The sequence below is a fragment of the Mycobacterium sp. SM1 genome (assembly GCF_018361265.1).
Taxonomy (GTDB): Bacteria; Actinomycetota; Actinomycetes; order Mycobacteriales; family Mycobacteriaceae; genus Mycobacterium.
In genome coordinates this window covers 574,370-689,712 of the sequence record NZ_JAFLNH010000001.1, presented here as the reverse complement: position 1 = coordinate 689,712, position 115,343 = coordinate 574,370, and the positions used below count along the sequence as shown (strand labels likewise).

Below are 115,343 nucleotides of genomic sequence, written 5' to 3'. Positions count from 1 at the left end.
GAGCAGCCCGCCGAGGGCGAGGGTCGCCTGCGCGGCGTAGCGGAGCCGGCGGGGCAAAAACGCCTCCAGCAGAACACCGGTGACCGCGACCCCGAAGACGATCAGCGGCGGACTGAGCAGCGAATACTCGACGCTGGGCGCGGGCATGCTCATCGGTGCGGCCCTTGGGCGCTATGCGGCGAGGGATCATGCTCGTCGATGGTGGTCAACGTGTGGCTGACCGCGGGATTGATGATGTCCAGCGCCGGTTTGGGATAGACGCCGAGGATCAGCAGCAACGCGATGAGCGGGGTGACGACGACGGCTTCGCGCGGCACCAGGTCACGGATCCGCTCGTTGCCGTGGGTAACCGGCCCGGTCATCACCCGCTGGTAGAGCCAGAGCATGTAGATCGACGAGAGCACCAGCGCGCTGGCACCGAACACCGCCGCCAGCCAGTAGCGGTTGAACGTGCCCAGCAGCACCAGGAATTCACTGATGAACGGGGCCAGGCCGGGCAGCGCCAGGGTGGCCATCGCCGCCACCAGGAAGGTGCCGGCCAGCACGGGCGCCACCTTCTGCACCCCGCCGTAGTCGGCAATCGCGCGAGTGCGCCGGCGCGCGATCAGGAATCCCGCGATCAGAAACACCGCCGCCGTGGACAGGCCGTGGTTGACCATATACAGCGCCGAGCCGCTCTGCGCCTGGCTGGTCATCACGAAGATCCCCAGGATGATGAACCCGAAATGGGAGATCGAGGTGTAGGCGATCAGGCGCATCATATCGGTCTGGCCGATCGCCACGATCGCGCCGTAGACCACACCGATAACCGCCAAGACCACGATCGAGGGCCGGAAATACCGTGACGCGTCGGGGAACAACTGCAGGCAATAGCGCAGCATGCCAAAGGTGCCGACCTTGTCCATCGCCGCCATCATCAACACCGCGGTCGCCGGTGTGGCCTCCACCGCGGCGTCGGGCAGCCAGCGGTGAAACGGCCACAGCGGGGCCTTGACCGCGAACGCGAACATAAAGCCGGCGAACAGCGCCTTGAGCACCAGCGGGTCGATAGCACCACGGGAGAACGCCGGGACCAAATGGCGGAAATCGAACGTTCCGCTGCCGTGCTGCGCGCTCACCACGTACACACCGATCACCGCGGCCAGCATGATCAGCCCGCCAAACAGGTTGTAGAGCAAGAACTTCACCGCGGCGCGCGAGCGCCCGTCACCCTGGCCGAAGCCGCCGATCAAAAAGTACATCGGGATCAGCATGGCCTCGAAGAACACGTAGAACAGCAGCACATCCAGCGAGATCAGCGACATCAGCACCATCGACTCAACGGTCAACGTCAACGCCGCGTATGCGTGTGGCCCGCGCGGGCGATCACCGCCGTCGTTCCAGCCGGCCAGCATCAATAGCGGCACCAGCACCGCGGTGAGCAGCACCAGCACCACCGCGATACCGTCCACGCCCAGGGTGTAGCCGGCCCCGAACGCCGGTATCCACGACCGTGATTCGACGAACTGGTAGGGCGCGCCGCCGGTATCGAACCCGGCGGTGATGACGATCGCCACCGCCAGCGTCACCACGGCGACCACCAGCCCGGCCCCCTTGGCGAGCAGCTGCGCCCGCCCCGGCAGCAGGATGACCATCGCCGTGCCGGCCAGCGGAACCAGCCACAGCGCGCTGAGCCACGGAAAGCTGCTCACCACAGTCGCACCGCCAGGATCATGGCGACCACCAGGATCGCGCCGGCCAGCATCGTCAGCGCGTAGGAGCGGGCGAAGCCGGTTTGCGCCCTGCGCAACACGTCTGACGTGCGGCTGACCAGCCCCGCCAGCGCGTTGACCGAGCCGTCCACGCCCGCGTCGTCGATCGTGACCAGCGCACGGGTCAGATGCGCACCGGGACGCATGAACACCTCCTCGTTGAAGGCATCACCGTAGAGGTCGTTACGCGCGGCCACCGTCAGCGCAGACACCCGTTCCGGGGCCGTGCGGGGCACCGGCCGAGTGCCGTACATCCGGTAGGCCACCGTGATGCCGGCGACGACGAGGACCAACGTCGTTGTGCTGCTGGCCCACGTCGGGGTGGGGTGAGCGGCTTCCTCCAGCCCGGCAACGGGCTGCAGCCAATGCGCAAGGGTGCCACCGATGGCCAGCAGCCCGCCGGAGAACACCGAGCCAACCGCGAGCAGGATCATCGGCCAGGTCATGACGCGCGGCGCCTCGTGCGGATGCGCGTTTGCGGCCCAACGTTTTTCGCCGTAGAACGTCAAGAGCATCACCCGGGTCATATAAAACGCGGTGATGCCCGCGCCCAGCATCGCCGCACCACCGAGCAGAACGCCGCGGGCACCGCCGACGCCCAGCGCGGCCTCGATGATGGCGTCCTTGGAGAAAAAGCCCGCGAACGGCGGCACCCCGATAATCGCCAGATACGCCAACCCGAAGGTGGCGAAGGTGATCGGCAGGACGCCGCGCAGCCCGCCGTAGTGGCGCATGTCCTGCTCATCGTTCATCGCGTGGATCACCGCGCCGGACCCCAGGAACAGGCCGGCCTTGAAAAAGCCGTGGGTGAGCAGGTGCAGGATCGCGAACACGTAACCGGCCGGGCCCAGCCCGGCGGCCAGCACCATGTAGCCGATCTGGCTGATCGTCGAGGCGGCCAGCGCCCGTTTGATGTCGTCCTTCGCGCAGCCGATGACCGCCCCGAACAGCAAGGTCACCGCGCCGACAACGGCTACCGCCAGGCGAGCGTCCGGGGAAAGGTCGAAGATCGGGTTGGAACGCACGATCAGATACACCCCAGCGGTCACCATGGTGGCGGCGTGGATCAGCGCCGACACCGGGGTAGGGCCTTCCATCGCGTCACCCAGCCAGGCCTGCAGCGGGACCTGCGCGGACTTTGCGCAGGCGCCCAGCAGCATCAGCAGCCCGATCGCGCTCAGCATCCCCCGGCTGGCCGTGTGCGCCGCGGCGAACACGCCGGAAAACGAAAGTGTCCCAAAGCTGGCGAACATCGCAAACATCGCCAGTGACAGCCCGATGTCGCCGACACGGTTCATCACGAAGGCCTTCTTGGCCGCCGTCGCCGCCGACGGGCGCTGATACCAAAAGCCGATCAGCAGATAAGACGCCAGCCCCACCCCCTCCCAGCCGACATACAGCCCCAGGTAGTTGTCGGCGACCACCAGCAGCAGCATCGCGGCCAGAAACAGGTTGAGGTAGGCGAAAAACCGGCGCCGGTCCGGGTCGTCGGCCATGTAGCCGATCGAATAGATGTGGATCAGCGAACCCACACCGGTGATCAACAGCACGAAGCAGATCGACAACTGGTCGATCTGCAGCCCGAAGTCGACCTGCAGCCCGCCGACCGGCACCCAGCTGAACAGGTTCGGGTGAATTGCCCGATCGGGTCCCTGCCGGCCCAGGAGCCCGGCGAGCAGGGCCAGGCCCACGGCGAATGACGCCAGCGCCGCCGCGCAGCCCAGCAGGTGTCCCCACCGGTCGGTGCGCCTGCCGCCGAGCAGCAGCGTCAGCGCACCCGCCGACGGCAGCGCCACCAGCAGCCAGCTCAGATACGTCATCGGGCCGTTTTAGCCTTTCAGGAGGTTCGCATCGTCGACCGAGGCCGAGCGGCGGGTACGGAAGATCATCATGATGATGGCCAGGCCCACAACAACTTCGCAGGCGGCGACCACCATCGTAAAAAACGCGACCACCTGACCGTCGAGATGCCCGTGCATCCGCGCGAAGGTGACGAACGCCAGATTGACCGCGTTGAGCATCAGCTCGATGCACATGAACATCACGATCGCGTTGCGCCGCAACAGCACCCCGGCGGCCCCGATGGTAAACAGCAGCGCCGAGAGGTAGAGGTAGTTCGCGGGGTTCATGACGTGCCGTCCGGATCCGAGCCGTTGGCTGACGCCCTGCGATGCGCCAAGACCTGCGGCACCGACAGCTCCGAATAGGAGCCGTCGGGCAACCGCGCGGCGACGTCGACGGCGTTGTGGCGGGCGTAGACGCCGGGGCTGGGCAGCGGCGTGGGGTATCGGCCCAGACGGAAGCGTTCGATGGCTAGCTCCCGCTGGGTCTTGCGGGGGGTGAAGCGTTCCCGGTGCGCCAGCACCATCGCCCCGATCGCCGCGGTGATCAGCAGCGCGCTGGTCAACTCGAACGCCCACAGGTAGCGCGAAAAGAGCAGCGCCGCCACACCCTGGACGTTGCCGGCCGCGTTGGCGCTGGCCAGGCCGGTGAACGCCCCGGTGGCTGTGCCGCCGATCCCGGCGATCAGCAGCATTCCGAATCCGATGCCGGCTGCTACGGCGGCAACCCGCTGTCCGCGGATCGTCTCCACCAGCGACTCCGCCGAGTCCACGCCGATCAGCATCATCACGAACAAAAACAGCATCATCACCGCGCCGGTGTAGACCACGATCTGCACCACGCCCAAAAACATCGCGTCCTGGACAAAGTAGAACACCGCCAAGACGATCATCGTTGTCGCCAGGAACATGGCCGAATACACCGCCTTGGCGGCCATCACCATCCCGAGCGCGCCGATCACCGCCAGCGCGCCCAGGGCCCAAAACGCAATCGCCTCACCGGTGGAGGTGCGGCTGAAAGATTCCGCGGCCAGCAGTGCGATCACCGGGGCTCACCCGCGCTCTGCTGGGCGCGCAACCCCTCTGCGGTGACGTTGCCCAGGTAGTAGTCGAAATGGGTGGCTCCCGGCGCCATCGGGTGCGGCGGCGCCACCATGCCCGGCTCCAGGGGCGCCAGCAGGCGTTCCCGGTCGTAGATGAGCTCCGCGCGGTTGTCGCCGGCCATCTCATACTCGTTGGTCATCGTCAGCGCCCGTGTCGGGCAGGCCTCCACGCAAAACCCGCAGCCGATGCAGCGCAGGTAGTTGATCTGATAGACCCGCCCGTAGCGCTCACCCGGGGAATAGCGTTCCTCGTCGGTGTTGTCGGCGGCCTCCACATAGATCGCGTCGGCGGGGCAGGCCCAGGCGCACAGCTCGCAACCGATGCACTTCTCCAGGCCGTCGGGATAGCGGTTGAGCCGATGACGCCCGTGAAAGCGCGGCGCGACCGGGCCGGGCTTTTCCGGATACTCCTCGGTGACCGGCCGTTTGAACATCGTCGCCAGCGTGACGCCGAATCCCGCCACGGCCTCCACGGACTTTTTCATGAAGCTAGCCACTCGCATCCTCCCTGCTCACGCCGGCCGGAGTGGGGCTGGAGAACTCCGCAGGCTGCCCCGGCAGCGGCGGCGTCGGAAACCCCGGCTCTGACACCGCCACCCGTGCCGGCGCCCCCCGCAGCTGCTGGACCGTCAAGGCGCTGAACAGTTTGCGCAAGAACACCAGCAGCATCAGGGTGACAAGGCTACTGGTGACGATCATGATGGCCTCCCAGTGGGGATAGCCCACATCGCGGACGCTACGGATGACCGCGACCACCATCACCCACATCAGCGCCACCGGGATGAGGATCTTCCAGCCCAGCGCCATGAACTGGTCGTAGCGCAGCCGCGGCAGCGTCGCCCGCAACCAGATGTAGAAAAACAGGAAGCCCCACACCTTGACCGTGAACCAGAGCACCGGCCACCAGCCATGGTTGGCGCCGCTCCACACGTTAAACGGAAACGGGGCATGCCAGCCGCCAAAGAACAACGTGTTGGCCAACGCCGAGACGGTAGTCATGTTGACGTACTCGGCCAGGTAAAACATCGCGAACTTCAGCGACGAGTACTCGGTGTGAAAGCCCGCGACCAGTTCGCCCTCGGCCTCGGGCAAGTCGAAGGGCGCGCGGTTGGTCTCACCCACCATGGAAACGAGGTAGACCAAAAACGACGGCAGCAGCAAAAACACGTACCACACCTGGTCCTGCGCGGAGACGATCCCCGAGGTCGACATGGTGCCCGCGTACAGGAACACCGCCGCGAACGACAACCCCATTGCGATCTCATAGGAGATCACCTGGGCGGTGGACCGCACCCCGCCCAGCAGCGGGTACGTGGAGCCTGAGGACCAGCCGGCCAGCACGATGCCGTACACACCGATCGACGACATCGCCAGGATGAACAACACCGCGATCGGTAGGTCGGTCACCTGTAGGGCCGTGCGATGGCCGAATACACTCACCTCGGGACCCAGTGGGATCACCGCGAACGCCGTGATCGCGGGGATCACCGAGATAATTGGCGCCAGTTGGTAAATCGGGCGATCGACACCAACAGGAGTGATGCCCTCCTTGAGCGCAAGCTTGACCCCGTCGGCCAGGCTCTGCAGCAGACCGTGCGGCCCCACCCGGTTGGGGCCCCACCGCATCTGCATGCGGCCCAACAGTTTACGTTCGACCAGAATCGCCGCCAACACCGTGAGCAACAAAAACGCGAAGACGGCAATCGCCTTGGCGGCTATCAGCCACCAGGTGTCCTGCCCGAGACTAGTCATCGGCGCCGCTCCTGCGCATCGCTGCGCTCTGTCTCGTCGCTGGCGTAGTCATCGGCGCCGCTCCTCCTCATCGCTGCGCTCTGCCTCGTCGCTGGCGCAGTCATCGGCGCCGCTCCTGCGCATCGCTGCGCTCTGTCTCGTCGCTGGCGTAGTCATCGGCGCCGCTCCTGCGCATCGCTGCGCTCTGTCTCGTCGCTGGCGTAGTCATCGGCGCCGCTCCTGCGCATCGCTGCGCTCTGCCTCGTCGCTGGCGCGGATCTGCACCATCGCGCCGACGGTGACGCCCAGCTGGCGGTGTGCTTGCGAGCCCGGCGAGTTCAGCGGCAGCCAGACCACATGGTTGGGCATGTCGGTGATCGTCAGCGGCAGGGTGATCTCGCCGCGCGCTGTGCTGACCGTGACCGAACCGCCGTCGGTGGCACCGATTTCGGCTGCGGTGTCGGCTGAGAGCCGCGCCACCGGCGGGCGCGCGGTGCCGGCCAGGTAGGGCTCGCCGTCTTGGAGCCGCCCGCAATCGAGCAGCATCCGCCAGCCCGCCAGCACCGCCTGTCCCGGCCCGGGTCGCGAGGGGGCCGCGGCGGCCACGTCGGGGTCGGCGGCGCGCCCGCCGTCCCAGGCACCCAAGCCAACCAGTTCCTCGCGGGCGGCGGCGATGCTGGGCAGCCCCAAAACGACACCCATTTCACCGGCCAGCGCGTCGAGCACCCGCACGTCCGGCTGCGGGGCCCACGGCAAGCCGTCGCGCAAGGCGATGTCGAAGCTGCGCCGCCGGCCCTCCCAGTTGAGGAACGTTCCCGACTTTTCGGCCACCGCGGCGACGGGGAACACCACGTCGGCGCGTTCGGTGACGGCGCTGTGCCGCATCTCCAAGCTGACCACGAAGCCGGCGGCATCCAGGGCGGCCAGCGCCGCGTGGGGATCGGGCAGGTCCACCGGCTCGACACCACCGACCACAAGGGCGCCCAGCGTCCCATCCGCGGCGGCAGCCAGAATCGACGACGTGTCTCGCCCCGCGGTGGCCGGCAAGTCGTCCACATGCCAGGCCTTGCACACCTGGGCGCGGGCGGCGTCGTCGGCCACCGGCCGCCCACCGGGAAGCAGGTTCGGCAGTGCGCCGGCGTCTAACGCCCCGCGTTCCCCCGCGCGCCGGGGCACCCAGGCCAGCCCGGCCCCGGTGGTCTCGGCCAGCCGCGCCGCCGCCGAGAGCCCGCCGGGCGCCGTCGCGAGGCGCTCCCCGACCATGATCACCGCACCGGGCAGGCGCAGCAGCTCGACGATCTCGCCGCGCAGCCCAGCCAACACCGCCGCCTCCTCGCCGGGTGCCGTGGCCAGCAGCGTGCCCCCCATTTTCTGCAGCCCGCGGCTGGCGAACGGGGCCAGCGCGTAGATCCGGGTGCCGCGCTTGCGCGCGGCTTTGCGCAACCGCAGGAACACGATCGGCGACTCGTCTTCGGGTTCGAACGCCACCAGCAACACCACCGGGGCGCTTTCCAGGCCGCGGTAGCTCACCACCGGCGGCTTGGCGGCGACGCGGGCGGCCAGGAACTCGGCCTCCTCCGCCGAGTGCGGGCGGGCACGAAAGTCGATGTCGTTGGTGTTCAAGGCGATCCGCGCGAATTTGCTGTAGGCGTAGGCGTCTTCCCAGCTCATTCGCCCCCCCACCAACACACCCGCGCGCCCGCGGGCCGACACCAGCCCCTCGGCGGCGGCGGCCAGCGCGTCCGACCATGCCGCGGGGACCAGCCGCCCGTCGGTGTCGCGGATCAGGGGAGCGGTGATCCGGTCGGGCTGGGTGGCGTAGGTGAACGCCCAGCGGCCCTTATCGCAGTTCCACTCCTCGTTGACCTCGGGATCATCGCCGGCTAGGCGCCGCAGCACCTTGCCCCGGCGGTGATCGGTGCGCTGGGCACACCCGGAGGCGCAGTGCTCGCACACGCTGGGACTGCTGACCAGGTCAAAGGGGCGGGCGCGGAAGCGGTAGGCGGCGCCGGTCAGCGCACCCACCGGGCAGATCTGCACGGTGTTGCCCGAAAAGTAGGACTGAAACGGCTCGTCGGCGCCGATGCCGATCTGTTGGCGCCAACCCCGCTCGAGCACGTCAATGAATTTGTCGCCGGCGATCTGGTCGGAAAACCGGGTGCAGCGCACGCAGGAGATGCACCGCTCGCGGTCCAGCAGCACCTGCGAGGAGATGTTGATGGGCTTGGGAAACCGTCGCTTGTTGTCCCGAAAACGGCTCTCCGGGCGGCCGTTGGTCATGGCCTGGTTCTGCAGTGGGCATTCACCACCCTTGTCGCATACCGGGCAGTCCAGCGGGTGGTTGATCAGCAGCAGCTCCATCACCAGGTGCTGGGCCGTGTCGGCGGCTTGCGAGGTGTGCTGGGTGCGCACCACCATGCCCTCGGTCGCCGTGACGGTGCACGAGGTCATCGGCTTGCGCTGACCCTCGATCTCGACCAGGCACTGCCGGCACGCGCCCGCCGGATCCAGCAGGGGGTGATCACAAAACCGGGGTATCTCCACACCGATCAGCTCGGCGGCGCGGATCACCAACGTGCCCTTGGGGACGGCGAGCGTTTGGTCGTCGATTGTGAATGTCACCATCTCCGGCTGGCGGATGTCACCGTCGGTCCGGGGGTGCCCCGCCTGCGTCATGGCGTGCCTCCTGTCGGGGCGACGATGCTGGCGTTCGGATCAAACGGGCAGCGGCCCTGCTCGATGTGCGCGAGGTATTCGTCGCGGAAATATTTGATCGAGGACATCACCGGCATGGCCGCGCCATCACCTAACGCGCAAAACGATTTCCCGAACAACACATCGGCGATGTCAAGCAGGGTGTCAAGGTCCTCACGGGTGCCCCTGCCGGTTTCCAGCCGCTCATAGATCGGGGCCAGCCAGTAGGTGCCCTCGCGGCATGGGGTGCACTTGCCGCAGGACTCGTGGCGGTAAAACTGCGACCAGCGGCGCGCCGCGCGCACCACGCAGGTGGTCTCATCGAAAATCTGCAGGGCTTTAGTGCCAAGCATCGAGCCGGCGGCCGCGACGTTTTCGTAATCCAGCGGCACATCAAGGTGCTCGTCGGTCAGGATCGGGGTCGATGAGCCCCCCGGTGTCCAAAACTTCAACCGGTGTCCGCCGCGCACCCCGCCGGCGTAGTCAAGAAGCTCCCGCAACGTGATGCCCAGCGGGGCCTCGTACTGGCCGGGGCGATTGACGTGCCCCGACAGCGAATACAGCGTAAACCCCGGTGACTTCTCGCTGCCCATCGAGCGGAACCAGTCCACCCCGCCCAAAATGATCGGCGGCACGCTGGCAATCGATTCGACGTTGTTGACCACCGTGGGGCACCCGTAGAGCCCGGACACGGCCGGGAACGGGGGCCGCAGCCGCGGCTGGCCGCGGAAGCCTTCCAGCGAGTCCAGCAGCGCGGTCTCCTCACCGCAGATGTATGCCCCGGCGCCGGCGTGCACCACAACGTCTAGGTCAAAGCCGGAGCCGCAAATGTTGCGCCCCAAATAGCCCGCCGCGTAGGCCTCGGCCACCGCGTTGTGCAGCCGGCGCAGCACCGGCATGACCTCACCGCGCACATAGATGAAGGCGTGGTTGGCCCGGATCGCGTAGCAGCAGATGACGATGCCTTCGAGGAGCACATGCGGGGTGGCCAGCAGCAACGGCATGTCCTTGCACGTGCCGGGCTCGGACTCATCGGCGTTGACCACCAGGTAGTGGGGTTTGGCGCCGGCGTTCGCGTCTTGGGGAATAAACGACCATTTGGTGCCGGTGGAAAAGCCCGCGCCCCCGCGCCCGCGCAACCCGGAATCCCGGACGAGCCCGATCACCGCGTCGGGATCCATCTCAAGGGCCTTCTGCAGGGCCACATACCCGTCGTGGCGGCGGTAGGCCGGCAGCGTCCAGGACTGCGGATCGTCCCAGAAGCGGCTTAACACCGGGGTCAACGGTGTCGCCCCGCCGCCTAGGGTGGCCATCACCGCTCCTCCCGCGCGGGGGACCCGCCGGCCGGTGGCGGCGCCGGCATGCCGTATTGCCGCGCGACCCGCAGGCCCGCCAGCGTGGCGTGCCCCGGCCCACCCTGGCCGTCATCGGGACGGTCATCGGGAAAACCGGCCAAGATGCGCTGGGCCTGGCGGAAGGGGCACAGCGGCGCGCCGCGGGTGGGCCTAGGCGGGGTGCCCGCGCGCAGCAGATCAACAAGCTCACGCGCCGATTCGGGCGTCTGGTTATCGAAGAACTCCCAGTTGACCATCACTACCGGCGCGTAATCGCAGGCGGCGTTGCATTCCACGTGCTGTAGGGTGATCTTGCCGTCGGGGGTGGTTTCGTCGTGGCGCACCCCGAGATGGTTGACCAGGGCCTCAAAGATCGCGTCACCACCCAGGATCGCGCACAGGGTGTTGGTGCACACCCCCACCAGGTACTCCCCGGTGGGCTCGCGGCGGTACATGCTGTAAAAGCTGGCCACCGCGGCCACCTCGGCCGCGGTCAACCCCAGTTGCTCGGCGCAAAACGCTAATCCGGCGGGCGTCAGATAGGAGTCCTCGGCCTGCACCAGGTGCAGCAGCGGCACGATCGCCGAGCGGGCCTGCGGGTAGCGCCCGATGATCTCTTTGGCGTCGGTCTGCAGTCGAGCACGCACCTCCGGCGGGTAGCAGCGCGGGGCCCCGGGGGCGTTGAACTGGCCGGGCTCCTCGGGCGGGCGGCCGAGCCGCAGCACGACCCGCTCACCCCCGGCGCCCACCCCGGGCGCGCTCATCGGTCGACTCCGCCCATGACCGGGTCGATGCTGGCCACCGCGGTGATCACGTCGGCGACCATGCCGCCCTCGCACATCGCCGCCACCGCCTGCAGGTTGGTAAACGACGGATCCCGGAAATGCACCCGGTAGGGCCGGGTGCCGCCATCGGACACCATGTGCACGCCGAGCTCGCCGCGCGGGGATTCCACGCTGATGTAGACCTCGCCGGGGGGAACCCGGATGCCCTCGGTGACCAGCTTGAAGTGGTGGATCAAACCCTCCATCGAATGGCCCATGATGCGGGCGATGTGTTGCGGGGAATTGCCCAAGCCGTCGGGGCCCAGCGCCAAATCCGCGGGCCAACCGACTTTGCGGTCTTCGATCATGACGGGGCCGGGCCGCAGCTTGTCCAAGCACTGCTCGATGATCTTCAGCGACTCCTTCATCTCTTTGATACGGATCATGTAGCGGCCGTACGCGTCACAACCCTCATCGGTGATCACGTCGAATTCGTAGTCCTCATAACCGCAGTAGGGATCGGCGCGGCGCACATCGTACGGCAGCCCGGTGGAGCGCAAAATGGGGCCGGTGATGCCCAGCGCCATGCACCCGGCCAGATCCAGATAGCCGACGCCGCAGGTGCGGGCTTTCCAGATGTCGTTTTCGTTGAGCAGTTCATCGATGTCGCGCAACCGGTGCGGCATCAGTTGGAGCAGATCGCGGATCTGGGGGATCGCGTCGGGTGGCAGATCCTGCGCCACCCCGCCGGGCCGGATGTAGTTATGGTTCATCCGCAGGCCCGTGATCGACTCGAAGATCTTAAGTATCAGCTCACGTTCCCGAAACCCGTAGAACATCGCCGACATGGCACCTAGCTCCATGCCCCCGGTGGCGATTGCGACCAGGTGCGAGGAAATCCGGTTGAGCTCCATGAGCAGCACGCGGATGACGTTGGCCCGCTCAGGAATCTGATCGGTGATGCCCAGCAACTTCTCCACGCCCAGGCAGTAGGCGGTTTCGTTGAAAAATGGCGACAAGTAATCCATCCGGGTCACGAAGGTCACCCCATGAGCCCAGTAGCGGTATTCGAGGTTTTTCTCGATTCCGGTGTGCAGGTAGCCGATACCGCAGCGGGCTTCGGTGACCGTTTCGCCTTCAAGCTCAAGGATCAGCCGCAGCACGCCGTGGGTGGACGGGTGCTGCGGGCCCATGTTGACCACGATGCGCTCACCGGGATCCACGCTGCGGGCAGCTTCGATGACCTGGTCCCAGTCCTGGCCGCCGACGTTCAGGACGGTGTCGGGCGTGTCCTGCCGGCTGCGTGTCCCGCCGGTGGGTTGGCTCATCAGCTGTATGCCCTTCGCTGGTCGGGCGGGGGGACCTGGGCGCCCTTGTACTCCACCGGAATACCGCCGAGCGGGTAGTCCTTGCGCTGCGGGTGCCCCTGCCAGTCATCAGGCATCTCGATGCGGGTTAACGACGGGTGCCCGTCGAAGATGATGCCGAAAAAGTCGTAGGTCTCCCGCTCGTGCCAGTCATTGGTGGGGTACACCGAAAAAAGCGATGGGATGTGCGGATCGCTGTCCGGCACAGACACTTCCAGCCGGATGCGCCGGTTATGGGTGATCGATTTGAATGGATACACCGCGTGCAATTCGCGGCCGGTCTCGTGCGGATAATGCACCCCACTCACACCCAGGCACAGCTCAAAGCGCAGCCCCGGCTCGTCGCGCAGCAGCCGGGCGACCTGCGGGAGGTGCTCGCGGCGCACATGCACCGTCAGTTGCCCTCGGAACACCACGACTTTCTCGATGGCCTCGGCGAATTCCACCCCGCTGCGTTTTAGGGCGTCGTCCAGCAGGTCGACCACCTCGTCGAAATAACCACCATAGGGGCGCGGGCTGCCGCCGGGAAGCGTGACCTTTTGTATCAGCCGCCCGTAGCCCGAGGTGTCCGCGCTGTCGCTGACCCCGAACATGCCGTGCCGCACATCGATTACTTCCTGGTCATCCGGGCCGGTGGCGGGCCCTGGGTTGCGTTCGGCTGGGCTCATCGCAACAATCCGTGCATCTCGATGGTTGGCCGGGCCGCCAGCGCCGCCCGCTCGGCCTCGGCGATCGCCCGCTCCCGGTCGACACCAAGTGGCATTTCGGCGATCTTCTCGTGCAGCTTGAGGATCGCATACAGCAGCATCTCGGGGCGCGGCGGGCATCCGGGCAGGTAAATGTCCACCGGAACCACATGATCGACACCCTGCACGATCGCATAATTGTTAAACATTCCGCCCGAGGACGCGCACACCCCCATCGCCAGCACCCATTTGGGCTCGGCCATCTGGTCATAGATTTGGCGCAGCACCGGTGCCATCTTCTGGCTGACCCGCCCGGCCACGATCATCAGATCCGCCTGCCGGGGGGAGGCCGAGAAACGTTCCATGCCAAATCGTGCGATGTCAAACCGCGGCGCCGCCGTGGACATCATCTCGATCGCGCAACACGCCAACCCGAACGTCGCCGGCCACAACGAGTTCTTGCGGAAATACCCCGCCAGCGTCTCCACGGTAGAAAGCAGGAAACCGCTGGGCAGTTTCTCCTCCAAACCCATGTCCTACCTCAATCCCACGTCAGGCCGCCGCGGCGCCACACGTAGGCGTAGGCGACAAACACCGTGAGTATGAACACCGCCATCTCCCCGAGCGCGAACACGCCTAACGCGTCGTAGCTGACCGCCCATGGATACAAAAACACGATTTCAATGTCAAAAACAATGAACAGCATCGCGGTCAGGTAATACTTCACCGGGAAACGCTGGCCCCCAGCGCGCGCGCCGCTAACCGGCCGATCCACGGGCTCAATCCCACACTCGTAGGCCTGCAGCTTCGACCGGTTATACCGGGATGGGCCCACAACGGTAGCCACGATCACCGAAAACACCGCGAACGCAGCGGCGATCCCCCCCAACACCAGGATGGGTGTGTAGACGTTCATCCCGCGCAGCCGCTCCCTCGATGTCGTCATTGCCGCGTTAAGGTCCTTCAAGGTCAGCCTAGCGATCGTGGGTGGGGCTCTTCTCACGGGCCTCGCTATGACCTCGGCCACACCGTAGCGAAGGCGGCGCGCCGGGCGCCCGGGTTTACCGCCGGGATCAAAGGGGTCACCGACCCCTGGTTGGCTTCCGCGAACGATCGCCGCCGACAGGGAAATCCGCGGCTTAGCGGACCGGGGTGCGAAGCAATCCGAGCACTGTGCGGCCCAGCACGAGGGGGTCGATCGGGTGCGGGACGGCGGCCTCCGCCCGCGACCAACTGGCCAACCAGGCGTCATCTTTGCGCCCAATGAGCACCACGATCGGCGGACAGTCCGCGATCTCGTCTTTGAGTTGCTTGGCAAGCCCTATCCCCCCGGTGGGTGTGGCCTCCCCGTCGAGGATGGCGAGGTCGATCCCGCCGTCGTCCATGTGCCGTATCGCCATCGGCGCGGTCGCCACCTCGATATAGCTCAGCTCCGGCAGGTCCGGGTGCAGGTGCTTGCCCAGCGCACGGATCACCTGCTCGCGAGTTCTGGCGTTGTCGCTGTAGACGAGGATCCGCAGGTTGGCGGTCGATGCGGGCACGCTGCCGATGCTACTGCCCGACGATCGCCCGGCGATGATGCGGGCCGCGCCCAGGATGGGGGTTGACCGCGTACGGAGCGTCCGTGCGCGGTTCTTGTCAGAAGCCGCCGGCGACCCGCACCACCGCGCGGCCCGAGAAGGCCCCGGCACGCACCTGATCGATGACGCTCACCACATCTTTGACGTCGACCTCGGTGGTGATCGCCGCAAGATGACGGGGCCGCAGCGAATCGCCGAGGCGTTGCCACAGCTTCCGGCGCGGACCGATGGGCATAGTGACCGAATCCATACCCAGCAGCGCAATGCCCCGCAGGATGAACGGCATCACCGTGGTGTGCAGTGCCGCGCCGCCGGTGAGGCCGCTGCAGGCCACTGCGCCCCGGTAGTTGACGGCGCTGAGCACGTCGGCCAGCGTCGCACCGCCGACACAGTCCACCGCCCCCGCCCAGCGGGCCTTGGCCAGCGGGCGGGGTTTGGCGTCGGGATCGGCCGGCAACCGACCGATAACCTCGGTGGCGCCAAGCTGTTTCAGTCGTTGGGCGGCCTCGGGCTTACCGGTGGACGCCACAACCTGATAGCCGGCGGCGGCGAGCAGATCGACGCTGACAGAGCCGACGCCACCGCTGGCCCCCGTCACCACGACCGGCCCGGCGCCGGGCGTGATCCCCCAGTCGATGAGCGCCTGCACACTCATCGCGGCGGTAAAGCCCGCGGTGCCGATCGCCGCGCCGTCGTGCGGGCTGAGAGCCCCCAGCGGGACCACCTGGTCGGCTGGTAGCCGGGTGTATTCGGCATAACCGCCGGGGCGGGCGGTGCCGATGTCGTATCCATGGGCGAGGACGGTGTCGCCGACGGCGAAATCGGGTGACTGCGACTCCACTACCTCACCGGTGAGGTCGATGCCCGGCACAACCGGGTAGTTGCGCACCACCCCGCCGCCGGGTGTCAGGGCCAGCGCATCTTTGAAGTTGACGCTGGAATACAGCACCCGGATCGTCACCTCACCCGGCGGCAAGTCGGCGGGCGTCAGCGTCTCGACCGCGGTGGTTATCCGGTCATCCTCTTGGCGTGCGACCAGTGCCCGAAAGTTGTTCATCCCGTCGACGCTAGCCGCCTCCTCTGCAGCGTTTTCCACTAGGTGAGGCCTTCGTCGCCCGCTCGGCTTCGCCGCCATCCAACCGCCCCGCCCCGGGGTGCTTGGCGCGCCCGAAGACCACGGCCAGGCCCTGATGGCGTTGCGGCGGACCGGGCAACCGCGTGGGAGCACGGTTTTTTGGCCGCTGACATCGAGCCAGAGGCTCGAGGACATTCGCGCGGACGGGACGCCGGACCGGACGCGGACGGGAAATGAAGACGGGAAATCGGGAAATGACGTACGCTACTTCAGCTCGGAGGACGACAGGCCCAGCAATCGCCGCGCCACCACCAGTTGCTGGATCTGCTGGGTGCCCTCGAAGATGTCCATGATCTTGGAGTCGCGCGCCCATTTCTCCAATAGCGTCTGCTCCGAATAACCTACGCTGCCGGCCAGTTCGACAGCCTTGAGGGTGATGTCGCTGGCCACCCGGCCGGCCTTGGCCTTGCTCATCGACGCTTCCTTGGAGTTGGGGATGTTGTTGTCGGCCTGCCACGCTGCCCGCAACGCCAACAAGTAGCTGGCCTCCCAGTCGGCCTCCATGCGCAAAAACTCGGCCGCCGCGGCGCTTTGGGTGTGCCAGGGCTTGTCGTAGGAAATCTCCACCCCGGCGCTCGTCAGGATTTTGCGGAGTTCCTCCAGCGCGGCACGGGCTACGCCGATCGCCATGGCGGCGACGATTGGGCGGGTGTTGTCGAAGGTTTCCATCACCCCGGCAAACCCCTTACCCGGCTCGATTTCGGGGTTGCCGAGCAGGTTGTCCTTGGGGATGCGCACGTTGTCGAAGCGGATGGTCGCGGTGTCGGAGCCTTTGATGCCGAGCTTCTTCTCGAGCCGCTCGACGATGACACCGGGATGCTCGCGTGGAACGATGAACGGCTTGATCGCCGGGCGGCCCTTGGACTTGTCCAGCGTTGCCCATACCACGATGTGGCTGGCCCGCGAACCCGCGGTAACGAAGATCTTTTCGCCGTTGATCACGTATTCGTCGCCGTCGAGCGTGGCAGTGGTGGACACCGCGGCAGAATCCGACCCGAAGGCCGGCTCGGTGATGGCCATGGCCGCCCAGAGCCTGCCCAACCGTTTCTGCTGCTCGCCGGTGGCTACCGCGGAGATCGCCGCGTTGCCGAGGCCCTGATAGGGCATCGAAAGCATCATCGCGGCGTCGCCCCAGCTGGCCTCGATGGTTTGCAACACCGCTGCCATGTTGGCGCCGTTGCGGTTTCCGTCCTTGCCCTCGCCGTTGCGAAACGCCTCGGCCCCGGTGAGCCCCAACGCGTTGGACTCGGCGGCGCCCATGAACAGGTTGGCCAGGGTGTCCAGCTCAACCGGGTAGGCGTGCTCGTTCAGGTCATATTTGCGGGCGATCGGCCGCATCATCTCCGCCGCGCCTTGATGGGCTTTGTCGATCACCGCCAACAGCTTGCGGGGCAGTTCCAGATTGATTGCCATAATTAGTCTTTCGGTTGTGAAGTACTGCAGTTAAATCACCAGCACACCCTCGGCGACCCCGATGGCCCGCAGGTCGCGATACCAGCGTTCGACGGGATGCTCTTTGGTGTAGCCGTGTCCGCCGAGCAGTTGCACGCCGTCCAGGCCGATTTGCATGCCCTTGTCGGCGCCAAGCCGTTTGGCCAATGCCGCCTCCCGGGCAAACGGCAGGCCCTGCTCGGCGCGAGCCGCGCCGCGCCACGTGAGCAGCCGCAGCCCGTCGAGCTCGATGGCGATGTTGGCGCACATGAACGCCACGGACTGCCGGTGGGCGATCGGTTCGCCGAAGGCCTCACGCTCCTTCACGTAGGGCACGACATAGTCGAGCACCGCATGCGAGGTGCCCACAGCGAGCGCCGCCCAGCCTAAGCGGCACAGCGCGATCGCCTCGGAATAGATGCGCGCGGATTCGGCGGGCGTGATATCCTCGCCACCCAGGCGGGCGCCCAGCGGCACCGACACCTTGTCCAGCTCGACCTGACCCAACGCCGCGGCGCGGATGCCCATGCTCGGGTCGGGCTTGACGGTCAGGCCCTTGGCCGAGGATTCGACAATAAACAGCGTCGGCTTGCCCTGAAATTGGGCGCCGACGATGAGCAACTCGGCGTCGGCGGCCGCCGGCACCAAGGCCTTCACCCCCTCGAGCCGATACCCGCTGGGCGTGCGCATCGCCCGGGTCGCCAGGTTGGTTGGGTCGAACAGCGGCTGCGGCTCCACGATGGCAACGCAGGCCTGCGGCACATTCTGGCCGGTGAACTCCTTCAGATAGGTGGCCTGCTGATCGGCGCCACCCCAATGGGTGAGCGCTGCCGCGACACCCGCCGGGGCCAGAATCGGCAATGCGAGCCCCATGTCGCCGTACGCCAGTGCCTCGGCGACCAGAACGTTGGTCACACAGGAACGCTGCGCCGCGATCCCGTCGAAGCCTTCGGGGACGTTGAGCGCGGTGATGCCGAGTTCGGCCGCCTTAGCGGTCAGCTCGCGAGGATAGGCTGCGGCCTCGTCGGCGCCGGGGGCTGCCGGGCGTACGATCTCCCGAGCGAATTGCTCGACGGTTTCCAGGATGAGTTTCTGGTCGTCGTCGGGGGTCAGGTCAAAGTAGTCGGTGCCCCTGGTGCCGCGGGCGCCCAGCCGGGCGGGGCCACCGCGCAGGCCCTGGACCCGCTTGAACTGGCGAGTGGTGGCACCGGCGACGGAAAAGCCGGTCTTGACCCCGTAGCGCAGGGTCCGATTCAGCGGATCTCGCAGGTGGTATTTGTCGAGGAACTCCTGGCCGACAATCGGGGTAAGCAGTCCGAGTGCGACGTCGATCCCGGTCCGTTTGTGCCTCTGCTCCCCGATGGCGGTCGCGCGGCCGGTGGGCTTGCGCCGGGCCCGGGAGCCCCGGGAGCCGTTGGTGGCGGGGACGGTGTTGGCCATGATGTGCCGCCTCTTGGTGAAGCGCAGGTGGGGTAGCTATCCGATAACGCTATCTTACTCCGCAGTAAGATAGTCGGGTCTGGTTATTTACTTCACACGTCCGACAGGCTGGTCAGCAGGGGGAGTCGGCGCGGCCCCCACCGCCCGGGCGGCCCGTCGTAGACGCCCGGCAGCCGGGCGCCGCATGCCTGGCACCGGCCGTCATCGGTCAAGCCGTAGTAGCGCATTGCGTACCAGTCGCGAACCACAACCGCCGACCCGCATCCCGGACATGTTGTCGTGCCGCCCTCGGTGTCGTGGACGTTGCCGGTGTAGACGAACCGCAAGCCTTCGCCGATGCCGATGGCGCGGGCGCGAGCCAGTGTCGCTGGGGGAGTAGGCGGGGTGTCCATCATCTTGTAGTCGGGATGAAAGGCGGTGAAATGCAGCGGCACATCGACGCCCAGGTTTTCCCGGATCCAGACGCATTCGGCGGCGATCTCCGTATCGCTGTCGTTGTGGCCCGGTATCAGCAGCGTGGTGATCTCGAACCACACGTCGGTTTCGTGGCGGAGATACACCAAGGTGTCCAGAACGTCGTTCAGGTGTCCGACGCAGAGCCGCCGGTAAAAGTCTTCGGTGAACGCCTTGAGATCGACGTTGGCCGCGTCGATATGCCGGTAGAACTCCGCGCGTGGTTGCGGGCACATATAGCCCGCGGTCACCGCTATCGCCTTGATGCCCCGCTCATGGCAGGCATCGGCGACGTCGGCGGCGTACTCCCAGAAGATCGTCGGGTCATTGTAAGTGAAAGCAACACTGCGGCAACCTAATTGGTGTGCCACAGCGGCGATGTCCCCGGGAGTGGCCCGGCTGGCAAGGGTGTCGACCTCGCGGGATTTTGAGATATCCCAGTTCTGGCAGAACTTGCACGCCAGGTTGCAGCCCGCGGTGCCAAATGACAGCACCGCCGAGCCGGGCAGAAAATGGTTGAGCGGTTTTTTCTCGATGGGGTCGACGCAAAACCCGCTGGAGCGTCCGTAGCTGGTGAGCACAAGCCGATCGTCGATGCGCGCGCGGACGAAACACAGACCGCGCTGGCCCTCATGGAGCTTGCAAGCCCGCGGGCACACATCGCACTGGATGCGGCCGTCATCAAGGCGGTGCCAGTGCGCGGTGGCGATGGTAAACGGATCGTCGTGGCCCATGACGTGCTTCCGCAGCCCAGGCTACTCGGCGGCCAGCCTTGCCAGCACCCGGTCGTGCAAATGACCGTTGGTGGCCACGGCGCTGCCGCCGTGCGGTCCGGGCGTTCCGTCCAGGCTGGTAAACGTCCCGCCCGCCTCGCGCACCAGGATGTCCAGCGCCGCCAGGTCCCACACCGACACGTCGGGCTCGGCGGCGATGTCGACGGCTCCCTCGGCCACCAGGCAGTAAGACCAGAAGTCGCCGTAGCCGCGTACCCGCCACACCGCGTCGGTGAGATCGATAAATGCGTCACGCAAGCCGCGCTGCGCCCACCCCGACAGGCTGGAGAATGAGAGGCTCGCCGAATCCAGCTCGGCCACCGAGGACACCGACAGCCGTCGTGGCGGGGCGCCGTCGACCGCCGCGAACGCACCCTGGCCGCGGGCCGCCCACCAGCGTCGTCGCAGCGCGGGAGCGCTGACCACACCAACGCACGGCACACCGTCCTCCAGCAACGCGATCAAACTGGCCCACACGGGCACCCCCCGCACGAAATTCTTGGTGCCGTCGATCGGGTCGATGACCCACTGCCGCCCAATCAAAGTCGCCAGGCCGCCGAACTCTTCGCCGACCACGTTATCGCCGGCCCGGTCGCGGCCAAGGCGCACGCGCAGGTCGGATTCGACCGCCTCGTCGGCGTCGGTCACCGGCGTCAGGTCCGGTTTGGCGCCGACACGCAGGTCGACCGCGCCGAACCGGCTAAGGGTCACCACGTCCGCACGGTCGGCCAGCGTCAACGCGAGCGTCAGATCATCCGGGGGGGTCATGCGCGCCACTCCTTAATGCCGACTGCGCCGGCATTATTCTCGTCGGGGGATCATGTGCGCCGTCCTACCATGGCAGCATGTGGGAAATCGGCGTGCTGCTCCTGCTCATCGCGACCATGGTGGTGTTACTGGCGCCGCGGCTCATCCGCCGCGGCCCGCGCGCCGATGCTGTGGCCGGGACGCTGCTGGTCACCGGCGTCAGCCCGCGACCCGACGCAACGGGCGAGCAATACGTCACAATAAGCGGTGTCATCAACGGGCCCACGGTCAACGAGCACGCGGTGTATGAGCGCATGGCGATCAACGTGGACAAGTGGCCGAGTGTCGGCCAGCTGCTGCCGGTGGTCTACTCGCAGCGAAACCCCGATAACTGGGCGTTCGCACCACCCGAGGCGTCCACCGGGGCCAGCTAGCCGGGTTGATAGCGCTCCACCTGCGGCCTGAGCCACACCACCTCATCCTGAGCGGGCACCATAGACGCGTGCACTCCACCCTGTGCGGTCGTCCGGTCGCGGCGGACCGCCCCCTGATTATGGCCATCGTCAACCGCACCCCGGACTCCTTTTACGACCGGGGCGCCACCTTCAGCGACGATGCCGCCAAGGCCGCCGCCCACCGCGCGATCGCCGAGGGCGCCGACGTCATCGACATCGGCGGTGTCAAGGCAGGACCGGGCCAGAGTGTCGACATCGAGACCGAGACCGGCCGGGTGGTGCCGTTCATCGAATGGCTGCGCGACGCATACCCGGACCAACTGATCAGTGTCGACACCTGGCGTTCGGCGGTGGCCAGGAAGGCGTGCCAGGCGGGTGCCGATCTGGTCAACGACACCTGGGGTGGGGCCGACCCGGACCTACCCGGGGTGGCGGCTGAGTTCGGAGCCGGTTTGGTGTGCTCGCACACCGGCGGTGCGGCGCCGCGCACCCGCCCGTTCCGGGTGAGTTACGGCATTACCACTCGCGCCGTGGTGGACGAGGTTATCCGCGAGCTGACCGCGGCCGCCACACGGGCGGTAGCCGCTGGGGTAGCGCGGGATCGCGTGCTGATCGACCCGACCCACGATTTCGGCAAGAACACCTTCCACGGGCTGGCGCTCTTGCGTCACGTGGACGATCTGGTGAAGACCGGGTGGCCGGTGCTGATGGCTTTGAGCAATAAGGACTTCGTTGGGGAGACTCTGGGCGTGGATCTCACGGAACGGCTCGAGGGAACACTGGCGGCTACCGCGCTTGCGGCCGCGGCGGGAGCCCGGATGTTCCGGGTGCATCAGGTCGCTCCGACTCGACGGGTGCTCGAGATGGTGGCCTCCATCCACGGAAAACGCCCGCCGGCGCGCACGGTAAGGGGGCTGGCGTGACGGCATCAGAGCTGGCCGAGACGGACACCCTCGCCGGACTGCCCGGAGACACCTGGCTGTCCGACCGCAGTTGGAGCCGTCCAGCTTGGACGACCGGCGAGCTGGAGGCCGCCAAAGCCGGGCGAACGATCTCGGTGGTGCTGCCCGCTCTCAACGAGCAGGAAACCATCGGCGCGGTCATTGACAGTATTTCGCCATTGGTCGGGGGGCTGGTCGATGAGCTAATCGTGCTGGACTCGGGCTCCACCGATGCCACCGAGATCCGGGCCATCGCCGCCGGGGCCCGCGTCGTCAGCCGGGAACAGGCGCTGCCCGAGGTGAGTCCACGGCCCGGCAAGGGCGAGGCGTTGTGGCGGTCGCTGGCGGCGACCAGCGGCGACATCGTGGTGTTCATCGACTCCGACCTGATCAACCCGCACCCGATGTTTGTGCCGTGGCTGGTGGGTCCGCTGCTTACCGGCGACGGCATTCACCTGGTGAAAAGCTTTTACCGGCGGCCGTTGATTGTCGGCGACAGCAGCGACACCAAGAGCACAACCGGCGGCGGGCGCGTCACCGAATTGGTGGCGCGCCCGCTGCTGGCTGCATTGCGGCCCGAGCTGGGGTGTGTGCTGCAGCCCCTGGGCGGTGAGTACGCGGCTACCCGCGAACTGCTCACCTCGGTGCCCTTCGCCCCCGGATACGGAGTAGAGATCGGCCTGCTGATCGACACCTACGACCGGTTGGGCCTTGATGCGATCGCGCAGGTCAACCTCGGCGTCCGTGCCCATCGCAACCGTCCGCTGACCGAGCTGGGAGCGATGAGCCGGCAGGTTATCGCCACCCTGCTCTCCCGATGCGGAATCCCAGACTCCGGGGTGGGCTTGACCCAGTTCTTCGTCGACGACGACGGCTACACGTCCCGCACTTGGCCGGTCTCGCTGGCGGACCGCCCACCGATGAATGCCTTGCGACCACGCTGACCACTGCTGGCGCGCTATGAGGCAATATCGATGGCGTGGTATTGGTGTTGCTGTACCTGGCGGTGCTGATCCTGGCGGCAATCGTGCTGTTCGGCGCCGCCAGTCTGCTGTTCGGCCGCGGTGAACAGCTGCCGCCTCTTCCCCGAGCAACCACCGCGACGATGCTGCCGGCGTCGGGTGTTACGCGTGCCGACGTCGATGCGGTCAAGTTCACCCAGGTGCTGCGGGGGTACAAGACCAGTGAGGTCGATTGGGTGCTGGACCGGCTGGGCCGCGAGCTGGATTTGCTGCGTAGCCAGCTGGCAGCGGCTCACGCGGCGTCGGTCCCCCCCAACGAGGTGAGCACCGCGGGCAGCCAGCCCGGAAACGACCAGATCGCGAGGTGACTGTGCCGGGCGGTGACGGGCTGGTTCGCTGCGCCTGGGCTGATGCTGGACACGGGACGGACCGCGAACTTTACCGTAACTATCACGACCACGAGTGGGGTCGCCCCTTGCGCGGCCGGGTGGCGTTGTTCGAGCGGATGAGCCTGGAAGCCTTCCAGAGCGGCTTGTCGTGGCTGCTCATCCTGCGCAAACGGGAGAATTTCCGGCGCGCTTTTTCCGGATTTGACATCGAGGTGGTCGCCCGCTACAGCGACGCCGACGTGGCCCGCCTAATGGCCGACGACGGGATCATCCGCAACCGGGCCAAGATCGAAGCGACGATCGCCAACGCGCGCGCCGCCGCCGACGTCGACCTTTCCGAGCTGCTGTGGTCATTCCGCCCGGACCCGCGGCCCCGACCAGCCGATGCGTCGGAAATTCCTTCGGCCACCGCAGAATCAACGGCCATGGCACGTGAGCTGAAACGGCGCGGGTTTCGGTTCGTGGGCCCTACCACCGCTTACGCGCTGATGCAGGCGACCGGGATGGTCGACGACCACATTCGCACGTGCTGGGTACCGCCGGCGGCGCGGTGAGACTCGCCAAAACCGGGCCGGATGCACCAGCCGACGGGAATAGTGAACAATAGAGGCGTGAATTGGCAGTTCAACGTCGGGTATGGGGACGGCGGGGCATGCCCGGCACCGACAGGACTCGTGACGGCGGGCCAATGTGGAGGGAGCACTCGATGGCGGCGATGAAGCCCCGGACCGGTGATGGTCCTCTGGAAGCGACCAAGGAGGGGCGCGGCATCGTGATGCGAGTACCACTCGAGGGCGGCGGTCGACTCGTCGTTGAGCTGACACCCGACGAGGCCGCCGCACTGGGTGAGGAACTCAAAAGCGTCACCAGCTAGCGGCGCGTTCTCTTGCGGGGTCCGCTGGCGCTACGCGCACACCTTTTGGTAGACGGTCAACGTCTGCTCTGCGACGTGTGTCCAGGAGAATTCCTCGATGCAACGCTGGCGCCCGGCACGTCCGTAGCGCTCCGCCGTGCCGGCGTCGGCAATTAGGGCGTTGACTGCCTCGGCCAAGCCGGCCTGGTATCCGGCCGGGTCCTCGGCGTCGAAATGCACCAGCGAACCGGTGATGCCGTCGGCGACCACTTCCGGTATCCCGCCGACATCGGAGGCCACCACCGCCGTTGCGCAGGCCATTGCCTCCAGGTTGACAATCCCGAATGGCTCATACACCGATGGGCATATTGAAACTGTTGCCGCCGACAGTATCTCACGGATTTTCTGGACCGGCAGCATTTCCCGGACCCAGAACACACCGGTGCGAGAACGGGCCAGTTCGGCTACGGCGGCACGTACTTCGGCGGCGATCCGCGGTGTGTCGGGCGCCCCGGCGCACAGCACCAGTTGCACATCCGGGCGGAATCGATGGGCGGCTGCGATCAAATGCGTGACGCCCTTTTGCGGGGTTATCCGCCCGACGAACGCAACGATGGGCCGGTCGGGATTGACCCCGAGTTCGGCCAGTATCGACTCGCCCGGGCGGGGCCGGGTCGGGTACCAAAGGTCGGTATCGATCCCGTTTTTGATGACATGAACCCGGCTTGGCTCCAGGGTGGGGTAGACGCGAAGCAGGTCGTCGCGCATCCGGGAGCTCACGGCGATGACGGCGTCGGCGGCCATCACTGCGCTGCGCTCCACCCACAACGACACTCGGTAGCCGGCGCCGAGTTGCTCGGCTTTCCACGGCCTCAGGGGCTCGAGCGAATGCGCGGTCACGACGTGCGGAATCTGGTAGAGCACCGAGGCCACATACCCGGCCAGGGCGGTGTACCAGGTGTGCGAATGCACGACGCTGGCGGCCGCGGCGGCATTGGCCATAAGCAGATCGGCTGACAACGTCGACAGGGCGGGATTCGCCTCCCCCAATCGCGGGTCGGGCTGATGTGCGACCGCGTCCGGTCGGGGCGCACCCATGCAGTGCACGTCTACCTCACACACGTGGCGCAGGTGCGCGACCAACTCGGTGACGTGCACCCCGGCACCGCCGTAGACATCCGGTGGGTACTCCCGGGTCATCATCGCCACCCGCATACCGGAACGCTAAAGGGCGCCGCGCAGTTCTGTGAAGGGCTGCGCCCCGGCGCTGCGAAGGAGAGGACGGTCCAACCGAGCCAAACACCTTGACCGACAGGCCGTCGCGCAGCGATCAATCCTCCGATTGCCCTGGCAACGGTTCTCGGCGGCCGATAGGTTTGTTTTATGAGGGACTCGCCGCACGTGCTGGGCATCGTCCTGGCCGGTGGGGAGGGCAAAAGGCTTTATCCGCTGACCGCAGACCGGGCCAAGCCCGCGGTTCCCTTCGGCGGCGCCTACCGGCTGATCGACTTCGTGCTGTCGAATCTCGTCAATGCCCGGTACCTGAGAATCTGTGTTCTGACCCAATACAAGTCGCACTCGCTAGACCGTCACATCTCACAGAACTGGCGGCTGTCGGGTTTGGCCGGTGAGTACATCACCCCGGTGCCGGCCCAGCAACGCCTCGGCCCGCGCTGGTACACCGGCTCGGCCGACGCGATCTACCAATCGCTCAATCTGATCTACGACGAAGACCCGGACTACGTCGTGGTTTTCGGGGCTGATCATGTGTATCGCATGGACCCCGAGCAAATGGTGCGGTTTCACATCGAAAGCGGGGCGGGGGCGACGGTGGCCGGCATTCGGGTGCCACGCGCGCAGGCGAGCGCGTTCGGTTGTCTCGATGCCGACGAGTCCGGGCGCATCCGCAGCTTCATCGAGAAGCCGATGGATCCCCCTGGAACCCCGGACAGCCCCGAGTTCACGTTCGTCTCGATGGGCAACTACATCTTCACCACCAAGGTGCTGATCGACGCTATCCGGGCCGACGCCGAGGATGACCGCTCCGACCACGACATGGGCGGTGACATCATCCCGCGGCTGGTTGCCGACGGGCTAGCCGCGGTCTACGACTTCGCCGATAACGAGGTGCCCGGCGCCACCGACCGTGACCGCGGTTACTGGCGTGACGTCGGGACCCTGGACGCGTTTTACGACGCCCACATGGATCTGGTGTCGGTGCACCCGGTGTTCAACCTCTACAACAAGCGCTGGCCGATCCGTGGCGCGATGGAGAATCTGGCACCGGCTAAATTCGTCAAGGGTGGATCGGCTCAGGAATCGGTCGTAGGCGCAGGCAGCATCATCTCCGCAGCCTCGGTGCGCCACTCGGTGCTGTCGTCGAACGTGGTCGTCGACGACGGCGCGATCGTGGAAGACAGCGTGATCATGCCGGGCACCCGGGTTGGCCGCGGCGCGGTGGTGCGGCACGCCATCCTGGACAAGAACGTGGTGGTCGGGCCGGGCGAGATGGTCGGAGTGGATCTGGAGAAGGACCGGGAACGCTTCGCCATCAGCGCCGGCGGCGTGGTCGCGGTCGGCAAGGGCGTCTGGATCTAATCCGCGCGAGCAGACGCAAAATCATCCGTTTGCTTGCTGAAACGGGTGATTTTGCGTCTGCTCGGCCTGCTAGGCCGGGATTTCTGGCACCAGCAGATGGTGCGACCGCGCGGTGATCGAACATAGTTGGCCGGGAACTGGCCGGTGAATGGGTTGCGCGGCGACAACCAGCGGCCGGCGATGAGCAGTCGTAGCTGCTCTCCGGCGCGGAACAGGGTCGCCGACGGACCGAGCGCCACATCGACCGCGACCACTTCGCCGGCGCGCAGCGGCTGCGGCTAGGTGCACGCTGGGACGGGCTCCCATGGCTGCGACAGCCCGGGATCCGGTGCGCGCAGCGACACGCGCTGCCATCCGCTGGTCACCCGGTCGCGGCCGTAGCCGTATGACCCTTCGAATCCGACGAACCGTCCATTGCGCCACTTCTCCAGTCCGACGAACAGGTTCACGTCGTTGCAACCGTGCAATTCGAGCCACAGCCGTGCGGCCATGGGGCCGGTCAGCTCGATATCGTCGGGAACTGTCCAGCTGAACGCCGCGGCGCGGGAACGGGTTTTGAAGGTGATGCGTCCCGGCGTCGACGCCTGCTGGGTCGCTAACATGCCAGGCCGGGCGAGATACAGTGGCCGCCAGCGGGTGCGCGCCAGCGGCCACTCGCTCTCTTCGCGGACCGCTGTGACGGTGTCACGGTCTTCGTGCACCTCGAGCCGAACGCTACGGGCGTCGCGTGCGCCGTCCGGGGCGGCGCGGATGAACACTAGTTGTTCGGCGCGCGCGGGCCCGGAGTAGAAGGTCGACCACTTGCCGCCGCGATGGGTGTACAGCTGAGCGTGCGAGGAGCCACCGTGGGTGAACGCGCGGATGGAACCGCGGCTGTGCAAGTTGTTGTCGGAGAAGCTGCCGCAGACCAGCATCGGCACCCGGATCGCCGACAGATCGGGCACCAGCGAGCTCCAGAACTCATCACGCAGCGGGTGGGCATCCTGCATCCGCAGGATGTCGTACGCCTGCCGGGTGGTGCGACGTATTCCCAGCGCCCAGATCCGGGTAAAGCCCTTTTCTCGAATACCGCCGGGAAACGCCAGATCCCGGTAAATGTCGGTGAAACCCTCCCACGGGCAGATGGCCCGCAGTCCCGGCGGCTGCAGCGCGGCGGCGCGGTATTGGGTGATCGCCAGATATGACACCCCGAGCATGACCACCCGTCCGTCGCTCCACGGCTGGCCGGCCGCCCACTGCACGACGTCGTAGGTGTCTTGGCCTTCCTGCTGCGACAGCAACTGGGCGGTGCCCCGGAGTGACCGCAACCGCGCAGGTCGGCGTTGACCACCGCGAAGCCCTGCGCCACCCACCAGGCCGGGTCCGGAGCCTCCCAGCCGGTCAGCGCCGAGAAGGTGACCGGATCCGGCTGGCGCAGAATGCGATATTGCCGCGGGTAGGTCCACCACTTACCCCGCCGAGTCGGCAAGTTGTCCTTGCCGTACGGGTGGATACTCAGCACGACCGGATGGCCAACGTCGTCGGCACTGCGAAAGACATTGGCCCGCAATAGGGTTCCATCGCGCATTCGGATTTCGACGTCGCGGTCGACGACGATGTCGGCGGGGGGATCGGTGACGGTGATCGGTGGCTTGGCGATGCCGCGCAGCCGGGACAGCGCATAACGGACCGCGCCGGAGCGGCGCCATGGCCGGTCCAGTGCAGGCACGGGTTGTCGGGCCATGCCCAATACCTTAGGTCGCGTCGGGGTAGATCGGCCTACCAGATAAAGGGCACCAAGCGGTGGTGCACCTTCTTCCGGTATTCGTCGTATCCGGCTAATTCGTTTTCGAGGACCTGTTCTTCGTCGCGGATGCGCAGGACAAGAGCGGCCAGTCCCGGGATGAGGAAGACGAGTCCCCAATACGACCCCAAGGCGAGCGGTACGCCCAGCATCAAGATCACGTTGCCGACATACATCGGGTGCCGGACGATGCCGTACAGCCCGGTGGTGACCACCTTCTGTTCCGCCTCGACGGTGATGTTGGCGGCCGCGTAACTGTTCTGGATGACGACCAGCATCGCCAGCCCAAGTCCGAGCGCCACCAGAACATCACCGACCAGGCAGACCGTCGTCGGCACCGACGACCAGCCGAAGCGATGATCGAGGGCGCTGACCACCATCATTGCCACGAACAAGAGGAACACGGCAGAGATGATGATCTTCTCCACCATCCTCGTCTCCGAAAACGGCCCCGCATGCATGCGGCGCTCAAGTGCGGCCGGGTTCGTCCGAACCAAGTAGATGCTCGGGATCCACGTCGAGAGGGCGAATACAGCCAGGAACGCCCACGCCTGCCAGTACTGGAACGTCCATGCCGGCAGGAACAGCATCAATCCGAAGGCCGCGATGCCCAAAGCTGCTGAAACTACTCCTTTGCCAAGTGGTTTCATGACAGCCTCCTCAGTTCCGTATGTCGCGGCGCCGAAAGGCGATGGATCCCAGCGCAATCAGTGCCGTGTCGATCGCCAGGAGCCAGAGCGGTGGAACGGCACTGAAGTCGCCGCCACCGACCCGCGGGATGTGCGCGAAGGGTTCGAGGTCGAGCACCCACTGCGGAGCACCCGACAGCGAGCCGAGCAGGTACACCGCGATAAACCCGACCAGCACACCCCAAGCCGCCGGCGTGAACCGCGGTACCACACCGAACAAGGCAACCGTCACCGCGGCGAGCAGCCACACGGCGGGCAGCTGTACCGCCGCGGTGCCGAGGACTGTGGAGAGCTTGCCGGCGATATCGCCGGCGGCGACGCCGTACGTAAGTCCCGCCGCCAGCCCAGCGACCAGTATCGCGACCGCCGGTCCGGCCGGCGCAATGCCCAGATACGTTGCCAGCCAACGGTTTCGGCCAACCGCACCGCCCAGCAGCGTTTCGGCCCGCTGGCTGTTCTCTTCCTGGCTAAGCGGGACGGCGAACGCGGCGGCTGCCATGCCCAGCATGCAGAATGCCACCGCGATGAAGGCCTGCTCCAGCGCGCTGGTGCCGCCCATCCGCACCACGATGTCGCGCGCAGCGGAGCTGCCCACCTCCTCGCCGATGCCATGCACGACGTTGCCGACCAGCAACCCGAACAGGCACAGCCCCACTGTCCAAATCAGCACTGCACCTCGGTCCAGCCGCCATGCCAGGCCGCCGGTACCGCGCAGCGACCAGCCCGCCGCACCGGCGCCGGGACGTTCGGCGATCATTCCCGCGCCGACGTCCCGTCGCGCCAGCAGCAGGTAGGCCATGACGGTGAGCGCGACGGTTGTCACCAGATGCAACGCCAGCACCCACCAGCGGTCTCCGGCGTACGGCCGCACCTGCAGCGACCAGCCCAGCGGTGACAACCACGACAGGCTGCCCGAGCCCGCGTCACCGACGGCGCGGAGCGTGCAGGCGACCGCCAGCACCGCAAAGGCCGCGCCGCGGGTGAACCGCGCACTCGGCGAGAGCTGCGCCGCCACCGCAGCCACAGCGGTGAACACCAGACCGGATGCGGCCAGCGCCGCGCCGAAAGCCAGCGACCCGCTGTGCGGAACGTCGGTGGTAAGCAGCCCCGCGGCGCCGATCACGCCGGTGATGACCGACGCCCCGAACGACAACAGCAGTGCGGCGGTCAAACTGGCACACCGGCCGACCGCCGCCGAATCGACCAATTCGGTGCGACCGGTCTCCTCGTCGGCGCGGGTATGGCGGATCACGGTGAGGATCACCGCGATCGCGATGAGCAAGTGGAACATTCCGGCTTTCCAGATGCCGACGGCTCCCAGGTTGTCCGCGTAGACCTGCCCGTAGAGTGCTCGCTGAGCCGGGCTGGCCATGATCGAGGCCGCGAACGCGTCGCGGGCGGCCTGGTCCGGATAGACCTTTTCGATGCTCCCGACGTACACGGTGGCCAGCGGCACCGACAGCAGCATGACCCAGGGCGGCAGCACGATGCGGTCGCGGCGCAAGTACAGCCGCAACAGGCCGAGTGTTCCCGAAAAGTTCGATCCTTGGCGTTGAGGCGCGTGGTGGGCAGGCCGTTGTGGCCGGTCGAGGGTGATCGCGCTCATGCCGAAACCTCGTGCTCGCGGCGCGCCCGCTGGCCGTCGATGCCGTAGTGGCGTAAGAAGAGCTCTTCCAGGGTCGGTGGCTGGCTGACCAGGCTGCGCACCCCGGCGTCGCCGAGGACCCGTATCAGCTCGCCCAGGCTCTCGCTGTCGACGTGGGCACGCACCGTGTGGCCCTCGACGCTGACATCTTCAACGCCCTTGATCCGCGTGAGATCGCCTGGGGCACATAACATCTCGGCTTTGATGGAGGTGCGGCTCAAGTGCCGCATGGATTTCAGCGAGCCGCTTTCGACCGTCTTGCCGGCCCGGATGATGGTTAGTCGGTCACACAGCGCCTCGGTTTCGGCCAGGTTGTGGCTCGACAGCAAAACCGTCACGCCGCGGTCGCGGGCCTCACCGACGCATTGCTGAAAGACGTTCTCCATCAAGGGGTCTCCAGTCCGCTGCTCGGCTCATCGAGCAGCAGTAGCCGTGCACGCGACGAAAAGGCTGAAATCAAAGAGACCTTCTGCCTATTGCCCTTCGAGTAGGAGCGAGCCTTCGTGCGCGGGTCCAAGTCGAAGCGTTCGATCAACTCATCGCGCAGCTTCTCGTCACAGCCGCCGCGCATGCGGGCCAGCAAGTCGATGGTCTCGCCGCCGGTGAGATTAGGCCACAGGGTCACATCGCCCGGCACGTAAGCAATCTGGCGATGCAATTCAACGGCGTCGGTCCACGGGTCGCCACCCAGCAGCCGGGCGATCCCGCCGTCGGCCCTGACCACCCCGAGCAGGATGCGGATGGTCGTCGACTTGCCGGCGCCGTTCGGGCCCAGAAAGCCGTGTACCTCGCCTCGCGTACCGTCAACTCCAACCCGTCCAGCTCCCGCACTGGCCCGAAAGACTTTCTCAGGCCATGGATTTCGATTGCCACGCCGGCGTGGTCAGATCGCGATACCGCTGTCATGGGATTCTCCTTCTTTCGTGGCTTCCGCGAGGAATGCGTCATACATCGTGCTGTCGGCCATTAGGCCGTTGGTGTAGACCTCGAGTGACGGCATCAGCATGTCGCGGGCGTAGTCGCGCAGCACCGCGCGCAGGTCGGTCGGGTTTTCGTGCATCTGCAGATAGAGCAGGAAGCCGCCGCCACCGGTGATGGCCAGATACCTGGCCCGTGCCCGGGGGTTGCGGCTGGGCTTGAGTGTTCCGGCGCGGACCCCTTCGTCGAGGTACGCTTCGGCGTCATCGATCATCCTTCGCCACAACGTTTTCGCCAGCTCGCCGCCCGACTGCATACTGCGCACCAGATAGCCCATCAGCGGCGCGTAGGAATCGATTTCGGCCAGCGCCGCAAGCCAGGTGCCCGGATCTGTGGACCGCATCGCTTCCGACTTGCTGCTGCGGATTTCCTCGGCGACATAGTCGTCGCAGGCTTTGCGCAGGCCCTCCTTGGAGCCGTAATGGTGGATGACCAATGCCGCGCTCACGCCCGCCGCCTTGGCGATGGTCCGCAGACCGACGTCGAAGCCATGCTGGCCGAACTGCTCGATAGCCGCGTCGCGGATTCGGGCGGCCGCGGTCAGATCGGCTGAACGCATGTTCGGGACACTAAACGTTCGTTCAGTCCGCGGTCAAGGAGACGCACCGTCAGGAATCCGTAAGGGTCGTCAGTCGCGCACAGCCGCCAGCAGGCCGTCGCCGAGTGGCACCAAGGCCGGAGTGAGCCGCTCGTCCTCGGCGATGAGCCGCGCCGCCTCGCGGACCGCTGTCACGTCGGCGTCGTGCGCTGTGGGATCGCCGGCGCGCCCGCCCAGCGCGGCACCATGGACGACGACGACACCGCCCGGCCGTAGCAGCCGCACGGCTTCGACGACGTAGTCGGGCTGGTCGATCGGGTCGGCGTCGATGAAAACCAGGTCATACGACTCATCGGCCAGCCGGGTCAGCACCTGTTGGGCGCGGCCGCTGATCAGCCGCGTGCGCGATGGCCCGATGCCGGCCTGGCAGAACGCCTGCTTTGCGATGCGCTGATACTCGGGCTCGATGTCGATCGTGGTCAACACCCCGTCGTCACTCATGCCCGATAACAACCACAGCCCGCTAACCCCCGCTCCGGTACCCACCTCGACAACAGCCTTGCCCCCGCTGAGCTTGGCCAGCACGCTTAGCAGGGCACCGACCGCGGGCGTGACCGCCCCGGCTCCGATGTCCAGGGCCCGGTCGCGGGCCGCCGCCAGGATCGCATCCTCAAATATCGACCCTTCAGCGTGAGCGGCGAGGGCCTCGGCACGAGCGAGGGGCGTCTCCCCGAGCGTGTGGTCGATGCTGGCCATGCCCGCAGCGTAAGTCCCGCTGGCGCTGGCGCCGGGCAGGCGCGCCCGATTCCGCAGATGGTCAATTCACTCGCTATTCACCGCCCCGACCGGGAAGCGTATGGCGATTCCTGTCATACTGAGACAACACGGCCTAATGTCATCGGGGCCGGTTTCTCAGCGAAAGTTCAGTTCGATCACATACGGTCCACACGCCGATACGCAACGGTATCTGCATGGAAGGTGCGCAATGCTGCCCCGGGAATACGTCATGGCGACCGGGCGTTACGCGCGGTGAGCAGTTGCCAAACCCAGAGAGCTTGGAAGGCCACCCCAGTCCGGAGGATTTGATCATCACCATGTTGATGAGCCCGACAAGTATGTCGCATGCCGGGCAGTATCGCGGCACCGATTGGGTGGAGGCACCCGACGAGCCGTACGGTACCGCCGTTTTCGACGCGACCGGAGATAAGGCCACTATGCCCTCGTGGGATGAGTTGGTGCGCCAACACGCCGACCGGGTATACCGACTGGCCTATCGGCTATCCGGCAACCAGCATGATGCTGAGGACCTGACTCAAGAGACCTTCATCCGCGTCTTCCGATCGGTCCAAAACTACCAGCCCGGAACATTCGAGGGCTGGCTGCACCGCATCACCACCAACTTGTTCCTCGACATGGCGCGCCGACGCGCTCGCATCCGGATGGAAGCGCTTCCGGAAGACTACGATCGCGTGCCCGCCGCCGATCCCAATCCCGAGCAGATTTACCATGATTCGCGACTTGGACCGGACCTGCAGGCGGCGCTGGATTCGTTGCCGCCGGAATTCCGCGCCGCGGTGGTGCTCTGCGATGTCGAAGGCTTGTCCTACGAAGAAATCGGTGCCACCCTGGGCGTGAAGCTCGGAACTGTGCGCAGCCGTATTCACCGTGGGCGCCAGGCGCTGCGCGACTACCTAGCCTCGCATCCTGAGCATGGTGTGCCTTCGCATGCACCAGACTCCCTGGTCAGCCGGGCCGACCAGGTGGGCGCTTAGGCTGTTGGTGACCGGTGTCGGGCACCGGTCAACGCGCTACATTCGAGGTATCGCTGCGCAAACCGATGCGATACCGAAAGGAGCTGCGATGGCCGACCCGGGCCAAGTGTTCCGCCGTGCGTTCTCCTGGCTGCCATCTCCGTTTGCCTCCCAGAGCGATGCGCCGGTAGGCGCACCCAGGCAGTTCGGCTCGACCGAGCACCTATCGACCGAGGCCATCGCGGCATTCGTCGATGGCGAGCTACGGATGAGTGCGCACCTGAGGGCGGCGCATCACCTTTCGTTGTGCGTCCAATGTGCCGCCGAAGTGGAGGATCAACAACGGGCGCGCGCGGCGCTACGCGATTCCAGCCCCGTCAGCATCCCGAGTACTTTGCTTGGATTGTTGTCCCGGATTCCGCAGTCGCCGCTGCACGACCCCTCCAGGCGGTTCGATGACGGTAGTGCGCCGGACAGGCTTAAGCGCCGGTAGGGTGGACGAGTCGGGCGATAACGTACGGCGCGTGTATTTTCGAATGCCCAGAATTCGAATGCTCAGAAGAGGATGAGGTGAGTTCCGACCAGGACAGCTATGGCCGTCACCGCCTAGCTCCACGGCCCATTTCCCGGCCTCCGGTCGATCCCGTATCAAGCCAGGCATTCGGTCGTCCCTACGGGGTCCGGGGATCTTTTGTCGCCGAGCGTGTGCGCCCGCCGAAATACCGGGACGAAAGCGAGTTCACCCCACACGATCAGCCAGCCGACCCGGTGTTACAGGAGGCGTTCGGTCGCCCATTCCCGGGCGCTGAGTCGTTGCAGCGGCATCCGATTGATGCCGGCGCGCTGGATGGGGAAAAGGACAAAGACCTGCTGGAAGACTCCGATGATCCCTGGCGCGACCCGGGGGCGGCGGTAGCTCTTGGGCACCCGGCACTGGCCCCCACTGGACCGCGCCCGGTCGCCGGACACGGCGGCAAGCTTGGGGTGCGCGAGGTGCTATTTGGTGGCAGGGTGTCCTACCGGGCGCTGGCCGTTTTGGCCGTTGCCGCGCTGGTGATCGGCTTCGCGGGCGGTTGGGTCGGCCGCACGACGGCTCAAGTTGTCGAAGCGTTCACGACGTCGAAGGTGACGTTGGCGACAAACGGCAACACTCAAGAGCCTGCGGGTCGGTTTGCCAAGGTAGCGGCCGCGACGGCCGACTCCGTGGTGACGGTGGAATCTGTCAGCGACCAGGAGGGCACCCAGGGGTCCGGTGTCGTCGTCGACGGCCGGGGCTACATCGTCACCAACAACCACGTCATCTCCGAGGCTGCCAACAACCCCAGCCAGTGGAAGACGACCGTAGTGTTCAACGACGGCAAGGAGGTGCCGGCTAACCTCGTGGGGCGCGACCCCAAAACCGACCTGGCTGTTCTCAAGGTAGATAACGTCAACAACCTCACCGTGGCACGCCTCGGCGACTCCGACAAGCTCCGCGTCGGTGATGAGGTTCTTGCGGCCGGTGCGCCCCTCGGGCTGCGCAGCACCGTCACCCACGGCATTATCAGCGCGCTGCACCGGCCGGTGCCATTGTCGGGTGAAGGTTCGGATACCGACACCGTCATCGACGCCGTCCAGACCGATGCGTCAATCAACCACGGCAACTCCGGGGGCCCGCTGATCAACATGGATTCTCAGGTGATCGGCATCAACACTGCCGGTAAATCGTTGTCGGACAGCGCCAGCGGGCTGGGCTTTGCAATCCCGGTGAACGAGGCGAAAACAGTTGCGCAAACCCTCATCAGAGATGGCAAGATCGTGCACGCGACCCTGGGTGTAAACACCCGTTCGGTAAGCAACGCGATCGCGCAAGGCGCTCAGGTGGCCAATGTGAAGGCCGGCAGCCCCGCGCAAAAGGCCGGGATTCTGGAGAACGACGTTGTGGTCAAGGTCGGCGACCGCAGGGTCGCTGACGCCGACGAGTTCGTGGTCGCCGTGCGGGAGTTGACCATCGGGAAGCCGGTCCCGGTCGAGGTGATTCGCGACGGTCGGCATCTCACGCTGACGGTTACCCCCGGCCCAGACAGCGGCTGAGGTGTTCGCCAACGTGGGCTGGGGGGAATTGCTCGTACTGTTGGTGGTAGGCCTGGTAGTCCTTGGGCCGGAGCGGCTGCCGGGTGCGATTCGATGGACGGCTAACGCGCTGCGGCAGGCTCGCAACTATATCAGCGGTGTGACCAGCCAGCTTCGCGAGGACATCGGGCCCGAATTCGACGACCTGCGGGAGCCGCTGCGTGAGCTGCAAAAGCTACGCGGTATGACGCCGCGCGCCATGCTGACCAAGCATCTACTTGACGGCGATGACTCCCTGCTCGCGTTCGACCTTCCGGTCGACGACACGGGCAGGGGCGTTCCGCCGGTCGTGCCTCAGCCAGGAGAGCCCGCGCCGACGGCACCCGACCGCCGTGGCGACGAGCCCGCTCCGTTTGACATCGACGCCACTTGAGCCGGCGAGGATGCGGGACGGAACGGCGCGGGGAAGTAGCCAGGTTAACGCCGTGTCGGGTCCAGGCGCAGGGGCATTCCGGCTAGTCCACGACGCTGCACGGACAAGCCGTCGGCGATGCTGAGGAGTGCCTTGCCCGCAGCAGAGTCGGGCGCACTCAGCACCATCGGCACGCCGGCGTCGCCAGCGGCCACCAGGGCGGGATCAAGCGGGATCTGGCCCAACAGCGGGACATCGGCACCGACGGCCCGTGAGAGCCGCTCGGCGACCTGCTGACCGCCTCCTTCGCCAAACACCTGCAGTTTTGACCCGTCCGGCAGTACCAGCCATGACATGTTTTCCACGACGCCGGCGATGCGTTGCCGCGTCTGCAGTGCGATACTGCCCGCCCGTTCGGCTACCTCGGCCGCGGCGAGCTGTGGGGTGGTTACCACCAGGATTACCGCGTTGGGTATCAGCTGAGCCACCGATATAGCTACATCGCCGGTACCTGGCGGCAGATCGAGGAGCAGCACGTCCAGATCCCCCCAGTAGACGTCCGCCAGGAACTGCTGCAGCGCCCGATGCAGCATTGGACCCCGCCAGACCACCGGAGTGTTGCCCTGGGTGAATTGCGCTATCGAGATGACCTTCACCTCATGGGCAATCGGTGGCAGGATCATCGACTCGACCTGGGTGGGCCGCTCGGTGGTGCCCATCATTCGGGGAATGGAGTGTCCGTGTATATCGGCGTCGAGCACCCCGACCGACAGGCCGCGCGCAGCCATTGCCGCGGCCAGGTTGACGGTCACTGTGGACTTACCGACGCCACCTTTGCCAGAGGCGACAGCGTACACCCGAGTCAGCGAGCCGGGTTGTGCAAATGGGATGACGGGCTCGCGGGTGTTGCCGCGCAATTTTTGGCGCAGCTCGGTACGTTGCTGCTCGCTCATCACGTCCAGGCTGACTTTCACCGCGCGGGTGCCAGGGACGTCGGCAACCACTTCGGTGACGCGCTCCCTGATTTCCGTCTTCTTCGGGCAGCCGGCAATGGTCAGGTAAATCCCGACGTGCACGTCGCCGTCGGAGCCAACCTCCACACTTTTGACCATTCCGAGTTCGGTGATCGGGCGGCGCAACTCGGGGTCGATCACCTTGGCCAGGGCGGCACGAACAGCGGTACTCAGGTCCTCAGCAACGGAGGGAATTTCAGGCATCACTACCGAGTGTAGGCGGCCGCGTCTGCGAGCTGTTCAGTTGGGCGGCCCGGGTGCGTCCCGTTCTCGGAACGGGTATCGACGGCGGCCCGCTCTCTTTGTGGCCACCTTACCCGGGAGTCTGCGACCCGGGCGATTGTTCGGCCGGCGGGACGGCCATTTGTGCACGCGGTGTTGCGCCAGCGGACGACGTTGACGACGACCCTGCGGGGCCCGTCAGCGCCGCTGGAGGATTTGGCGCCGGCGATGCCGCTGGCGGCGGCGCCTCCGGCGGAGGGCTGGCCGCCGGTGATGGCCCCTCGGCTGGGGGCATGGGCGGCGGGTCTTGTGACTCGATGCAGATCAGCGTGCACGACGGTGTCTGTGTGGGGCGCGGCAGCCACGGCCACATCGGCGACTGGCTAACGACCGTGGATGGACCCAGGTCGATCAGCGGCATCCGCACCATGGGGTCGGTGGCCGGCAGGCCGTGGATGTTGAGCGGCAGCGCCGGTCCGAGCCCCTCCGGGTTCTCCAGGTGCAGGTCACCTAGCGGTGGTACCGGCCCGATCAGCGGTGGCAGGTCGACCGGGACCACACCGGTCGCATAGGCCGCGGCCCAGCCCAGAACGTTTTGGGCATAGGGCATCGAGTTGTTGTAGCGCAAGATCGCGGCCATCACGTGCGACGGGTCTCGCAGGTTAAGCCCGCCGCTGCATAGGTAGCGTGCGGCGGCCAGCGTGGCATCGAACAGGTTTTGCGGGTCGGCGACGCCGTCGCCGTCGCCGTCGGCAGCGTACCGCGCCCAAGTGCCGGGCAAGAACTGCATCGGGCCCATCGCGCGCGCATAGACGGTTCGACCGCCGATGTTGCCCTGGACGATGATCGCATTTCCGGGCAGCGTGCCATCTAACGCGGGCCCGTAGATCGGCCGGATCGCGGTACCGCGCGCATCGGTGGCGCCGCCGTTAGCATGCATGGACTCGATCCGCCCAATCCCGGCGAGCAGACTCCAACCGATCCCGCAAGATGGGTCGGAGGCGGCCATTATTCGCTCAGCATTGCGGTACGCGGCCAGCGCCATTACCGGGATGCCGAGCGCACCTGGCGAGCTCACCGCCACCGGCGGTGGGGCAGAGATGGTGGGTGCAGCGAAGTGAAAGCGGCTCAGGGGACGGTTAACTGCGATGACGGCCGGGCCCGACGGGTCGCTGGCAGTCGCGGCGATCGCGGCTACCGGTGTGATCGTCGCGCCGCGAACGCCGGGGCCCCTCGTGTGAAATCGGGGAGCTGTGGCGCCGACAGCACCGGCGAATACCAGCGGGATGATCATCGCCACACCGAACATGGGCCTCTGCGTCACGCGGACTATCCGTGGCCATAGCGGGGACACCACACGCTTAACGCGCACCGGCATCTGCCTCGCGCGCTGTATTCGCTGCCAGATCTTGGTCAGGGCCGGGTGTGCACCCCAGCATCCCCCTATGCGCACTCGCCCGTCCTTAAAAATCCGATCTGTCGAGTAACCACGTTTTTGGTTTGGTGAACTAGGTCACCATACATAACTCTGGTGACTGCAGTGGCAACAATGGCGAGTCTGCCCGGCGACGATGCCTGCCGTGAAGCGGCGGGAGGAGGAGCCGGGCTATCGGGTCCTGCCCGGCGACGATGCCTGCCGTGAAGCGGCGGGAGGAGGAGCCGGGGCATTCGCCGGAGGGACCGTCGTTCCGGTGTTATCCGGTCGCGGCAACTTCCACGGACACCGCCAATAAGTCGGCGACACGGTAAGCGGCGGACCAGTCGGCAGTCATCACGGCCCCGGCAAGATCCTCCACCAATGGGCTGTGCACCCCTAGCTCGGCCAGCCAGGAAGACACCGTTGTGGCAATCTGATCACCCGGCACGCATGCTGTTCGGCCCTCATGCAGGCGATCGGTGATCCGGTAAAGGGTCTGCCCGCGTCGGCGTGCGGCTTTGTTGCGGCGTGTCACAACGGCGGCACCTAACTGCTTCAACCATCGCCCGTGGGCCGAGACAGCCTCAGGGGTGCTGTATATCGATGGCCTGGCCGGCCTGCGTGCAGGCCGGACCAGGAACACGGCGCCGCCGTCAGTCCCGGCTACCGATCGCGCCTCGACGCTGACCGGTTCGCCGCTGGAGAGTTCGAGGTCCAGTCTCCGGACCTGCCCTGGCCGCAGGCCGGCGGCGACAGCTCGTAGCTTAGCGTGATCGCTGGAGTCGAGCAGATCGAGTGCGAGTTGGTTGCTCAGCTGCATGTCAGCACCCACGGCCGCGACGGCGACGTCGGGTTGCTGCGGGACGCTCTGAAACGCTTCCATCAGCCGCCGCTGGGAGTCGCGGGCGCCGGCGATCAGCCGATGCTCGATATCGTGGACGGCCCGATTGATGAAGGGCACGACTAGTGGGTTCATCTCGGGGGCCTCGACCGTTAGGTCGAGTATTCCCTCGAATCGCCGCGTCACCGGGTGAATGACCGGATGCCCGTAGCAGCTTAGGCTCTTTAGTTGCTCGGCGTAGTGCTCGGTTCCGTTTACGGTGACGGCGTGTCGCACTTCGGCGGGTGTGCCTAATGCGCTGGTGCCTACCGCGTCCTCGCTGAAAAGTGACCCTTGAAGGATGCCGAACCGCTCCATTCGCCGTTGCACCTGCGAGCTGTCAAAGACCCGGTGTACCAACCGGCACTCACGGTCGGTGAGAAGAAGGCACACGCCCGTGCCGGCGATCTGATCGCCCATTTCGTCGAGGACCGGGCGGGCGGATCGCAGTAGCTGAGAGTCGCTTTCGACGTCGGCTGGCTCGGGATTCAACGGCGCGTCCGGTTTGACGCCACTAAGCATCGACCGTCGCCACGACATCGCAATCTCGGGGCGAAGCGCATCGGCGCTCGAAACCTCGGTCATCGCGAATCGCCACCTTCCCTGTCGCCAGGTCGAAGCATTCGCTTAATTGAATTCTACGCCGAAATCCACCCCCACCGAGCCGGGCAGAAGTTCGTGAACGGCGTTCGCTACCTCAACCGTTCACCGTCCATCGCACTGCTGCAGCAGCTGCGGACAACCTTTCACCCGCGACGGCTCGACGGGCGCGGGCCGCTGCTCGCTCGGCGCAAACAGCGCAAACAGAAAGAAAACCAAAAAGAAAAGATCGCCGCGGCCAGCAGCAAGCCGGGTCGGGTCATTGGGACTGGAACCGGCTGCTGGCATGCTGGTCATTTCGGCCCCTTCGCACCACCGGGCGGGTCGTGTCCCGTGGTACCGGCGCAGGTCGGCAGCGCCTGGGCTAGCTGGCCCCGATGTGGTGGCGCGCGTAGATCAGGTAGATCATAAAGACCACCAGGGTGGCGATACCCACGATGATGCCGGCCACCGCCAGCCCGGAGCCTTGCTGACGAGTGTGCTTGATCTGGTTGAGGGCGACCGTGCCCAGCACGACACCGAGGATCGAGCCCAGCCCGCAAATCAGGCCAAGGCACGAGGCGACGAGCGCGGCGATGGCCAGCTTGTTCGTGCCGGGTGACGATGGCTGCCCGTAGCCTCCCGGGTAGTCCGGCGCCGGATAGGGCTCGCCGTAGCCGGGCGGATAAGGCGTACCGTAGCCCGGTGGCCCGGGCGGGTATGGCGACCCGCGATCACCTGACGGCTCCAGATATTGATATCCCGGCGGCGGGTAGGCGCCGGGCGGCGGATAGACGGCGGGGCACGCCGGCGGCGGATAGGGCGGTGGAGGATGGGCACTGGGCGGGGAGGTCGGCGGAGGCTGCATCCCCGAGGGTGCGGATGAAGGGCTGTGACCGGGTCGCGTATCGGTCGGCTCGGCTGGCGGGGCATTGGCTTCGTTGTGCGTTTCCTCGCCGGAGTTGCCGCCGGGAATTGTCATGCGTTCAACCTAGACCGTAGGGGGCAGACCTCGTGAGGTAGCCCGGCTTGCGAGCCAAGGGCAAGCTGAGGGCTGCGCAATTTCAGTTCGGGCCGTGCCGGCAACTGGCAAACTTACCTGACCGCAGAAGACGGCCTGGGTATGAATCACTGGCCAGCGCAGAGCAGAATGGAGAGCTATGACCAGCCCATTTCAGCCCGGACAGGTTCCCGGCGTACGACCCGGCCCCTCGGCCGCGGGCCGGCGTCGTGCTACCCCTGCGTTGCCGACCCCGCCGAGGGGCTGGCCCGTTGGGTCCTATCCCACCTATGCGGAGGCGCAACGCGCCGTAGACTACCTATCCGAGCAGCAGTTCCCGGTGCAGCAGGTGACGATCGTTGGCGTCGACCTCATGCAGGTCGAACGGGTCACCGGTCGGCTGACCTGGCCCAAAGTGCTTGGGGGCGGTGTGCTCAGCGGCGCCTGGCTGGGTCTTTTCATCGGATTGGTGCTTGGTTTCTTTAGCCCTAACCCGTGGGCCGCATTGGCGACAGGTCTTATCGCGGGCGTGTTCTTCGGGTTGATCACCTCCGCGGTTCCCTATGCAATGGCCCGCGGCACAAGGGATTTCAGTTCAACGATGCAATTGGTCGCCGGCCGCTATGACGTGCTTTGCGATCCGCAGACTGCTGAAAGGGCCCGGGATTTGCTGGCGCGCCTGGCAATCTAGCCGAGCCGGCTCACCGCGACTTTGTGGGCTGCGCCGCCGAGCGTCCAGGAGCTCCTAGCAGGAGCACTCGCGCCTCAGGGACAAGCGAACCGAAGGTGTTGCGAATCGCATGGGCGTGGCTCTACGGTTCTGGCGCGGGGCAATCGCCGACGGACGAGAGGCGGGTGTTGTGGCGAGTCGTCGCGGGCGCGCACAGCGGGTGGGCGCGGTCGCGCTGGCGGTCGTGGCCGCCGTGTCGGTGTCGACCTGCGGGTCCGCCGGCCGTGGCCGGGTCATCAGTTTCTATACCCCGGCTGACGACAGCGGGACGTACGCCGCAATCGCCAAGAGCTGCACCGACCAGTTCGGGGGGCGTTTTGGCATTCAGCAGATCAGCCTGCCCCGATCAGCGGACGATCAGCGGGTCCAATTGGCCCGCCGGCTCACCGGTAACGACCGCACCCTCGACGTGATGGGCCTCGACGTGGTGTGGACCGCGGAGTTCGCCGATGCGGGTTGGGCGCTGCCGTTGTCGGAGGATCCAGCCAAGCTGGCCGAAGCCGACGCCGTTGCCGACACGTTGCCTGGCCCGCTTGCGACCGCCACCTGGCGGCATAAGCTTTACGCCGCACCGATCACCACGAATACCCAATTACTGTGGTACCGACCGGATTTGATCGGAACGCCACCGTCAACCTGGGACGCGATGGTGGCCGACGCGACTCGGCTGCATGCCAGCGGCGAACCCAGCTGGATCGCCGTAGAGGCCAAGCGGTACGAAGGTCTGGTGGTGTGGTTCAACACTTTGCTGGCTAGCGCCGGCGGCCAGGTCCTCTCCGATGACGGCAAGACCGTCACGCTGACGGACACCCCGGGGCACCGAGCCGCAACTGTCAAGGCGCTGCAAATCATGAAGTCGGTGGCGACAGCGCCCGGCCACGACCCGTCGATCACCCAGACCGACGAAAGCACAGCGCGGTTGGCCTTCGAAGAGGGTAAGGCCGCACTGGAAGTCAACTGGCCGTTTGTATTGACGTCCCTGCTGGAGAATGCGGTGAAAGGCGGTGTGCCTTTCCTGCCGCTCAACAAGTCGCCCGACTTGCCCGGCAGCATTGACAGCTTCGGGGCGTTTACGCCCACCGAGCAGCAATTCCGCGCCGCCTACGAAGCCGGCAAGAAGGTATTCGGTTTTGCCCCGTATCCCGCGGTGCAGCCGGGTCGGCCGGCCAAGGTAACCATCGGCGGGCTGAACCTGGCGGTGGCCAAAACTACCCGTCACAAGGCGGAGGCGTTCGAAGCGGTGCGTTGTCTGCGCAATCTGCGGAACCAGAAGTACGTCTCCCTCGAGGGCGGTTTGCCCGCCGTGCGCGCTTCACTGTATTCCGACCCGCAATTTCAGGCCAGATATCCGCAATATGGCATCATTCGCCAACAACTCACCGATGCCGCAGTGCGCCCGGTAACACCGGCCTATCAGGCGGTGTCCACCCGGATCTCGGCGACGCTGGCCCCGATCAACCGGATCGATCCCGAGAAGACGGCCAGCGAACTCGCCGTGCAGGTGCAGAAGGCAATCGACGGCCAGGGGCTGATTCCGTGACCGCGCCGACAGCGTCGGCCGGGGTGATCGCACCGAGGGGCGGTCGCAAGTCCGAGCGGCGATTGGCGTTTCTGCTGATCGCGCCCGCGGTGGTTTTGATGCTGGCGGTCACGGCTTATCCGATCGGTTACGCGGTGTGGCTGAGCTTGCAGCGCGACAACTTCGCCAGCCCTGGTGACACCGCGTTCGTCGGGCTGAGCAATTACCGAACCGTGTTGACCGATCGGTACTGGTGGACGGCGTTCACGGTGACGGTGACTATCACGGTGATTTCAGTGGCAATCGAGTTCGTGCTGGGTTTGGCGTTGGCGTTGGTGATGCACCGCACCCTCTTCGGTAAAGGCCTGGTGCGGACGGCGGTGTTGATCCCTTATGGCATTGTCACGGTGGCCGCTTCCTACAGCTGGTATTACGCCTGGACGCCGGGAACCGGCTATCTTGCCAACCTGTTGCCGCACGGCAGCGCGCCGCTGACTGAGCAGATCCCGTCGCTGGGTGTCATCATCATGGCCGAGGTGTGGAAAACAACGCCGTTCGTGGCGCTGCTGCTACTGGCGGGGTTGGCCGTGGTGCCCGAGGAGCTGCTGCGGGCGGCGCAAGTCGATGGTGCCGGTCCATGGCGGCGCCTGACCAAAGTAATTCTGCCACTCATCAAACCGGCGATCGCTGTTGCGCTGCTCTTCCGGACGCTGGACGCGTTTCGGATCTTTGACAATATCTATGTGCTCACCGGGGGTTCCAACAACACCGAATCGGTGTCGATCCTTGGCTATGACAACCTATTTAAGGGCTTTAACGTGGGCCTTGGCTCTGCGATCTCCGTTTTGATCTTCGGCTGTGTCGGCGTTATCGCGGTCATCTTCATCACGGTGTTCGGTGCCGCAGTACCGGGTGGCGAGGGCACCGGCCGTTGAGCTGTTGACAATGAGAGGGCCAGGTCATGAGTGAGCGGATCGGCACCCGGCGTGCCGTCGGCTGGATGGTCATCGACGCCCTGGTGGTGCTCTACGCCGTGGTCCCGGTGTTATGGATCCTGTCACTTTCGCTCAAGCCGACTTCAACGGTTAAGGACGGCAAGCTGATTCCATCGTCGGTAACCTTCGATAACTATCGCGCGATCTTCCGGGGAAACTTTTTCACGTCAGCGCTGATCAACTCGATCGGAATAGGCCTGATCACCACCGCGGTCGCAGTGATAATCGGGGCAATGACGGGGTACGCGGTGGCGCGGTTGAGCTTTCCCGGCAAAAGGCTGCTGATCAGCACCGCCCTTTTGATCGCCATGTTTCCCCAAATCTCCCTTGTCACACCACTGTTCAACATCGAGCGAGCGGTCGGCCTGTTCAATACGTGGCCAGGGCTGATCATCCCCTACATCACCTTTGCATTGCCGCTTGCTATCTACACGTTGTCGACGTTCTTTCGGGAGATCCCGTGGGATCTGGAGAAGGCGGCGAAGATGGACGGCGCCACCTCGGGACAGGCCTTCCGTAAGGTGATCGCCCCGCTAGCCGCGCCCGGGATTGTGACCGCCGCTGTTTTGGTATTCATCTTCGCCTGGAACGATCTGCTACTCGCACTGTCGTTGACGGCCACCAGGGCCTCGATCACCGCGCCGGTGGCAATTGTCAACTTCCCCGGTAGTTCGCAATTTGAGGAGCCAACCGGATCGATCGCCGCTGGTGCGATCGTGATCACAGTCCCTATTATTGTTTTTGTTTTGATTTTCCATCGACGGATCGTTGCCGGATTGACATCCGGTGCTGTGAAGGGATAGCTCGATGGCTGAAATCGTGTTGGACAGGGTTACCAAGAGGTACCCCGATGGTGCGACGGCCGTGAAGGAGCTGAGCATTACCATCGCAGATGGTGAGTTCGTCATTCTGGTTGGACCTTCCGGCTGCGGCAAGACTACAACACTGAATATGATTGCTGGACTGGAGGATATCTCGTCAGGGGAGTTGCGTATCGGCGGCGAGCGGATGAACGAGAAGGCTCCCAAGGATCGTGATATCGCTATGGTGTTCCAGTCATACGCACTTTATCCGCATATGACGGTGCGGCAGAACATCGCGTTTCCCTTGACCCTGGCGAAAATGAAGAAGACCGAGATTGCGGAGAAGGTCGAGGAGACTGCCCGAATTCTGGACTTGACGGATTTGTTAGATCGCAAGCCGTCGCAGTTGTCGGGTGGACAGCGCCAGCGGGTGGCAATGGGCCGGGCAATCGTGCGTCATCCCAAGGCATTCCTGATGGATGAGCCGTTGTCAAACCTAGACGCCCAACTGCGCGTTCAGATGCGCAGCGAGATTGCGCGGCTACAGCGGAGACTGGGCACCACCACCGTCTACGTGACCCATGACCAGACCGAGGCCATGACGCTGGGCGACCGCGTGGTTGTGATGCATGCCGGTGTTGCGCAGCAAATCGGAACTCCCGAAGAGCTTTACGAGCGCCCCGCGAACCTTTTTGTCGCCGGTTTCATCGGCTCGCCGGCGATGAATTTCTTCCCAGCCGTGCTCACGCCGACCGGGCTGGTCTTGCCATTCGGCGAGGTGACGCTCACCCAACCCGTCTACGACGTGATCACACAGCATCCGGTCCCAGAGCATGTCATCGTCGGGGTACGCCCGGAGCACCTTTACGACGCCGCGCTGATCGACGCCTACCAACGTCTGAAGGCGCTGGTATTCGAGGTGAAAGTCGACATGGTCGAATCAGTTGGCTCCGACAAATACCTGTACTTCAACGTGGCTGGTTGTGATGTGCACGCAGCCCAGTTGGACGAGTTGGCCGCTGAATCAGGCTGGGAAGAATGCCAGTTCGTAGCACGGGTACCGCCGGAATCGAAGGCGGTCAAACAACAGTCAATCGAATTAGCATGTGACACGCTAAAGCTGGCCGTGTTTGACGCTGACTCCGGTATCAACCTCACCATTCCACCGCCGGCCACCTAGGTGACAGCGGTCCTGGCCCGGTCAGAGCGGGCTCGAAGCGTCACCGACTGCGGCCAGTGATACTTGCGGCCTGCTGCCGGGCTGCTCGCCACGCTATGGTGAGTGCATGCCCCACGGTGAGTGCATGGCGGTGCAGCCCTATTGATCACGGCTAGCGTTAGAGCCAATTTCTGTGCCGGAAATTGCGGTATAGCACCAGGCACGCACCGGCCATCACTGCAAGGACCGCTGGATAACCCCACTTCCAGCTCAACTCTGGCATGAAGTCAAAGTTCATACCGTAGATAGCGGCGATCATCGTGGGCACCGCCAGAATTCCCGCCCAGGCCGCCATCTTGCGCATATCGTTGTTCTGCTGCATGCCGACCCGCGCAAGCGCTGCCTGCACCAGCGAACTGAGCATCTCGTCGTAGCTGGCAATCTGTTCCGCGACCTCCGAGTGATGGTCTGCGACGTCACGCAGATAACGCCGCACCTCCTTGGAGATCAGATCTTTGTGCTCTGATTGCATCCGCTGAAACGGTACCGACAGCGGGTTCACGCAGCGGCGCAATTCAACCACTTCGCGTTTGAGCAAGTAGATCGGCTCGACGTCGGTCCGGTGGCCGGGCGTAAACGCCACTTCCTCGATGACGTCGACATCCCTCGCCATCAGGTTGGTGACTTCAAGGTAGTGGTCCACCACGTGATCGGCGATGGCGTGCATCACGGCGTAAGGTCCCAGCCGCATCTGCTCCGGGTCGGAGTCCATCCGCTTGCGCACCTCGGAGAGCCCTCCATGCTCACCATGGCGGACGGTGACCACGAAGTCTTTGCCGACGAAGATCATGATCTCGCCGGTCTCGACGATCTCCCGGGCCAGCACCACCGAGTCGTGTGGAACGTAGTTGACGGTTTTCAGCACCAGGACCAGGGTTTCGTCATAGCGCTCCAGTTTGGGTCGTTGATGAGCATGCACGGCGTCTTCGACGCTCAGCGGATGCAACCCGAACACCTCGGCCACTTCCTGCATCTGACGCTCGTCGGGCTGGTGCAGGCCGATCCACGCAAACGCGTCCCGGCCGGCCTGTTTGATCTCACGCACTTTGGCCAGGGCGTCCGCGTGCGTGTACGTGCCCGGCAGGCGTGTTCCGTCGACGTAAACGCCGCAATCCACCATGGCGTGCGTAACAGGAACCGAAACGAGTTGGGGTCCCGGCTCAGCGACCTTCGTCCGCGCCACCGGTCGACGTGATGGGGACAAGGCGCGAAACGATGGCATAGACACTCTCCCGTCGCATCGCAGGTCCGAACGGGCCGCGCTCAATGCTACGCGTCCCGCCGTCGCACCGGACGCCGCCCGCTCAGGGTGACCGGGGCGGCCACGCACTGTCTGGGCCGGGCGGTGTCGGCCCGAAGCGGGTGCGCTACTTTCGACCGGAAACCAACTCTGCATAAGGAGTAGCCGACGTGAGCACACCTGCCCTCAAGGTCGCTGTCACCGGCGCCGCCGGCCAGATCGGTTACAGCTTGCTGTTCCGTCTGGCAAGCGGTGCGCTGCTCGGTGCCGATCGCCCGATTCAGCTGCGTCTGCTGGAAATCGAGCCCGCGTTAAAGGCGCTCGAGGGAACCGTGATGGAACTCGATGACTGCGCGTTTCCGCTGCTGGTCGACATGGAGATCGGAGCGGACCCGGCCAAGATCTTCGACGGGGCGAACCTGGCCCTGCTCGTGGGCGCTCGTCCTCGGGGGCCGGGGATGGAGCGCAGCGACCTGCTCGAGGCCAACGGCGCCATCTTCACCGCCCAGGGCAAGGCATTAAGTGAGGTCGCCGCCGACGACGTCCGTGTTCTCGTCACCGGCAACCCTGCGAACACCAACGCGCTGATCGCAATGACCAACGCCCCGGATATCCCGCGCGAGCGGTTCGCCGCGCTGAGCCGTCTCGACCACAACCGGGCGATCGCTCAGCTGGCCAAAAAGACCCGCGCCGCGGTGACGGACATCAAGAAAATGACGATCTGGGGCAACCACTCGAACACCCAATACCCCGACGTGTTCCACGCCGAGATCGGCGGCAAAAACGCCGCCGAAGTGGTCAACGACCAGGACTGGATCGAGAACTGCTTCATCCCGACGGTCGCCAAGCGCGGCGCGGCGATCATCGAGGCGCGGGGCGCGTCCTCGGCGGCTTCGGCCGCGTCGGCCACCCTTGATGCCGCCCGAGACTGGCTGTTGGGCACGCCGGATGGTGACTGGGTCTCGATGTCGGTTGTCTCCGACGGCTCCTACGGCGTGCCGGAGGGCCTGATCTGTTCTTTTCCGGTGACCACAAAGCATGGCAATTGGTCAATTGTTCAGGGCCTGCACATCGACGAGTTCTCCCGCGCGCGCATCGACACCTCGACCGCAGAGCTCGCCGATGAGCGTGACGCGGTCAGAAAGCTCGGCCTGATCTGAGCGCGGGATCGGCTCGGCGGGCACGACCGCCCGGATCAATGCGCCGATTCGCGCGGCTTTGCCGCACCGGCAGCAGCCGATGCAAGCGTGGCGCCGGACCCGGCGGGGGTAGCGAACTGTGGCGTGGATGGTTCCCCCGCCACCAACGCGGCCCATCGGTGGGCCGCGCATTCGGCGAAGTACCCTCAAGACCGTGCCCAAGATCGTGCCGCAAGCGGTGAAAGTCCCCGAGATCGCCATCGGAGACGAGGAGATCTTCGATGCCCACGTGGGGGGGAAGCTCTCGGTCGAGCTGAAAGCCCCGCTGGATACCCAGCGCGCCCTGTCGATCGCCTACACCCCGGGCGTGGCGCAGGTCAGCCGTGCGATCGCCGCCGACCATACCCTGGCCGCCCGCTACACCTGGGCGAACCGGTTGGTGGCTGTAGTCAGCGACGGCAGCGCTGTCCTTGGCCTCGGCGACATCGGCGCGGCGGCAGCGTTGCCGGTGATGGAGGGCAAAAGCGCGTTGTTCAAGGCTTTCGGTGGCTTGGACTCAATCCCCATCGTGCTGGACACCAAGGACCCCGACGAAATCGTCGAAACGTTGGTGCGGCTGCGGCCGACGTTCGGTGCGATCAGCCTGGAGGACATCTCCGCGCCGCGCTGCTTCGAAATCGAACGCCGTGTCGTCGAAGCGCTGGACTGCCCGGTGATGCACGACGACCAGCACGGCACCGCGATAGTGGTGCTCGCGGCGCTGCGGGGTGCCACTACGTTGCTCGGCCGCGACATGCCCTCGCTGCGCGTCGTGATCTCCGGCGCGGGAGCGGCGGGTATCGCATGCGCGAACATTCTGCTCGCAACCGGTATCACGGATATCACCGTGCTCGACTCACGCGGGATTCTGCATCCCAGTCGCGTCGGCATGAACGCGGTCAAGGCCGAACTCGCCGAGCGCACCAACCCGAACGGGCGCACCGGTGGCATGGTGGAGGCACTAGACGGGGCCGATGTCTTCATCGGTGTGTCGGCGGGTGTAGTGCCCGAGGATTTGATCGCGACGATGGCACCCGACGGGATCGTGTTCGCGTTGTCTAACCCCGACCCGGAAATCCACCCCACGGTGGCCGCTAAGTACGCGGCGGTGGTGGCAACCGGCCGCAGCGATTTTCCGAACCAGATCAACAACGTGCTCGCGTTCCCCGGGGTTTTCCGCGGCGCTCTGGACGCCGGTGCGCCCAGGATCACCCAGGAGATGAAACTGGCAGCGGCCCAAGCGATCTTCTCTGTTGTCCGCGACGACCTGGCGCCCGACCGGATCGTGCCGAGCCCCCTGGATCCCCGGGTCGGGACGGCGGTCGCCGCCGCGGTGGTGGCGGCTGCATCAGCCAACGCGGGGTGACCGCAGGACGGTTGACCTCGCTGGTGCTGGCGGCAGCGCTGGCGATGGTCGGGTGCAGCAAGGGTCATCACACCCCACGCCAATTGGTCGTTGCATCCCGTTCCGATTCTGAGTCGGTGCTGCTGGCGGATCTCTACGCGGGAGCACTGCGCTCCTACGGATTCCCCGCTCGCGTTGTCTCGGTATCGGATCCGTTGACCGAGCTGGACTCCGGGGCGGTGGACGTGGTACCCGGCTTGACCGGCCAGCTGCTGCGGACGTTCCAACCTGGCGCGTCGGTGCGATCGGATACGCAGGTGTACCGTGCGATGGTCGCGGCGCTGCCCGAAGGGATCGCCGCGGGCGACTACGCAACCGCAGCGGAGGACAAACCTGCGCTGGCAGTGAGCCAATCCACCGCCAAGGCCTGGGGCGGCAACGAGCTGAGCGAACTACCACGGCACTGCGAAGGGCTGGTGATAGGGTCAATCGCCGGTGTCGCGACCCCGGCGGCGGTGAGCGGGTGCCGATTGCCTGCGGCGCGCGAATTCCCGGACAGTGCAAGCATGTTCGCCGCGGTGCAGGCAGGGCAGCTTACCGCGGGATGGACCACTACCACTGCTCCTGACGTGCCGGCCGACCTGGTGGTGCTGACGGACGGCAAACCGGCGCTGCTGCAGGCTGAAAACGTGGTGCCGTTGTACCGTCGCAATGAGCTGACCGCGCGGCAGGTGCTGGCGATCAACGAGATGGCCGGCGTACTCGACACCGCCGCGCTGGTGGAGATGCGCCGCCGGGTGCTCGGCGGCGCCGAACCACAGGCGGTTGCCGATGGATGGCTGGCCGAACACCCCCTCGGCCGCTAGCTGTAACGAGCGCCCATCGCCCAGCAGCATCGAGATACTGCCGGCTACGCCACAACCTGTTGCCGCCTACGGTGATCGGCGGACGGCCCGCTGACAACGCAGCCCGGGCCCGGGCCGGCCGGTCACTCAGCGCCGCCAGGCGACGGGTCTTGCAGAACCGCTGCCCGGCACTGGCATAGCCACGCAGCGGACGGCGGGACTGCCGGCGCGGAGCACCAGCCACCTCGCCTGGGGCGGCAAGCGCACCCGGGCGCAGCGCACACCTGGCGCCCAGCACCGCGAGAGCCGCCTGCAAATCGCAGACATGCGCCCCCAGGGCTGGCACCCACGCCACATCACCAGCCCCAATGCCGCCTCAGGTCTTTGATCGAAAACGGCAACTTCGCACCGTGCTCGTCGAGCATCGCTTGCGCATCTGCCTCGGTGAGGCTCACACCGCTTGTGAGGGCGTGACACCTCGCGCTCTCCACATCACCCATGAATTCAGGGCGCGCAGCACACCAGCGTTGGACCTGTCGCCGGGCGGCGTCGCGTTGCCGCCTTTTCGTCGCCGGCATCGACTTGTAGGCGTACGCGCGGTGCGCGTTCTGCGCGCTCTTATACCCATATCCCTGGACCCATATCCCTGGGTGTCATCCACAATGGCGCCAGTCCCCGCGTCGATGACAACCGACGACAGCGCAGCGCCGACGCTGACCTGCACCGATCCCGCAACCGGCATGTCACCCATGTACCGCATCATCCACCCGGCCACCGACAACAGCGGCCGGTCCGATATTGCGCCGCGCGCAGCCGACCGCTTTCAGCGCCCGGTTGCGGGCACCGCGCCGCCCGTAGAGTCGGGCACAGAAACGTGTGAGCACCTCCACCATGTCGCGCAGCAGATCATCGGTCACCTCGCCGTCGTCGAGCACCACCAGCCGGCGACCATGCGCGGCCAGCGCGGCCTCGACCAGCTCAGTGTTCACCCGCCCCAACCGATCCCGATGCTCAACCACCACGGCGGTCACCTTCGGATCAGCCAGCAGCCGGCGTATCTTCGCCCGTGACCCGCTCATCCCGGACCCGACCTCGGCTTCCACCCGCACCACCGTCCCACCCGCCTCGGCGGCCCAACCCGTCAGCCGCGCGACCTGGCGATCCAAGTCCGACTTCTGATCACCAGACGACACCCGCGCGTACAAACCGAAAGCGGCCTGCGGCGCCGACCCGGCCGGCGCATCGGGGCACACCAGCACCGTGCGCTCGTTCACCCGCACCGCCGGCACCGGCAACATCCCCTCCCGAAACCACCGGTATGCCGTCTGGGGATGAATCCCCTTAGCCCGCGCCCACTCCGTCAGATTCACACCAGCAGCGTACTCACTAGAACGCTCGTACGCTCACTAGCACTCGGTATCCCGCCAACTGCTCAGAACCCCTCGGAGGGGCATGTTCACCGCGCCGCCTCGGGCGGCGGGCTGGCCACGGGCAGATTGGCATCCCCCGACACATCGGAGGTTCGCGTGGAGACGTTACGTGCCTTAGCCGGCAGCAGGAACGCGGTCAGCACCGCCACCAAATAGGCCAGCCACACCGCGAACCGCAGCACGGTCGGCGTCGGCGTGACGCTGAAAACACCCCGGATAATCGAGCCATACCACGAGGACCAGTCCAGCGCCGAACTGATGTCGAACGCCTTGCTCGCCGACCCGGGTAGCCATCCGACTGACTGCAGGGCACTCACACCATGGCCCAGGATACCGGCGGCCACTGCGATCAGGAAAATGCCGGTGTAGGTGAAAAACCGGCGCAAATCGATGCGCATGGCGCCGGCGTACATGCCGTAGGCGATGCCCGCCGCGGCCAGCACACCGATGGCCAGCCCGGCAAGCGGCCAGGCGGTCTCGGCTTGGGCATAGCCGGCCATGAACAACGCGGTTTCCAGGCCTTCCCGGCCGACGGCCAAAAAAGCCAACGACAGCACGGCTGCCGCACCGGTCTGCAGCGCGCGGGCCATTTTCGCACGCAGTTCGCCGGACAACCCGCCGGCGGCCTTCTTCATCCACAGCACCATCGTCGTGACAATCGCCACCGCGACCAGCGAGGCGATACCACCGATAGCCTCGGCGTCAAGCTTGGTGACCGTATACGCGCTCAACTGAATCACCAGAAAGACCAGCAGCGTCATGCCGAGAGCCCCGGCCACGCCCAGCCACACCCATTTAAGTGCGTCGCGCCGGCCGGATTTTACCAGGAAAGCGACCAAGATCATGACCACGATGCTGGCTTCCAAGCCTTCCCGCAGGCCGATCAGCGCGCTCCCCAGCAATTGGGACGACGGGTTCGAGTCGGCGGCCAAAAAGATCCCCGAGCCCATAACAGCCCCGGTCACCAGGCTGCCCTCGTCACCGGCGGGGGTTGACGGCGCCGCCTTCTCGGCGGGCCGTTGTGTGCGGCCCGCATCGTCACCGGCGGGGGTTGACGGCGCCGCCTCCTCGGCGGGCCGTTGTGGACGGCCCGCATCGTCACCGGCGGGGGTTGACGGCGGCGCCTCCTCGGCGGGCCGTTGTGTGCGGCCCGCATCGTCACCGGCGGGGGTTGACGGCGCCGCCTCCTCGGCGGGCCGTTGTGGACGGCCCGCATCGTCACCGGCGCGGCAGCATCCGGCCTATGACCGGAGTGAACAGCCGCTGATAACCAGAACCCGTCAGTCGCACCACCAGGTCGAGCACCTTGGCGTCCGGGCCAACCAGCACCCGGGCCTTGTTTTTGCGTACTGCGCTCAAGATGATCCGGGCGGCGCGCTGCGGGCTGGTGGTGGCCAGCCGCTTGTCGAACAACGCGGCCAGCTCGCCCGCGTCGAGTCCGGCGGCGGCGGTGGCGTTGCGCGCGATTGCTGTTTTAATGCCGCCGGGGTGCACGCTGGTCACCTTCACCGGGTGCCCGGCCAGCACCATTTCCTGCCGCAGCGCCTCGGTGAAGCCGCGAACCGCGAACTTGGCCGAGTTGTAGGCCGCCTGCCCGGGCACCGAGAACAGCCCGAACACGCTGGAGATGTTTATGACATGGCCATCACCAGAAGCGATCAGATGCGGCAGAAAGGCCTTGGTGCCATTGACAACACCCCAGAAATCGACGTCCATGACCCGCTCGAAGTCCTTGAAATCGCTGACCTCGACGTCCCCCGTGAAGGCGATGCCGGCGTTGTTGTAGATCTGGTTCACCGTGCCGAAATGCTCATTGACCGCGTCAGCGTAGGCCAGGAAGGCTTCGCGTTCGGTCACGTCAAGCCGATCCGCCTTGACCGTGGCCCCCATGACAGCCAGCCGTTCCTCGGTCTGTGCCATTCCTTTGGTGTCGATGTCGCTGATCGCCAGCCGAGCGCCTGAGCGGGCCAGTTCGATGGCCAGCGCCTGACCGATGCCTGACCCGGCTCCTGTGATCACCGCGACCTTCCCGGCAAATCCCTGCATGGGCACTCCTTGCTCGTCAGTTCTTCCGAGGCTAGTGGGTACCGGTGCCGCTGCTCATACCGGGCGGCCGGTGGCGGCGTCAATCCGATCCGGCCGGGTAGGCCGGCTCAGCGGAACGCCTCCTCGATCACTTCCTGCTGCTCGACAGCGTGCACCCGGGTCGAACCCGATGAGGGTGCCGACATCGCGCGGCGTGAAACGCGTTTGACCCTAGACAGCTTGTCCGGCAACAGCTCTGGTAGTTCCAGTCCGAACCGCGGCCACGCGCCCTGATTGGCCGGCTCCTCTTGCACCCAAAAGTACTCGCGGACGTTCGGGTAGCGGTCCAGGGTTTCGCTGAGTCGCCGCCGCGGCAGCGGGGCGAGTTGTTCGATCCGCACGATTGCGACGTCGTCGCGCCTGTCTTTAGCCTTGCGGGCGGCTAGCTCGTAATACAGCTTGCCGCTGGTCAGCAGTATCCGGGTGACCTTGCTGCGGTCGCCGATGCCGTCTTCGTAGGTGGGTTCCTCCAAGACCGAGCGGAACTTGATCTCGGTGAAATCCTTGATCTCGCTGACCGCGGCCTTGTGGCGGAGCATCGATTTCGGCGTGAACACGATCAACGGCCGCTGGATACCGTCGAGAGCATGCCGGCGCAACAGGTGGAAGTAATTCGACGGTGTCGAGGGCATCGCAATCGTCATCGAACCCTCCGCCCACAGTTGCAGGAAGCGTTCGATCCGCGCGGACGTGTGGTCGGGGCCCTGCCCCTCGTGGCCGTGCGGCAGCAGCAGCACCACATTGGACAGCTGTCCCCATTTGGCCTCACCAGAGCTGATGAACTCGTCGATGATTGGCTGGGCACCGTTGGCGAAATCGCCGAACTGCGCCTCCCACACGACAAATGCGTCCGGGTTGCCTACCGTATAGCCGTATTCGAAGCCGAGGGCGGCGAATTCGGACAGCGGCGAGTCATAGACCAGGAACTTGCCCCCAGTGGGGCTCCCATCGGGGTTGGTGGCCAGCAGTTGGAGCGGGGTGAACTCCTCGCCGGTGTTGCGATCGATGATCACCGCATGTCGCTGGGAGAAGGTGCCGCGGCGGGTGTCCTGCCCCGATAGCCGCACCAGCTTGCCCTCGGCCACCAGGGAACCCAGCGCCAGCAGTTCGGCGAACGCCCAGTCGATCTTGCCCTCGTAGGCCATCTCCCGGCGCTTCTCCAGCACCGGCTTGACCCGGGGGTGCACGCTGAACCCCTCCGGCAGGGCCAGGTGCGCATCTCCAATGCGAGCCATCAGCGCCTTGTCGATGCCGGTGAACAGGCCACGCGGAACTTGCTGGTCGGACTCGACCGATGCACTCGGCTGCGCTGCGTGTTTTTCCAGCTCACGAACCTCATTGAACACCCGTTCCAGCTGGCCCTGATAGTCGCGCAGCGCGTCCTCGGCTTCCTTCATCGAGATGTCGCCCCGGCCGATCAGGGCTTCGGTGTAGCTTTTACGGACCCCACGTTTGGTTTCGATGGCGTCGTACATGGCCGGATTCGTCATCGACGGGTCGTCGCCCTCGTTGTGGCCACGGCGGCGGTAGCACAGCATGTCGATGACGACGTCCTTCTTGAACCGTTGGCGGAAGTCCACGGCCAGCCGCGCCACCCACACGCACGCCTCTGGGTCGTCGCCGTTGACGTGGAAGATCGGCGCCCCGATCATCTTGGCGACATCGGTGCAATACTCACTGGACTTCGAATGCTCAGGCGAGGTGGTAAACCCGATTTGATTGTTGACGACGATGTGGATGGTGCCGCCGACGCGGTAACCCGGCAGCAGCGCCAGGTTCAGCGTCTCGGCGACCACCCCCTGGCCGGCGAAAGCGGCATCGCCGTGCACCATCAGCGGCACTACCGAGTAGGTCCGCTCTTTCTCACCGGTGGTGCGGCCCAGCTCTAGCAAATCTTGTTTGGCTCGAACTTGTCCCACCAGCACCGGGTCGACGGCTTCCAGGTGCGACGGGTTTGCGGTCAGCGACACCTGAATGTCGTTGTCACCGAACATTTGGATGTAGACGCCGGTAGCGCCCAGGTGATACTTGACGTCTCCGGAACCGTGCGTCTGAGATGGGTCGAGGTTGCCCTCGAACTCGGTGAAGATCTGCGAGTAGGGCTTGCCGATGATGTTGGCCAGCACGTTGAGCCGGCCGCGGTGCGGCATGCCGATAACCACTTCGTCGAGGCCGTACTCCGCACACTGGTCGATCACGGCGTCCATCATCGGGATTACGCTCTCGGCCCCCTCCAGCGAGAAGCGTTTCTGGCCAACATATTTGGTCTGCAGGAAGGTCTCAAATGCTTCCGCCGCATTGAGCTTGGACAGGATGTACTTCTGTTGGGCGACGGTGGGCTTGACGCGTCCGGTCTCCACCCGCTGCTGCAGCCACTCCTGCTGCTCAGGCTCGAGGATATGGGTGTACTCCACGCCGACGTGGCGGCAGTAAGCGTCACGCAGCAAACCCAGCACATCGCGCAGCTTCTTGTACTTCGCCCCCGCGAAACCGTCAACCTTAAACTCACGCTCCAGATCCCACAGGGTTAGCCCATGGGTGAGCACGTCCAGGTCCGGATGGCTGCGGAACCGGGTGTTATCTAGCCGCAGCGGGTCGATGTCGGCCATCAGATGGCCGCGGTTGCGGTACGCCGCGATCAGCTCGATGACCCGCGGGTTTTTGTCGGTGATCGAGTCGGGGTTGTCGGGGCGCCAGCGCACCGGCTCGTAGGGGATGCCGAGGTCCAGGAAGATCTCGTCCCAGAAGCCGTCCGAGAGCACCATCTCGTGGATGGCGCGCAGGAAGTCACCCGACTCGGCGCCCTGGATGATGCGATGGTCGTAGGTCGAGGTCAGCGTGATCAGCTTGCCGATGCCCAGTTCGGCGATGCGTTCGGGGCTCGCACCCTGGAATTCGGCCGGGTATTCCATCGCGCCGACCCCGATGATGGCCCCTTGGCCGGCCATCAGCCGTGGCACCGAGTGCACGGTGCCGATGGTTCCCGGGTTAGTCAGTGAAATCGTCACGCCTGCGAAGTCTTCGGCAGTCAGCCTGCCGTCCCGGGCACGGCGGACGATGTCTTCGTAGGCGGTGACGAACTGCGCGAAGCGCATGCTCTCACAACGCTTGATCCCCGCCACCACCAAGGAGCGCTTGCCGTCTTTGCCCTGCACGTCGATCGCTAGCCCCAGATTGGTGTGCGCCGGTGTGACGGCACTGGGCTTGCCGTCGACCTCGGCGTAATGGCGGTTCATGTTGGGGTATGCCTTGATTGCCTGGACGACGGCGTAGCCGAGGAGGTGGGTGAACGAGATCTTGCCACCACGGGTTCGATTGAGGTGGTTGTTGATGACGGTCCGGTTGTCAATGAGCAGCTTGGCCGGAATGGCCCGGACACTGGTGGCCGTCGGCACTCCCAGGGACGCGGACATGTTTTTGACGACGGCCGCGGCGGCTCCGCGCAACACCTGTATCTCGTCCCCTTCGGCCGGTGGGGGACCGGCCGGCTTGGCCGGTGCAATCGGAGCAGTCGTTGCGCCGTTGCTCACCGCGGCGGTCTCCGGGTGCGTTGGCGACAGTTTGACGCCCGCCTGGGCAGGGGGAGGTACGGCCGGCGTGGAGGGTGCCGACTCCCCGTCGGTCGGGGGTCGAGTCGCGACCGTTGGCTCGGGGTTGTAGTCAACCAAGAATTCATGCCAACTGGGGTCGACCGAGGAGGGGTCGTCTCGGAACTTGCGATACATCTCCTCGACCAGCCATTCGTTCTGCCCAAATGGTGAACTTGCACTGCTCACAGCGGACTAACGCCTCGATTCCTCTGTCCAGCAAACGCGCTCCTCGGCGTTTGCGACTTACCGCATCCGGCTATCCAGCGGCGGTTCTGGAAGCCGCCCCTCTAAAGGCTAACGCTTCGCCGGCGATCCGAGTGCCGCCGGTGCTGGGGGCTGTGGGCCACCACCGTTTATTTTCGGGTATGGAAGCGGCGTGGGTTAATCCACACCCTTGTTCGTCTGGCGTCGCAGCCAGTCGCTTCACGGGAAACCTCCGGGCCAGTCACATCGGGCTGCGCTGCAACGCCGCGGGCCGCACGGCAAGCGGGCCGGCCAACCGAAACGACGGATTGTCGATAACCTACGAAGTGGCCCCGCGGCGGTCCGGGTGCCGGGGTGCCCGGGCAAGCGGCAACCCGCGTCTCGAGGTGTTTGCTGAATATCACAGTTAGCGAGATGCACGATGTTAAGAGTTTGCGGTGTTGCTGTGATCCAGTGATCGACAACGGCGGCACGCCGCGTGACTCGACACCGCGCAACGGTAGCCGAAACGCGGGTAGCCGAAAGGAGGGTAGCCGAAACGAGGTGGGGACATGACGACAGCGATGATCACGGCGCGCGGAGGGACGCGACGAATCGATGCCGCGCCGGCGGGGATCGGCACCAGCCGCAACACTTGCCCAAAACCGTGGAATGCGCTGTGGGCGATGATGTTCGGCTTCTTCATGATATTGCTCGACGCCACCATTGTTGCGGTCGCCAACCCCAGCATCATGGCCGCGCTTCAGGTCGGCTACGACATGGTGATCTGGGTGACGAGCGCGTATCTGCTGGCGTATGCGGTGCCGTTGCTGATGGCCGGCCGGCTCGGCGACCGCTTCGGCACCAAGAACCTCTATCTGATTGGCCTGGCGGTATTTACCGCCGCTTCGTTATGGGCTGGGTTGTCGGGAACTATCGGGACGCTGATCGCCGCCCGAGTGGTCCAGGGCATCGGCGCTGGCCTGCTTACCCCACAAACCCTGTCGACGATCACCCAGACGTTCCCGCCGGAGCGGCGAGGGGCGGCGCTGAGCGTCTGGGGTGCCACCGCAGGCGTGGCTACGCTGGTCGGGCCGCTGGCCGGGGGCGTGCTGGTGGACAGGCTGGGGTGGGAGTGGATCTTTTTCGTCAATGTGCCCGTCGGTGTCGTCGGCTTTGTGCTGGCGGTCTGGCTGGTCCCGGCGCTGCCCACCCGCCCACACCGGTTCGACCTGCTGGGTGTGACCTTATCCGGAGCCGGAGTGTTCCTTCTTGTTTTTGCGCTGCAGGAGGGCCAGTCCGCTGGTTGGGCACCCTGGATCTGGGCGCTGATGGTCGCCGGCGTCGGATGCCTGACGATGTTCGTCTACTGGCAGTCGATGAACACGCGCGAGCCGCTGATACCGCTGGTCATTTTCCGTGACCGCAATTTCAGCTTGGCCAATCTCGCGGTGGCGGTCATCGGGTTCACGGTGACGGCGATGGTATTGCCGGTGATGTTCTACGTCCAGGGGGTATGCGGGCTGTCACCGACTCGCTCGGCGCTGCTGACCGCGCCGATGGCAATCTCGAGCGGACTGCTGGCCCCGTTGGTCGGCAAGCTCGTCGACAGGTCGCATCCGCGGCCGGTTGTCGGCTTCGGCTTCTCGGTGCTGGCGATCACGCTGACGTGGCTGTCGATCGAGATGACGCCGGCCACGGCTGTTCGGTGGCTGGTGTTGCCGTTCATCGCCATGGGTATCGGGACGGCGTTCATCTGGTCGCCGCTGGTGGCCACCGCCACCCGGAACCTGCCGCGGCACCTGGCCGGCGCCGGCTCGGGTGTGTATAACACGACCACCCAACTCGGTGCCGTCTTAGGCAGCGCGAGCATGGCCGCGTTCATGACAGGGCGGATCAGCGCCGAAATGCCGTCAATGCCAGCACGGGCACAGCGTCCGGAAGGAACAGGCCTGCAACTACCGGAATTTCTGAGGCAGCCGTTCGCGGCGGCGATGTCGCAGTCCATTTTGCTGCCTGCGTTCGTCGCATTGTTCGGCATAGCTGCCGCGCTGTTCATGGTCGGCTTCACCGCGCCGGCGGCCACCCGTCGCTTCGGGGGATTCGATGATCGGACCGAGCGAATCCCGGTCACGTCGGATGATTGCGGGGGTTGTGGCGACGACTATGACGATGACGAAGACGATGACGAATACGTCGAGATCCCCCTTTTGCGTGATCCCGAGACCGCGGCATTGCCGCATCATCACGGGGGAGCGGCGCCTGACCAATACGACACCGAGCCGATTGCAGCGCGCGGCGAGCGTTCCCGCCACGCAGCTACCGAAGCTTGGCACAGCTTGCCGAGCCCACCTGGGCAGCATGCAGCGCCATACTCAATTAGCTTCGCCCACAATAACTTTGATGTAGATATTGACCTTCCACGCCGGGTCGTCGACTTCTCCTCGTCCGTGCTCTCAACGGCTCCGGGCGATGCCGGCGAGATGGGCAGCGCCAACGACTCTGGATCGGATGACACCAGTGATCCCCGAGTGGAGAGGTATCGCGGCAGCGCCGGAGGTTGGCCCCGGCGCGAGCTGCCCAACGACCCGCCGGGGTCGTTGGCCGCACGTGAGCGCAGCGATTTCGGAGGGGTGGGTACACCCTTGCATGAAGGATCGCCGGCCGACGGCCCTTGGTACGAGCGCTTCGGGAACGGCGGGTCCGGGCGGCACCATTTCACCAACAATGCCTCGCCGCGAAATAGCCACTACCGTGCCGATCTGGACGAGTCGGCCGCCTATGGCCGGCATTCGTTCCCTAAGCCTTGTTGAGTTGTTGCGCCCGCCTCTCCGGGCCTTTCCGGGGCACCGGCTCAATCGCTTGACGTCGGCGTAAGCGGCGCCCGCGCCTACCGGGCCGGCGGTGGCGGGTGGGTCTTCGGCCGGCATTTCCGGGCGCACGATCAACCCTGCGTACTGCGATCCGGAGACATTCTGATGCCGAAATCCCCCCGCATGGACAACAAGGAATAACTAGCCGGGCTTCGCCCCATCCCGACGGGCATGTTGTCTGGTGGCGCTTTGGGTGCTCCGACCCGGGCGGGATGAAGACCCTGGTCGATTGGTGTCGATCGGGTGTATGAACCGCATAACGCGGTTGGTAGGCCAATGCTGGCCGCCCGTCCGAACCGGAGCCCATCATGACCGTAGCGCGCAGTGCCGGTGATGTCTTGTCCGAACACACGCTGTTCGAGGTCGAGTCCATCGACCGGGTGTATCTGAACGTGTGGATGCCACGGCTGGCCTATGGCGGCGGGGTTCAGGGCTTCTTCGTCGGCCACCGGGGCCACCACTACGCCTCCACTGCGTTGATGGATCCGATGACGAAGGCGTTCGTCGCCGATATCCACGGTTTCGTTGCTGCGCGGGGCCTGGAGGTGGTGTCGTTCGGCAAGGAACGCAAAGACGATTTGGCCCAGCGGTTCCTGGCCCGGTTCACCGATCCGGAAGGGGTCCTGTTCGTGGGCCGGGCCCAGGAGAAGGCACTGGTCTGGCGTACTCAGCGCCGCTACAGCCGCGACGGTTCTTCCTACGCATGGCTCGTGCGATCCACCGCGTTCGTCAACCACTTCTATTTCTACTGCGTCGATGAGGACTTCGGCCCGTTCTTCATCAAGTTCTGCACCTACTTCCCCTACACCGCCAAGTTGTGCATCAACGGAAACGAATGGGCTAAACGCCAGGCCGCCAAGGCGGGGATCGCATTCGAAGCCCTCGACAACGGGTTCGCCTCGGTCGCCGACGTCGACCGGCTGCAGGCGATCTGCGACAGTCTTGGCCCCGACCAGATCGACGCGCTGCTACGTAAATGGCTGCGGATCCTGCCCAACCCATTCACCGATGAGGACATCACCGCCGGCTAGCGCTACGAATTGTCGATTCTGCAGGCCGAATTCTCGCTGACCCAAATGCTGGACCGCCCGGTGTCGGGCCGGATCTTCTTCGAGCAGGTCATCCGCGACAATCTCGACATCGGCCGGCCCGACCATGTCTCGTTGATCTTCAACCGCCGCATCGTGGGCAGCGGCAAACGCAAGACCCCGGGCCAGTTTCGCACCCGGGTGATCACCGACGGTGTCGTCCCGTCACTGCACGTGGACTACAAGACCAGCAAAGTCAAGCAATACCAGAAAGAAGGGAAAGCGCTGCGCACCGAAACCACCATCAACAATCCCCGCGACTTCGGTATCTGCAAACGGCTGACCAGCCTGCCCGACCTGCGGCAGCTCGGCTTTTCGGCCAACCGGCGCCTGCTCGGCGTCCAAACCATCAGCCACGACCCGATCCGCGGCGCCAAAACATTCACCGACCTGACCACACCAGTCTTCACCGACTCCGGTACCCGCATACCCGGGCTGCGTTTCGGTGACATCCGAGTACACGCCCTGCTGCAGGTTTTGCTCGTCCACCGGCTCCTGGTCCACGGCTTCACCAGCCGTGACCTGCGCACCCTGATCGCGCCCCTGCTCGGCAAGACCGCCGAACACATCACCGCCGGCCAGATGACCTACGACCTGCGACGCCTGCGCGCCCACGGCCTCATCCAACGCGTCCCCCACACCCGCCGCTACACCGTCACCGCAACCGGACTGCAACACGCATTCTTATTCACCCGCGTCCACGACCACCTGCTGCGCGCCGGACTCGCCCAGGCCAGCGACCCCAGCCCACCGCGAAAATCCAAGCTGCACAACGCCTCCCGCGCATATCAAGCCGCCATCGACGAACTCACCCGACAGGCCCTACACGCCGCCTGAGCATTCGCGACTCGTTCGCCATACTTGACTCAATATTCACGGCGAGGACGCCTAAGCTAACTAAGCTAACTAAAGACCACGGGGTGTGCACGGCGCGCTGCGCTCGGCGAGATCGGACGCCCTGTGGCTCAGGGGTGTGGTCAGCGACGACCGCGGTACCTGGGGTGAGGCGAGCAACGGCATCCAATCGACGCCCCCCTAGCTTCGGGTGTTGCCGATGAGCTCGACCCCGGCGCCGTTCCACCGAAATTTCACCACGCTGGCCAGCCCCCTGATACTCCCGGAGTAGGTCAGCGCCACCGTGTCTCCAGTGCACTGGGACGTGTCAATGCCGTTGAAGCCGAACGTGTCGGGTACTCCTTGGGGTATGAACTTGCCGAGATGGAACATCACCGCACGGGTGTTGGGGTTCTCGGCGTTCGTGTTGGCCTTGACGATCACGACCGACAACTGGGCGCACTCGTTGTAGTTGCCGGCCAACGGTTCCGGATTCCACGGCTGCTGGCTGCGCGGATCGCGGGGCAGCTCGGAAACCGCCCTGGCGATCGCGGGTGCGGCCAAGTCAACTGCACACGGGTCTGTCGGCGGTGCGCTGCTGGTCGGTGCGATGGGCGGACCAGATGCGCGGGGGGTAGCGGCCGTACGAGTGGTCGGCGGTGGCGTTTTAGCGACCGTGGAGTCGCCCGGCCCGCAGCCGGTCGGTACGGCACACAATGCGGCAGCGACCAGGCCAGTCAGTAGGCAGCACCGGAGGTGGCAGACCACAAAGCGCACCGTACCGTTACCGTGCCCACGGCCGTGGTAGGCGCGGCGGCACAAGCCCACCACGGTGTTTCGCGGGTGGTGACCCGCTGCGCTCGGCTTCGCCGAGCTGGCGATCACCACTAAACTTCAGTTCCAATGACTTCCCCCGCAAATTTGTGTGCGACGTCCCGGGTGGGGTGTGCTGATCTGCGAGTCCATCCCGCGGCCGTGCGGCGGATCACCGGCGGATGACGCTGTCCAGGCTCGCCACCGCCCAAGGTGGACACCAACCAGTTAGCCGGGCAGACCGGGTCGCGTCGCTGACCGGCATCCGCGCGGTCGCTGCCCTGCTGGTGGTCGGTACCCACGCCGCCTACACCACCGGCAAATACACCCATGGCTATCTCGGCTTGGTGTGTTCGCGGATGGAGATAGGCGTGCCTATCTTCTTTGTATTGTCCGGCTTCCTGCTCTTTCGCCCGTGGGTGCATGCGGCAGCCAGCGGCGGTCTACCCCCGTCGCTCAGCCGTTACGCCCGGCACCGGGTGCGACGCATCATGCCCGCCTACGCCGTCACCGTGCTGCTCGCCTACCTCGTCTACCAGCTCCGCACGGCCGGGCCGAACCCCGGGCATACCTGGATCGGGTTGTTTCGCAACCTCACGTTGACGCAGATCTACACCGACAACTATTTGGGGTCGTATCTGCATCAGGGCCTCACCCAGATGTGGAGCCTGGCCGTGGAGGTCGCTTTTTACCTGGTGCTACCACTGCTGGCATACCTGCTGCTGGATTTGGTGTGCCGGCGGAGATGGCGTCCCGTGCGGCTGCTAGCCGCCCTGGCTGGGCTCGCGTTGATCACCCCGGCGTGGTTGCTCGTGGTACACACCACAACTTGGCTGCCCAACGGCGCTCGGCTGTGGTTGCCGACCTATCTCGCCTGGTTTCTCGGCGGCATGGCGCTGGCAGTGCTGCAGGCGATGGGAGCTCGCTGCTATGCGCTGGCGGCTATACCGCTGGCCACGGCGTGTTACCTCATCGCCTCCACCCCGATCGCCGGCGCGCCGACGACATCGCCGACCGCGTTAGGGGAAGCGCTGGTCAAGACGGGATTCTATGGCGTCATCGGCACGTTGGCCGTGGCCCCACTGGCCCTTGGTGATCACGGATGGTACGCCCGACTGCTCGCCACCAAGCCAATGGTCTGGTTGGGGGAGATCTCCTACGAAATCTTCCTCATCCATCTTGTGACCATGGAGATCGCGATGGTGGACGTGGTGCGGCGCCCGATTTACACCGGCTCGATGCTGTGGCTCGTCGTCGCGACGCTGACGATCACAATCCCCCTTGCCTGGCTACTGCATCGGTTCACACGCGTGCCGGGCTGACCCACACCGCTCGGTGGGTGAAGGGGCGCAGGGCACAACAGAGACCGTCATGCGCCAAGGCCCTCAAATCGCCGCGCCCGGGTTGAGGATGCCCAGGGGGTCCAGCGCCTGCTTGATCCGCCGGTTCAGCGCCATGGCGTCGGGTCCGATCTGCTCGGCCAGCCACGGCCGCTTCAGCCGGCCGACACCGTGCTCACCGGTGATGGTGCCACCCAGGCGGATGGCGAGCTCCATGATTTCGCCGAACGCGAGATGGGCGCGCCGCATCATGGCGGCGTCGCCGGGGTCGTAGACGATCAGCGGATGGGTGTTGCCGTCGCCGGCGTGGGCGATCACCGAGATCGTCAGCTGGCGCTCGGCGGCGAGGTCCGCAATCCCGGTGACTAGCTTGCCGAGCGCCGGCAGCGGCACCCCGACGTCTTCCAGCAGCAGCGATCCTTTGCCCTCGAGGGCCGGGATGCAAAACCGGCGCGCTGCAACGAACGCCTCACCTTCGTCGGGGTCGTTGGTGGTGAACACTTCCTTGGCGCCGTGTTGGGCGAATACGGTAGCCATCAGCTCGCCGTCCTCGGCGCCTGCCCGGCCACGCTCGTCGGAGCCGGCGAGCACCATGGCGGCGGCGTCGCGGTCCAGACCCATGCGGAAGCTGTCCTCGACGGCGTTGATCGCCACCGAGTCCATGAACTCCAGCATCGCGGGCCGGATACGCCCCGTGACTCCGAGCACCGCGGCGGTCGCGGGCTGCACTGAGTCGAAGGTGGCCACCACAACACTCGACGCCGGTTGCGCAGGGAGCAGTCGCAGCGTCACCTCGGTGATGACACCCAGCGTGCCCTCGCTGCCGACGAACAGCTTGGTCAGGCTCAGCCCGGCCACGTCCTTGAGCCGCGGTCCGCCCAGCCGCACCGCCGTGCCGTCGGCCAGCACTACCTGTAGGCCCAGCACGTAGTCGGTGGTGACCCCGTATTTCACGCAGCACAGCCCGCCGGCGTTGGTGGCGATATTGCCGCCGATACTGCAGATCTCATACGACGACGGATCGGGTGGATACCACAGCCCGTGCTCGGCGGCGGCGCTTTTCACCTCGGCGTTGAGCAGTCCGGGTTGCGCCACCGCGGTCCGCGTCACCGGGTCGACGGTGATGTCGCGCATTTTTTCCGTCGAGAGCACGATGCTGCCGTCGAGCGCGGTGGCTCCGCCGGACAGTCCGGTCCCGGCACCCCGGGTGACCACCGCTATCCGATTGGCGCTGGCCCACCGCAGGACGGTCTGTACGTCTTCGGTGCAGCGGGGCCGCACCACGGCCAGCGGTTTGCCCGCCGAAGGATCAAAGGCGCGGTCATGTCGGTAGCCCTCGGTGATGGCCGGATCGGAGACCACCATCCCGTCCGGCAGCTCCGCAATCAGACCGGCCAGCACTTCAGCGCCCACGGCCCGATCCTACGTTTTAGCCGTCTAGCCGTCGCGGCGGCCGTGAGTTCGGTTAACGGCAAGCGGTTGGGTGTCGGGGCAATACCCGCCCGTCGTTGGGGAGGTGCTGCCGCACGCAGGGCTGCTGGTTGCCGGGCGCAACGCGGCCAGCACGCTCATGCACGATGTTGGGGTGCTCCCGCATCCGCGTACCGGCCAGGCTTTCGACTCGCCGGTGGCGCCCGGCACCGGCTGGCCAGGGGATCCGGCGACGCCGAAGACCCCGGTTGCCGCCGATCGGGTGCAGGTATCGAAGCTGGCGAGCGCCGCTGGCTCGATAGCGAAACTCGACGCGCTGATCAGTGTGTGCCGGGCCTGCCCACGGCTGGTTGCCTGGCGCGAGGAGGCCGCGGTGGTAAAACGCCGAGCCTTCGCCGACCAGCCGTACTGGGGGCGGCCGGTTCCGGGCTGGGGATCGGATCGCCCGCGACTGTTAATTCTCGGCCTGGCGCCCGCCGCGCATGGCGGCAACCGGACCGGGCGGATCTTCACCGGTGACCGCTCCGGAGACCAGTTGTTCGCCGCCCTGCACCGGGCCGGGCTGGTGAGCGCGCCGATCAGTGTGGACGCTGGGGACGGGCTGCGGGCCAATCAGATTCGGATAACCGCACCGGTACGGTGTGCGCCGCCGGCGAATTCCCCGACGCCCACGGAACGGGCGACGTGCTCGCCGTGGCTGATCGCCGAATGGCGGCTGGTGTCCGAGCACGTCCGGGTGATTGTCGCGCTGGGCGGCTTCGCCTGGCGGGTCGCCTTGCAGTTGGTGGACGCCGGCGAGAGGCGCAAGCCGCCGTTTGGTCACGGAGCGGTCGCACAGCTGCCGTCGGGTCTGCGTCTGCTCGGCTGCTATCACCCCAGTCAGCAGAACATGTTCACCGGCAAGTTGACCCCGGCCATGCTCGACGCCGTCTTCACCCACGCCAAAAAGGCAGCGGGAATTCGGTGACAGCGACTGGCGGCTCCAATGCGGGACCGGCGGCGATGCCCATGCGCGTCGATTCTGGGCTAGCGCGGGCTAGAGCGGTGGGGCAGGAGCGTTGACGCCGGGCTAGCGATGGGCTAGCGACACGCTTTAGCGACGGGTCAGCACGATCACCGGGATCGGTCGTGATGTCCTGCTCTGATACCGGGCGTAGCGGTTGGCGTTGTTCTTGTTGACTAGCTGCCACAGCCGCGCGTAGTCAGGGTCACCGGGTAGCACCGGGCGCGCCGTGACGCGGAATCGTTTTGGCCCAACATTGATTTCGACGTCAGGGCTAGCTTCAATGCCGGGTAGTTAAGGTCCGAGGGCTGTTGTCAACGATTTCGACTCGTGTGTCGCATGTTTGGGTTCGGGGTCGTTGATGATGGCGGTGATGCTGGTGATCGGTGTGCTGCGTTCGGGCCGATAGGGGTCTTTCTTGTTGTAGCGCGACAGTGGGGATTTGACCTTGCGGACGCTGGTACGTGGTCGCCGGGGTGGGAGCAGGTCAGCGAGCACGGCGCGGCCGATGTGCCCGACGAGGTCGGTGTCGTTGGTCACGTTGGCGGCGTTGACCAGCAGGTCTTTCGCCGTTTCCAAAGCGGTGGTGAAGCTGGCCCGGTCCGGGTCAGTACCGGGGCGGGATTCGACCGCACTGACCATGGCACGCCGCAGCGCCTGGTAGACGGTCAGCAGCGCCCACATTTCCTGTTCGAGTCCGGCCGGGTCGGTCGATCGCAACACGCGGCCGGCGGCCAGAGTGTGCCGCAGCGCCAGGTAGGCGATCTCGTGCTCCCAGCGCTGGTGATAGACGGCGATGAACCGCCGCGCGGGATAGCGGCGCGGGTCGCACAAGGTGGTGGCCAACCGGTAGGCCGCTGTGTAGCGGGTGCCATCAGCGCAGGTGACGGTGATATCGGCGGTGATGATCCGCACCGGCAATGTTCCGATGCGCGACAGGTAGGAGCCGTCGTCGAGGCGCGCGAGTACGGGCAGGCGGCGGGTGGCGCACAGCCGGACGAGGAACTGCGCGCCGGTGCCGGCCAGCTCGGTCAGGAAGGTTTCACCGTCGAATCCGCGGTCGCATAGCACCAGCATCTGTGCGTTGAGCAGGTGCAACAGTCGCCGGGCGTAGTCGGTCTCGCCGGTGGACGGCGGTCCGAACACCGCCCCCAGCAGCGCCCGGGTACCGGTCTCGACCACGCTCATCAGCCTGATCACCGGATACCCGGTGACACCGAGCGAGGCCTTGAGTTTGCCCAGCCAGCAGCGGTTGCGGTCGCTGTCAGCGACCTTGAACGACACGCACCCATCGAACGCGACGGTGCGATAGTGCCCGAACCGCACGCCTGGGGTGTCCGGTGCGGCCACCGGGCCGGCCAGCACTTCGAATAACGACCGCATCGGTGCGGCGCCAAGGCGGCGACGCAGATCTCGAAGCGCCTTGTCCGACAACGATCTGCGGCGGCCCGGCAGGGCTGCGGTGAGCTTGGCCCAAACCTTGCGGTAACCCAATCCGGGGAATAGGCACATCGCCAGCACGAAGTACACCCCCACCCGCGAGGGCAGCACCCGCAGCCGCCGCTGGGTGCTGCCGGTCTCAGCCAGCACCGCGTCCACCAACTCCACCGGGATCTGCCAGGTCAGCTCGCCCAGATGACCTGGAGCCAAGAGTTCGGCACGACGTACGGATTCGGGCATGGCAGAATTCGGCACCGCGACTCCTCGGTAGCAGAATTGGATCTTCGTCGACCGTTCTTCTACCAGGAGTCGCACCCATATCGTTACACAACACGCGCCACATAAGCACCGCGTGTCACCTTGACAGCTCCCGCGACGCCTTAACTACCCGGCATTGGGGCTAGCTTTGAGGTTGTGATACCAGCCCGGCGAGCGGGGATCGCCGCCTTTGGAGGCCACGATGACGTACGCGTCACCATCGCGTGCATACGACAGTGATGCGGTACGCGGCTTTCCGGTCTTCGCGCCGGTGGTGTGCAGCAGCAAGCTTGGCGGCAAGCCCGGGATTCGGTGACCGATCCGCCCTCGGGTGCCTTTGTAGATCGCATCATGCACCCGCAGCAGACGTCCACCAATCTCGCGCTCAACCCACCGCGATATCTCCACGACGTCAGTCTTGCGCAGCCGCGTCCAGCTTTGCCAGCGCCTCCCGCAGAATCCGCCCGGTAGCCTCCCGGTCCGGATCGCGCCGAAGCAGCATCCCCTTGGCGACCGAGAGCTTGTCGCCGTTGCGCCGCGGGAGCACATGCAGGTGAACATGCGACACCGTCTGGAAGGCGGCAGGGCCGTCATTGATCGCGATATTAGTGGCGTCGGCCAGGGTCGTCATGCGGGCCGCCCGCGCGATTTGTTGACCGATTGTCACCATGCGGGCCACAGTCTCCGGCGGGGTATCGGTGAGGTCGACGGTGTGCCGCTTGGGTAGCACCAGTGTGTGGCCCCGGGTGAACGGCCGGATGTCGAGGATGGCAAGGTATTCGGGATCCTCGAAGACCCGAATGGCGGGCGCCTCCCCGGCGACGATCGCGCAGAAGACACAGGACACAAGGCCACCGTAGCGGAGTCGATCAGCGGGACAGCGCCGCCGCTACCAACTCGATCGCCCGATCGAGGATCGCGCGGGTGGTGCCGAAATTCAGCCGTGCGAAACCGGAGCTCACCGCGGGGCCGAACGGGATTCCGGGGCTGAGCGCCACCTTGGCCTTCGACAGCAGATACTCGGCCGGTTCGGCGGGCAGGTTCAGGGCTCGGAAATCGACCCACGCCAGGTAGGTGCCCTCCGGAGTGTTGACCTTCACCCCGGGAGCCAATTCGGGCAGCGTCCGCGCCAGGTGATCGCGGTTTGCCCGCAGGTAGGCCAGCAGCTCGTCGAGCCACGGTGCGCCCTGCTGGTAAGCGGCGATGTTGGCCCGGATACCGACCGTGGCGGCGCCCATGCGGTGCAGCCAGTTGATTCGGTCCCAATCTTTGGTGTCACGGGGGTTGGACAGGACCACCTGAGCGCACATAAGACCGGGTAAATTCCAGCCTTTGGACGCCGACATCAAGGTGACCACCGTTTCGGCGGCCCCCTCCGACACCGAGGCGGCGGCGATGTGGCGGCGTTCGTAGACCAGCGGAGCCCAGATCTCGTCGGCGATGACCCGGGCACCGTGGCGGGCCGCGATGTCCACGAGCGTGCGCAACTCCTCCTCGGTGAACGCGGTGCCCAGCGGATTGTTCGGATTGCATAGAATCAGCGAGCCCGCACCGCGCGCGAACGCCGCGTCAACAGCGTCTGGGTCGAGGACGTACCGTCCCGAATCATGCTGCGCCATCGGGATTTCCACCCGCTGACGACCGGTGACCTGGAGGACGTCGAAAAACGGCATATATGCCGGCACCGGCAAGACCACCGGGCTTTCCGGCCTGGTGAGGAAGTCGATGACGACTTCCATTGCCTTGAGGACATCGGGAACGGTGCGGACCCACTCCGGTTGGACGTTCCAGTCGTAACGGCGCTGGCACCACTCGGCGGTCGCAGTCGGCAGGGTCTGCTCGCCGAACTGTGGATAGCCGAACTCCTCGTTGGCGACGCACTCCCGCACCGCGTCGAGCACCGCCGGTGCCGTGGGAAAGTCCATCTCGGCGATCCACAATGGCAGCACATCCGGGTCGAAATGGTTCCACTTGATCGTGTTGCGCCGGCGGAGTTGCTCTTCGGTCAACCGGTTGAAGACGGCGTCGCTCATGTCAGTAGTCTGCGCCACCTTCCCGCCGCGACGCTCACGGCATGGGCCGGTGGGCGCGGTCGTGCCTGGTTGTTGAGTCCTGTACAACTCGAGTTCAAGATTCTGCCACCGTCCAGGAACTATGCCTGTGGGCGATGCGACCACTGTGGTATGACGTGTGCGGACGTTACTGCGACGACCATCAATCAAGCGACCGCCAGCTACGGTGCGGCGCGACGGCGTTGGCGAATCCCGGGCTTGCTGCGCGGTATCGGTCCCGAGATGGTCTCCGGGGCCTCCGACAACGACCCGACCAATGTGGGGACCGCCGTCGCCGTCGGGGCCGCCACCGGCTATCAGCTGGCGTGGGTGGCGCTGCTGGTGGCACCCATGCTCGCTGTCGTTCAGAGTATCGCCGCTCATGTGGGTTCGGTGGCCCGCAGCGACCTGCAGACGCTGACCCTCAAGCGCTACGGGCGGGGTGTCGCCGCGCTCCTGATGGTCTCGGTGGTCGTCGTCAACGTTGTCACCATCGCCGCCGATCTGCATGCCGGCGCGGCCGGAATCGGGCTTTTGGTCGGTGCGCACGCGCGCTGGTTGGTGTTGCCGCTGGGCCTGGGTCTGATCGGGCTGCTGATGGCTGGTGGATACGACGACGTGGTCGGCGTGTTGCGGTATCTGCTGCTGGGCTTCCCGGCTTTCGTGGCCGCGGCCGTCCTCGCCCACCCGGACTGGTGGCACCTGGCCTATGACAGCCTGGTTCCAACGCTGTCGCTGCGCCATGACGTGATCGCCGGGGCGCTGGCCCTGGTCGGCACCACGCTGACCAGTTACGTCTATGTGTGGGAGACCATCCAGCGGGGGGTAGAAGAACCGGCCGATGTCAGCCAGGGCCGTGGGCTGGCCCGGACGAGATTGGGCGCGACGGCAAGCGCTGTCTACACCGCCGTGGTGTTTTGGGCCATGTTGGTGGCGTCGGCGGCCACCCTGGGTCAGCATCACCAGAGCGTCACCTCCACCCGGCAAGCCGCCGAGGCGCTACGCCCGCTGGCCGGCCCGCTGGCGGAAAACCTGTTCGCCGTCGGGCTCGTGGTGTCCGCGGTGGTGGCCTTGCCGGTGCTGATTGCCAGTACTGCCTATGTGGTCGGCTCGCAGTTCGACTGGCGCTGCGGCCTTTCCGAGCCCGTCAAGAACGCGTGGGGTTTCTATGGTGTGCTGGCGGCGTCGGTGGGCCTTGCTTTCGCGGCGACCCTGGCCAACATTTCCCTGATCGACGTGTTGGTGGCCGCGAGCGTAATCGCGGGATTGGGCACACCGCTCGGCGTGGTGCTGCTGGTCCGGCTGGGGCGTGATAGCGCGGTCATGGGCAGCCAGCCCATCTCGGGCCGAATGGCCATCGCCGGCTGGGGGGTCGCCGTTTTTGTCGGCGGACTCGGATTGATGTACGCCATCGGAGCGGCATTGGGCATGTTCTGACTTCGAGCGGTGGCGCCGGCGTCAAAACCAGAGCAGCCGCCAGCCGGCCAGTCCGTCGCTCACCGTTGCCGTCGTTGAGATACACCCGCCCGAACTCCGGGTAGTCGGTAAACGGTTGGGCAAAGTCGTTGGTTACCGTCGCCGGCGTTATACGTTGACCGGGTGGACGACGCGGCGAAACCGAATATCGAAGATCTGCTCGACGGTCTGGAGGGCGTTGCGCGCGCCGAGCGCGCGGAGCTAATCGGTTGGCTGCTCGAGCAGGGCTTCAGCCTCGGCCAGATCCGGGGCGAGTTCGTGCCCATGCTCCTGGCCACCCGTCGGCTGATGGGCGACGACGGTAGCTATGTCTCGGCGCGGGAGATCAGCGAATCAGCGGGCATCGACTTGGACTTGCTGCAGCGCGTACAACGCGCCATCGGGCTGGCCCGGGTCGATGATCCCGACGCGGCCGTGCACATGCGGGCCGATGGTGTGGCTGCTGCGCATGCACAGCGATTCGTCGAGGTCGGGCTGGATCCTGAGCACGTGGTGCTGGTGGTGCGCGTGCTGGGCGAAGGGCTCTCGCGTGCCGCGGAGGTGATGCGCCACTCCGCGATGGCAGCCATCCTCAAGCCCGGGGCCAGCGAACTGGATATCGCCAAGGGATCGCAAGCACTGGTGGGCCGGATCGCGCCGCTGTTGGGCCCGATGATCCAGGACATGCTGTTCATGCAGTTGCGTCACATGATGGAAACCGAAGCGGTGAACGCCCGCGAGCGAGCCGCGGGCGCGCCGCTTCCTGGAGCCCGGCAGATCACCGTCGCCTTCGCCGACCTGGTCGGCTTCACCCGGTTGGGCGAGGCCCTATCACCCGAGGAGTTGGGGCAACTCGCCAACCGGTTGGCCGATCGGGCCCGCGACGTGGCTGCGCCACCGGTGCGGTTCATCAAGACCATCGGCGACGCGGTGATGTTTGTCTGCACCCACTCGGTGTCGTTGCTCGACGCCGTCTTGAAGCTCGTTGAGACCACCGACACCGACAACGACTTTCCGCGGCTGCGAGCGGGCGTAGCCTCCGGAATGGCGGTGAGTCGCGCCGGTGACTGGTTCGGCAGTCCGGTGAACCTGGCCAGCCGGGTCACCGGGGTGGCGCGGCCGGGTGCCGTGCTGGTCGCCGATCCGGTGCGCGAGTCCGTCGGCGAGGCCGCGGGATTCAGCTGGTCTTTCGCCGGCGCGCGCCACCTCAAAGGCATCAAAGACGAGGTGAAACTCTTTCGTGTCCGGCGAGGTGACGGCGCCGAAGGTCATCAGTAACACGCAAAGGGCAGGCCCGGCGGACACTCGGGGGCGTCTCACCATGTCCAACGCGGCCGGCTTTCACCCGCCTACCGGCTCTTCGGATCAGTCCTTTCCGGGCCTGCTTCGCACCTAAAGCTACAACGTCGAACGCGTCAGATCAACGATTTTCGCCGGGCCGGCACCAGCTCGCCTACATTGGCGTGCCCGATCGTGCTTCCCGTGTCATGCGGTGTCGTGATCGTGGGGAGGCGCAGGCGACCATATCGCGTTCGCTGGGAGCGAACGCCGTTGGTATCAGGTTGTAAACCTGTAATAATGTAATCATGGCGCATCACCATATGTATGGGCGGGGATGTGGCCGCCCCGGCGGCTGGCAGCAAGCGCACCAACCCGACGCCAGCGACGCGGCGGATTGGTTCGCCGGGCGCCTGCCCGACGGCTGGTTTGACGGCGACCCGACGGTGATCGTCGACCGTGAGGAGATCACGGTCATTGGCAAGCTGCCCGAACCCGACAGCTCCGGACACGAACAAAGCAAGGCCCGCGCGTCGGGCCGAGTCTCCCGATTCCGCGAGGAAACCCGGCCCGAGCGAATGGCCATCGCCGATGAGGCGCAAGAACGCTACGGCCGCAAGGTTTCCTGGGGCGTCGAGGTTGGCGGTGAGCGAATTCTGTTCACGCATATCGCGGTACCGGTGATGACTCGCTTGCGGCAGCCTGAGCGTCAAGTGCTCGACACCTTGGTCGATGCGGGCGTCGCGAGGTCGCGCTCCGATGCGCTCGCCTGGGCGGTCAAGCTGGTCGGTGAGCACACCCAGGAATGGCTGGCAAAGCTTCGTGAGGCGATGGAAAAGGTCGACGACCTGCGCGCGCAGGGACCGGAGCTATAGAAGTCGTTGCATACCGCAGTGCCACGTGCCGGGCAGTGTAGCCGACCTGCATGTCGGGGCCCAGGAGCTCCGGGTGTGGAGACCGAAGTCCGACCTAAGTCAGACCTAATCCCGGCCTAAGTCCGAGTTAAGCCCGCGCCATCTCCCAATAGGCGCCACGCCGAGCCAGCAGCTCGGCGTGGGTGCCCTGCTCGACGATCCGACCGGAGTGCATCACCAGGATGAGGTCCGCGTCGCGGATAGTCGAAAGCCGATGGGCGATAATAAAACTGGTACGATCGCGGCGCAGTTCATGGGTGGCTTGCGCAATCAATGATTCGGTGCGGGTATCCACCGAGCTGGTCGCCTCGTCGAGGATCAGCAGCTGCGGGCGGGCGAGAAACGCCCGCGCGATCGTGATCAGTTGTTTCTCACCGGCGCTGATGTTGGCGCCGTCGTCGCTGACCCGGGTCTGGTAACCCTCCGGAAGGGTGTGCACAAATCGGTCCACGTGTGCGGCCCTGGCGGCCTGCACCACCTCGCCCTCGCTAGCATCCGGCCGCCCGTAGGCGATGTTCTCCGCGATCGTCCCGTCAAACAACCAGGTGTCCTGCAAGACCATCCCGATACGGGAGCGCAGCGAATGCCGGCTCACTGATGCGATATCGACACCGTCGATAAGAATCTGACCGGAGTCGACTTCGTAGAAGCGCATCAGCAGGTTCACCAGCGTGGTCTTGCCGGCACCCGTCGGCCCGACGATCGCGACCGTGCTTCCAGGCTCGGCGATCAGGGACAGGTCCCGGATCACCGGTGTTCCGGTGCGATAGGCGAAGCTCACGTGGCGGAACTCCACCCGGCCGCTGGGGTTGGGTGGCGCGGCTCCTCCTCGGGCCGCTGGCTGGCCCGCATCGTCGCCGCGCGGTCGCTGACCGTTGGGCGACGGCAGCGCCACGGCCCGGTCCGGAGCCTCCTCGGGCTCGTCCAGGAATTCGAAAACCCGTTCGGCGCTGGCCATCCCGGATTGCAAGGTGTTATACATTGTCGCCAGCTGGGTCAGCGGCTGGTTGAACTGGCGCACATATTGGATGAAAGCCTGGATGCTGCCCAAGGTGATCTGGCCGGTTGCCACCTGCAGCCCGCCCACTACCGCCACCGCGACGTAGCTGAGGTTGCCGATGAACATCGCCGCCGGTGATAGCAGACCGGAGACGAGCTGAGCACCGAAGCCGGCGTGGTACACGTCATCGTTGAGCCTGCGGAACTGCTCTTGCGCCTTGGCCCGGTGACCGAACGTCTTCACCACCGTGAAACCGCTGTAGGTTTCCTCGATGTGGGCGTTAAGCCGGCCGGTGTTGGTCCACTGCGCGACGAAAAGCCGTTGCGAACGCCGGGCGATCGCCCGGGTCACCGCCACCGACAGCGGCACGCTCAGCAGCGTGATGCCGGCGAGCAGCGGTGAGATCGACATCATCATCACCAGTACGGCCAGCACGGTAACTACCGTGGTCAGCAGCTGGCTGACGGTGATCGAGATCGACGTCTGGATGTTGTCGATATCGTTAGTCACCCGGCTCAACAGCTCACCGCGCTGCCGGCCATCGAAGTAGGACAGCGGCAACCGGTGCACTTTGTCTTCGACATCGCCGCGAAGCGCCCTCATGGTCCGTTGCACGGTAACGTTGAGTATCCGGCTCTGCAGCCAAAGTAACAGTGCGCCAAAAAGATACAACGTCAACGCAAACGCCAGTGTGTGGCCTAGTGCGGCGAAGTCCACGCCATGTCCCGGCCTCACGTTCATCCGGGAGAGCAAGTCGGCGAAGGTGTCCTCGCCGCGGGCGCGGGCCGCGGCCACGGCTTGCTCTTTGGTCGCACCGGGCGGCAACCGCCGACCGATCACCCCGTTGAACAACAGGTCGGTGGCATGACCCAGGACGCGCGGCACAATCACCCCGATAGCGATCCCGGCCATCGACAGGGCGACTACCGCGCAGGCCAGCCCACGTTGCGGGATAAGGCGTCTCAACAGGCGTATCACCGAGCCGGTGAAGTCGCGAGAGCGCTCCGTGGAGGTCGAGACGGCCCCGCGCACTGGCACGGTCACGGCTGGCCCCCCACCCGGGCGCCCAGTGACTGCGACTCGACGAACTGGGCATATGTCGCACAATCGGCCAGCAGGGACTCGTGGGTACCCCTCCCGACGACCCGCCCGTCGTCGACGACGACCACTTGATCGGCCTGCGTGATAGTTGAAATACGTTGTGCAACAATAATAACTGTTGAATTCGCAGAGATCTCCCGCAGTGACGCGCGAACCCGCGCATCGGTGTGCACATCAAGCGCGGAAAATGCATCGTCAAACAGATAGATCGCCGGACGGCGAATCACGGCTCGCGCGATCGCCAATCGCTGTCGTTGCCCACCGGAGAAGTTGATCCCGCCCTGGGCCACACGCATCTGCAGGCCATCATCGTGTGCGCGGACAAACCCGTCGGCGGCCGCCACGCGCAGGGCTTCCCACATCTCGGCATCGGTGGCGTCGGCTTTGCCGTAACGCAAATTGTCGGCGACGGTGCCGGAGAATAGATAGCCACGCTGGGGCACCAGCCCGATCGCCTCCCACAATCGCTCGATGTCGTAGTCGCGGACATCCACGCCATCGATACGAACCGCGCCCGCGGTCACATCACGCAGCCGACAGATCAGCGATAACAGTGTCGACTTGCCCGAACCGGTGGCGCCAACGATCGCGGTGGTGGTTCCGGGCAGTGCGGTCAGTGAAACATTTTGCAGCACCGGACGATCAGCACCGGGATGGCGGAAGGTGGCCCGATCCAGGCACACCTCACCGCTCACCCCGCGCGGCGGGAACGAGGGCTTTCGCGGGGTTGCGACGGCGGGACGGGCACGGAGCACGTCCCCAATCCGTTCGGCGCACACCGTTGCCCGCGGCAGCACCGCCAGCAGCATCGTCGCCATCAGCACCGCCATCAAGATCTGCATGAAATAGGCGAGAAAGGCGATCAGCGAGCCGATCTGCACCCGGCCGGAATCGATGCGCAGGCCGCCGACCCAGAGCAGCGCGACGCTGGAGAAGTTGATGGTCAGGGTCGTCACCACCGGCATCAATGCCTGCCAGTTGCCCGCGCTCAGCGCCGTGTCCGACAGCGCGGCATTGACGGCGGCGAACCGCCGGCGTTCGAAAGGTTCCTGGGCGAATGCCCTAACCACCCGCACACCGGCCAGTTGGTTGCGCAGCACCCGGTTGACGGCGTCGATCAGCTGTTGCATGCGCCGAAAGATCGGCAGGGTGCGGGCGATGATGCAGTAATTGGCCACGATCAGTACCGGAACGCTTACCAGCAGCAGCCACGACAACCCGGCGTCCTGACGCAGGGCCATCACAATCCCGCCGATGCACATGATCGGCGCGGCGACGAACACGGTGCCCGACATATGGACCAGGAACTGGATCTGGCGGACGTCGTTGGTGGTGCGGGTCAACAGCGACGGCGCGCCGAACCGCGCGGTCTCTTGCTCGGAGAAGGTGATGATGTGATGAAACATCGCCGAGCGCAGATCCCGGCCGAATCCCGTCGCGGTGCGGGAGCCGAAGTAAACGGCCCCGACCGCGCACAGCGCCTGCAGCCCGGTGACGCCGAGCATCACCCCCCCGAGTTTCACGATGATGGCGGTGTTGCCCTTGGCGACGCCGTCGTCGATGACCACCGCGTTGACCGTCGGAAGATACAACGACGCCAAGGTGCTGATCAGCTGCAGCACCATCATGACCGCCACCAACCGCCGGTACGGCCGCACGTACTGGCGCAGCAGTGCCAGGACCATCTGGTAACTGTCGCACATCCGGTTGCCGCCGGTCACTGCACGGCTTGCGCCCGGTGTGCCGTGCGCGCTGGCGAAAGCCCTGCTCAGGTCCGTCGGTGGTTGACCTTCCGGGCTGCCGCTACAGTGCAACGTGTGACGAGCAGGAGGCGGGTGTGATGGCGCGGCGAGACGTGACGGCGCTGGCGCTGGCGGCCGCGACCGTGATTCCGCTGGTTGCCGCGTGCTCTCATTCCGGTTCCCACCAAGCCCAGCAGACGCCGTCGTCCGCCCCGGCGTCTGCGGAAGGCCACCACGGGCCGATGTTCCCCCCATGCGGGGGCATCAGCGACCAGACGGTGACGGACCTGACCAAGGTGACCGGGCTGGTCAACACCGCGCAGAACACCGTGGGCTGTCAGTGGCTCGCGGGCGGCGGCATCCTCGGCCCGCATTTTTCCTTCTCCTGGTATCGGGGCAGCCCGATCGGGCGGGAACGCAAGACCGAGGAGCTCTCGCGGACCAGTGTCGAGGACATCAACATCGACGGCCACGGTGGTTTCATCGCCATCGGTAGCGAGCCCACTTTGGGCGATTCGCTGTGCGAGATCGGAATCCAGTTCAACGACGACTTCATCGAATGGTCGGTGAGCTTCAGTCAGAAACCGTTCCCGGATCCCTGCGACGTCGCCAAGCAACTGACGCGACAGTCGATCGCGAACGCGAAATGACGCATTCGGTGCGCCGGGGAAGAATACGTGCCGCGGCGGTGATTGCGATCAGCGCGCTGGCGGTGGCGGTTGGATGCTCGCGGTCGGTCGCGGGCAATCCGGTCAAGGCGGGGGGAGCCGGTGTTCCACGCAACCAGAATTCCGAGCAGCAGTACCCGAACCTGCTCAAGGAATGCGAGGTGCTGACCACAGACATCCTGGCCAAAACCGTGGGCGCCGACCCGCTCGACATCCAGAGCACGTTCGTCGGCGCGATCTGCCGGTGGCAAGCGGCCAACCCGGCGGGTCTCATCGACATCACCCGGTTTTGGTTCGAACAGGGCAGCTTGAACAACGAGCGCAAGGTCGCCGTGTTTTACAAATACCAGATCGAGAGCCGTTCCATTGCGGGTGTGGACTCGATCGTCATGCGGCCGAACGACGCCAACGGCTCCTGCGGTGTCGCCAGCGATGCCGCGGGCGTGGTTGGCTGGTGGATCAATCCGCAGGCGCCCGGAATCGACGCGTGCGGGCAGGCCATCAAGCTCATGGAGCTGACCCTCGCGACCAACTCTTAACGTCGGCAACACCGCTGCGGCTTCTGACCGCGGCCACCGTCACGGCTTTGGGGACGGCCTCGGGGACGGCTTTGGGGTGCGGCGACAATTCGACACGCCTTAGCGCGGCACGTGGAAGCCGACCAGCGCAGCACCGCCCCAGTGGAGGTCTTGCCAACGGCCTGGCACCTGCAAGACGGCGATCGCCGACGTCGGAAACTTCGCCGAGACACGCTCGACGACGCCGTTATCGGTGCCCTCAGCCCCGCCCAGGCGAAGTGCCACTGCTGACGTCGTGGGCTCGTGCCCGATGACAAGCAGGCTGTTCACTTGTTCCTCGACGCGGTTGAGCTCGTCGATCACCGTCTCGGGACTGGCGCCATAGAGCCGCTCGACAAAGCGCACCGGCGCCTGGATCGCGGCGCGGGCCCACGTCTCACGGGCGCGTGTGGCCGTGGAGCACAGCACACGGTCGATGCGGGGGAAGTTGGCGCGCAGCCACTCACCGGCTAGCCCGGCTTCCCGGACCCCGCGGGGCGCCAACGGCCGGTCCCGGTCGACCACCCCCTCCGGCCAGGCCGACTTAGCATGCCGCAGCAGCAGCAGGGTGTGGTGGCGATCGCCCACGGCGCCCACCTTAGAGCTTGAGCGGTGCGGATGGCCAGGGCGCCGCGCTGCGACAAGCGGCTGCGACGAGCGTCAGACCTGCCGGCCAAGATCCCCGGACTTGTCGGCACCCAGACCTACACTCGCCTTGCCGTGAGAGCCGAGCAATGTCGGGAGGGCTTCGGGGATGCGATTTGTGCACACCGCCGACTGGCAGCTGGGCATGACCCGGCACTTCCTTACCGGTGATGCTCAGCCGCGGTACTCCGCCGCCCGCCGCGAGGCGGTGGCCGGGCTGGGCCCACTGGCCGCTGAGGTGGGGGCGGAGTTCGTCGTGGTCGCCGGCGACGTCTTCGAACACAACCAGCTCGCCCCCCAGGTGATCAGCCAGTCCCTGGAAGCCATGCGCGCCATCGGTATTCCGGTCTACTTGTTGCCCGGCAACCACGATCCGCTGGACGCATCATCGGTATACACCGGCGCGCTGTTCACCGCCGAATGCCCGGGCAATGTCATGGTGCTGGATCGGGCGGGGGTCTACGACGTGCGGCCCGGGTTGCAGATCGTCGCCGCGCCGTGGCGGTCCAAGGCGCCCACCACCGACCTGGTCGCCGGCGTGCTCGAGGGTTTGCCGGCCGACGGTGTCACCCGGGTGCTGGTCGCCCACGGCGGCGTCGACGTGCTGGACCCCGATCCGGGCAGGCCCGCGCTGATCCGGCTGGCCGCAGTCGAGAACGCGCTGTCCCGTGGCGCCGTTCACTATGTTGCGCTGGGTGACAAACACTCGGTCACCCAGGTCGATGGCGGCGGCCGGGTGTGGTATGCCGGCACTCCGGAAGTGACCAACTTCGACGACATCGAACCGCACCCCGGCCATGTCCTGGTCGTCGACATCGACGACATCGATCCGGGTCGCTCCGTCACCGTCGATGTCCGCCATGTCGGGCGCTGGCGTTTCCTCACCCTGCGTCGCCGGGTGGACAACAGCCGTGACATCACCGACCTGGATCTGAGTCTGGACTCGCTGACCGACAAGGATCGCACCGTGATCCGCTTGGCCCTGACCGGTTCACTGACGGTCACCGATCGCGCCGCGCTGGAGGCCTGCCTGGATAAGTACGCGCGGTTGTTCGCCTGGCTGGGCGCCTGGGAGCGCCACACCGACCTGGCGGTAGTCCCGGCCGACGGCGAGTTCAGCGATCTGGGCATCGGGGGGTTCGCCGCCACGGCCGTCGACGAGCTGGTGGCGATGGCGCGCGCGAGCGATGCCGAGGCCGCCGACGACGCCCAGGCGGCGCTGGCGCTGCTGTTGCGGCTCGCCGGCGGGGGGGCGGCATGAGGCTGCACCGGCTGGTCGTGACGAATTACCGGGGCATCGCCCACCGGGAGATCGAGTTCCCGGACCACGGCGTGGTGGTGGTATCCGGCGCCAACGAGATCGGCAAGTCGTCGATGATCGAGGCGCTGGACCTGCTGCTGGAGTCCAAGGATCGCTCCACGAGAAAGGAAGTCAAGCAGGTCAAGCCCACCCACGCCGACGTCGGATCCGAAGTCACGGCCGAAATAAGCTGCGGCCGTTATCATTTTGTTTACCACAAGCGGTTCCACAAGAGGTGTGAGACGCGGCTTACCGTGCTGGCGCCGCGCCGCGAGCAGCTGACCGGCGACGAGGCGCACGAGCGGGTGCAAGCGATGCTGGCCGAAACGGTCGACATCGAGCTCTGGCGCGCCCAGCGGGTGCTGCAGGCCGCGTCGACCGCTGCAGTGGATCTGTCCGGCTGCGAAGCACTCTCGCGTGCGCTCGATGTTGCCGCCGGTGACGCTGGCACGCTTTCCGGGTCTGAGCCGTTGCTCATCGAGCGGATCGAGGCCGAGTATGCGCGCTATTTCACCCCGACCGGCCGTCCCAGCGGCGACTGGGCCGCGGCGATCTCTCGGCTGGCCGCCGCCGAAGACGAGGTGGCCCGGTGGGCCGCGGCGGTCGCCGAAATCGACGATCGGGTGCGTCGGCACGCCGTCCTAAGCGATGAGCTCGCCGAGCTGTCGCGACAGCAACGCGATGCCGACGCCCGGCACCGGGCGGCGCAAGCGGCCGCCGCGAAGGTGGCCGAGCTCACCGCGGAACTCCACGACGCCCGGCTGATCGCCGCCGCCGCGGACGCGACCAGCACCGCGGCGACGGTCGCGCACGCCGAGCGGCGTCGTCTGCAAGCGGAGGTCGACACCCGCGCCGCGACGCTTGCCGCCCTGCAGGCCCAAGCGAACGAGGCCGCCGATTCGCAGTCCACCGCGCGGGAGGTTGCCGCCGCGGCCGATGCCGCGCTTGAGCAGGCTGCCGAGACGCTCGCGGCCGCGCAACGACGCCTCGAGTCCACCCGTGGCGTCATCGAGCGGCTGTGCGCTCGCGACGAGGCCGACCGGTTGAGTGCCCGGCTGGCCAAGATCGAGGCCGTCCAGCGTGACTGTGATCGCATCAGCGGCGAGCTCTCGGCTATCGCACTCACCGATGACCTCGCGCAGCGGATCGAAAACGCCGCGGCCGCGGTCGATCGCGCCCAAGCGCAGCTTGCGGCGATCGCGGCGACAGTGGAAATCACCGCCGTCGCCGACATCGAACTCAGCGCCGAGCGCCAGCAGATGTTGTTGCCGGCCGGCCGGAGCTGGTCGACGACGATCACCGCCCCGACCGAGTTCCAGGTTCCCGGTGTCCTGACCGCGCGGGTTACCCCGGGTGCGACAGTGCTGGACATTCAGGCCAAATATGATGCGGCACAACAGGAGCTGGCCAGCGCCCTGGCCGCCGGCGAGGTCAGCGACGTGGCCGCCGCAAGGCGCGCCGGCCAGCGCCGTCACGACCTACAGAGCCGCCGCGAGCAGCTGGCCGCGACCCTGGCCGGGCTGTGTGGCGACGATCAGGTCGAGCAGCTGCGATCAAGGCTGGCGCGGGCGCGCGCCGGTCTGCCGGAGGGGCCCGACGCCTGCACGATCGATGCCGCCGCCGCCCACGCCGAGCTTAACGCGGCCGAGGTGGCTCGCGTCGTTGCCGACGCGGAGTGCGAGAAGCGCCGCCAGGCCGCGGCCGCGGCGGCCCGCAGCCTAACTGAGAAATCCACCTACGCAATGCTTTTACAGGACAAGGTGGCGGCTCAGCGTGCTGAGTTGGATGCGATCGCCGAGCGGCTGGCCCAGCAGCGCGCGGCGGTCAGTGACGAGGAGCTAGCGTGCGCGGCGGACGCCGAGATGCGGGCAGCGCAAACCGCGCGCCAGCGCGTCGCCGGGTTGTCCGAGCTCCTGGAGGCCGCAGCGCCTGACGCGGTAGCTGACGAACTGGCTGAGGCCGCCAAGGCGGTCGAGGCGGTGCGTGCCCGTCACGACGAAGTTTCCCGGGCGCTGCAGGAACTCAGCGTCGAGCTCGCGGTGTTGGGCACCCAAGGACGCAAGGGCAAGCTCGACGCCGCGGAAAGCGAGCGGGAACACGCTGCCGACGAGTACACCCGGGTGCGCCGGCGCGCCCGGGCCGCCGAGCTGTTGCGCTCGGTGATGGCACGCCACCGCGATATCACCCGGCTGCGCTACGTCGAACCGTTCCGCGCTGAGCTGCAGCGTCTGGGCCGGGTGGTATTTGGGCCCACCTTCGAGGTCGACATCGACGGCAATCTGCGTATCCTTACCCGAACCCTTGATGGCCGAACGGTTCCCTACGAGTCGTTGTCGGACGGCGCAAAGGAGCAACTCGGTATCCTGGTGCGCCTGGCCGGAGCCGCGCTGATCGCCAAGGAGGACACCGTTCCGGTGCTGATCGACGATGCCCTGGGCTTCACCGACCCGGATCGGTTGGCCAAGATGGGAGAGGTGTTCGACATGATGGGCGGCCAGGGACAAGTGATCGTGCTGACGTGCACGCCCGGCCGCTACGACGGTGTGCGGGGCGCACACCGGATCGAACTAGGCGCCTAGCGCCTCGACGCAATAGCAATAAAGGATCGGCACCACAAAGGCCAGCCAAACACGGCCCGGGGCTGCCTTTGTCGAGTAGGTCAGCTGCGCATAAACCCGATAGCGGTGTAGTCCACGTCGGCCAGTCCGAACGCGCCGTAGTTGGCCAGGTTGCTGCGTACGGCGAGATCCCCCGGCGACTGGAACAGCGGCAGGGAAAAGCCTTCGTCCCAGATCATCGCGTCAACCTCGTTGGCGAGCACGCGCGCCTTGTCCGGGTTGAGCTCGGACAGCGTCTGATCGATCTTGGCGTCGATCCTCGGGTTGCCGATCTTGCCGAAGTTACTGTCACCGTCTGAGGTGTAGATCTGAGGCAGCGCGGACAACGGGAAAGCGTTGCCCACCCATCCGAACTGAGTGATGTCAAAGTCGCCGACGCTCACGTACCGACTGAAAAATCCGGTGCCCGGTTTGATGTCGAGCACCAGTTTAACACCGATCTGCGCCAAGTTGTTCTGGGCGACCAGCGCGATCTGCCGGTTCGAGGGCGCATCGTAGAAGACGTCGCGGATAACCAGTTTTTGCCCGTTCTTCTCCCGCACCGTGCCGCGGAGTTTCCAGCCCAGTGTGTCCAGATCCCGCCGCGCCTGGTCCGGGTTGTAGGCGGCGGGGGCGCTGTTGTTCTGGTAGCCCACCTGGCCGACGACGTAAACGTGGTTGTTCAGCGGAGTCGGATGGTCGGTCAGCCCGTGCTGGACGACGTCGACGATAGCCTGGCGGTCAATGCCCCGGCAGATCGCCAGCCGCAGTTTCTCGTCCGCCAGGATGGATCCGGGCGCGCCGTTGAAAGTGAACTGATACCAGGTAGGTGCCGGCGCGCGGCGGATCACGACGCCGGGAGTGCGCTGGGCGATGACCATATCATCGAGGGTGCTCAGGCTGGCGGCATCGATGGCGTGGTTTTGCAGGGCGGGGATGACCGCGGCGGCGTCGAGCACCAAAAACGTGATGGAGTCCAGCCGCGGCGCCGTACCCCACCACCGGGGATTGCGGGTCAGCACAATGCGCTGCGCGGTCCGGTCGATCGTGGACACGATGAACGGTCCGGCCGACGGACCGGGGGCGTTGAGTTGGCCCTTGTTGAAGACCTCGGGGTCGGCCGTCATGCTGCGGGGTTGGATACCGCCGGCGAACATCCCACGCCACTCCGAGTACGGCTGCGCGAAGGTGATCACCGCCTGGCGGTCGTTGACGCCTCTGGTCACCGACTGCACTCGCTCGAAGCCGGCCCTGCTGGCGATCAGGTAACGCTTGTCGCGGCCGCTGCACGCGTCGACCTCCGATTTGAGATCTTCCCAGGTGATCGGGGTGCCGTCGCTCCAGACCGCTTTCGGGTTGATGGTGTAGGTGACGACCTGCGGGTTGGTGCTGGTCAGCTCGGCGCCGGTGAAGTAGTCGGTGTTGAGTTTCAGTGACCCGTCGGCCTGGGTGATAAACGCCCCGGGCAGCGTCGGGGTAACAACCGAAGCGACGTCGGCGGTGTTGCCGTCGATGTTCAACTCATTGAAGTTCGACGGGAACGATGTAAGGGAGAGCCGTAGGTTGCCGCCGTCGCGCAGCGTCGCCGGGCTTTGGGGGTTGATGTCGCTGGCGGTCCCGACGCGCGCGGCGTGCGCGTGGGGGAGGTCTCGGTATCCGTCCGCGCACCCGGTGACGAACAGCCAAGCTACCAGTGCCAGCGGCGCAAACCTGCGGATCGTCGGCCGGGGCGTCACGGTGAGATGCTAACCGCCGCCATCGGGGTGTGCCCGCGGGACCGCGGCCAGCAGTCGCGCGGTGTACTCGTGCTGTGGGTCGGTGAACACCTGCTCACTGTCGCCCTGCTCGACGATCCTTCCCCGATACATCACCGCCACCCGATGAGCCAGGTGTTTTACCACCGAAAGATCGTGCGATACAAAAAGATAGGACAATCCGAATTGTTGCTGCAGATCTAGCAGCAGGTTGATGATGCCCGCCTGGATGGACACGTCGAGCGCCGACACCGGCTCGTCGAGCGCAAGGATCTTCGGTTGCAGTGCCAGCGCCCGCGCGATCCCGATCCGCTGCTTCTGCCCGCCGGAGAACTCCGCCGGATAGCGGCTGGCGTCGGCGTGGTCCAGACCGACGATCGCCAGTAGCTCGGCGACCCGTTGTTCGCAGCGGCGTTTGTCGAACCCGTTGGCCACCAACGGTTCGGCGAGGACGTCGAACACCGGGAGCCGCGGGTCTAGCGACGCCACCGGGTCCTGGAACACCACCTGCAGTTCGGTCCGCAACGTGCGCCGGCCTGCAGGGTCGAGGGTTGCGACGTCGGCGCCGAGAATCTCGATGCAACCTCTTTGGGGCCTGACGAGCTCGAGGATTTGGCGCAGCGTGGTCGATTTACCCGATCCGGATTCGCCGACAATGCCCAGGGTGCGGCCCCGTTCCAAGGTGAAGCTAACACCGTCGACGGCACGCACTTCGCCGACCTGCCGGCGCAACACGATACCTTTGGTGAGCCGGAAGGTCTTGGCAAGACCGGTAACCCGCAGCACCACCGGGGGTTCGCCGGCTGAGGTGTTCGCGCTGGGCGGTTCGGTCGATACCCCGTAGATCTCAGCGGCAGTGCGCCCGGAAACGTCGTCGGTGCGGATGCACGCCGCTAGATGACCCGGACGCACTGTGACGAGATCCGGTTCCGCCAAGCGGCATTCATCAATAGCGAGCGGACAGCGAGGAGCGAAGGAGCAGGCATCGGCCGGCAGCGACGACATCGTCGGGGGTGCGCCCGGGATCGGAACCAGCCGGGTGCCCTGCGGGGCATCCAGCCGTGGAACTGAGCCCAGCAATCCCACGGTGTAGGGCATCCGGCGATCGCGGTAGAGCTCGTCGACGGCGGCGATCTCGACCGCGCGCCCGGCGTACATGACCAACGCCCGGTTGGCGAACGCCGAGACCACACCCAGGTCGTGGGTGATGATCAGCACTCCGGCGCCGGTGACGTCGCGCGCGGTTCTTAGCACGTCGAGTATCTGTGCTTGCACGGTTACGTCTAACGCCGTAGTCGGCTCGTCGCAGATCAACAGGTCCGGGCCGTTGGCGATCGCGATCGCGATCACCACGCGCTGGCGCTCACCGCCGGAAAGCTCGTGCGGGAAGGCTCGCGCACGCCGGTGCGGCTGTGCGATGCCGACCAGTTCGAGCAGCTCGACGGCGCGCTTGCGGGCGGCACGCCGGCTGATGTCGTGATTGTGGACCTCGATGGCCTCGGCTATTTGGTCCCCGACGGTGTAGACGGGTGTCAGCGCGGACATCGGGTCCTGAAACACGGTGCCGATCGCCTTGCCGCGGATCCGTGACATGGCGGCATCTCGTAAGCCGAGTAGCTCCTTGCCGCGCAACCTCACCGATCCCGCCACGTGCGCGTGCTCGGGCAGCAATCCGACGACGGCCATCGCGGCAGTGGTCTTACCCGAACCGGATTCTCCGACGATGGCGACTACTTCGCCCGCATCGATGTGATAGCTCATACCGCGCACCGCCGGCACGCGCACGTCCCCGTTTTCGAAGGTGACGCTCAAATTCGTCACCTCCAGCAGGGCTGTCACTTGGGGCGGCGCTTCTTGCGGTGTGACGCGCCACTGCCAGGATCCAGGGCGTCGCGCAAGCCGTCGCCGGTGAGGTTGGCGCACATCACGATAAGCACGAGTGCCCCGGCCGGGAACAAGAACACCCAGGGGAAGGTGGTGGCCGAAGGCGTGCCGTCCGCGATAAGCGTGCCCAACGATACGTCGGGTGGTTGGACACCGAATCCCAGGAAGCTCAAACCTGTCTCTGCCAAAATTGCGAACCCGACGTTGAGCGTAGCGTCGATAATAAGGATCGAAGCGACATTGGGCACGATATGATGCACGATAATGCGGCGGCTCGACACTCCCATATAACGTGCCGCGCTGACGAATTCACGCTCACGCAGGCTCATCGTCAAACCGCGTACCATCCGCGAGCTGACCATCCAGCCGAACACCGCCAGCAACACGATGAGCCACAGGATGCTGCTTGACTGCTTGGTGCGCGGAGTGACGATGGCGATCAGGATAAAGCTCGGCACCACCAGCAGCAGGTCCACCAGCCACATCAGCGCCCGGTCGCGCCAGCCGCCGAAGTAACCGGCTACCGACCCGACGGTGGCGGCGATACTGGTGGAGATCAGCGCCACGCAAAACCCGATCAGCATCGACTTCTGCATGCCGCGCAGCGTTCGGGCCAGCAGGTCCTGACCAAGCGCGTTGGTTCCAAACCAGTGCTTGAGCGAGGGTGGCTGCAGCAGCGCGCCGTAGTCCAGATCGGTGTAGCCGTAAGGCAGTAGCGGCGGCAGCGCATAGCAGCCGATGAACAGCAGCACCAGCAGACTCAACGCGATCACCGCGGGAATATTGCGGATGAACCGGCGTGCCAGAAGGTTGCGCCGCGACGCGAAGGCGGCGGGATGGATACCGGCACCGAGCGGTGCGGTGTCGGTGATTTCCGGGGTCACCGGTGCCGTCATGATACTCGCACCCTGGGGTCCAGCGCCGCATAGATGACGTCGGATAACAGGCCAGCGAGTAGAACCGCTGCGCCGCTGAAAATCGTGATCGCCGCGACGACGTTGGTGTCCTGGGTCGAGATGCCCTGCACCACCCATTCACCCATGCCATGCCAGCCGAAGATCTTCTCGACGAACACCGCTCCGACAACCAGGCCACTGACCCCGTAGGCAAACAACGTCGCCATCGGTATCAGCGCGGTGCGTAACCCGTGTTTGAGCAGGGCCCGCCGGTGAGTCAGCCCCTTGGCGCGAGCAGTCCGGATGAAATCCTCATGCAGCACATCCAGCATCGCATTGCGTTGGTAGCGGCTGAAGCTCGCGATCGACATCAGAGCCAGTGTGAGACTTGGTAATACGATGTGCTGCACGCGGTCGACGAGCTGACGCCAGACCCCGCCGGGCGGGAGCGGTGAGGTCTCTCCGGTGTAGAGGAAGATGCGCACGCCGAGCAACGTGTTGACCCGCAGCGCGGCCAGGATGAGCAGGCTGGCCAGCACGAATGACGGGATGCTCAGGATGGCCAAGGAGGCCGCGGTGATCACGCGGTCGCTCAGCCGGTACTGGCGCACCGCTCCCCAGGCTCCCACCACAACGCCGATCATCGTGCCCAGCACCGAGCCAATGACTACCAGGCGCAGGCTGACCCCGACGCGTCGCCACAGCTCCTGCGCGACGGGATGCCCGGTTACCGTTGCGCCGAAGTCACCGCGAACCGCTCCGGAAATCCACCTCGCGTAGCGAATGGGTATGGGTTTGTCCAGGCCGAGCTCGACGGCTTTAGCGTGGACGGCCTCGGGAGGCGGCTGCGGGTGGCGTTGGATGAAACTGTCCAGCGGATGAAATGTCACGGACGTCAGGCAGTACGTCAAGAATGACGCCAGCGCCAACAACAGCAGGTAGTTCAGCAATCGACGCGCAAGAAAGCGGATCATAGCTGCCGGCCTCGCGCGTGTCGCATGGGCACAGAGTAAGAGATAGATCCCCCGACCGCCCGCTCGGCAAGGGGTGGGAGATCGAGCCGTCCACCCTGCGGCGTGTTCCTAATACGTGACACGTAATTGGATCGAATTGATTTTAATGCGTGATAACCCGACGGCGAATTGTTAAGATCGCCGACTCGCGGAGTTTTTGGAACACCTATGGTGTAAAACGACAACACGTGAAGCACAAGGGGATTGGCGTGACGATTACCGACGAATACCTGGCCAATAACGCCGAATATGCGAGCACCTGCAAAGGACCGCTACCGATGCCGCCGAGTAAGCATGTCGCAATCGTGGCATGCATGGATGCCCGGCTCGATGTGTATCGGATGCTCGGGATCAAGGAGGGCGAGGCCCACGTTATCCGCAACGCCGGTGGGGTGATCACCGACGATGCGATCCGCTCACTCACCATCAGCCAACGGCTTCTGGGCACCCGGGAGATCATCCTGATTCACCACACCGATTGCGGGATGCTTACCTTCACCGACGACGACTTCAAGCGTGCCATCCAGGACGAGACCGGCGTCAAGCCGCCGTGGGCGGCCGAGGCGTTTCCCGACGCCGAAGAGGATGTCCGGCAATCGCTGCGCCGCATCCACTACAGCCCGTTCGTCACCAAGCATGAGTCCCTGCGCGGGTTCGTCTTCGACGTGGCCACCGGCAAACTCAACGAAGTCACGGAGTAAGGGGGTAAGAACGGTTGTGATGGCGCTGTTGTGGACCGCGTCGCGCGGGGTGCCAGCGCAGGATTCCGGGCTACCGCAGGCGCAGCTAATTGTTATGGACGGCACCGGTGACCGAGACGCGCTCGCGGGAGCGAATCGACACGCACGTCCCGGTGCGCCGGGCTGCGGCGAAGCGCTGAGCAGGCGACGACGTGAGCCGGATCGGGCGCGTTTGACAGTGGCGACACCGACTGGTTGCATGGATGGCGGCACGTAAAGAAGGTAATTTTAACCATCGTTACCAGAATTTTATCGAAGACGGTGATTAGGAGGCCGATGACCAGCCAACTGACCGCTGGCCCGACGGCCGGGAAATACGAATTGAGCCATCTGCGCACGCTGGAGGCCGAGGCCATCCACATCATCCGGGAGGTGGCCGCGGAGTTCGAACGGCCGGTGCTGCTGTTCTCGGGCGGCAAAGACTCCATCGTGATGCTGCACCTGGCGCTTAAAGCGTTCCGGCCGGGCCGGCTGCCATTCCCGGTCATGCATGTCGACACCGGCCACAACTTCGAGGAGGTCATCGCGGCGCGTGATGACCTGGTCGCTGCCACCGGGGTGCGGTTGATCGTGGCGTCGGTGCAGGACGATATCGACGCCGGGCGTGTCGTGGACAACCTCCCGTCGCGCAACTGGCTGCAGACGGTGACGCTGCTGCGCGCGATCCGCGAGAACCGGTTTGACGCCGCATTTGGCGGCGGGCGGCGTGACGAGGAAAGGGCTCGCGCCAAAGAACGGGTGTTCAGCTTTCGCGACGAGTTCGGCCAGTGGGATCCGAAAGCCCAGCGCCCCGAACTGTGGAATCTCTACAACGGGCGCCACCACCAGGGTGAGCACATTCGGGTGTTCCCGCTGTCCAACTGGACCGAGTTTGACGTCTGGTCGTACATCGGCGCCGAGGGGATCACCCTGCCGTCGATTTATTTCGCGCACCGCCGCGCGGTATTTCGCCGGGACGGGATGTTGCTGGCGGTACACCGGCACCTGCAACCGCGCCCGGACGAGGAGGTGTTCGAGGCCTCGGTGCGGTTCCGCACCGTCGGCGATGTCACCTGCACCGGCTGCGTGGAATCCGAGGCTGCCACGGTCGGGGAGATCCTCGCCGAGACCGCGGTGTCACGTCTGACGGAGCGCGGGGCCACCAGGGCCGATGACCGGATTTCGGAGGCCGGCATGGAAGACCGCAAACGACAGGGGTACTTCTGATGGCTGTGTCAACCACGATGCTGCGCATCGCAACCGCCGGCTCCGTCGACGACGGCAAGTCCACCCTGATCGGGCGGCTGCTCTACGACTCCAAGTCCCTAATGGAAGACCAATGGGCGTCGGTGGAGCGAACGTCCGCGGAACGCGGCCATGACTACACCGACCTGGCACTGGTCACCGACGGCCTGCGGGCAGAACGCGAACAAGGCATCACCATCGACGTCGCCTACCGCTACTTTGACACCCCCAAGCGGAAGTTCATCATCGCCGACACCCCGGGCCACGTCCAGTACACCCGCAACATGGTGACCGGAGCATCCACCGCCCAGCTGGTGATCGTGCTTGTCGACGCCCGCCACGGCCTGCAGGAGCAGTCTCGCCGGCACGCCTTCCTGGCGTCGCTGCTGGGCATTAAGCACATCGTGCTCGCGGTCAACAAGATGGATCTAGTCGATTGGGACCGAGAAACCTTCGAGGCGATTCGTGACGAGTTTCGTGCCTTCGTTGCGCGCCTCGACGCACACGAGGTGACCGCTATCCCGATGTCGGCCCTGCACGGCGACAATGTGGTCACCAAGTCGGACCGCGCGTCCTGGTATGACGGACCGGCCTTGCTGCCGCACCTCGAGGAGGTCGACATCGCGGCCGACCGCAACCTCATCGACATGCGGTTTCCGGTCCAGTATGTCATCCGGCCGCACACTCGCGAGCACCAAGACCACCGCAGCTACGCCGGCACGCTGGCCAGCGGAGTGCTGCACCCCGGTGAGGAGGTGATCGTGCTGCCAACCGGCAAGGTCAGCCGTATCACCACGATTGAGGGGCCCAACGGGCCGGTCGGAGAAGCTTTTCCGCCGATGGCAATCTCAGTGAGCCTTGCCGATGATATCGACATCTCGCGCGGTGACATGATCGTTCGCCCCGATAATCAGCCGCGGGTCTCGCAGGAGTTCGACGCGACCGTCTGCTGGATGGCGGATGGGTCGGCACTGGAACCGGGCCGAAGCTACATCATCAAACACACCACCCGCACCACGCGCGCGAAGGTGACCGCGCTGGACTACCGGCTCGACGTCAATACGCTGCATCGGGACCGAAGCGCAACGGCGCTGAAACTCAACGAGCTCGGCTGTATCTCGCTGCGCACCCAGATACCTCTTCTACTTGACGAATACACCCACAACCCCAGCACCGGATCGTTCATCCTCATCGACCCCGACACCAACGGAACGGTGGCGGCGGGCATGGTGCTGCGCGACGTCTCGGTTCATGCGTCAAGCCCGAACACGGTGCGACACCGGTCTCTGGTCACCGCCGAGGACCGGCTCTCGCGCGGCCGCACCGTGTGGTTCACTGGGCTGTCGGGTTCCGGAAAGTCATCGGTGGCTATGCTGGTCGAACAGAAGCTGCTCGAAAAAGGAGTTCCCGCTTACGTTCTCGATGGCGACAACCTGCGGCATGGTCTTAACGCCGATCTGGGGTTTTCCATGTCCGACCGCGCGGAAAACCTGCGCCGGTTAGCGCATGTGGCGGTGCTGCTCGCCGACAGTGGTCAAACGGTCTTGGTGCCGGCGATCAGTCCGCTGGCCGAGCACCGCGAACTGGCCCGCCGGGTGCACGCCGACGCCGGCATCGACTTTTTCGAGGTGTTTTGCGATACCCCGCTTCAAGACTGCGAGCGGCGTGATCCGAAGGGGTTGTACGCCAAGGCGCGTGCGGGCTTGATCACTCATTTCACCGGCATCGACAGCCCTTACCAGCGGCCGAAGAATCCGGATCTTCGACTCACCCCCGACCGCAGCAGCGAGGAACTGGCCCAACAAGTTATCGACCTGCTCGAGTCTACGGTGAATGACCACGCCCGTTAGTTAGACGGCATTCTTGGGGCTCGCCAGCCAGGATCGGGCCGTAACGTGGCGTGCGCAGCGGTGGATCCGTCGCCGGAGCGGGCTGGGCACGTCCGCTCTGGCGGACAGCACGGCGACCGGTTTGACGATCCGGGCGGCGTACCAGGCGTGGTGCTCGACGGTCCGCGCAGCCGCCCGGGCCGGTGGCACAATTCACAGAATGCGCATGTCGGCCAAGGCGGAGTACGCGGTGCGGGCGATGATACAGCTTGCTGCGGCCGAGCCAGGTGAGGTGATCAAGACCGACGATTTAGCCAAGGCACAGGGCATACCGCCGCAGTTTCTCGTCGACATCCTATCCGACTTGCGCACCGATCGCCTCGTACGCAGCCACCGGGGCCGTGAGGGGGGATATGAGCTGGCTCGGCCGGCAACCGAGATCAGCATCGCCGATGTGCTGCGCTGCATCGACGGCCCGCTCGCCAGTGTCCGCGACATGGGGCTCGGCGATCTGCCGTACTCAGGGCCGACCGCGGCGCTGACCGACGTCTGGCGCGCGCTGCGCGCGAGCATGCGCTCGGTGCTCGAGAAAACCACCCTGGCCGATGTCGCTGCCGGCGCCCTGCCAAAACACGTCGCACAGCTCGCCGACGATTATCGCAATCAGGAGCGCAGGCGGCACGGAGCGGGCCAGCGCCGCGATCAGCCGTCGGAGGCGTAGGGCCGGGTGAGAATCTCCAGGTGGTGGCCGACCGGGTCGCGGAAGTAGACCCCGCGACCCCCGTACCGGTGGTTGATCTCGCCTGGTTGCTCGCCCCCCGGGTCCGCCCAGTGCCGCAGCCCGCGCGACCGGATCTTGGCGTAAATTGCGTCGAAGTCGTCCTCGGAAACCAGGAACGCGTAATGTTGCGGGCGGATCTCCTCACCCGCGGGCGTATCCGCGTAGTCGAGGGTGGCCCCGTGTTCCAGCGTCACAGCCATAAACGGACCAACCGGCACTGGATCTGGAAGCCCGAACAACTCGGTGAGAAATTCCGCCGACTGCCGCTTGTCCCGCGCGGCGACGATGGTGTGGTTAAAACTGATACTCATTGCCTTTGCCAGTCAAGCACTCTCAGCACAAATGCGCAATGCCGAAACGTTGCCCGGCCGCCCTGGTCTCGGGGGACGGCACCGTGCTTCACGAGCGTCGTTGGTGTGGTCCGGCGCCGAGCGCCGATGTGGCTGATATGACTAATGTGGTTAATGTGACTGACGAACGTTGCAGTGGGGATGACGGGAGTCCGAAGTGCCGGGCCGGGCGGCCCGGCCGGAAGACCGCCGCTGGTCAGATGGTGCCCCCGACAGGATTCGAACCTGCGACCTTCTGCTCCGGAGGCAGACGCTCTATCCCCTGAGCTACGGGGGCGCATGCGCATGGTGCCGCGCCGATCGGGCCCCGCCAGCCTAACGCATCGGCACCGGGCAGGCAGCGGATGGATTCGGGACGCGACCACAACAGCCCATAGGATGGACCTTCGTGACCCCTGCCGAGCTGGCTGAGCTGCTCAAGACCACTGCGGCCGCCGTGTTGGCCGAGCGTGGTCTGGACTCGGCCGCGTTGCCGGCGACGGTCATCGTCGAGCGTCCGCGCAACCCCGAGCACGGCGATTACGCCAGTAACCTGGCCCTGCAGCTCGCCGGAAAGGTCGGCAAAAATCCACGTGAACTCGCCGGGTGGCTCGCCGAGGCGCTGGCGGGCGCTGCCGGGATCGCGGCGGCGGAGGTGGCCGGACCCGGTTTTGTCAACATGCGACTGCAAGCCTCGGCGCAGGGCAGCGTCATCACCAAGGTTATCGAGGCGGGCAAGAGCTACGGTAACTCCGACGAGTTGGCCGGGCAAAGGATCAACCTGGAATTCGTCTCGGCCAATCCGACCGGACCCATCCACATCGGCGGCACCCGCTGGGCCGCTGTCGGCGACGCCTTGGGCCGACTGTTGTCGACCCAGGGAGCCGAAGTGGTGCGCGAGTACTACTTCAACGATCACGGCGCGCAAATCGACCGCTTCACCGACTCGCTGATCGCCGCGGCCAAGGGCGAGCCCACGCCGCCTGACGGCTACGCGGGCACCTACATCACCGACCTCGCCGCGCAGGTGCTGCGGCAGGCGCCTAACGCGCTGCAGCTGCCCGAGGGCGAGATGCGGGAGACGTTCCGGGCGATCGGTGTCGAGCTGATGTTCGCCCATATCAAGCGGTCGTTGCACGAGTTCGGCACCGATTTCGATGTCTACACTCACGAGCAGTCGATGCACAGTAGTGGCCGCGTCGAGCAGGCCATCCAAAGGCTCCGCCAGATCGGAAATATTTACGAAAAAGATGGTGCGCTGTGGTTGCGCACCAGTGCATTCGGCGACGATAAAGACCGCGTCGTCATCAAAAGCGACGGCACCCCAACCTATTTCGCCGCTGACCTGGCCTACTACCTTGACAAGCGGCAGCGCGGCTTCAACTTGTGCATTTACATGCTCGGCGCCGACCATCACGGGTACATCGCCCGGCTCAAGGCCGCCGCTGCCGCTCTCGGCGACGACCCGGCCACCGTCGAGGTGCTCATTGGCCAGATGGTCAACCTGGTGCGCGACGGCCAACCGGTGCGGATGAGCAAACGTGCAGGCACCGTAATCACACTCGACGATCTGGTGGAGGCTATCGGCGTCGACGCCGCCCGCTACAGTTTGATCCGCTCGTCGGTGGACACACCGATCGACATCGACCTAAAGCTATGGTCCTCGGCATCAAACGACAACCCGGTCTATTACGTGCAATACGCACATGCTCGACTCTCGGCACTGGCCCGTAACGCGGCCGAACTCGGGTTGGTCCCCGACACTGGGCACCTTGAAGTGCTCACTCATGATAAAGAGGGTGCGCTGGTGCGCACCATCGGCGAGTTCCCGCGGATACTGAAAACCGCTGCGTCCCTGCGAGAGCCACATCGTGTATGCCGCTACCTGGAGGACCTCGCCGGCGATTACCACCGGTTCTACGACTCGTGCCGGGTGCTGCCGCAAGGCGAGGAGGAACCCAACCAGCTGCATGCTGCCCGTCTCGCACTGTGCCAAGCTGCCCGTCAAGTCATCGCCAACGGGTTGGCCATTCTCGGAGTTAGCGCGCCGGAGCGAATGTGAACACGCACGCCGCCCGCCCCCTGCACGCTTTCCACGCCGAGGAGATCGACTACGGTGGCAGTCTGCCACAGCCGCGATCAACCGACGAACTGTTGTATCTATCACCAAACGTATGGCCGCATAACGCGTTTCGCTACGAGAATGGCGCAATCGGTATTGCGGGAGTTTTGCTGACCCAGCTGGCACGGGAATACGGCACACCACTGTTCGTTGTCGACGAAGACGACTTCCGCTCTCGGTGCCGAGACATCGCGGCGGCGTTCGGCGGCCCGCAGAATGTCCACTATGCAGCGAAAGCCTTCCTCTGCACAGAAATCGCACGTTGGGTCGACGATGAAGGCCTCTCGCTTGACGTGTGCACTGGCGGGGAGCTGGCCGTGGCATTGCGCGCCCATTTCCCTGTGAAGCGCATCGTGTTACATGGCAACAACAAATCGCTCGCAGAGCTGAGTATGGCGGTCGCAGCCCGTATTGGGCTTGTTGTCGTGGACTCGATGGCCGAGATCGAGCGACTCGACGCCATCGCGGCCGACGCCGGTGTGGTACAGGACGTGCTGGTGCGTGTCACCGTAGGTGTCGAAGCCCACACGCATGAGTTCATTGCGACCGCGCACGAAGATCAGAAATTTGGGCTCTCGCTGGCCAGCGGCGCGGCGATGCGTGCGGTGGAGCGGATATTCGCCACTAGACATCTCCGACTGGTGGGCCTGCACAGCCATATCGGATCCCAGATCCTCGATATCGCTGGCTTCGAGATCGCCGCGCACCGGATCATCAGCCTATTGGGCGATATCGCCGGAAAGTTCGGCCTCGACAAGGCAACCCAAATTTCAGTTGTGGACCTTGGCGGCGGCATGGGCATTTCGTATCTGCCATGCGACGATCCGCCGCCGATGGGCGAGTTGGCGGCGAAGCTCAGCGCCATTGTGCGCACCGAGTCGGCGGCGATTGGCCTGCCGACCCCCCGGCTGGTTGTCGAGCCGGGACGTGCCATCGCAGGACCGGGTACCGTAACGGTGTATGAGGTCGGCACCGTCAAGGACGTGGACGTGAGCGCTTCCACCAACCGCCGCTACGTCAGCGTCGACGGCGGCATGAGCGATAACATCCGCACGGCGCTCTACGGTGCGCGCTATGACGTGCGCTTGGCATCCAGAGCCAGCGATGCCCCACCGGTGTCTGCCCGCATTGTTGGAAAGCATTGCGAAAGTGGTGATGTCATTGTGCGTGATGCCTGGGTGCCAGCCGATATAGCGCCGGGGGATTTACTTGCGGTGGCCGCTACCGGTGCGTACTGCTATTCGCTGTCGAGCCGCTATAACATGATCGGCCGTCCGGCGGTGGTAGCGGTGCGTGACGGGCATGCTCGCCTTGTCCTGCGCCGCGAGACGGTCGATGACCTGCTGAGTCTGGAGGCGAGGTGAGCGTGTTTGGCCCGGAAAATCCGGTCGGTGTGGCAGTACTGGGCCTGGGCAACGTAGGCAGCGAAGTTGTCCGCATCATCGAGAACAGCGCTGAGGACCTCGCGGCGCGTATCGGCGCCCCACTGGTGCTGCGTGGCATCGGTGTTCGCCGGGTTGCCGCCGATCGTGGCGTTCCGGTCGAGTTGCTTACCGACAACATCGACGAACTGGTCTCGCGGGAGGACGTCGATATCGTCGTCGAACTGATGGGTCCGGTGGAACCGGCCCGCAAGGCGATCCTGTCCGCACTGGAGCGCGGAAAGTCCGTCGTCACCGCAAATAAAGCCTTGTTGTCCACATCCACCGGCGAGTTGGCCCAGGCCGCCGAAAGCGCCAATGTCGACTTATATTTCGAAGCGGCGGTCGCAGGCGCCATCCCGGTTATCCGTCCGCTGACCCAATCGCTGGCCGGCGACACGGTCCTGCGGGTAGTCGGTATTGTCAACGGTACCACTAACTACATTCTCTCTGAGATGGCAAGCACCGGACGCGATTATGCGCAGGCGCTGGCCGACGCGAGCGCACTCGGCTACGCGGAGGCCGATCCCACCTCTGACGTAGAAGGCTACGACGCTGCGGCCAAAGCTGCGATTCTGGCATCCATCGCCTTTCATACCCGGGTAACCGCAGACGACGTCTATCGCGAGGGCATCACCGGGATTACCCCGGCCGATTTCGCCTCCGCGCGTGCCCTTGGTTGCACCATCAAATTGCTGTCGATATGCGAGCGGATCACTACCGACGCAGGCCAACGTGTTTCGGCCCGTGTCTATCCGGCGCTGGTTCCCTTGACGCATCCGTTGGCCGGAGTCAACGGCGCCTTTAACGCCGTGGTGGTTGAAGCCGAGGCGGCAGGGCTGCTGATGTTCTATGGCCAGGGCGCCGGCGGAACGCCGACCGCTTCGGCGGTGGCCGGCGATTTGGTGATGGCTGCCCGCAACCGGGTCCTGGGCAGCCGCGGGCCACGGGAGTCCAAATACGCTCAATTGCCAGTCATGCCGATTGGCTTCATATCGGCCCGTTACTACATCAGCATGTACGTAGCCGATAGGCCGGGTGTATTGTCCTCGGTTGCAGCAGAATTCGCTAAGCGTGAGGTAAGTATCGCCGAGGTGCGCCAGGAAGGCGTGGTCGATGACGGCGGCCAGCGAGTGGGGGCGCGCATTGTCGTGGTCACGCACCATGCCACCGACGCTGCGGTGTCGGAAACCGTAGCCGCGCTGGCCGACCTCGACGTGGTTCAGCGGGTGGCCAATGTGCTGCGGCTGGAAGGATCCAGCCCATGAGCGCCCCCGGCACGGCGACTCGCCAGCCTTGGCCAGGGGTGATCGCGGCCTACCGTGACCAGCTGCCGGTAGCCGAGAACTGGAGACCTGTCACACTGCTCGAAGGCGGCACCCCGCTCATCCCGGCGATCAGGCTCTCCGAGCAGACGGGCTGCACGATTTATCTAAAGGTCGAGGGGCTCAATCCAACCGGTTCCTTTAAGGACCGTGGCATGACACTGGCGGTCACCGACGCGCTGGCTCGTGGGCAACAGGCGGTGTTGTGTGCGTCGACGGGAAACACCTCGGCATCGGCGGCGGCGTATGCGGCCCGCGCCGGCATCGCATGCGCGGTGCTGATACCGCAGGGCAAAATTGCGATGGGCAAGCTGGCGCAGGCCGTCATGCACGGCGCCAAGATTATCCAGATCGACGGCAACTTCGATGACTGCCTGGAGCTGGCCCGCAAATTGTCCGCCGATTTTCCGGCCATCTCGTTGGTCAACTCGGTGAACCCACTGCGGATCGAGGGACAAAAAACGGCTGCATTCGAGATCGTCGACGCCCTGGGCACCGCGCCGGACGTGCATGCTCTTCCAGTCGGCAATGCCGGTAACATCACCGCGTACTGGAAGGGGTACGTTGAGTATCACGTCGCAGGCATGGCCGACACGCTGCCCCGGATGTTGGGTACGCAGGCGGCTGGCGCAGCGCCGCTGGTATCGGGTAAGCCGGTGCCCCGGCCAGAGACTATCGCGACCGCGATTCGCATCGGAGTACCGGCGTCGTGGGCGTCGGCCGTGGCCGCCCGGCAGCAGTCAAAGGGGCGCTTTCTGGCCGCCACCGATGAGGAGATCCTGGCCGCCTACCACCTGGTGGCCGGCGTTGAAGGCGTCTTCGTGGAACCCGCCTCGGCGGCGAGTATCGCGGGTTTGCTCAAAGCCGTCGAGGACGGCTGGGTATCGCGCGGCTCGACGGTGGTGTGCACGGTAACCGGCAACGGTCTCAAGGATCCCGACACTGCGCTGCGCGACTTGCCAACCGTGTCAGCCGTGCCCGTGGACCCGGTCGCAGTTCTCGAGCAACTGGGGCTCTCGTGAAGGGTGGCCGTTGACTCAGCCGTTGCCTCCCGGGCTGTTGGCCGGCGCCATTGTGGCGGCGTCCAGCGCCAACCTAGGCCCAGGTTTCGACAGCATCGGGCTGGCACTGAGCCTTTACGACGAGATCATGGTCGAGACAACGGATTCCGGCCTTGTTGTGGAGGTCGAGGGCGAAGGTGCCGGCCAGGTGCCGCTGGGGCCGACCCACCTGGTGGTCCGGGCAATTCAGCGCGGGCTGCGGGCTGCAGGCATCAGCGCCGCGGGCTTGGTGGTGCGTTGCCGTAACGCCATCCCGCACTCCCGGGGTGTCGGTTCGTCCGCCGCCGCCGTTGTCGGTGGGCTGGCGATAGTCAATGGTCTTGCTGCGCAAGTAGATTCGATACCATTCAGCGAGGCTGAGCTGATCCAGCTCTCATCGGAGTTTGAGGGTCACCCGGACAACGCCGCCGCGGCCGTCTTGGGTGGCGCGGTGGTCTCGTGGATCGACCGCTCCTATGATCCTCCCGGCTACGCAGCGGTACGGTTACGGCTTCACCCGGACATCCGGTTGTTCCTCGCGGTTCCCGAGGAACGTTCGCTGACGGCGGAGACCCGGGTGCTGCTGCCCGCGCAGGTCAGCCACGACGACGCCCGGTTCAACCTCAGCCGTGCAGCGTTGCTGGTAGTTGCGCTCACCGAACGGCCGGATCTGCTGATGGCGGCCACCGAGGATGTGCTGCATCAGCCCCAGCGTGCTCCGGCGATGCCGGCGTCGGCGGAATACCTGCGGCTATTGCGGCGTTATGACATCGCAGCGGTGCTTTCCGGCGCCGGACCTGCGGTGATCGCCCTGAGCACGGAGCCGGAGCTGCCTTTGGAGACGGTCGAGTACGGGGTCGCAAACGGTTTTACCGTCAGCGAGATGGCTGCCGGCGAAGGGGTTCGCTGGAGTTCCGGCGTCACCGTCGTCAGTTAACCTGCGTGGGTGCGGGGCAATGCGGCTCCTTGCGCCGGGCACCGATGCGCGTTATCCTCGGACTCGTCCAGTAATCGCAGGGCCCGCATCTGCATCGATACTGTCTTGCCGCTAGGACCACCACCAATTCCTCTCGTGACGATGGTTCGCCGTTTGAGCCGACACTCCGGGCGATCACCGGCGCAGAGTCGATGACTGGGAGCACTCAGCGATCTGGCTGAATGTAACGAACCCCTTGCATGACGCAATCAGCGAGGGAAGAAAGGAAATCCGTGACAGAAACGGACCTCATTACGGCTGGCGATAGCACCGAAAAAAACCGGCTGTCTAATTCCGTGATCACACACACCTCCGAGCTCGCCCCGTCCGGCGCGGAAGCACCCATGCCTGTTGGGCCCGGCCCTGCCTTGCCCGGCACCGACACGCCCACCCTCGTGGAGGCCAGCATCTCGTCGGATGGCTCACTGGCGGGCATGGTGTTGCCCGAATTGCGTGCGCTCGCCACTCGGGCCGGCGTCAAGGGCACGTCGGGGATGCGCAAGAGCGAATTGATCGCCGCGATCCGGGAAAGCCAACAACGGGCCGACGGCGCGCAGCCGCGCGGCGAGGCTCCGGCACAAGACCGTGGTGCCCGGGACGACGCCGGGGGGCCGACCGGCCACGTGCGAACCGAAGCGGTTACCGGGGCCCCCGAGTCAGCGGGTGGCGCCGGGCCACGGGAGGCGGAGGCACCCTCCGAAACTGCGGATAAAGACAGCGATCAGGGCGGCGACCAGCAGGGTGAACAGCAAGCCCGGGGCGACGAGGACGTTGAGGGGCGTCAAGGGCGGCGAGGACGGCGGTTCCGTGATCGTCGGCGCCGTGGTGAGCGATCGGCCGATAATGCCGACGCGGAACTGCGTGAGGACGACATCATCCAGCCGGTGGCGGGCGTCCTCGACGTCCTCGACAATTACGCCTTCGTGCGCACGTCGGGTTACCTTGCCGGCCCGCACGACGTGTATGTGTCAATGAACATGGTGCGCAAGTATGGCCTGCGCCGCGGCGATGCGGTGACCGGCGCCGTGCGGTTGCCCAGGGAGGGCGAGCAGCCCAACCAGCGGCAGAAGTTTAATCCGCTGGTGCGCCTGGACAGCGTGAACGGCGGGCCGGTCGAAGACGCCAAGAAGCGCCCCGAATTTGGCAAATTGACGCCGCTGTACCCCAACCAGCGGTTGCGGCTGGAAACCACGAGCGACAAGCTGACCACGCGGGTCATCGATTTGATCATGCCGATCGGCAAGGGTCAGCGCGCCCTTATCGTGTCCCCGCCCAAGGCCGGTAAGACGACGATCCTCAAGGACATCGCCAATGCGATCACCACGAATAACCCGGAATGCCATCTGATGGTGGTGCTCGTCGACGAGCGGCCGGAAGAGGTCACCGACATGCAGCGCTCGGTCAAGGGCGAGGTCATCGCCTCGACATTCGACCGGCCGCCGTCGGATCACACCTCGGTCGCCGAGCTTGCAACCGAGCGTGCCAAGCGGCTTGTCGAGCAGGGCAAAGACGTGGTCGTGCTGCTGGACTCGATCACCCGGTTGGGCCGCGCCTACAACAACGCATCGCCGGCATCGGGCCGCATCCTTTCCGGGGGTGTCGACTCCACGGCGTTATACCCGCCCAAACGGTTTCTCGGCGCGGCCCGCAACATCGAAGAGGGTGGCTCGCTCACCGTTATTGCCACGGCAATGGTCGAGACCGGCTCACAGGGCGACACGGTGATCTTCGAGGAGTTCAAGGGTACTGGCAACGCCGAGCTCAAGCTTGACCGCAAGATCGCCGAGCGGCGGGTTTTCCCCGCGGTCGATGTGAACCCCTCCGGCACCCGCAAGGACGAGTTGCTATTGTCGCCCGACGAGTTCGCCGTCGTGCACAAGCTACGCCGCCTGCTCTCGGGTCTGGACTCCCACCAGGCCATCGACCTGCTGATCTCGCAGTTGCGCAAGACCAAGAACAATTACGAATTCCTGATGCAGGTGTCCAAGACGGCACCGGGCGGTTTGGATAACGACTGACTTCAGGGCGGGGGCCTATTAGGTGAGAACGGCCGGAACCGGTAGATCCGGTGCCGGTAACCGGGCGTTGGGAATGCGTACGCTCATCCCGGTGTTTGGGATGATAGTGGTTGACCTGGCATAATTGGTGTTGACCACCTCCACCATCCCAGCTTCCGGCTTAAGCTCGACTGCCGGGGCTCGGAGGCTGATGACCGAAGAGGGCTTTATGAAATCTGGTATCCATCCTGCCTACGGCGAGACCACGGTGGTCTGTGGATGCGGAAACACATTCCAGACGCGCAGCACCAAGCCGGGTGGCCGCATCAACGTCGAGGTTTGCTCGCAGTGTCATCCGTTTTACACCGGCAAGCAGAAGATCCTTGACAGCGGCGGGCGGGTGGCCCGCTTCGAGAAGCGCTACGGCAAGCGCAAGGTGGGTGCTGAGAGGGCGGAGAACTCTGGGAAGGCAGGGCCGTCTGGAAAGACCCACAAGTAGCTGGCTTGCCGACGCCCGAACTGTGCGCCAATCCCGCGCAGACCGGGCGTCGGTTGGTGTTTGGGGTTAGGAGGGTCGACATGACGCAAAGCGTGCAGGCGATTGACGCGTTGCTCGCCGAACACGCTGATCTCGAGCGTCAGTTGGCGGACCCTGGCCTGCACGGCAAGCCCGCCGCCGCCCGCAAGGCCGGGCGCCGATTCGCACAGCTGGCGCCGATCATCGCCACCTACCGCAAGCTGGAGTCCGCGCGCAGTGACCTGGAGACCGCGCGCGAGCTGGCCGTGGCCGACACCTCGTTCGCCGCAGACGTAGCCGAATTGGAAACCCGGGTAGCCGAACTGGACACCCAGCTAGCTGATATGCTGGCGCCCCGCGACCCCCACGATGCCGATGACATCATCTTGGAAGTTAAATCCGGTGAGGGAGGGGAGGAGTCAGCGCTATTCGCTGCCGACCTCGCCCGCATGTACATCCGTTATGCGGAGCGACGCGGCTGGACGGTGACCGTGCTCGATGAGACCTTCTCGGATTTGGGCGGGTACAAGGATGCGACGCTGTCTATTGCCAGCAAAGTAAACGCCGCCGAGGGAGTGTGGTCGCGCTTGAAGTTCGAGGGCGGGGTGCACCGTGTGCAACGCGTGCCGGTGACCGAATCCCAGGGTCGCGTCCACACTTCGGCGGCCGGCGTGCTGGTCTACCCGGAGCCGGAGGAGGTCGGTGCGGTGCACATCGACGAGTCAGATCTGCGCATCGATGTCTACCGCTCCTCCGGTAAGGGTGGGCAAGGTGTCAACACCACCGACTCGGCGGTGCGGATCACCCATCTCCCCACGGGGACCGTGGTCACCTGCCAAAACGAGCGCTCACAGTTGCAGAACAAAACCCGGGCGTTGCAGGTGCTGGCCGCGCGTTTGCAGGCAATGGCCGAGGCGCAGGCACTGGCCGAGGCTGCGGCGGATCGGGCCAGTCAGATCCGTACCGTGGACCGCAGCGAACGCATTCGCACCTATAACTTCCCGGAGAACCGGATCACCGACCACCGCATCGGTTACAAGGCTCATAACCTCGATCAGGTTCTCGACGGCGACCTGGATGCATTATTAGATGCGCTGGCCGCCGCCGACCGGCAGTCCCGGCTGCGGCAGGAATGACGACCCGGCTACGGCGCGCTATTGACTCTGCGGCGGCGGTGCTCGCCGACGCGGGAATCGATTCGGCTCGCTGCGATGCCGAGCTGCTGGCGGCTCACCTCGCGGGAACCGATCGCGGCAGGCTGGCGTTGCTCGATCCGCCTGACGAGTTCTTCGCGCGCTACCACGACGTGGTGGGTGCGCGTTCGCGCCGGATACCGCTGCAGCATCTCACCGGGACGGTGGCCTTCGGGCCGGTGGTGCTGCGCGTCGGGCCGGGCGTGTTCATACCGCGTCCGGAGACCGAAGCCCTGCTGGCATGGGCGACTGCGCAACGGCTTCCGGTCCGGCCGGTGATCGTCGACGTCTGCACCGGGTCGGGGGCGCTGGCGGTCGCGTTGGCCCATCACTGGCCTGAAGCCCGGGTGGTCGGTATTGATGACTCCGACGACGCCCTGAACTACGCGCGGCACAACGTCGCGGGCACCGGGGTGGTGCTGGTGCGCGCCGACGTCACTACCCCGGGGCTGCTCACCGAACTCAACGGCCAGGTCGACCTCGTGGTGGCCAACCCTCCTTACGTTCCCAACGGCACCGCGCTAGAACCCGAAGTGGCCCAATATGATCCCCCTCATGCCGTGTTCGGCGGCCCGGATGGGATGACGGTGATCTCGGTGGTGGCGGACCTGGCCGGGCGCTGGCTGCGACCGGGCGGAATGCTCGGCATTGAGCACGATGAGGCAAAGTCCAGCTGTACTGTCGAATTGATCTTCCGCACAGGACTTTTCGATGACATCGTTGCCCGCAAGGACTTGGCCGGCCGGCAGAGGTTCGTGACAGCACGCAGGAAAGCAGCGCCGTTGAGTTGCGCTGGCGACGATGCAGAGCGAAGCGATAGCGAAGGGATGAGGAGGAGCAGCGCCGTTGACCCTCCTGTTCGACTGCACTGAGCCCCACCAGCGTTCCCGCGGGATCGCAGCGGCTGTCAGTGCGGTCAAAAGCGGGCGACTGGTGGTGTTGCCGACGGACACCGTCTACGGGGTCGGTGCCGACGCTTTCGACAGCGCCGCGGTTGCCGCGTTGCTGGCGGCCAAGGGTCGCGGGCGCGATATGCCGGTGGGTGTGCTGGTCGGCTCCTGGCACACCATCGAGGGTCTGGCTTTCGCCCTGCCCGACGCGGCCCGTGATCTAGTGCGGGCTTTCTGGCCGGGTGCGTTGAGCCTGGTGGTCCGCCACGCTCCGTCGCTGCAGTGGGATCTCGGCGATGCGCGGGGCACGGTGATGCTGCGGATGCCGCTGCATCGGGTCGCCATCGAATTGCTGCGTGAAGTGGGGCCGATGGCGGTATCCAGTGCGAACGTTTCCGGTCGCCCACCCGCAGCCGACGTGGATGAGGCCCGCCGCCAGTTCGGCGATCTTGTCGAGGTCTATCTTGACGCGGGCCCGGCTACCCGGCAGGCTGCCTCGACCATCCTGGACCTGACCGGGCTTGCCCCCCGCGTCCTACGAGCGGGTCCGGTGAGCGCCGAGGATATCGCCGCGGTGCTCCGGCTAGACCCCGCGAGTTTGACGGTGTGAATTTCCCGCGTGGGAACAGCCGGACAACTTTCCCGAGCCTGACGCCGCTGCAGTACGGTCTTTTCGGTGTTTAGCGCTATGGACGGTCATACCCGCGGCCTGCTGGCCCTGTCCGATCTGCCCGCGGGTGTCCCCTTGCGTGAACTCGCCCTGGTCGGCGGCACCGCCGCGATCATCACCTACTTCACAACTGGGCCCGTACGGCTGCTGGCTACCCGACTGGGCGCGGTGGCCTACCCGCGGGAACGCGATGTGCACGTGACACCCACGCCGCGGATGGGCGGGTTGGCGATGTATCTCGGTGTCATTACGGCCGTCTTCCTGGCGTCCCAGCTTCCGGCGCTCACCCGGGGTTTCATGTATTCCTCCGGCATGCCGGCCGTGGCTGTAGCCGGTGCGGTGATCATGGGGATCGGTCTGATCGATGACCGGTGGGGCCTGGATGCGTTGACGAAGTTCGCAGGTCAGATCACCGCTGCCAGCGTGCTCGTCACCATGGGGGTCGCCTGGAGTGTGCTGTACATCCCGGTTGGTGGTATCGGCACCATCGTCTTGGACCAGGTGTCTTCGATCCTGCTCACGCTGGCGCTGACGGTGGCGATCGTCAACGCGATGAACTTTGTCGATGGCCTCGACGGGCTGGCGGCCGGACTGGGCCTCATCACGGCGTTGGCGATCTGCATGTTCTCCGTTGGGCTGCTGCGCGACCACGGTGGTGACGTGTTGTTCTATCCGCCGGCGGTGATTTCGGTGGTGCTCGCCGGGGTCTGCCTAGGCTTTCTGCCGCACAACTTTCACCCGGCCAAGATTTTCATGGGCGATTCCGGTTCCATGCTGATCGGCTTGATGCTTGCCGCCGCATCGACCACCGCCGCCGGCCCCATCTCGCAGAACGCGTACGGCGCTCGCGACGTGTTTGCTCTGCTATCCCCGTTTCTCTTGGTGGTGGCCGTGATATTTGTACCGATGCTCGATCTTTTGCTGGCGATCGTGCGCCGGACCCGGGCCGGTCGCAGCGCATTCAGTCCCGACAAGATGCACCTGCATCACCGATTGTTGCAGATCGGACATTCGCATCGCCGCGTGGTCCTGCTGATTTATCTGTGGGTGGGCATTGTGGCGTTAGGCACCGCAAGCACGATCTTCTTCAACCCACGCGACACCGCCGCGGTGATGTTGGGCGCGCTCGCGGTCGCGCTGATCACAACGCTGATCCCGCTCCTGCGCCGGCGTCAAGACCTCTACGACGACAGGTAGTAGCAGCTCGACCACTATGATACGGTGCAGGTAGAACCCGAAAAACCGCTCCGGCCTCGGCCCGCGGTCCGCTGGAAGCAAGCCCGATTGCGCCGATGGACGACCGACACAGGATGCTGTCCCTTGGGTGATTCCAGAGCCAGGAGCGCGTTCCGATACGCTCAGCGGGTCACCGATTTATCGGTCAGGCTCCATCTACCCGGGATCGAGGTACCGCAGTGACGACACCTGCGCAGGACGCGCCGTTGGTGTTGCCCTCTGCTGTCTTCCGGCCGCTTCGCCTCCTTGTCATCTGCGCCGTGCTGACCCTGACGGTCAGCATTACCGGTGGTATGTTCGGCCGCCCGATGGTGGGTGCCTTCGTTGGCATCGGGCTGTTGATGGGTTTGCTCAATGCCCTCCTGGTGCGGCGATCGGTCGCGGTGATCACGGCCGACGCGCATCCGTTGAAAAAGAAGATGGCGGTGAATTCCGCGGGACGGCTGCTGATTCTCACGGTAATTGGTTTGACGATCGCGTTTGTCTTCCGGCCGGACGGGCTCGCCGTGGTCTTCGGGATGGCGCTCTTCCAGGTGATATTGGTGGCATCGACCGTAGTGCCGGTGTGGAAGAAGCTGCGCACTTTTGGTGTGGAGTCGTCGGCGACACCGGGTCACCCGAGTCCGGGCGGCGAAGGCACTGATGGCAAAGGAACCCGCAATGAGTGAGACGATCTTGGCAGAGGCCCGAATCGAGGTCGGCGAGCATGCCACCGCCACATGGTTCGGGATGACCGTCAACGTCGATACCATTCTGTCGACCGCGATCGCCGCGGTGATCGTGATCGCGCTTGCTCTCTTCCTGCGTGCCAAAGTCACGTCGTCGGACGTGCCCAGTGGAGTGCAGTTGTTCTTCGAGGCGATCACCATCCAGATGCGGGACCAGATTGAGAGCACCATCGGCATGCGAATCGCACCGTTTGTGCTGCCGCTAGCGGTGACGATTTTCGTGTTCATCCTGGTTTCGAACTGGCTGTCGGTCCTCCCGCTGCAATACACCGACGCGGCCGGGCAAACCACCGAACTGCTCAAGCCGGCGGCGGCGGACATCAACTATGTGTTGGCGCTCACCGTGTTTGTGTTCGTCTGCTACCACCTCGCGGGAGTCTGGCGCAGTGGCATCGCCGGGTATCCCGCCAAGGTGCTGAAGGGACACGTATGGGAGACCCTGCCCAAGGCGGTTGGGGTGATATTCTCGCCGATCAACGTAGTCGAAGAGGTCGCCAAGCCGATCTCGCTGTCACTTCGACTTTTCGGCAATATCTTCGCCGGGGGGATCATGGTCGCCCTGATCGCTCTTTTCCCGCCGTATATCCTGTGGGCACCCAACGCGGTGTGGAAGGCCTTCGACTTGTTTGTCGGATTCATCCAGGCTTTCATCTTCGCGTTATTGACGATCTTGTACTTTGGCCAGTCAATGGAGCTTGAAGAAGGACACGGATAGAACGGCCAGCGGCCGGGGCACACAACAGAAAAAGAAAACTGGTAGACCTCTACCAGACACCAAGGAGGATAAGGAATGGATCCCACTATCGCTGCCGGCGCCCTCATCGGCGGTGGACTGATCTTGGGCGGCGGCGCCGTCGGCGCCGCTATCGGCGACGGTGTCGCGGGCAATGCGCTGATTTCCGGCATCGCGAGACAGCCGGAGGCCCAAGGGCGCCTGTTCACCCCATTCTTCATCACCGTGGGTCTGGTGGAGGCCATGTACTTCATCAACCTGGCGTTCATGGCGCTGTTCGTTTTCGCAACACCGGTCAAGTAATCAAGTTGTGGTGGGTGTCGCTAACTCATGAATCAGGCTCACGTGAGCGCTAGCGTTCTCGCCGTCGGTCGGGCGGTGGCGGAAGGTGGCAACAACTTCCTCATCCCCAACGGCACATTCTTCTTTGTGCTGGTTATTTTCCTGATCGTGCTCGGCGTGATCGGCACCTTCGTGGTGCCGCCGATCATGAAGGTGCTGCGGGAGCGCGAGAATATCGTCACCAAAACCCTGGCAGACAACAAGACGGCGGCCGAGCAGTTGGCCGCTGCGCAAGCCGACTACGAACGCGCGATGGGTGAGGCCCGGACTCGGGCGTCGACCTTGCGCGACGACGCCCGGGCGCAAGGCCGCAAAATCCTTGAGGACATGCGGGCGCGCGCTGAGGAACAGGTAGCGGCGACCCTGCAAAGCGCCGGTGAGCAACTGAAACGGGAGGGCGATGCGGTGGCCGCGGATCTGCGCTCGCGCGTGGAGGCGATGTCGGCGACCCTCGCCAGCCGCATCCTGGGCATCGATATCACCACAGCGACCTCGACGACGGCGATCACCAGGACGGCTGGGCGGTAACGGCCATGTCAACGTTTATCGGGCAGCTGTTCGGGTTCGCGGTTATCGTGTTCCTGGTATGGCGCTACGCCGTGCCGCCGGTACGCTCGCTGATGACGGCCCGGCAGAACGCGGTGCGCACGGAGTTGGAAGAGGCTGCTAGCGCGGCGAAACTGCTGGCCGAAGCGAGCCAGGCTCATGCCAGGGCCCTGGAAGGCGCCAAAGTTGACGCGCAGCGGGTAACCGAAGAAGCACGCCTTGACGCCGAACGCATCATCGAACAGCTCCGGGCTCAGGCCGACGCCGAGGTAGAGCGCATTAGAGTGCAGGGGGCGCGGCAGGTCGAGTTGCTTCGTGCGCAGCTGATCCGGCAGCTTCGCCAAGACCTCGGTTACGAATCGGTGCAGCGCGCAAGGGAATTGGTGCGTGAACATGTCGCTAATCCGGTGCGGCAGTCGGCCACCGTTGATCGCTTCCTCGACGAGCTGGATGCGATGGCGCCTTCGGCGGCGGACGTCAAGCATCCCGTGTTGGGTAGAATGCGCACCTCCAGTCGACAAGCGGTGACCGGTCTGCTGGAGCGATTCGACGAGATAGCGACCGGCCTCGATGACAGGGGCCTGGCCGTTTTGGCCGAGGAGCTGGCATCGGTCGCCAAACTGCTGGACGCTGAACTCGTGGTCACCCGGTATCTCATCCAGCCGAGCGAGGACGCAACCCCTCGCATCCGGTTGATCGAACGGCTGGTTTCCGGCAAAGTCGGAGACCCCGCACTCGAGCTGTTGCGGAGCGCCGTGGCGGCGCGCTGGTCGGCCGAGTCCGACCTGATCGATGCAGTGGAATACATTGCGCGGCAGGCGCTTTTGGTTCAGGCCGAACGTGCGGGTCAGGTCGACGAGGTGGAAGATCAGCTGTTCCGGTTTAGCCGCATTCTGGACGCGCAGCCCCGTCTTGCCCTCCTGCTTGGCGACTACGGCGCGCCCGCCGAAGGCCGGATCCGGCTGCTGCGCAACGTGCTGGAGAGCGCCAGCGCCGGCGTCAACTCGATCACCGTGGCGCTGCTGTCGCAGACCATCGAGCTGATACGGGGCCGGCCGGCTGAGGAGGCGGTGCTGGAGCTGGCCGAGGTGGCGGTGGCTCGCCGAGGCGAGGTCGTGGCACACGTCAGCGCGGCGGCCGAGCTCAGCGAAGCCCAGCGCACCCGTCTCAGTGGGGTATTGGGCCGTATCTACGGTCATCCGGTGACCGTGCAGCTGCAGATCGACCCGGCGCTGCTGGGGGGATTGTCGATCTGCGTCGGCGACGAGGTGATCGACGGCACGCTCTCGTCTCGTCTGACCGCCGCCGAAACCCAATTACCCGACTGAGCAATAACATCAAGCAGGAAGACGAAAAGCTATGGCAGAGTTGACAATCTCCGCGGATGAGATCCAGGGCGCGATCGAGGAATACGTTAGCTCTTTTACCTCAGATGCCACTCGCGAGGAGGTCGGCACCGTCATCGACGCCGGGGATGGCATCGCCCATATCGAGGGGTTGCCATCGGTGATGACCCAAGAGCTGCTCGAGTTCCCAGGCGGAATCCTCGGGGTAGCGCTCAACCTCGACGAGCACAGTGTCGGCGCGGTGATCCTCGGGGATTTCGAGCGAATCGAAGAAGGCCAGCAGGTTAAACGCACCGGGGAAGTGTTGTCAGTTCCAGTCGGCGATGCGTTCCTCGGCCGGGTGATCAACCCGCTCGGGCAGCCGATCGACGGCGGTGGGGACATCGACGCCCAGACCCGGCGCGCACTGGAGGTCCAGGCGCCGTCGGTGGTACAGCGTCAAGGTGTTAAAGAACCCCTGCAGACCGGCATCAAAGCCATCGATTCGATGACGCCGATCGGTCGCGGGCAGCGGCAGCTGATCATCGGCGACCGCAAGACGGGCAAGACCGCGGTCTGCGTGGACACCATCCTCAATCAGCGGAAGAACTGGGAGAGTGGGGATCCCAAGCTGCAGGTCCGGTGTGTGTACGTCGCGATCGGGCAGAAGGGCACCACGATCGCTGCGGTGCGCCGGGCTTTGGAAGAGGGTGGTGCTATGGACTACACCACCATCGTTGCCGCCCCCGCATCGGAATCCGCCGGTTTCAAATGGCTTGCTCCCTATACCGGTTCGGCGATCGGCCAGCATTGGATGTATGAGGGCAAACATGTGCTGATCGTCTTTGACGACCTGACCAAGCAGGCGGAGGCCTACCGTGCGATTTCGCTGTTGCTGCGGCGTCCCCCCGGCCGGGAAGCCTATCCCGGCGACGTGTTCTACCTACACTCGCGTTTGCTGGAGCGCTGCGCGAAGCTTTCCGACGAGCTCGGTGGTGGTTCGCTCACCGGGTTGCCGATCATTGAGACCAAGGCCAACGACATCTCCGCTTACATCCCCACCAACGTGATCTCCATCACCGATGGCCAGTGTTTCTTGGAGACCGATCTGTTCAACCAGGGCGTGCGCCCGGCGATCAACGTCGGGGTGTCGGTGTCCAGGGTGGGCGGTAACGCGCAAATCAAGGCTATGAAAGACGTCGCAGGGTCGCTGCGCCTGGATCTCTCGCAGTATCGCGAACTAGAAGCCTTCGCCGCCTTCGCTTCCGATCTAGACGCCACGTCAAAAGCGCAGTTGGAGCGTGGCGCTAGGCTGGTCGAGCTGCTCAAGCAACCTCAGTTCCAGCCGATGCCCGTCGAGGAGCAGGTGGTGTCGATCTTTTTGGGCACCGCCGGCCATCTGGACTCGGTGCCCATCGAAGATGTCCGCCGCTTCGAAACAGAGTTCCTGGACCACATGCGCGCCTCTGAACAGGACATCTTTGCGGAGCTCAGGGAATCGCAGAAGCTCACCGAAGAGCTCAGCGACAGGCTGGCCAAGGCGGTTAATCACTTCAAGAAAGGGTTTGCTCCCACGGCCGGTGGCTCCGTAGTCCCCGACGAGCACGTGGAAGCCCTTGACGAAGAAAAGCTGGGCAAAGAAGCGGTGCAGGTCCGCAAGCCGCTGCCACCGAAGAAGAAGTAGTCGACCATGGCTGCCACACTTCGCGAATTGCGGGGACGGATCCGCTCCGCTGGTTCGATCAAGAAGATCACCAAGGCCCAAGAGCTGATCGCAACGTCACGTATCGCCAGGGCGCAGGCCCGGCTCGCGGCCGCCAGGCCCTATGCGTTTGAGATCACTCGCATGCTTACCACTCTGGCTGCCGAATCCGCGCTGGACCATCCGTTGCTGGTCGAGCGTCCTGAGCCGAAACGGGCAGGCGTTCTGGTGGTGTCGTCCGACCGTGGTCTGTGCGGTGCCTATAACGCCAATATTTTCCGCCGCGCCGAGGAGCTGTTCTCTTTGCTGCGGGAGGAAGGCAAGACGCCGGTACTGTATGTGGTGGGTCGTAAAGCGTTGAGCTACTATAGTTTCCGGAATTGGAACATTACCGAGTCGTGGGCGGGGTTCTCTGAGCAACCTCACTACGAGAATGCCACTGCGATCGCGTCGACTCTGGTGGAGACGTTCATGGCCGGAGCTGACGGTGGCCCAGGGGCCGATGGTTCCGTCGGGGTCGATGAGTTGCACATCGTGTACACCGAATTCAAATCGATGTTGTCGCAGTCTGCGGAAGCTCGCCGGATCGCCCC

Annotated in this window: 100 protein-coding genes, 1 tRNA gene and 5 pseudogenes (2 of these 106 running past the window's edge); 53 read left to right on the top strand and 53 right to left on the bottom strand. The window is 65.4% G+C overall.

Going from position 1 to position 115,343, the window contains the following annotated elements; translation table 11 throughout:
* From nuoN to hisN, 20 genes are all read right to left on the bottom strand, one after another.
* A protein-coding gene (nuoN, locus tag MSM1_RS03125; protein ID WP_213440133.1) for an NADH-quinone oxidoreductase subunit NuoN crosses the window boundary here: on the bottom strand, positions 1 to 153 show its start. 1,437 nt of this gene lie to the left of the window's left edge; only the first 153 of its 1,590 coding nucleotides appear in the window; its start codon is at positions 151 to 153; the stop codon falls past the left edge of the window.
* Positions 150 to 1,691, bottom strand: a complete 1,542-nt coding sequence (locus MSM1_RS03120; protein ID WP_307857266.1) for an NADH-quinone oxidoreductase subunit M — start codon at positions 1,689 to 1,691, stop codon at positions 150 to 152. The genes nuoN and MSM1_RS03120 overlap by 4 nt, the downstream gene beginning before the upstream one ends.
* Positions 1,688 to 3,571: an NADH-quinone oxidoreductase subunit L gene (gene nuoL / locus MSM1_RS03115; protein ID WP_213440131.1), complete on the bottom strand. Its 1,884-nt coding sequence runs from the start codon at positions 3,569 to 3,571 to the stop codon at positions 1,688 to 1,690. Before nuoL ends, MSM1_RS03120 begins: the two co-directional genes overlap by 4 nt.
* Before the next feature lie 9 nt (positions 3,572 to 3,580).
* Complete coding sequence (nuoK, locus tag MSM1_RS03110; RefSeq protein ID WP_213440130.1) at positions 3,581 to 3,880, bottom strand: NADH-quinone oxidoreductase subunit NuoK; 300 nt, start codon at positions 3,878 to 3,880, stop codon at positions 3,581 to 3,583.
* Positions 3,877 to 4,638, bottom strand: coding sequence for an NADH-quinone oxidoreductase subunit J (locus tag MSM1_RS03105; RefSeq protein WP_213440129.1), 762 nt, complete (start codon positions 4,636 to 4,638; stop codon positions 3,877 to 3,879). Before MSM1_RS03105 ends, nuoK begins: the two co-directional genes overlap by 4 nt.
* On the bottom strand, positions 4,635 to 5,180 hold the full coding sequence (gene nuoI, locus MSM1_RS03100) for an NADH-quinone oxidoreductase subunit NuoI (RefSeq protein ID WP_213441336.1): 546 nt from the start codon (positions 5,178 to 5,180) through the stop codon (positions 4,635 to 4,637). Before nuoI ends, MSM1_RS03105 begins: the two co-directional genes overlap by 4 nt.
* A gap of 4 nt (positions 5,181 to 5,184) precedes the next feature.
* The gene (gene nuoH, locus MSM1_RS03095) at positions 5,185 to 6,447 is read right to left on the bottom strand and encodes an NADH-quinone oxidoreductase subunit NuoH (RefSeq protein WP_213440128.1); all 1,263 of its coding nucleotides are present in this window, start codon (positions 6,445 to 6,447) and stop codon (positions 5,185 to 5,187) included.
* A gap of 204 nt (positions 6,448 to 6,651) precedes the next feature.
* The gene (locus MSM1_RS03090; protein WP_213440127.1) at positions 6,652 to 9,102 is read right to left on the bottom strand and encodes an NADH-quinone oxidoreductase subunit G; all 2,451 of its coding nucleotides are present in this window, start codon (positions 9,100 to 9,102) and stop codon (positions 6,652 to 6,654) included.
* A complete protein-coding gene (gene nuoF, locus MSM1_RS03085; RefSeq protein ID WP_213440126.1) occupies positions 9,099 to 10,433 on the bottom strand; it encodes an NADH-quinone oxidoreductase subunit NuoF in 1,335 nt (444 codons plus the stop codon). The genes MSM1_RS03090 and nuoF overlap by 4 nt, the downstream gene beginning before the upstream one ends.
* Positions 10,433 to 11,218 carry an NADH-quinone oxidoreductase subunit NuoE gene (gene nuoE, locus MSM1_RS03080; protein ID WP_213440125.1) on the bottom strand — a complete coding sequence of 262 codons (786 nt, stop codon included), beginning with the start codon at positions 11,216 to 11,218 and terminating at the stop codon, positions 10,433 to 10,435. Before nuoE ends, nuoF begins: the two co-directional genes overlap by 1 nt.
* Positions 11,215 to 12,546 (bottom strand): NADH dehydrogenase (quinone) subunit D, encoded by a 1,332-nt coding sequence (nuoD, locus tag MSM1_RS03075; protein WP_213440124.1) that lies wholly within the window; start codon positions 12,544 to 12,546, stop codon positions 11,215 to 11,217. Before nuoD ends, nuoE begins: the two co-directional genes overlap by 4 nt.
* On the bottom strand, positions 12,546 to 13,253 hold the full coding sequence (locus tag MSM1_RS03070; protein WP_213440123.1) for an NADH-quinone oxidoreductase subunit C: 708 nt from the start codon (positions 13,251 to 13,253) through the stop codon (positions 12,546 to 12,548). The genes nuoD and MSM1_RS03070 overlap by 1 nt, the downstream gene beginning before the upstream one ends.
* Positions 13,250 to 13,804 (bottom strand): NADH-quinone oxidoreductase subunit B family protein, encoded by a 555-nt coding sequence (locus tag MSM1_RS03065; protein WP_213440122.1) that lies wholly within the window; start codon positions 13,802 to 13,804, stop codon positions 13,250 to 13,252. The genes MSM1_RS03070 and MSM1_RS03065 overlap by 4 nt, the downstream gene beginning before the upstream one ends.
* A gap of 8 nt (positions 13,805 to 13,812) precedes the next feature.
* On the bottom strand, positions 13,813 to 14,187 hold the full coding sequence (locus tag MSM1_RS03060; protein ID WP_213441334.1) for an NADH-quinone oxidoreductase subunit A: 375 nt from the start codon (positions 14,185 to 14,187) through the stop codon (positions 13,813 to 13,815).
* A 223-nt stretch (positions 14,188 to 14,410) separates the two neighbouring features.
* The gene (locus MSM1_RS03055; protein ID WP_213440121.1) at positions 14,411 to 14,812 is read right to left on the bottom strand and encodes a response regulator transcription factor; all 402 of its coding nucleotides are present in this window, start codon (positions 14,810 to 14,812) and stop codon (positions 14,411 to 14,413) included.
* A gap of 97 nt (positions 14,813 to 14,909) precedes the next feature.
* Complete coding sequence (locus MSM1_RS03050; protein ID WP_213440120.1) at positions 14,910 to 15,908, bottom strand: oxidoreductase; 999 nt, start codon at positions 15,906 to 15,908, stop codon at positions 14,910 to 14,912.
* 282 nt (positions 15,909 to 16,190) lie between these two features.
* On the bottom strand, positions 16,191 to 17,399 hold the full coding sequence (locus MSM1_RS03045; protein ID WP_213440119.1) for an acyl-CoA dehydrogenase family protein: 1,209 nt from the start codon (positions 17,397 to 17,399) through the stop codon (positions 16,191 to 16,193).
* A 30-nt stretch (positions 17,400 to 17,429) separates the two neighbouring features.
* Positions 17,430 to 18,857: an acyl-CoA dehydrogenase family protein gene (locus MSM1_RS03040; RefSeq protein ID WP_213440118.1), complete on the bottom strand. Its 1,428-nt coding sequence runs from the start codon at positions 18,855 to 18,857 to the stop codon at positions 17,430 to 17,432.
* Between the two features lie 92 nt (positions 18,858 to 18,949).
* Positions 18,950 to 20,044 carry an AmmeMemoRadiSam system radical SAM enzyme gene (gene amrS, locus MSM1_RS03035; RefSeq protein ID WP_213440117.1) on the bottom strand — a complete coding sequence of 365 codons (1,095 nt, stop codon included), beginning with the start codon at positions 20,042 to 20,044 and terminating at the stop codon, positions 18,950 to 18,952.
* A gap of 21 nt (positions 20,045 to 20,065) precedes the next feature.
* Positions 20,066 to 20,851: a histidinol-phosphatase gene (gene hisN / locus MSM1_RS03030; protein ID WP_213440116.1), complete on the bottom strand. Its 786-nt coding sequence runs from the start codon at positions 20,849 to 20,851 to the stop codon at positions 20,066 to 20,068.
* 77 nt (positions 20,852 to 20,928) lie between these two features.
* Between hisN and MSM1_RS03025 the strand changes: the two genes are divergently transcribed.
* From MSM1_RS03025 to MSM1_RS03000, 6 genes are all read left to right on the top strand, one after another.
* The gene (locus MSM1_RS03025; RefSeq protein ID WP_213440115.1) at positions 20,929 to 21,264 is read left to right on the top strand and encodes a hypothetical protein; all 336 of its coding nucleotides are present in this window, start codon (positions 20,929 to 20,931) and stop codon (positions 21,262 to 21,264) included.
* A 119-nt stretch (positions 21,265 to 21,383) separates the two neighbouring features.
* The gene (gene folP / locus MSM1_RS03020; RefSeq protein ID WP_374101686.1) at positions 21,384 to 22,208 is read left to right on the top strand and encodes a dihydropteroate synthase; all 825 of its coding nucleotides are present in this window, start codon (positions 21,384 to 21,386) and stop codon (positions 22,206 to 22,208) included.
* Positions 22,205 to 23,170: a glucosyl-3-phosphoglycerate synthase gene (locus MSM1_RS03015; protein WP_213440113.1), complete on the top strand. Its 966-nt coding sequence runs from the start codon at positions 22,205 to 22,207 to the stop codon at positions 23,168 to 23,170. Before folP ends, MSM1_RS03015 begins: the two co-directional genes overlap by 4 nt.
* 35 nt (positions 23,171 to 23,205) lie before the next feature.
* The gene (locus MSM1_RS03010) at positions 23,206 to 23,556 is read left to right on the top strand and encodes a DivIVA domain-containing protein (protein WP_307857265.1); all 351 of its coding nucleotides are present in this window, start codon (positions 23,206 to 23,208) and stop codon (positions 23,554 to 23,556) included.
* A gap of 2 nt (positions 23,557 to 23,558) precedes the next feature.
* Entirely contained in the window at positions 23,559 to 24,131 is a 573-nt protein-coding gene (locus tag MSM1_RS03005; protein ID WP_213441332.1) for a DNA-3-methyladenine glycosylase I, read from the top strand.
* A gap of 152 nt (positions 24,132 to 24,283) precedes the next feature.
* A complete protein-coding gene (locus MSM1_RS03000; RefSeq protein WP_213440112.1) occupies positions 24,284 to 24,451 on the top strand; it encodes a DUF3117 domain-containing protein in 168 nt (55 codons plus the stop codon).
* Between the two features lie 30 nt (positions 24,452 to 24,481).
* On the opposite strand, the gene glgA is transcribed toward MSM1_RS03000, so the two are convergent.
* A complete protein-coding gene (gene glgA, locus MSM1_RS02995) occupies positions 24,482 to 25,645 on the bottom strand; it encodes a glycogen synthase (protein WP_213440111.1) in 1,164 nt (387 codons plus the stop codon).
* 168 nt (positions 25,646 to 25,813) lie between these two features.
* On the opposite strand from glgA, the gene glgC reads away from it, so the two are divergent.
* Positions 25,814 to 27,028: a glucose-1-phosphate adenylyltransferase gene (glgC, locus tag MSM1_RS02990; protein WP_213440110.1), complete on the top strand. Its 1,215-nt coding sequence runs from the start codon at positions 25,814 to 25,816 to the stop codon at positions 27,026 to 27,028.
* Here the strand turns inward: glgC and MSM1_RS02985 are convergent.
* The 6 genes and pseudogenes from MSM1_RS02985 to MSM1_RS02960 form a co-directional block, all read right to left on the bottom strand.
* Positions 27,025 to 28,751: pseudogene (locus MSM1_RS02985) on the bottom strand (CocE/NonD family hydrolase). The gene glgC and the pseudogene MSM1_RS02985 sit on opposite strands and share 4 nt — an antisense overlap.
* Before the next feature lie 35 nt (positions 28,752 to 28,786).
* Positions 28,787 to 29,461, bottom strand: a complete 675-nt coding sequence (locus MSM1_RS02980) for an isoprenylcysteine carboxylmethyltransferase family protein (RefSeq protein WP_213440109.1) — start codon at positions 29,459 to 29,461, stop codon at positions 28,787 to 28,789.
* Positions 29,462 to 29,471: 10 nt separating this feature from the next.
* Positions 29,472 to 31,106: an ABC transporter permease gene (locus MSM1_RS02975; protein ID WP_213440108.1), complete on the bottom strand. Its 1,635-nt coding sequence runs from the start codon at positions 31,104 to 31,106 to the stop codon at positions 29,472 to 29,474.
* Positions 31,103 to 32,051 (bottom strand): annotated as a pseudogene (locus MSM1_RS02970) (ATP-binding cassette domain-containing protein). Before MSM1_RS02970 ends, MSM1_RS02975 begins: the two are co-directional and overlap by 4 nt.
* Positions 32,029 to 32,682 (bottom strand): TetR/AcrR family transcriptional regulator, encoded by a 654-nt coding sequence (locus MSM1_RS02965; RefSeq protein WP_213440107.1) that lies wholly within the window; start codon positions 32,680 to 32,682, stop codon positions 32,029 to 32,031. The pseudogene MSM1_RS02970 and the gene MSM1_RS02965 overlap by 23 nt, the downstream one beginning before the upstream one ends.
* A gap of 69 nt (positions 32,683 to 32,751) precedes the next feature.
* Positions 32,752 to 33,417: an O-methyltransferase gene (locus MSM1_RS02960; protein ID WP_213440106.1), complete on the bottom strand. Its 666-nt coding sequence runs from the start codon at positions 33,415 to 33,417 to the stop codon at positions 32,752 to 32,754.
* A gap of 215 nt (positions 33,418 to 33,632) precedes the next feature.
* Here MSM1_RS02960 and sigE point away from each other — a divergent pair, with 215 nt between their 5' ends.
* From sigE to tatB, 4 genes are all read left to right on the top strand, one after another.
* A complete protein-coding gene (gene sigE / locus MSM1_RS02955) occupies positions 33,633 to 34,433 on the top strand; it encodes an RNA polymerase sigma factor SigE (RefSeq protein WP_213440105.1) in 801 nt (266 codons plus the stop codon).
* An 88-nt stretch (positions 34,434 to 34,521) separates the two neighbouring features.
* A complete protein-coding gene (gene rseA / locus MSM1_RS02950) occupies positions 34,522 to 34,905 on the top strand; it encodes an anti-sigma E factor RseA (RefSeq protein ID WP_213440104.1) in 384 nt (127 codons plus the stop codon).
* 77 nt (positions 34,906 to 34,982) lie between these two features.
* The gene (locus tag MSM1_RS02945; protein WP_213440103.1) at positions 34,983 to 36,485 is read left to right on the top strand and encodes a S1C family serine protease; all 1,503 of its coding nucleotides are present in this window, start codon (positions 34,983 to 34,985) and stop codon (positions 36,483 to 36,485) included.
* 1 nt (position 36,486) lies between these two features.
* Complete coding sequence (tatB, locus tag MSM1_RS02940) at positions 36,487 to 36,897, top strand: Sec-independent protein translocase protein TatB (protein ID WP_213440102.1); 411 nt, start codon at positions 36,487 to 36,489, stop codon at positions 36,895 to 36,897.
* Between the two features lie 44 nt (positions 36,898 to 36,941).
* Here the strand turns inward: tatB and MSM1_RS02935 are convergent, their stop codons facing one another.
* The 5 genes from MSM1_RS02935 to MSM1_RS02915 all read right to left on the bottom strand — a co-directional run bounded on the left by MSM1_RS02935 (position 36,942) and on the right by MSM1_RS02915 (position 41,969).
* On the bottom strand, positions 36,942 to 38,093 hold the full coding sequence (locus tag MSM1_RS02935) for an Mrp/NBP35 family ATP-binding protein (RefSeq protein ID WP_213440101.1): 1,152 nt from the start codon (positions 38,091 to 38,093) through the stop codon (positions 36,942 to 36,944).
* A gap of 109 nt (positions 38,094 to 38,202) precedes the next feature.
* A complete protein-coding gene (locus tag MSM1_RS02930) occupies positions 38,203 to 39,564 on the bottom strand; it encodes a lytic transglycosylase domain-containing protein (RefSeq protein WP_374101651.1) in 1,362 nt (453 codons plus the stop codon).
* Positions 39,565 to 39,805: 241 nt separating this feature from the next.
* Complete coding sequence (locus tag MSM1_RS02925; protein WP_213440099.1) at positions 39,806 to 40,993, bottom strand: hypothetical protein; 1,188 nt, start codon at positions 40,991 to 40,993, stop codon at positions 39,806 to 39,808.
* Positions 40,994 to 41,113: 120 nt separating this feature from the next.
* A complete protein-coding gene (locus tag MSM1_RS02920) occupies positions 41,114 to 41,305 on the bottom strand; it encodes a hypothetical protein (RefSeq protein WP_213440098.1) in 192 nt (63 codons plus the stop codon).
* Positions 41,306 to 41,372: 67 nt separating this feature from the next.
* Complete coding sequence (locus MSM1_RS02915; protein ID WP_213440097.1) at positions 41,373 to 41,969, bottom strand: DUF4190 domain-containing protein; 597 nt, start codon at positions 41,967 to 41,969, stop codon at positions 41,373 to 41,375.
* A gap of 178 nt (positions 41,970 to 42,147) precedes the next feature.
* Between MSM1_RS02915 and MSM1_RS02910 the strand changes: the two genes are divergently transcribed.
* The 5 genes from MSM1_RS02910 to MSM1_RS02890 all read left to right on the top strand — a co-directional run bounded on the left by MSM1_RS02910 (position 42,148) and on the right by MSM1_RS02890 (position 47,214).
* Positions 42,148 to 42,678 carry a general stress protein gene (locus MSM1_RS02910; protein ID WP_213440096.1) on the top strand — a complete coding sequence of 177 codons (531 nt, stop codon included), beginning with the start codon at positions 42,148 to 42,150 and terminating at the stop codon, positions 42,676 to 42,678.
* A gap of 169 nt (positions 42,679 to 42,847) precedes the next feature.
* Positions 42,848 to 44,257, top strand: a complete 1,410-nt coding sequence (locus MSM1_RS02905) for an ABC transporter substrate-binding protein (RefSeq protein ID WP_213441330.1) — start codon at positions 42,848 to 42,850, stop codon at positions 44,255 to 44,257.
* Positions 44,254 to 45,171, top strand: a complete 918-nt coding sequence (locus MSM1_RS02900) for a carbohydrate ABC transporter permease (RefSeq protein WP_213440095.1) — start codon at positions 44,254 to 44,256, stop codon at positions 45,169 to 45,171. Before MSM1_RS02905 ends, MSM1_RS02900 begins: the two co-directional genes overlap by 4 nt.
* Before the next feature lie 38 nt (positions 45,172 to 45,209).
* Entirely contained in the window at positions 45,210 to 46,034 is an 825-nt protein-coding gene (locus MSM1_RS02895; RefSeq protein ID WP_213441328.1) for a carbohydrate ABC transporter permease, read from the top strand.
* Between the two features lie 4 nt (positions 46,035 to 46,038).
* Positions 46,039 to 47,214 (top strand): ABC transporter ATP-binding protein, encoded by a 1,176-nt coding sequence (locus MSM1_RS02890; protein WP_213440094.1) that lies wholly within the window; start codon positions 46,039 to 46,041, stop codon positions 47,212 to 47,214.
* Between the two features lie 157 nt (positions 47,215 to 47,371).
* Here MSM1_RS02890 and corA read toward each other — a convergent pair whose 3' ends face one another.
* Complete coding sequence (gene corA / locus MSM1_RS02885; RefSeq protein WP_213440093.1) at positions 47,372 to 48,475, bottom strand: magnesium/cobalt transporter CorA; 1,104 nt, start codon at positions 48,473 to 48,475, stop codon at positions 47,372 to 47,374.
* 188 nt (positions 48,476 to 48,663) lie between these two features.
* Here corA and MSM1_RS02880 point away from each other — a divergent pair, with 188 nt between their 5' ends.
* The 3 genes from MSM1_RS02880 to MSM1_RS02870 all read left to right on the top strand — a co-directional run bounded on the left by MSM1_RS02880 (position 48,664) and on the right by MSM1_RS02870 (position 51,882).
* Positions 48,664 to 49,653: a malate dehydrogenase gene (locus tag MSM1_RS02880; protein ID WP_213440092.1), complete on the top strand. Its 990-nt coding sequence runs from the start codon at positions 48,664 to 48,666 to the stop codon at positions 49,651 to 49,653.
* Between the two features lie 193 nt (positions 49,654 to 49,846).
* A complete protein-coding gene (locus MSM1_RS02875) occupies positions 49,847 to 51,037 on the top strand; it encodes an NADP-dependent malic enzyme (RefSeq protein WP_307857264.1) in 1,191 nt (396 codons plus the stop codon).
* A 44-nt stretch (positions 51,038 to 51,081) separates the two neighbouring features.
* Positions 51,082 to 51,882: a glycine betaine ABC transporter substrate-binding protein gene (locus MSM1_RS02870; protein WP_236055170.1), complete on the top strand. Its 801-nt coding sequence runs from the start codon at positions 51,082 to 51,084 to the stop codon at positions 51,880 to 51,882.
* A gap of 722 nt (positions 51,883 to 52,604) precedes the next feature.
* Here the strand turns inward: MSM1_RS02870 and MSM1_RS02865 are convergent.
* The 4 genes from MSM1_RS02865 to MSM1_RS02850 form a co-directional block, all read right to left on the bottom strand.
* The gene (locus MSM1_RS02865; RefSeq protein ID WP_213440089.1) at positions 52,605 to 53,231 is read right to left on the bottom strand and encodes an IS607 family transposase; all 627 of its coding nucleotides are present in this window, start codon (positions 53,229 to 53,231) and stop codon (positions 52,605 to 52,607) included.
* Positions 53,232 to 53,317: 86 nt separating this feature from the next.
* A complete protein-coding gene (efeU, locus tag MSM1_RS02860) occupies positions 53,318 to 54,241 on the bottom strand; it encodes an iron uptake transporter permease EfeU (RefSeq protein ID WP_213441325.1) in 924 nt (307 codons plus the stop codon).
* A gap of 268 nt (positions 54,242 to 54,509) precedes the next feature.
* The gene (locus MSM1_RS02855; protein ID WP_213440088.1) at positions 54,510 to 55,337 is read right to left on the bottom strand and encodes an SDR family oxidoreductase; all 828 of its coding nucleotides are present in this window, start codon (positions 55,335 to 55,337) and stop codon (positions 54,510 to 54,512) included.
* A 107-nt stretch (positions 55,338 to 55,444) separates the two neighbouring features.
* Entirely contained in the window at positions 55,445 to 59,152 is a 3,708-nt protein-coding gene (locus MSM1_RS02850) for a multifunctional oxoglutarate decarboxylase/oxoglutarate dehydrogenase thiamine pyrophosphate-binding subunit/dihydrolipoyllysine-residue succinyltransferase subunit (RefSeq protein WP_213440087.1), read from the bottom strand.
* 569 nt (positions 59,153 to 59,721) lie between these two features.
* Here MSM1_RS02850 and MSM1_RS02845 point away from each other — a divergent pair.
* The 3 genes from MSM1_RS02845 (at position 59,722) to MSM1_RS21430 (ending at position 63,947) form a co-directional block, all read left to right on the top strand.
* On the top strand, positions 59,722 to 61,962 hold the full coding sequence (locus MSM1_RS02845; protein WP_213440086.1) for an MFS transporter: 2,241 nt from the start codon (positions 59,722 to 59,724) through the stop codon (positions 61,960 to 61,962).
* 368 nt (positions 61,963 to 62,330) lie between these two features.
* Positions 62,331 to 63,053, top strand: coding sequence for a hypothetical protein (locus tag MSM1_RS21435; protein ID WP_236054717.1), 723 nt, complete (start codon positions 62,331 to 62,333; stop codon positions 63,051 to 63,053).
* Positions 63,054 to 63,062: 9 nt separating this feature from the next.
* Positions 63,063 to 63,947 carry a hypothetical protein gene (locus MSM1_RS21430; RefSeq protein WP_236054716.1) on the top strand — a complete coding sequence of 295 codons (885 nt, stop codon included), beginning with the start codon at positions 63,063 to 63,065 and terminating at the stop codon, positions 63,945 to 63,947.
* A 198-nt stretch (positions 63,948 to 64,145) separates the two neighbouring features.
* Here the strand turns inward: MSM1_RS21430 and MSM1_RS02835 are convergent, their stop codons facing one another.
* A complete protein-coding gene (locus tag MSM1_RS02835; protein ID WP_213440085.1) occupies positions 64,146 to 64,721 on the bottom strand; it encodes an LppP/LprE family lipoprotein in 576 nt (191 codons plus the stop codon).
* Between the two features lie 218 nt (positions 64,722 to 64,939).
* On the opposite strand from MSM1_RS02835, the gene MSM1_RS02830 reads away from it, so the two are divergent.
* A complete protein-coding gene (locus MSM1_RS02830; protein WP_213440084.1) occupies positions 64,940 to 66,079 on the top strand; it encodes an acyltransferase in 1,140 nt (379 codons plus the stop codon).
* 63 nt (positions 66,080 to 66,142) lie between these two features.
* On the opposite strand, the gene MSM1_RS02825 is transcribed toward MSM1_RS02830, so the two are convergent.
* Positions 66,143 to 67,510, bottom strand: coding sequence for an FAD-binding oxidoreductase (locus tag MSM1_RS02825; protein ID WP_213440083.1), 1,368 nt, complete (start codon positions 67,508 to 67,510; stop codon positions 66,143 to 66,145).
* Positions 67,511 to 67,667: 157 nt separating this feature from the next.
* Here MSM1_RS02825 and MSM1_RS02820 point away from each other — a divergent pair, with 157 nt between their 5' ends.
* Positions 67,668 to 68,495 (top strand): uracil-DNA glycosylase, encoded by an 828-nt coding sequence (locus MSM1_RS02820; RefSeq protein ID WP_213441323.1) that lies wholly within the window; start codon positions 67,668 to 67,670, stop codon positions 68,493 to 68,495.
* 126 nt (positions 68,496 to 68,621) lie between these two features.
* Here the strand turns inward: MSM1_RS02820 and MSM1_RS02815 are convergent.
* The 5 genes and pseudogenes from MSM1_RS02815 to MSM1_RS02795 form a co-directional block, all read right to left on the bottom strand.
* Positions 68,622 to 68,816, bottom strand: a pseudogene (locus MSM1_RS02815) (nitroreductase/quinone reductase family protein); the annotation flags it as partial.
* A 9-nt stretch (positions 68,817 to 68,825) separates the two neighbouring features.
* Positions 68,826 to 70,211, bottom strand: coding sequence for an IS4 family transposase (locus MSM1_RS02810; RefSeq protein ID WP_213440082.1), 1,386 nt, complete (start codon positions 70,209 to 70,211; stop codon positions 68,826 to 68,828).
* A gap of 153 nt (positions 70,212 to 70,364) precedes the next feature.
* Positions 70,365 to 70,637, bottom strand: a pseudogene (locus MSM1_RS02805) (nitroreductase/quinone reductase family protein); the annotation flags it as partial.
* A gap of 4 nt (positions 70,638 to 70,641) precedes the next feature.
* The gene (locus MSM1_RS02800; RefSeq protein WP_213440080.1) at positions 70,642 to 71,076 is read right to left on the bottom strand and encodes an HIT family protein; all 435 of its coding nucleotides are present in this window, start codon (positions 71,074 to 71,076) and stop codon (positions 70,642 to 70,644) included.
* A 22-nt stretch (positions 71,077 to 71,098) separates the two neighbouring features.
* On the bottom strand, positions 71,099 to 72,262 hold the full coding sequence (locus MSM1_RS02795) for a MalY/PatB family protein (protein WP_213440079.1): 1,164 nt from the start codon (positions 72,260 to 72,262) through the stop codon (positions 71,099 to 71,101).
* A 150-nt stretch (positions 72,263 to 72,412) separates the two neighbouring features.
* Between MSM1_RS02795 and MSM1_RS02790 the strand changes: the two genes are divergently transcribed.
* The 3 genes from MSM1_RS02790 (at position 72,413) to MSM1_RS02780 (ending at position 75,888) form a co-directional block, all read left to right on the top strand.
* Complete coding sequence (locus tag MSM1_RS02790; protein ID WP_213440078.1) at positions 72,413 to 73,717, top strand: NRAMP family divalent metal transporter; 1,305 nt, start codon at positions 72,413 to 72,415, stop codon at positions 73,715 to 73,717.
* A 162-nt stretch (positions 73,718 to 73,879) separates the two neighbouring features.
* On the top strand, positions 73,880 to 75,013 hold the full coding sequence (locus MSM1_RS02785) for an adenylate/guanylate cyclase domain-containing protein (RefSeq protein WP_213440077.1): 1,134 nt from the start codon (positions 73,880 to 73,882) through the stop codon (positions 75,011 to 75,013).
* A gap of 308 nt (positions 75,014 to 75,321) precedes the next feature.
* A complete protein-coding gene (locus MSM1_RS02780; RefSeq protein ID WP_213440076.1) occupies positions 75,322 to 75,888 on the top strand; it encodes a hypothetical protein in 567 nt (188 codons plus the stop codon).
* Positions 75,889 to 76,015: 127 nt separating this feature from the next.
* On the opposite strand, the gene MSM1_RS02775 is transcribed toward MSM1_RS02780, so the two are convergent.
* Positions 76,016 to 78,025, bottom strand: a complete 2,010-nt coding sequence (locus tag MSM1_RS02775; RefSeq protein WP_374101685.1) for an ABC transporter ATP-binding protein — start codon at positions 78,023 to 78,025, stop codon at positions 76,016 to 76,018.
* A complete protein-coding gene (locus tag MSM1_RS02770; protein ID WP_213440075.1) occupies positions 77,968 to 79,713 on the bottom strand; it encodes an ABC transporter ATP-binding protein in 1,746 nt (581 codons plus the stop codon). Before MSM1_RS02770 ends, MSM1_RS02775 begins: the two co-directional genes overlap by 58 nt.
* 155 nt (positions 79,714 to 79,868) lie before the next feature.
* On the opposite strand from MSM1_RS02770, the gene MSM1_RS02765 reads away from it, so the two are divergent.
* Both MSM1_RS02765 and MSM1_RS02760 read left to right on the top strand, forming a co-directional pair.
* Positions 79,869 to 80,420 carry a DUF3558 domain-containing protein gene (locus tag MSM1_RS02765; RefSeq protein ID WP_213441319.1) on the top strand — a complete coding sequence of 184 codons (552 nt, stop codon included), beginning with the start codon at positions 79,869 to 79,871 and terminating at the stop codon, positions 80,418 to 80,420.
* The gene (locus MSM1_RS02760) at positions 80,417 to 80,977 is read left to right on the top strand and encodes a DUF3558 domain-containing protein (protein ID WP_236054714.1); all 561 of its coding nucleotides are present in this window, start codon (positions 80,417 to 80,419) and stop codon (positions 80,975 to 80,977) included. Before MSM1_RS02765 ends, MSM1_RS02760 begins: the two co-directional genes overlap by 4 nt.
* Positions 80,978 to 81,076: 99 nt before the next feature.
* Here MSM1_RS02760 and MSM1_RS02755 read toward each other — a convergent pair whose 3' ends face one another.
* The gene (locus tag MSM1_RS02755; RefSeq protein WP_213440074.1) at positions 81,077 to 81,583 is read right to left on the bottom strand and encodes a histidine phosphatase family protein; all 507 of its coding nucleotides are present in this window, start codon (positions 81,581 to 81,583) and stop codon (positions 81,077 to 81,079) included.
* Positions 81,584 to 81,749: 166 nt separating this feature from the next.
* Here MSM1_RS02755 and MSM1_RS02750 point away from each other — a divergent pair, with 166 nt between their 5' ends.
* Together MSM1_RS02750 and MSM1_RS02745 are read left to right on the top strand one after the other, a co-directional pair.
* Complete coding sequence (locus MSM1_RS02750; protein ID WP_213440073.1) at positions 81,750 to 82,901, top strand: exonuclease SbcCD subunit D; 1,152 nt, start codon at positions 81,750 to 81,752, stop codon at positions 82,899 to 82,901.
* Positions 82,898 to 85,519 (top strand): AAA family ATPase, encoded by a 2,622-nt coding sequence (locus MSM1_RS02745; RefSeq protein ID WP_213440072.1) that lies wholly within the window; start codon positions 82,898 to 82,900, stop codon positions 85,517 to 85,519. Before MSM1_RS02750 ends, MSM1_RS02745 begins: the two co-directional genes overlap by 4 nt.
* Before the next feature lie 80 nt (positions 85,520 to 85,599).
* Here MSM1_RS02745 and MSM1_RS02740 read toward each other — a convergent pair whose 3' ends face one another.
* Genes MSM1_RS02740 through MSM1_RS02725 form a run of 4 tightly spaced genes read right to left on the bottom strand, consistent with a single transcriptional unit; the run spans position 85,600 to position 91,045 of the window.
* Positions 85,600 to 87,273, bottom strand: coding sequence for an ABC transporter family substrate-binding protein (locus MSM1_RS02740; RefSeq protein WP_374101650.1), 1,674 nt, complete (start codon positions 87,271 to 87,273; stop codon positions 85,600 to 85,602).
* A 9-nt stretch (positions 87,274 to 87,282) separates the two neighbouring features.
* Positions 87,283 to 89,130, bottom strand: coding sequence for an ABC transporter ATP-binding protein (locus MSM1_RS02735; RefSeq protein ID WP_213440071.1), 1,848 nt, complete (start codon positions 89,128 to 89,130; stop codon positions 87,283 to 87,285).
* Positions 89,127 to 90,071: an ABC transporter permease gene (locus tag MSM1_RS02730; protein ID WP_213441312.1), complete on the bottom strand. Its 945-nt coding sequence runs from the start codon at positions 90,069 to 90,071 to the stop codon at positions 89,127 to 89,129. The genes MSM1_RS02735 and MSM1_RS02730 overlap by 4 nt, the downstream gene beginning before the upstream one ends.
* The gene (locus MSM1_RS02725) at positions 90,068 to 91,045 is read right to left on the bottom strand and encodes an ABC transporter permease (protein ID WP_213440070.1); all 978 of its coding nucleotides are present in this window, start codon (positions 91,043 to 91,045) and stop codon (positions 90,068 to 90,070) included. The genes MSM1_RS02730 and MSM1_RS02725 overlap by 4 nt, the downstream gene beginning before the upstream one ends.
* A 248-nt stretch (positions 91,046 to 91,293) precedes the next feature.
* Between MSM1_RS02725 and MSM1_RS02720 the strand changes: the two genes are divergently transcribed.
* The 4 genes from MSM1_RS02720 to MSM1_RS02705 all read left to right on the top strand — a co-directional run bounded on the left by MSM1_RS02720 (position 91,294) and on the right by MSM1_RS02705 (position 95,598).
* A complete protein-coding gene (locus tag MSM1_RS02720; RefSeq protein ID WP_213440069.1) occupies positions 91,294 to 91,785 on the top strand; it encodes a carbonic anhydrase in 492 nt (163 codons plus the stop codon).
* Between the two features lie 315 nt (positions 91,786 to 92,100).
* Complete coding sequence (gene cysD, locus MSM1_RS02715; protein WP_213440068.1) at positions 92,101 to 93,030, top strand: sulfate adenylyltransferase subunit CysD; 930 nt, start codon at positions 92,101 to 92,103, stop codon at positions 93,028 to 93,030.
* Positions 93,030 to 94,898, top strand: coding sequence for an adenylyl-sulfate kinase (gene cysC, locus MSM1_RS02710; RefSeq protein ID WP_213440067.1), 1,869 nt, complete (start codon positions 93,030 to 93,032; stop codon positions 94,896 to 94,898). The genes cysD and cysC overlap by 1 nt, the downstream gene beginning before the upstream one ends.
* 199 nt (positions 94,899 to 95,097) lie before the next feature.
* The gene (locus tag MSM1_RS02705) at positions 95,098 to 95,598 is read left to right on the top strand and encodes an RrF2 family transcriptional regulator (protein WP_213440066.1); all 501 of its coding nucleotides are present in this window, start codon (positions 95,098 to 95,100) and stop codon (positions 95,596 to 95,598) included.
* Here the strand turns inward: MSM1_RS02705 and MSM1_RS02700 are convergent.
* Both MSM1_RS02700 and MSM1_RS02695 read right to left on the bottom strand, forming a co-directional pair.
* Entirely contained in the window at positions 95,580 to 95,969 is a 390-nt protein-coding gene (locus MSM1_RS02700; RefSeq protein ID WP_213440065.1) for a VOC family protein, read from the bottom strand. The two genes, MSM1_RS02705 and MSM1_RS02700, sit on opposite strands and share 19 nt — an antisense overlap.
* Positions 95,970 to 96,209: 240 nt before the next feature.
* Positions 96,210 to 96,285, bottom strand: a tRNA-Arg gene (locus tag MSM1_RS02695).
* 111 nt (positions 96,286 to 96,396) lie between these two features.
* Here MSM1_RS02695 and argS point away from each other — a divergent pair.
* The 18 genes and pseudogenes from argS to MSM1_RS02605 form a co-directional block, all read left to right on the top strand.
* Complete coding sequence (gene argS, locus MSM1_RS02690; protein WP_213440064.1) at positions 96,397 to 98,049, top strand: arginine--tRNA ligase; 1,653 nt, start codon at positions 96,397 to 96,399, stop codon at positions 98,047 to 98,049.
* A gap of 44 nt (positions 98,050 to 98,093) precedes the next feature.
* Entirely contained in the window at positions 98,094 to 99,473 is a 1,380-nt protein-coding gene (gene lysA / locus MSM1_RS02685) for a diaminopimelate decarboxylase (RefSeq protein ID WP_374101684.1), read from the top strand.
* A 2-nt stretch (positions 99,474 to 99,475) separates the two neighbouring features.
* Positions 99,476 to 100,798: a homoserine dehydrogenase gene (locus tag MSM1_RS02680; protein WP_213441308.1), complete on the top strand. Its 1,323-nt coding sequence runs from the start codon at positions 99,476 to 99,478 to the stop codon at positions 100,796 to 100,798.
* Entirely contained in the window at positions 100,795 to 101,877 is a 1,083-nt protein-coding gene (gene thrC, locus MSM1_RS02675) for a threonine synthase (protein WP_213440063.1), read from the top strand. The genes MSM1_RS02680 and thrC overlap by 4 nt, the downstream gene beginning before the upstream one ends.
* A 10-nt stretch (positions 101,878 to 101,887) precedes the next feature.
* The gene (gene thrB, locus MSM1_RS02670) at positions 101,888 to 102,832 is read left to right on the top strand and encodes a homoserine kinase (RefSeq protein ID WP_213440062.1); all 945 of its coding nucleotides are present in this window, start codon (positions 101,888 to 101,890) and stop codon (positions 102,830 to 102,832) included.
* 272 nt (positions 102,833 to 103,104) lie between these two features.
* A complete protein-coding gene (gene rho, locus MSM1_RS02665) occupies positions 103,105 to 104,889 on the top strand; it encodes a transcription termination factor Rho (protein WP_213440061.1) in 1,785 nt (594 codons plus the stop codon).
* 208 nt (positions 104,890 to 105,097) lie between these two features.
* Positions 105,098 to 105,367, top strand: coding sequence for a 50S ribosomal protein L31 (rpmE, locus tag MSM1_RS02660; RefSeq protein WP_213440060.1), 270 nt, complete (start codon positions 105,098 to 105,100; stop codon positions 105,365 to 105,367).
* Between the two features lie 80 nt (positions 105,368 to 105,447).
* Positions 105,448 to 106,521: a peptide chain release factor 1 gene (prfA, locus tag MSM1_RS02655; protein ID WP_213440059.1), complete on the top strand. Its 1,074-nt coding sequence runs from the start codon at positions 105,448 to 105,450 to the stop codon at positions 106,519 to 106,521.
* Entirely contained in the window at positions 106,518 to 107,450 is a 933-nt protein-coding gene (gene prmC, locus MSM1_RS02650) for a peptide chain release factor N(5)-glutamine methyltransferase (RefSeq protein WP_213440058.1), read from the top strand. The genes prfA and prmC overlap by 4 nt, the downstream gene beginning before the upstream one ends.
* On the top strand, positions 107,425 to 108,078 hold the full coding sequence (locus MSM1_RS02645; RefSeq protein ID WP_213440057.1) for an L-threonylcarbamoyladenylate synthase: 654 nt from the start codon (positions 107,425 to 107,427) through the stop codon (positions 108,076 to 108,078). The genes prmC and MSM1_RS02645 overlap by 26 nt, the downstream gene beginning before the upstream one ends.
* A gap of 47 nt (positions 108,079 to 108,125) precedes the next feature.
* Positions 108,126 to 109,335: pseudogene (locus tag MSM1_RS02640) on the top strand (glycosyltransferase family 4 protein).
* A gap of 218 nt (positions 109,336 to 109,553) precedes the next feature.
* Positions 109,554 to 110,042 carry an ATP synthase subunit I gene (locus tag MSM1_RS02635; RefSeq protein ID WP_213440056.1) on the top strand — a complete coding sequence of 163 codons (489 nt, stop codon included), beginning with the start codon at positions 109,554 to 109,556 and terminating at the stop codon, positions 110,040 to 110,042.
* Positions 110,035 to 110,817, top strand: a complete 783-nt coding sequence (gene atpB / locus MSM1_RS02630) for a F0F1 ATP synthase subunit A (RefSeq protein WP_213440055.1) — start codon at positions 110,035 to 110,037, stop codon at positions 110,815 to 110,817. Before MSM1_RS02635 ends, atpB begins: the two co-directional genes overlap by 8 nt.
* Before the next feature lie 75 nt (positions 110,818 to 110,892).
* Positions 110,893 to 111,138 (top strand): F0F1 ATP synthase subunit C, encoded by a 246-nt coding sequence (locus tag MSM1_RS02625; protein WP_163757639.1) that lies wholly within the window; start codon positions 110,893 to 110,895, stop codon positions 111,136 to 111,138.
* Between the two features lie 27 nt (positions 111,139 to 111,165).
* Entirely contained in the window at positions 111,166 to 111,705 is a 540-nt protein-coding gene (locus MSM1_RS02620; RefSeq protein ID WP_213440054.1) for a F0F1 ATP synthase subunit B, read from the top strand.
* 5 nt (positions 111,706 to 111,710) lie between these two features.
* Positions 111,711 to 113,051 carry a F0F1 ATP synthase subunit B/delta gene (locus MSM1_RS02615; RefSeq protein WP_213440053.1) on the top strand — a complete coding sequence of 447 codons (1,341 nt, stop codon included), beginning with the start codon at positions 111,711 to 111,713 and terminating at the stop codon, positions 113,049 to 113,051.
* Between the two features lie 31 nt (positions 113,052 to 113,082).
* Complete coding sequence (gene atpA / locus MSM1_RS02610; RefSeq protein ID WP_213440052.1) at positions 113,083 to 114,732, top strand: F0F1 ATP synthase subunit alpha; 1,650 nt, start codon at positions 113,083 to 113,085, stop codon at positions 114,730 to 114,732.
* Between the two features lie 6 nt (positions 114,733 to 114,738).
* A protein-coding gene (locus MSM1_RS02605) for a F0F1 ATP synthase subunit gamma (protein WP_213440051.1) crosses the window boundary here: on the top strand, positions 114,739 to 115,343 show its 5' portion. It continues 310 nt past the right edge of the window; the window shows 605 of its 915 coding nt (coding positions 1–605); it begins with the start codon at positions 114,739 to 114,741; the stop codon falls past the right edge of the window.

Bases quoted from the DNA above. Each gene is read 5' to 3' on its own strand.
- nuoL (WP_213440131.1), bottom strand. From the start codon at position 3,571: ATGACGTATCTGAGCTGGCTGCTGGTGGCGCTGCCGTCGGCGGGTGCG.
- nuoK (WP_213440130.1), bottom strand. From the start codon at position 3,880: ATGAACCCCGCGAACTACCTCTACCTCTCGGCGCTGCTGTTTACCATC.
- nuoI (WP_213441336.1), bottom strand. From the start codon at position 5,180: ATGAAAAAGTCCGTGGAGGCCGTGGCGGGATTCGGCGTCACGCTGGCG.
- nuoH (WP_213440128.1), bottom strand. From the start codon at position 6,447: ATGACTAGTCTCGGGCAGGACACCTGGTGGCTGATAGCCGCCAAGGCG.
- MSM1_RS03090 (WP_213440127.1), bottom strand. From the start codon at position 9,102: ATGACGCAGGCGGGGCACCCCCGGACCGACGGTGACATCCGCCAGCCG.
- nuoF (WP_213440126.1), bottom strand. From the start codon at position 10,433: ATGGCCACCCTAGGCGGCGGGGCGACACCGTTGACCCCGGTGTTAAGC.
- nuoE (WP_213440125.1), bottom strand. From the start codon at position 11,218: ATGAGCGCGCCCGGGGTGGGCGCCGGGGGTGAGCGGGTCGTGCTGCGG.
- nuoD (WP_213440124.1), bottom strand. From the start codon at position 12,546: ATGAGCCAACCCACCGGCGGGACACGCAGCCGGCAGGACACGCCCGAC.
- MSM1_RS03070 (WP_213440123.1), bottom strand. From the start codon at position 13,253: ATGAGCCCAGCCGAACGCAACCCAGGGCCCGCCACCGGCCCGGATGAC.
- MSM1_RS03065 (WP_213440122.1), bottom strand. From the start codon at position 13,804: ATGGGTTTGGAGGAGAAACTGCCCAGCGGTTTCCTGCTTTCTACCGTG.
- MSM1_RS03060 (WP_213441334.1), bottom strand. From the start codon at position 14,187: ATGAACGTCTACACACCCATCCTGGTGTTGGGGGGGATCGCCGCTGCG.
- MSM1_RS03050 (WP_213440120.1), bottom strand. From the start codon at position 15,908: ATGAACAACTTTCGGGCACTGGTCGCACGCCAAGAGGATGACCGGATA.
- MSM1_RS03045 (WP_213440119.1), bottom strand. From the start codon at position 17,399: ATGGCAATCAATCTGGAACTGCCCCGCAAGCTGTTGGCGGTGATCGAC.
- MSM1_RS03040 (WP_213440118.1), bottom strand. From the start codon at position 18,857: ATGGCCAACACCGTCCCCGCCACCAACGGCTCCCGGGGCTCCCGGGCC.
- amrS (WP_213440117.1), bottom strand. From the start codon at position 20,044: ATGGGCCACGACGATCCGTTTACCATCGCCACCGCGCACTGGCACCGC.
- hisN (WP_213440116.1), bottom strand. From the start codon at position 20,851: ATGACCCCCCCGGATGATCTGACGCTCGCGTTGACGCTGGCCGACCGT.
- MSM1_RS03025 (WP_213440115.1), top strand. From the start codon at position 20,929: ATGTGGGAAATCGGCGTGCTGCTCCTGCTCATCGCGACCATGGTGGTG.
- folP (WP_374101686.1), top strand. From the start codon at position 21,384: ATGGCCATCGTCAACCGCACCCCGGACTCCTTTTACGACCGGGGCGCC.
- MSM1_RS03000 (WP_213440112.1), top strand. From the start codon at position 24,284: ATGGCGGCGATGAAGCCCCGGACCGGTGATGGTCCTCTGGAAGCGACC.
- glgA (WP_213440111.1), bottom strand. From the start codon at position 25,645: ATGCGGGTGGCGATGATGACCCGGGAGTACCCACCGGATGTCTACGGC.
- glgC (WP_213440110.1), top strand. From the start codon at position 25,814: ATGAGGGACTCGCCGCACGTGCTGGGCATCGTCCTGGCCGGTGGGGAG.
- MSM1_RS02980 (WP_213440109.1), bottom strand. From the start codon at position 29,461: ATGAAACCACTTGGCAAAGGAGTAGTTTCAGCAGCTTTGGGCATCGCG.
- MSM1_RS02975 (WP_213440108.1), bottom strand. From the start codon at position 31,106: ATGAGCGCGATCACCCTCGACCGGCCACAACGGCCTGCCCACCACGCG.
- MSM1_RS02965 (WP_213440107.1), bottom strand. From the start codon at position 32,682: ATGCGTTCAGCCGATCTGACCGCGGCCGCCCGAATCCGCGACGCGGCT.
- MSM1_RS02960 (WP_213440106.1), bottom strand. From the start codon at position 33,417: ATGGCCAGCATCGACCACACGCTCGGGGAGACGCCCCTCGCTCGTGCC.
- sigE (WP_213440105.1), top strand. From the start codon at position 33,633: ATGGAAGGTGCGCAATGCTGCCCCGGGAATACGTCATGGCGACCGGGC.
- rseA (WP_213440104.1), top strand. From the start codon at position 34,522: ATGGCCGACCCGGGCCAAGTGTTCCGCCGTGCGTTCTCCTGGCTGCCA.
- MSM1_RS02935 (WP_213440101.1), bottom strand. From the start codon at position 38,093: ATGCCTGAAATTCCCTCCGTTGCTGAGGACCTGAGTACCGCTGTTCGT.
- MSM1_RS02925 (WP_213440099.1), bottom strand. From the start codon at position 40,993: ATGACCGAGGTTTCGAGCGCCGATGCGCTTCGCCCCGAGATTGCGATG.
- MSM1_RS02920 (WP_213440098.1), bottom strand. From the start codon at position 41,305: ATGACCAGCATGCCAGCAGCCGGTTCCAGTCCCAATGACCCGACCCGG.
- MSM1_RS02915 (WP_213440097.1), bottom strand. From the start codon at position 41,969: ATGACAATTCCCGGCGGCAACTCCGGCGAGGAAACGCACAACGAAGCC.
- MSM1_RS02910 (WP_213440096.1), top strand. From the start codon at position 42,148: ATGACCAGCCCATTTCAGCCCGGACAGGTTCCCGGCGTACGACCCGGC.
- MSM1_RS02890 (WP_213440094.1), top strand. From the start codon at position 46,039: ATGGCTGAAATCGTGTTGGACAGGGTTACCAAGAGGTACCCCGATGGT.
- corA (WP_213440093.1), bottom strand. From the start codon at position 48,475: ATGCCATCGTTTCGCGCCTTGTCCCCATCACGTCGACCGGTGGCGCGG.
- MSM1_RS02870 (WP_236055170.1), top strand. From the start codon at position 51,082: ATGGTCGGGTGCAGCAAGGGTCATCACACCCCACGCCAATTGGTCGTT.
- efeU (WP_213441325.1), bottom strand. From the start codon at position 54,241: ATGGGCTCGGGGATCTTTTTGGCCGCCGACTCGAACCCGTCGTCCCAA.
- MSM1_RS02855 (WP_213440088.1), bottom strand. From the start codon at position 55,337: ATGCAGGGATTTGCCGGGAAGGTCGCGGTGATCACAGGAGCCGGGTCA.
- MSM1_RS02845 (WP_213440086.1), top strand. From the start codon at position 59,722: ATGACGACAGCGATGATCACGGCGCGCGGAGGGACGCGACGAATCGAT.
- MSM1_RS21435 (WP_236054717.1), top strand. From the start codon at position 62,331: ATGACCGTAGCGCGCAGTGCCGGTGATGTCTTGTCCGAACACACGCTG.
- MSM1_RS02830 (WP_213440084.1), top strand. From the start codon at position 64,940: ATGACGCTGTCCAGGCTCGCCACCGCCCAAGGTGGACACCAACCAGTT.
- MSM1_RS02820 (WP_213441323.1), top strand. From the start codon at position 67,668: ATGCACGATGTTGGGGTGCTCCCGCATCCGCGTACCGGCCAGGCTTTC.
- MSM1_RS02810 (WP_213440082.1), bottom strand. From the start codon at position 70,211: ATGCCCGAATCCGTACGTCGTGCCGAACTCTTGGCTCCAGGTCATCTG.
- MSM1_RS02795 (WP_213440079.1), bottom strand. From the start codon at position 72,262: ATGAGCGACGCCGTCTTCAACCGGTTGACCGAAGAGCAACTCCGCCGG.
- MSM1_RS02790 (WP_213440078.1), top strand. From the start codon at position 72,413: ATGACGTGTGCGGACGTTACTGCGACGACCATCAATCAAGCGACCGCC.
- MSM1_RS02780 (WP_213440076.1), top strand. From the start codon at position 75,322: ATGGCGCATCACCATATGTATGGGCGGGGATGTGGCCGCCCCGGCGGC.
- MSM1_RS02770 (WP_213440075.1), bottom strand. From the start codon at position 79,713: ATGGTCCTGGCACTGCTGCGCCAGTACGTGCGGCCGTACCGGCGGTTG.
- MSM1_RS02765 (WP_213441319.1), top strand. From the start codon at position 79,869: ATGGCGCGGCGAGACGTGACGGCGCTGGCGCTGGCGGCCGCGACCGTG.
- MSM1_RS02760 (WP_236054714.1), top strand. From the start codon at position 80,417: ATGACGCATTCGGTGCGCCGGGGAAGAATACGTGCCGCGGCGGTGATT.
- MSM1_RS02750 (WP_213440073.1), top strand. From the start codon at position 81,750: ATGCGATTTGTGCACACCGCCGACTGGCAGCTGGGCATGACCCGGCAC.
- MSM1_RS02745 (WP_213440072.1), top strand. From the start codon at position 82,898: ATGAGGCTGCACCGGCTGGTCGTGACGAATTACCGGGGCATCGCCCAC.
- MSM1_RS02730 (WP_213441312.1), bottom strand. From the start codon at position 90,071: ATGACGGCACCGGTGACCCCGGAAATCACCGACACCGCACCGCTCGGT.
- MSM1_RS02725 (WP_213440070.1), bottom strand. From the start codon at position 91,045: ATGATCCGCTTTCTTGCGCGTCGATTGCTGAACTACCTGCTGTTGTTG.
- cysD (WP_213440068.1), top strand. From the start codon at position 92,101: ATGACCAGCCAACTGACCGCTGGCCCGACGGCCGGGAAATACGAATTG.
- cysC (WP_213440067.1), top strand. From the start codon at position 93,030: ATGGCTGTGTCAACCACGATGCTGCGCATCGCAACCGCCGGCTCCGTC.
- MSM1_RS02705 (WP_213440066.1), top strand. From the start codon at position 95,098: ATGCGCATGTCGGCCAAGGCGGAGTACGCGGTGCGGGCGATGATACAG.
- MSM1_RS02700 (WP_213440065.1), bottom strand. From the start codon at position 95,969: ATGAGTATCAGTTTTAACCACACCATCGTCGCCGCGCGGGACAAGCGG.
- thrC (WP_213440063.1), top strand. From the start codon at position 100,795: ATGAGCGCCCCCGGCACGGCGACTCGCCAGCCTTGGCCAGGGGTGATC.
- rpmE (WP_213440060.1), top strand. From the start codon at position 105,098: ATGAAATCTGGTATCCATCCTGCCTACGGCGAGACCACGGTGGTCTGT.
- prfA (WP_213440059.1), top strand. From the start codon at position 105,448: ATGACGCAAAGCGTGCAGGCGATTGACGCGTTGCTCGCCGAACACGCT.
- prmC (WP_213440058.1), top strand. From the start codon at position 106,518: ATGACGACCCGGCTACGGCGCGCTATTGACTCTGCGGCGGCGGTGCTC.
- atpB (WP_213440055.1), top strand. From the start codon at position 110,035: ATGAGTGAGACGATCTTGGCAGAGGCCCGAATCGAGGTCGGCGAGCAT.
- MSM1_RS02625 (WP_163757639.1), top strand. From the start codon at position 110,893: ATGGATCCCACTATCGCTGCCGGCGCCCTCATCGGCGGTGGACTGATC.
- MSM1_RS02620 (WP_213440054.1), top strand. From the start codon at position 111,166: ATGAATCAGGCTCACGTGAGCGCTAGCGTTCTCGCCGTCGGTCGGGCG.
- MSM1_RS02615 (WP_213440053.1), top strand. From the start codon at position 111,711: ATGTCAACGTTTATCGGGCAGCTGTTCGGGTTCGCGGTTATCGTGTTC.
- atpA (WP_213440052.1), top strand. From the start codon at position 113,083: ATGGCAGAGTTGACAATCTCCGCGGATGAGATCCAGGGCGCGATCGAG.